General features: G+C 37.8%; 108 protein-coding genes, 1 other RNA gene and 3 other annotated features (2 of these 112 only partly in view). Of the genes, 96 read left to right on the top strand and 13 right to left on the bottom strand.

The features are described 5' to 3' along the window. The 8 genes from leuC to yihA all read left to right on the top strand — a co-directional run. Positions 1-183, top strand: partial view of a 3-isopropylmalate dehydratase large subunit gene (gene leuC, locus DIS06_RS01785; protein WP_110111527.1) — the end only. It extends 1,233 nt beyond the left edge of the window; 183 of the gene's 1,416 nt are visible here — the last part of the coding sequence; its start codon lies beyond the left edge, outside the window; the stop codon is at positions 181-183. 12 nt (positions 184-195) lie between these two features. Then, positions 196-789, top strand: a complete 594-nt coding sequence (leuD, locus tag DIS06_RS01780; protein WP_110111526.1) for a 3-isopropylmalate dehydratase small subunit — start codon at positions 196-198, stop codon at positions 787-789. Between the two features lie 162 nt (positions 790-951). Next, positions 952-1,953: a tetratricopeptide repeat protein gene (locus DIS06_RS01775; RefSeq protein ID WP_110111525.1), complete on the top strand. Its 1,002-nt coding sequence runs from the start codon at positions 952-954 to the stop codon at positions 1,951-1,953. Positions 1,954-2,199: 246 nt separating this feature from the next. Then, a complete protein-coding gene (gene tig / locus DIS06_RS01770) occupies positions 2,200-3,486 on the top strand; it encodes a trigger factor (protein WP_110111524.1) in 1,287 nt (428 codons plus the stop codon). 396 nt (positions 3,487-3,882) lie between these two features. Further along, a complete protein-coding gene (gene clpX / locus DIS06_RS01765; RefSeq protein WP_110111523.1) occupies positions 3,883-5,148 on the top strand; it encodes an ATP-dependent protease ATP-binding subunit ClpX in 1,266 nt (421 codons plus the stop codon). A gap of 203 nt (positions 5,149-5,351) precedes the next feature. Further along, positions 5,352-7,019 (top strand): ATP-dependent protease LonB, encoded by a 1,668-nt coding sequence (gene lonB / locus DIS06_RS01760; RefSeq protein ID WP_110111522.1) that lies wholly within the window; start codon positions 5,352-5,354, stop codon positions 7,017-7,019. A gap of 187 nt (positions 7,020-7,206) precedes the next feature. Beyond that, positions 7,207-9,528, top strand: a complete 2,322-nt coding sequence (gene lon, locus DIS06_RS01755) for an endopeptidase La (protein WP_110111521.1) — start codon at positions 7,207-7,209, stop codon at positions 9,526-9,528. Beyond that, positions 9,525-10,106, top strand: coding sequence for a ribosome biogenesis GTP-binding protein YihA/YsxC (yihA, locus tag DIS06_RS01750; protein WP_110111520.1), 582 nt, complete (start codon positions 9,525-9,527; stop codon positions 10,104-10,106). The genes lon and yihA overlap by 4 nt, the downstream gene beginning before the upstream one ends. Positions 10,107-10,211: 105 nt before the next feature. Here yihA and DIS06_RS01745 read toward each other — a convergent pair whose 3' ends face one another. Next, the gene (locus DIS06_RS01745; protein WP_110111519.1) at positions 10,212-10,697 is read right to left on the bottom strand and encodes a LiaF transmembrane domain-containing protein; all 486 of its coding nucleotides are present in this window, start codon (positions 10,695-10,697) and stop codon (positions 10,212-10,214) included. A 244-nt stretch (positions 10,698-10,941) separates the two neighbouring features. On the opposite strand from DIS06_RS01745, the gene hemA reads away from it, so the two are divergent. The 8 genes from hemA (at position 10,942) to ysxE (ending at position 19,794) form a co-directional block, all read left to right on the top strand. Continuing rightward, complete coding sequence (gene hemA, locus DIS06_RS01740) at positions 10,942-12,282, top strand: glutamyl-tRNA reductase (protein WP_110111518.1); 1,341 nt, start codon at positions 10,942-10,944, stop codon at positions 12,280-12,282. 14 nt (positions 12,283-12,296) lie between these two features. Next, entirely contained in the window at positions 12,297-13,130 is an 834-nt protein-coding gene (locus DIS06_RS01735) for a cytochrome C assembly family protein (protein ID WP_110111517.1), read from the top strand. Positions 13,131-13,144: 14 nt separating this feature from the next. Further along, entirely contained in the window at positions 13,145-14,077 is a 933-nt protein-coding gene (gene hemC, locus DIS06_RS01730; RefSeq protein WP_110111516.1) for a hydroxymethylbilane synthase, read from the top strand. After that, on the top strand, positions 14,077-14,874 hold the full coding sequence (locus tag DIS06_RS01725; protein ID WP_110111515.1) for a uroporphyrinogen-III synthase: 798 nt from the start codon (positions 14,077-14,079) through the stop codon (positions 14,872-14,874). The genes hemC and DIS06_RS01725 overlap by 1 nt, the downstream gene beginning before the upstream one ends. Positions 14,875-14,889: 15 nt before the next feature. Beyond that, positions 14,890-15,870 (top strand): porphobilinogen synthase, encoded by a 981-nt coding sequence (gene hemB, locus DIS06_RS01720; protein ID WP_110111514.1) that lies wholly within the window; start codon positions 14,890-14,892, stop codon positions 15,868-15,870. Positions 15,871-15,890: 20 nt separating this feature from the next. After that, a complete protein-coding gene (hemL, locus tag DIS06_RS01715) occupies positions 15,891-17,180 on the top strand; it encodes a glutamate-1-semialdehyde 2,1-aminomutase (protein WP_110111513.1) in 1,290 nt (429 codons plus the stop codon). 207 nt (positions 17,181-17,387) lie between these two features. Then, a complete protein-coding gene (spoVID, locus tag DIS06_RS01710; RefSeq protein WP_110111512.1) occupies positions 17,388-18,548 on the top strand; it encodes a stage VI sporulation protein D in 1,161 nt (386 codons plus the stop codon). Positions 18,549-18,747: 199 nt separating this feature from the next. Further along, on the top strand, positions 18,748-19,794 hold the full coding sequence (gene ysxE / locus DIS06_RS01705) for a spore coat protein YsxE (RefSeq protein WP_110111511.1): 1,047 nt from the start codon (positions 18,748-18,750) through the stop codon (positions 19,792-19,794). 149 nt (positions 19,795-19,943) lie between these two features. On the opposite strand, the gene DIS06_RS01700 is transcribed toward ysxE, so the two are convergent. Continuing rightward, positions 19,944-20,141 carry a hypothetical protein gene (locus DIS06_RS01700; protein ID WP_110111510.1) on the bottom strand — a complete coding sequence of 66 codons (198 nt, stop codon included), beginning with the start codon at positions 20,139-20,141 and terminating at the stop codon, positions 19,944-19,946. A gap of 185 nt (positions 20,142-20,326) precedes the next feature. Beyond that, positions 20,327-20,576: a binding site (T-box leader), on the top strand. Positions 20,577-20,626: 50 nt separating this feature from the next. Between DIS06_RS01700 and DIS06_RS01695 the strand changes: the two genes are divergently transcribed. From DIS06_RS01695 to DIS06_RS01685, 3 genes are all read left to right on the top strand, one after another. Next, a complete protein-coding gene (locus DIS06_RS01695; protein ID WP_110111509.1) occupies positions 20,627-23,269 on the top strand; it encodes a valine--tRNA ligase in 2,643 nt (880 codons plus the stop codon). Positions 23,270-23,372: 103 nt separating this feature from the next. Further along, positions 23,373-24,665 (top strand): bifunctional folylpolyglutamate synthase/dihydrofolate synthase, encoded by a 1,293-nt coding sequence (locus DIS06_RS01690; protein ID WP_110111508.1) that lies wholly within the window; start codon positions 23,373-23,375, stop codon positions 24,663-24,665. 165 nt (positions 24,666-24,830) lie between these two features. After that, on the top strand, positions 24,831-27,638 hold the full coding sequence (locus tag DIS06_RS01685) for a VWA domain-containing protein (protein ID WP_110111507.1): 2,808 nt from the start codon (positions 24,831-24,833) through the stop codon (positions 27,636-27,638). Between the two features lie 44 nt (positions 27,639-27,682). Here the strand turns inward: DIS06_RS01685 and DIS06_RS01680 are convergent, their stop codons facing one another. The 3 genes from DIS06_RS01680 to DIS06_RS01670 are packed head-to-tail and all read right to left on the bottom strand — an operon-like array spanning position 27,683 to position 30,811. Then, positions 27,683-29,728, bottom strand: a complete 2,046-nt coding sequence (locus tag DIS06_RS01680) for a hypothetical protein (RefSeq protein WP_110111506.1) — start codon at positions 29,726-29,728, stop codon at positions 27,683-27,685. Between the two features lie 11 nt (positions 29,729-29,739). After that, positions 29,740-30,336 (bottom strand): PilW family protein, encoded by a 597-nt coding sequence (locus DIS06_RS01675; protein ID WP_110111505.1) that lies wholly within the window; start codon positions 30,334-30,336, stop codon positions 29,740-29,742. After that, positions 30,311-30,811, bottom strand: coding sequence for a type IV pilus modification PilV family protein (locus DIS06_RS01670; RefSeq protein WP_110111504.1), 501 nt, complete (start codon positions 30,809-30,811; stop codon positions 30,311-30,313). The genes DIS06_RS01675 and DIS06_RS01670 overlap by 26 nt, the downstream gene beginning before the upstream one ends. A gap of 117 nt (positions 30,812-30,928) precedes the next feature. On the opposite strand from DIS06_RS01670, the gene DIS06_RS01665 reads away from it, so the two are divergent. The 30 genes from DIS06_RS01665 (at position 30,929) to pheA (ending at position 57,830) form a co-directional block, all read left to right on the top strand. Continuing rightward, on the top strand, positions 30,929-32,422 hold the full coding sequence (locus DIS06_RS01665; protein WP_110111503.1) for a hypothetical protein: 1,494 nt from the start codon (positions 30,929-30,931) through the stop codon (positions 32,420-32,422). 18 nt (positions 32,423-32,440) lie between these two features. Beyond that, entirely contained in the window at positions 32,441-33,232 is a 792-nt protein-coding gene (locus DIS06_RS01660) for a PRC-barrel domain-containing protein (RefSeq protein WP_110111502.1), read from the top strand. A 16-nt stretch (positions 33,233-33,248) separates the two neighbouring features. Beyond that, entirely contained in the window at positions 33,249-34,652 is a 1,404-nt protein-coding gene (locus DIS06_RS01655; RefSeq protein WP_110111501.1) for a VanW family protein, read from the top strand. Positions 34,653-34,675: 23 nt separating this feature from the next. Beyond that, positions 34,676-36,334 carry a GspE/PulE family protein gene (locus tag DIS06_RS01650; RefSeq protein WP_110111500.1) on the top strand — a complete coding sequence of 553 codons (1,659 nt, stop codon included), beginning with the start codon at positions 34,676-34,678 and terminating at the stop codon, positions 36,332-36,334. Between the two features lie 14 nt (positions 36,335-36,348). Then, positions 36,349-37,389 carry a type IV pilus twitching motility protein PilT gene (locus tag DIS06_RS01645; protein WP_110111499.1) on the top strand — a complete coding sequence of 347 codons (1,041 nt, stop codon included), beginning with the start codon at positions 36,349-36,351 and terminating at the stop codon, positions 37,387-37,389. Further along, a complete protein-coding gene (locus DIS06_RS01640; RefSeq protein ID WP_110111498.1) occupies positions 37,389-38,603 on the top strand; it encodes a type II secretion system F family protein in 1,215 nt (404 codons plus the stop codon). Before DIS06_RS01645 ends, DIS06_RS01640 begins: the two co-directional genes overlap by 1 nt. 191 nt (positions 38,604-38,794) lie before the next feature. Beyond that, positions 38,795-39,259: a prepilin-type N-terminal cleavage/methylation domain-containing protein gene (locus DIS06_RS01635; RefSeq protein WP_239421757.1), complete on the top strand. Its 465-nt coding sequence runs from the start codon at positions 38,795-38,797 to the stop codon at positions 39,257-39,259. A 1-nt stretch (position 39,260) separates the two neighbouring features. After that, positions 39,261-40,019 (top strand): prepilin peptidase, encoded by a 759-nt coding sequence (locus DIS06_RS01630; RefSeq protein ID WP_110111497.1) that lies wholly within the window; start codon positions 39,261-39,263, stop codon positions 40,017-40,019. A 13-nt stretch (positions 40,020-40,032) separates the two neighbouring features. Beyond that, positions 40,033-41,031 (top strand): type IV pilus biogenesis protein PilM, encoded by a 999-nt coding sequence (gene pilM / locus DIS06_RS01625; protein ID WP_110111496.1) that lies wholly within the window; start codon positions 40,033-40,035, stop codon positions 41,029-41,031. After that, a complete protein-coding gene (locus DIS06_RS01620) occupies positions 41,031-41,645 on the top strand; it encodes a hypothetical protein (RefSeq protein WP_110111495.1) in 615 nt (204 codons plus the stop codon). Before pilM ends, DIS06_RS01620 begins: the two co-directional genes overlap by 1 nt. Further along, positions 41,646-42,386, top strand: a complete 741-nt coding sequence (locus DIS06_RS01615; protein ID WP_110111494.1) for a hypothetical protein — start codon at positions 41,646-41,648, stop codon at positions 42,384-42,386. It begins immediately after the preceding gene. After that, the gene (locus DIS06_RS01610; protein ID WP_110111493.1) at positions 42,386-42,865 is read left to right on the top strand and encodes a type II secretion system protein; all 480 of its coding nucleotides are present in this window, start codon (positions 42,386-42,388) and stop codon (positions 42,863-42,865) included. Before DIS06_RS01615 ends, DIS06_RS01610 begins: the two co-directional genes overlap by 1 nt. A 110-nt stretch (positions 42,866-42,975) precedes the next feature. Further along, positions 42,976-43,956, top strand: coding sequence for an SPOR domain-containing protein (locus DIS06_RS01605; protein ID WP_110111492.1), 981 nt, complete (start codon positions 42,976-42,978; stop codon positions 43,954-43,956). 191 nt (positions 43,957-44,147) lie between these two features. Beyond that, positions 44,148-44,723: a Maf family protein gene (locus tag DIS06_RS01600; RefSeq protein ID WP_110111491.1), complete on the top strand. Its 576-nt coding sequence runs from the start codon at positions 44,148-44,150 to the stop codon at positions 44,721-44,723. 17 nt (positions 44,724-44,740) lie between these two features. Continuing rightward, positions 44,741-45,427, top strand: coding sequence for a RadC family protein (gene radC / locus DIS06_RS01595; RefSeq protein ID WP_110111490.1), 687 nt, complete (start codon positions 44,741-44,743; stop codon positions 45,425-45,427). Positions 45,428-45,660: 233 nt separating this feature from the next. After that, a complete protein-coding gene (locus tag DIS06_RS01590) occupies positions 45,661-46,686 on the top strand; it encodes a rod shape-determining protein (RefSeq protein ID WP_110111489.1) in 1,026 nt (341 codons plus the stop codon). A 19-nt stretch (positions 46,687-46,705) separates the two neighbouring features. Further along, the gene (mreC, locus tag DIS06_RS01585; protein ID WP_110111488.1) at positions 46,706-47,575 is read left to right on the top strand and encodes a rod shape-determining protein MreC; all 870 of its coding nucleotides are present in this window, start codon (positions 46,706-46,708) and stop codon (positions 47,573-47,575) included. Then, on the top strand, positions 47,572-48,102 hold the full coding sequence (gene mreD / locus DIS06_RS01580; RefSeq protein ID WP_110111487.1) for a rod shape-determining protein MreD: 531 nt from the start codon (positions 47,572-47,574) through the stop codon (positions 48,100-48,102). The genes mreC and mreD overlap by 4 nt, the downstream gene beginning before the upstream one ends. A gap of 103 nt (positions 48,103-48,205) precedes the next feature. Next, positions 48,206-48,889: a septum site-determining protein MinC gene (gene minC / locus DIS06_RS01575; protein ID WP_110111486.1), complete on the top strand. Its 684-nt coding sequence runs from the start codon at positions 48,206-48,208 to the stop codon at positions 48,887-48,889. Positions 48,890-48,891: 2 nt separating this feature from the next. Beyond that, positions 48,892-49,689 (top strand): septum site-determining protein MinD, encoded by a 798-nt coding sequence (gene minD, locus DIS06_RS01570; protein ID WP_110111485.1) that lies wholly within the window; start codon positions 48,892-48,894, stop codon positions 49,687-49,689. A 117-nt stretch (positions 49,690-49,806) separates the two neighbouring features. Continuing rightward, positions 49,807-50,589: a M23 family metallopeptidase gene (locus tag DIS06_RS01565; RefSeq protein ID WP_110111484.1), complete on the top strand. Its 783-nt coding sequence runs from the start codon at positions 49,807-49,809 to the stop codon at positions 50,587-50,589. Continuing rightward, positions 50,582-51,448 (top strand): M50 family metallopeptidase, encoded by an 867-nt coding sequence (locus tag DIS06_RS01560; RefSeq protein ID WP_110111483.1) that lies wholly within the window; start codon positions 50,582-50,584, stop codon positions 51,446-51,448. The genes DIS06_RS01565 and DIS06_RS01560 overlap by 8 nt, the downstream gene beginning before the upstream one ends. Positions 51,449-51,574: 126 nt before the next feature. After that, a complete protein-coding gene (locus tag DIS06_RS01555; RefSeq protein ID WP_162595827.1) occupies positions 51,575-53,041 on the top strand; it encodes an Rne/Rng family ribonuclease in 1,467 nt (488 codons plus the stop codon). Positions 53,042-53,120: 79 nt separating this feature from the next. Next, positions 53,121-53,190, top strand: a sequence feature (ribosomal protein L21 leader region). A gap of 14 nt (positions 53,191-53,204) precedes the next feature. Then, positions 53,205-53,513 (top strand): 50S ribosomal protein L21, encoded by a 309-nt coding sequence (gene rplU, locus DIS06_RS01550; RefSeq protein ID WP_110111481.1) that lies wholly within the window; start codon positions 53,205-53,207, stop codon positions 53,511-53,513. A gap of 11 nt (positions 53,514-53,524) precedes the next feature. Next, complete coding sequence (locus tag DIS06_RS01545; RefSeq protein ID WP_110111480.1) at positions 53,525-53,860, top strand: ribosomal-processing cysteine protease Prp; 336 nt, start codon at positions 53,525-53,527, stop codon at positions 53,858-53,860. Positions 53,861-53,875: 15 nt separating this feature from the next. Beyond that, positions 53,876-54,169 carry a 50S ribosomal protein L27 gene (rpmA, locus tag DIS06_RS01540; protein WP_110111479.1) on the top strand — a complete coding sequence of 98 codons (294 nt, stop codon included), beginning with the start codon at positions 53,876-53,878 and terminating at the stop codon, positions 54,167-54,169. 249 nt (positions 54,170-54,418) lie between these two features. Beyond that, on the top strand, positions 54,419-54,961 hold the full coding sequence (locus DIS06_RS01535) for a Spo0B C-terminal domain-containing protein (protein ID WP_110111478.1): 543 nt from the start codon (positions 54,419-54,421) through the stop codon (positions 54,959-54,961). A 51-nt stretch (positions 54,962-55,012) separates the two neighbouring features. Further along, entirely contained in the window at positions 55,013-56,299 is a 1,287-nt protein-coding gene (gene obgE, locus DIS06_RS01530; RefSeq protein WP_110111477.1) for a GTPase ObgE, read from the top strand. A gap of 118 nt (positions 56,300-56,417) precedes the next feature. Beyond that, positions 56,418-56,867 (top strand): ACT domain-containing protein, encoded by a 450-nt coding sequence (locus DIS06_RS01525; protein ID WP_110111476.1) that lies wholly within the window; start codon positions 56,418-56,420, stop codon positions 56,865-56,867. A gap of 111 nt (positions 56,868-56,978) precedes the next feature. Next, positions 56,979-57,830 (top strand): prephenate dehydratase, encoded by an 852-nt coding sequence (gene pheA / locus DIS06_RS01520; protein WP_110111475.1) that lies wholly within the window; start codon positions 56,979-56,981, stop codon positions 57,828-57,830. 37 nt (positions 57,831-57,867) lie between these two features. Here pheA and DIS06_RS01515 read toward each other — a convergent pair whose 3' ends face one another. After that, positions 57,868-58,410 (bottom strand): transcription repressor NadR, encoded by a 543-nt coding sequence (locus DIS06_RS01515; RefSeq protein ID WP_110111474.1) that lies wholly within the window; start codon positions 58,408-58,410, stop codon positions 57,868-57,870. Between the two features lie 12 nt (positions 58,411-58,422). After that, a complete protein-coding gene (locus DIS06_RS01510) occupies positions 58,423-59,562 on the bottom strand; it encodes an IscS subfamily cysteine desulfurase (RefSeq protein WP_110111473.1) in 1,140 nt (379 codons plus the stop codon). 101 nt (positions 59,563-59,663) lie between these two features. Here DIS06_RS01510 and nadB point away from each other — a divergent pair, with 101 nt between their 5' ends. The 13 genes from nadB to yajC all read left to right on the top strand — a co-directional run bounded on the left by nadB (position 59,664) and on the right by yajC (position 71,879). Further along, complete coding sequence (nadB, locus tag DIS06_RS01505; RefSeq protein WP_110111472.1) at positions 59,664-61,229, top strand: L-aspartate oxidase; 1,566 nt, start codon at positions 59,664-59,666, stop codon at positions 61,227-61,229. Positions 61,230-61,231: 2 nt separating this feature from the next. Beyond that, complete coding sequence (nadC, locus tag DIS06_RS01500; RefSeq protein ID WP_110111471.1) at positions 61,232-62,086, top strand: carboxylating nicotinate-nucleotide diphosphorylase; 855 nt, start codon at positions 61,232-61,234, stop codon at positions 62,084-62,086. Then, on the top strand, positions 62,083-63,183 hold the full coding sequence (gene nadA / locus DIS06_RS01495) for a quinolinate synthase NadA (protein ID WP_110111470.1): 1,101 nt from the start codon (positions 62,083-62,085) through the stop codon (positions 63,181-63,183). The genes nadC and nadA overlap by 4 nt, the downstream gene beginning before the upstream one ends. A 257-nt stretch (positions 63,184-63,440) precedes the next feature. Continuing rightward, complete coding sequence (safA, locus tag DIS06_RS01490; RefSeq protein ID WP_110111469.1) at positions 63,441-64,685, top strand: SafA/ExsA family spore coat assembly protein; 1,245 nt, start codon at positions 63,441-63,443, stop codon at positions 64,683-64,685. Further along, positions 64,675-65,643 (top strand): phosphotransferase, encoded by a 969-nt coding sequence (locus tag DIS06_RS01485; protein WP_162595825.1) that lies wholly within the window; start codon positions 64,675-64,677, stop codon positions 65,641-65,643. The genes safA and DIS06_RS01485 overlap by 11 nt, the downstream gene beginning before the upstream one ends. A gap of 129 nt (positions 65,644-65,772) precedes the next feature. Continuing rightward, complete coding sequence (locus DIS06_RS01480) at positions 65,773-66,537, top strand: YhcN/YlaJ family sporulation lipoprotein (protein ID WP_110111467.1); 765 nt, start codon at positions 65,773-65,775, stop codon at positions 66,535-66,537. A gap of 312 nt (positions 66,538-66,849) precedes the next feature. Continuing rightward, positions 66,850-67,365, top strand: coding sequence for a BofC C-terminal domain-containing protein (locus DIS06_RS01475; RefSeq protein ID WP_110111466.1), 516 nt, complete (start codon positions 66,850-66,852; stop codon positions 67,363-67,365). Between the two features lie 76 nt (positions 67,366-67,441). Next, entirely contained in the window at positions 67,442-68,050 is a 609-nt protein-coding gene (gene ruvA / locus DIS06_RS01470) for a Holliday junction branch migration protein RuvA (protein ID WP_110111465.1), read from the top strand. An 18-nt stretch (positions 68,051-68,068) separates the two neighbouring features. Then, positions 68,069-69,070 carry a Holliday junction branch migration DNA helicase RuvB gene (gene ruvB / locus DIS06_RS01465; protein WP_110111464.1) on the top strand — a complete coding sequence of 334 codons (1,002 nt, stop codon included), beginning with the start codon at positions 68,069-68,071 and terminating at the stop codon, positions 69,068-69,070. After that, entirely contained in the window at positions 69,067-69,267 is a 201-nt protein-coding gene (locus DIS06_RS01460; RefSeq protein ID WP_204166733.1) for a DUF2905 domain-containing protein, read from the top strand. Before ruvB ends, DIS06_RS01460 begins: the two co-directional genes overlap by 4 nt. An 81-nt stretch (positions 69,268-69,348) precedes the next feature. Then, the gene (gene queA, locus DIS06_RS01455; protein ID WP_110111463.1) at positions 69,349-70,377 is read left to right on the top strand and encodes a tRNA preQ1(34) S-adenosylmethionine ribosyltransferase-isomerase QueA; all 1,029 of its coding nucleotides are present in this window, start codon (positions 69,349-69,351) and stop codon (positions 70,375-70,377) included. 23 nt (positions 70,378-70,400) lie between these two features. Beyond that, positions 70,401-71,540: a tRNA guanosine(34) transglycosylase Tgt gene (gene tgt, locus DIS06_RS01450; RefSeq protein WP_110111462.1), complete on the top strand. Its 1,140-nt coding sequence runs from the start codon at positions 70,401-70,403 to the stop codon at positions 71,538-71,540. 75 nt (positions 71,541-71,615) lie between these two features. Then, entirely contained in the window at positions 71,616-71,879 is a 264-nt protein-coding gene (gene yajC, locus DIS06_RS01445; RefSeq protein ID WP_110111461.1) for a preprotein translocase subunit YajC, read from the top strand. 152 nt (positions 71,880-72,031) lie between these two features. On the opposite strand, the gene DIS06_RS01440 is transcribed toward yajC, so the two are convergent. Continuing rightward, on the bottom strand, positions 72,032-72,415 hold the full coding sequence (locus DIS06_RS01440) for a TIGR04086 family membrane protein (RefSeq protein ID WP_110111460.1): 384 nt from the start codon (positions 72,413-72,415) through the stop codon (positions 72,032-72,034). Between the two features lie 144 nt (positions 72,416-72,559). Between DIS06_RS01440 and DIS06_RS01435 the strand changes: the two genes are divergently transcribed. After that, entirely contained in the window at positions 72,560-73,213 is a 654-nt protein-coding gene (locus DIS06_RS01435) for a DUF421 domain-containing protein (protein ID WP_110111459.1), read from the top strand. An 88-nt stretch (positions 73,214-73,301) separates the two neighbouring features. Here DIS06_RS01435 and spoVB read toward each other — a convergent pair whose 3' ends face one another. Beyond that, entirely contained in the window at positions 73,302-74,849 is a 1,548-nt protein-coding gene (spoVB, locus tag DIS06_RS01430; protein WP_110111458.1) for a stage V sporulation protein B, read from the bottom strand. A gap of 137 nt (positions 74,850-74,986) precedes the next feature. Here spoVB and DIS06_RS01425 point away from each other — a divergent pair, with 137 nt between their 5' ends. The 7 genes from DIS06_RS01425 to dtd all read left to right on the top strand — a co-directional run bounded on the left by DIS06_RS01425 (position 74,987) and on the right by dtd (position 84,928). Beyond that, a complete protein-coding gene (locus DIS06_RS01425; RefSeq protein WP_110111457.1) occupies positions 74,987-75,283 on the top strand; it encodes a post-transcriptional regulator in 297 nt (98 codons plus the stop codon). A 137-nt stretch (positions 75,284-75,420) separates the two neighbouring features. Further along, a complete protein-coding gene (secDF, locus tag DIS06_RS01420) occupies positions 75,421-77,667 on the top strand; it encodes a protein translocase subunit SecDF (protein WP_110111456.1) in 2,247 nt (748 codons plus the stop codon). 297 nt (positions 77,668-77,964) lie between these two features. Then, the gene (locus DIS06_RS01415) at positions 77,965-78,846 is read left to right on the top strand and encodes a cation diffusion facilitator family transporter (protein ID WP_110111570.1); all 882 of its coding nucleotides are present in this window, start codon (positions 77,965-77,967) and stop codon (positions 78,844-78,846) included. 289 nt (positions 78,847-79,135) lie between these two features. Continuing rightward, the gene (gene recJ / locus DIS06_RS01410) at positions 79,136-81,496 is read left to right on the top strand and encodes a single-stranded-DNA-specific exonuclease RecJ (protein WP_110111455.1); all 2,361 of its coding nucleotides are present in this window, start codon (positions 79,136-79,138) and stop codon (positions 81,494-81,496) included. Continuing rightward, the gene (locus DIS06_RS01405) at positions 81,496-82,008 is read left to right on the top strand and encodes an adenine phosphoribosyltransferase (protein ID WP_110111454.1); all 513 of its coding nucleotides are present in this window, start codon (positions 81,496-81,498) and stop codon (positions 82,006-82,008) included. Before recJ ends, DIS06_RS01405 begins: the two co-directional genes overlap by 1 nt. Positions 82,009-82,269: 261 nt before the next feature. After that, the gene (locus DIS06_RS01400; RefSeq protein ID WP_110111453.1) at positions 82,270-84,468 is read left to right on the top strand and encodes a RelA/SpoT family protein; all 2,199 of its coding nucleotides are present in this window, start codon (positions 82,270-82,272) and stop codon (positions 84,466-84,468) included. A gap of 13 nt (positions 84,469-84,481) precedes the next feature. Next, positions 84,482-84,928 carry a D-aminoacyl-tRNA deacylase gene (gene dtd, locus DIS06_RS01395; protein WP_110111452.1) on the top strand — a complete coding sequence of 149 codons (447 nt, stop codon included), beginning with the start codon at positions 84,482-84,484 and terminating at the stop codon, positions 84,926-84,928. A 128-nt stretch (positions 84,929-85,056) separates the two neighbouring features. Here the strand turns inward: dtd and DIS06_RS01390 are convergent, their stop codons facing one another. Then, positions 85,057-85,965 carry an N-acetylmuramoyl-L-alanine amidase family protein gene (locus DIS06_RS01390; protein ID WP_110111451.1) on the bottom strand — a complete coding sequence of 303 codons (909 nt, stop codon included), beginning with the start codon at positions 85,963-85,965 and terminating at the stop codon, positions 85,057-85,059. Between the two features lie 163 nt (positions 85,966-86,128). Here DIS06_RS01390 and DIS06_RS01385 point away from each other — a divergent pair, with 163 nt between their 5' ends. The 5 genes from DIS06_RS01385 to DIS06_RS01365 all read left to right on the top strand — a co-directional run bounded on the left by DIS06_RS01385 (position 86,129) and on the right by DIS06_RS01365 (position 91,089). Further along, complete coding sequence (locus DIS06_RS01385) at positions 86,129-86,305, top strand: RNA polymerase subunit sigma-70 (RefSeq protein ID WP_110111450.1); 177 nt, start codon at positions 86,129-86,131, stop codon at positions 86,303-86,305. Positions 86,306-86,424: 119 nt separating this feature from the next. Beyond that, positions 86,425-86,659, top strand: a binding site (T-box leader). 99 nt (positions 86,660-86,758) lie between these two features. After that, positions 86,759-88,030 (top strand): histidine--tRNA ligase, encoded by a 1,272-nt coding sequence (gene hisS / locus DIS06_RS01380; protein ID WP_110111449.1) that lies wholly within the window; start codon positions 86,759-86,761, stop codon positions 88,028-88,030. 12 nt (positions 88,031-88,042) lie between these two features. After that, positions 88,043-89,818, top strand: coding sequence for an aspartate--tRNA ligase (gene aspS, locus DIS06_RS01375; RefSeq protein ID WP_110111448.1), 1,776 nt, complete (start codon positions 88,043-88,045; stop codon positions 89,816-89,818). A gap of 97 nt (positions 89,819-89,915) precedes the next feature. Then, positions 89,916-90,100: non-coding RNA, 6S RNA (ssrS, locus tag DIS06_RS01370), on the top strand. 224 nt (positions 90,101-90,324) lie between these two features. Continuing rightward, on the top strand, positions 90,325-91,089 hold the full coding sequence (locus DIS06_RS01365; protein WP_110111569.1) for a tRNA threonylcarbamoyladenosine dehydratase: 765 nt from the start codon (positions 90,325-90,327) through the stop codon (positions 91,087-91,089). A 141-nt stretch (positions 91,090-91,230) separates the two neighbouring features. Here the strand turns inward: DIS06_RS01365 and DIS06_RS01360 are convergent, their stop codons facing one another. Next, on the bottom strand, positions 91,231-91,809 hold the full coding sequence (locus DIS06_RS01360; RefSeq protein ID WP_110111447.1) for an RsfA family transcriptional regulator: 579 nt from the start codon (positions 91,807-91,809) through the stop codon (positions 91,231-91,233). 153 nt (positions 91,810-91,962) lie between these two features. Continuing rightward, a complete protein-coding gene (locus tag DIS06_RS01355) occupies positions 91,963-93,228 on the bottom strand; it encodes a replication-associated recombination protein A (RefSeq protein WP_110111446.1) in 1,266 nt (421 codons plus the stop codon). A 214-nt stretch (positions 93,229-93,442) separates the two neighbouring features. On the opposite strand from DIS06_RS01355, the gene cymR reads away from it, so the two are divergent. The 20 genes from cymR (at position 93,443) to DIS06_RS01255 (ending at position 114,619) form a co-directional block, all read left to right on the top strand. Next, the gene (cymR, locus tag DIS06_RS01350) at positions 93,443-93,859 is read left to right on the top strand and encodes a cysteine metabolism transcriptional regulator CymR (RefSeq protein WP_110111445.1); all 417 of its coding nucleotides are present in this window, start codon (positions 93,443-93,445) and stop codon (positions 93,857-93,859) included. A gap of 126 nt (positions 93,860-93,985) precedes the next feature. Continuing rightward, entirely contained in the window at positions 93,986-95,134 is a 1,149-nt protein-coding gene (locus DIS06_RS01345; RefSeq protein WP_110111444.1) for a cysteine desulfurase family protein, read from the top strand. Positions 95,135-95,391: 257 nt separating this feature from the next. Further along, a complete protein-coding gene (mnmA, locus tag DIS06_RS01340) occupies positions 95,392-96,504 on the top strand; it encodes a tRNA 2-thiouridine(34) synthase MnmA (RefSeq protein ID WP_110111443.1) in 1,113 nt (370 codons plus the stop codon). Positions 96,505-97,010: 506 nt separating this feature from the next. Continuing rightward, positions 97,011-97,670: a tetratricopeptide repeat protein gene (locus tag DIS06_RS01335; RefSeq protein ID WP_110111442.1), complete on the top strand. Its 660-nt coding sequence runs from the start codon at positions 97,011-97,013 to the stop codon at positions 97,668-97,670. A 31-nt stretch (positions 97,671-97,701) separates the two neighbouring features. Further along, positions 97,702-100,059, top strand: coding sequence for an SF1B family DNA helicase RecD2 (gene recD2 / locus DIS06_RS01330; protein WP_110111441.1), 2,358 nt, complete (start codon positions 97,702-97,704; stop codon positions 100,057-100,059). 153 nt (positions 100,060-100,212) lie between these two features. Continuing rightward, the gene (locus DIS06_RS01325; protein ID WP_110111440.1) at positions 100,213-100,404 is read left to right on the top strand and encodes a hypothetical protein; all 192 of its coding nucleotides are present in this window, start codon (positions 100,213-100,215) and stop codon (positions 100,402-100,404) included. 23 nt (positions 100,405-100,427) lie between these two features. Next, positions 100,428-100,562 (top strand): YrzQ family protein, encoded by a 135-nt coding sequence (locus DIS06_RS01320; protein WP_110111439.1) that lies wholly within the window; start codon positions 100,428-100,430, stop codon positions 100,560-100,562. A gap of 98 nt (positions 100,563-100,660) precedes the next feature. Beyond that, positions 100,661-101,722, top strand: coding sequence for an AI-2E family transporter (locus DIS06_RS01315; RefSeq protein WP_110111438.1), 1,062 nt, complete (start codon positions 100,661-100,663; stop codon positions 101,720-101,722). Between the two features lie 329 nt (positions 101,723-102,051). Further along, positions 102,052-104,685 carry an alanine--tRNA ligase gene (gene alaS / locus DIS06_RS01310; protein WP_110111437.1) on the top strand — a complete coding sequence of 878 codons (2,634 nt, stop codon included), beginning with the start codon at positions 102,052-102,054 and terminating at the stop codon, positions 104,683-104,685. 85 nt (positions 104,686-104,770) lie between these two features. Beyond that, complete coding sequence (locus DIS06_RS01305) at positions 104,771-105,040, top strand: IreB family regulatory phosphoprotein (RefSeq protein WP_110111436.1); 270 nt, start codon at positions 104,771-104,773, stop codon at positions 105,038-105,040. Beyond that, a complete protein-coding gene (gene ruvX / locus DIS06_RS01300; protein WP_110111435.1) occupies positions 105,041-105,457 on the top strand; it encodes a Holliday junction resolvase RuvX in 417 nt (138 codons plus the stop codon). It abuts the gene before it with no gap. A gap of 263 nt (positions 105,458-105,720) precedes the next feature. Next, a complete protein-coding gene (locus DIS06_RS01295) occupies positions 105,721-106,008 on the top strand; it encodes a DUF1292 domain-containing protein (RefSeq protein WP_110111434.1) in 288 nt (95 codons plus the stop codon). 153 nt (positions 106,009-106,161) lie between these two features. Then, entirely contained in the window at positions 106,162-107,256 is a 1,095-nt protein-coding gene (mltG, locus tag DIS06_RS01290; protein ID WP_110111433.1) for an endolytic transglycosylase MltG, read from the top strand. Positions 107,257-107,466: 210 nt separating this feature from the next. Beyond that, a complete protein-coding gene (locus tag DIS06_RS01285) occupies positions 107,467-108,120 on the top strand; it encodes an O-methyltransferase (RefSeq protein WP_110111432.1) in 654 nt (217 codons plus the stop codon). Then, entirely contained in the window at positions 108,120-109,049 is a 930-nt protein-coding gene (locus tag DIS06_RS01280; protein ID WP_110111568.1) for a peptidase U32 family protein, read from the top strand. The genes DIS06_RS01285 and DIS06_RS01280 overlap by 1 nt, the downstream gene beginning before the upstream one ends. Positions 109,050-109,363: 314 nt before the next feature. Next, positions 109,364-110,623, top strand: coding sequence for a peptidase U32 family protein (locus DIS06_RS01275; protein ID WP_110111431.1), 1,260 nt, complete (start codon positions 109,364-109,366; stop codon positions 110,621-110,623). Between the two features lie 7 nt (positions 110,624-110,630). Next, the gene (udk, locus tag DIS06_RS01270; RefSeq protein ID WP_110111430.1) at positions 110,631-111,266 is read left to right on the top strand and encodes a uridine kinase; all 636 of its coding nucleotides are present in this window, start codon (positions 110,631-110,633) and stop codon (positions 111,264-111,266) included. A 215-nt stretch (positions 111,267-111,481) separates the two neighbouring features. Then, complete coding sequence (gene greA, locus DIS06_RS01265) at positions 111,482-111,958, top strand: transcription elongation factor GreA (RefSeq protein ID WP_110111429.1); 477 nt, start codon at positions 111,482-111,484, stop codon at positions 111,956-111,958. Between the two features lie 131 nt (positions 111,959-112,089). Further along, entirely contained in the window at positions 112,090-113,862 is a 1,773-nt protein-coding gene (locus DIS06_RS01260; RefSeq protein ID WP_110111428.1) for a peptidoglycan D,D-transpeptidase FtsI family protein, read from the top strand. Between the two features lie 112 nt (positions 113,863-113,974). After that, complete coding sequence (locus tag DIS06_RS01255; RefSeq protein ID WP_110111427.1) at positions 113,975-114,619, top strand: YrrS family protein; 645 nt, start codon at positions 113,975-113,977, stop codon at positions 114,617-114,619. A 26-nt stretch (positions 114,620-114,645) separates the two neighbouring features. On the opposite strand, the gene DIS06_RS01250 is transcribed toward DIS06_RS01255, so the two are convergent. Next, a complete protein-coding gene (locus DIS06_RS01250) occupies positions 114,646-114,855 on the bottom strand; it encodes a YrzA family protein (RefSeq protein ID WP_110111426.1) in 210 nt (69 codons plus the stop codon). Between the two features lie 302 nt (positions 114,856-115,157). Here DIS06_RS01250 and DIS06_RS01245 point away from each other — a divergent pair, with 302 nt between their 5' ends. Next, a protein-coding gene (locus tag DIS06_RS01245) for a class I SAM-dependent methyltransferase (RefSeq protein WP_110111425.1) crosses the window boundary here: on the top strand, positions 115,158-115,343 show its 5' portion. The gene runs 456 nt beyond the window's last position; the window shows 186 of its 642 coding nt (coding positions 1-186); its start codon is at positions 115,158-115,160; its stop codon lies beyond the right edge, outside the window.

Below are 115,343 nucleotides of genomic sequence, written 5' to 3'. Positions count from 1 at the left end.
GGAATGAACTCTGACTTAGTACCTGAAGGAGAGCATTGTGCGTCTACATCTAATCGTAACTTTGAAGGAAGACAAGGAAAAGGGGCAAGAACACATTTAGTTAGTCCAGTGATGGCTGCTGCTGCCGCTGTTTATGGTCATTTTGTGGACGTTCGAACAATACAAGAGGAAGTTGTCGTATAAGGAGGTTTTATCATGAATGCATTTACGATTCATAAAGGAAAAGTAGCGGGATTAGATCGTGCCAACGTGGATACAGATCAAATCATTCCGAAGCAGTTTTTAAAACGCATCGAGCGAACAGGGTTTGGACAGTTTTTATTTTATGACTGGCGTTATCATGCAGACGGTTCATTAAATGAATCATTTGAGCTTAATGCGCCTGAAAATCAAGGAACGACGATTTTAGTAGCGAATGAAAACTTCGGCTGTGGATCTTCAAGGGAACATGCGCCGTGGTCGTTACTTGACTATGGATTTCAAGTCGTCATTGCGCCATCCTTTGCAGATATATTTAAACAAAACTGCTTAAAAAATGGGATGCTTCCTATCGTACTGCCACTTGAAGATATCGAATACCTTTTGGAAGAATCGAAGAAAGCAGACTACGAATGTACGATTAATTTATATGAACAAACGCTTCAAGATGAAAAGGGCTTTAAGCGTACATTTGATATTCATGGTCATTTTAAAAACATGCTGTTAAACGGATGGGATGAAATTGGCTATACGTTGTCATTTGTGAATGAAATTGATGAGTATGAGAAAAGAGTAACGCAGTATGTTTAACCATATGTGAGTGAATGGGTATGGATAAAAGTGTTGAAGGCTGACTCAGATAGGTGCTTACAAACCTTTTAGAGTCAGCCTTCTTCTTTGTGTGATTTCTTGTGTTTCAGAAAACAACTTGCTAAACTGTAAAGCAAATGCATGGTGAAGCGGGGAAACATGATGAACAAAAAACATTCAAAGAAAGTTGTAGCGTTTCCGAATTTAGAAAGTCGACTGATTGAAAAAGCTACTGAACACATGCAGCAGAAACAGTTTCATGAGGCATTACCTTTATTTTTACAAGCATATGAACTAGATGAATTAAATGCAGAAGCACTGTTAGGATTAGTCATCTCCTACTTTGAGTTAAACGAATTAGAAGAAGCGAAGCAATATAGTAAAAAGATGCTGCAAGAAGACGTAGGAGACTATTATCATAATTTGCAGGTGCATTTAATGATTTTAATTCAACTAGGTGAATATGAAGAAGGATATGACATGCTCGAAGCTGTAATTCAAGAAGGACAATTACCAGTTGAACATGCTGAGCAATTTTACCGATTGCTACAATTTTGTAAAACGCGCATCCATGAAGAAGTTCCTATTTATCAAGACGAAGAGGAACAACTTGAACAATTAGAAGCGCTATTAGCAGAAGATGATCTTCATAAGCAGATTGAAACGGTACAGTCACTGAAGCATGTTCGAATTGAAAAACATCTATTGTTTCTAAAAGAATTATTAGCGCATCAGCATATTCATCCAGTGGTTAAAACGTTGGCTGTCAAAATATTAATGGAAGAAAAAGTGGATATTGACTTTCAGGTAACGAAGTTTGATAGGAAGATGACGGTTAATCCTCTTCATTTAAATGAACTTATGCCTTATCCACTCTCAATCCGAGTTGAAATGCAATTAAAAGAAAAACTCGAACAAGATAATCCGATGTTACTAGAAATAGCGGTTGAATTATGGCACCGTCATCTCTTTATTTTGTTTCCGTTTCTACCTATTCAACAAGAGGAACAGCTACTAACAGCAAGTATCGACTATTTATCGCGTCAGTTACAAGGTGAAGAGATTGATATAGAAGAAATAGGCGAGCGATACGGTGTAAGTGCTTCAATTTTGAAGCAAGTGGTAGTGGACATTCAAGAACTTGAAGAAATTTCTTTTTTGTAAAATGGCTTGTTTAGTTGAAACGTTAGTATTGTATGGTATAATATAGTGGTTGTAAAATGCACATTACCTACTAAGGTAAGTCATTCAATTTATATTCTATTCCTACATATTTTTAAAAGTAGGAAATTAGATAGAGAATGGTTTGTTCGAAACGGACAAGCATTTTCAGTATCTGTTTACACTACTGGCCCTACTACTATATTTAGTAGAGGTGACTATTTAAATTGATTTTGGAGGGAAACATACATGTCTGCTAAGTGGGAAAAACAAGAAGGCAATCAAGGCGTTTTAACAGTTGAGGTTGAAGCGGCTCAATTTGATGAAGCTTTAGATAAAGCATTTAAAAAAGTTGTAACAAAGGTAAACGTACCTGGATTCCGTAAAGGTAAAATGCCTCGTGCAATGTTTGAAAAGCGTTTCGGTGTTGAATCTTTATACCAAGATGCATTAGACATCTTATTACCAGAAGCGTATAGCCAAGCGGTTGAAGAAGCTGGTATTCAACCAGTTGATCGTCCGGAAATTGATATTGAAACAATCGAAAAAGGTCAAACACTTGTATTCACTGCAAAAGTAACAGTAAAGCCTGAAGTGAAATTAGGCGAATACAAAAACCTAGAAGTTGAGAAAATTGATGCAACTGTAACAGATGAAGATGTAGAAGCAGAATTAAAGAAGCTTCAAGAGCGTCATGCTGAGCTAGTTGTAAAAGAAGAAGGTAACATCGAGAACGGTGATACAGCTGTAATCGACTTCGAAGGATTCGTTGATGGCGAAGCATTCGAAGGTGGAAAAGGCGAAAACTACTCATTAGAAATCGGTTCTGGCACATTCATTCCAGGGTTTGAAGAGCAATTAGTAGGTGAAGCTGTTGGTACGGAGAAAGAAGTAGAAGTAACATTCCCTGAAGAGTACCATGCAGAAAACCTAGCTGGTAAAGCTGCTACATTCAAAGTGAAAGTTCATGAAGTAAAAACAAAAGAACTTCCTACTTTAGATGATGAGTTTGCAAAAGACGTAGATGAAGAAGTAGAAACTCTTGATGCATTAAAAGCAAAAACTAAAGAAACACTACAAAGTGAAAAGACACGTGAAGCTGACTCAGCTCTTCGTGATTCATTAGTAGACAAAGCAACTGAAAACGCAGAAGTAGAAATTCCTGCAGCAATGTACGATACAGAAATGGATCGCATGATGCAAGAATTCGAACAACGTTTACAAATGCAAGGTCTAAACCTTGAGTTATACTTCCAATTCTCAGGTCAAGATGAAAAAGCTCTTCGCGATCAAATGCGTCCAGATGCTGAAAAGCGTGTGAAAATGAACTTAACATTAGAAGCAATCGCAAAAGCTGAAAATCTTGAAGTAACAGATGAAGAAGTAGAAAAAGAATTAGAAAACATGGCAGGAATGTACAATACACCTGTCGAAAACTTAAAGCAAATGCTTGGTAGCCTAGAAGGCATCAAAGAAGATATGAAAGTTCGTAAAGCAGTTGAATTTCTTGTAGAGAATAGCAAAACTGTTGCATAATAATTAATAAGGAACAAGGCGCGAATTGATCGTGCCTTGTTTTATACAATTAAGAACATTCATAGCATCGTAACTACATAATGAAGGCTACCTTTTGGAAACTGTTGTTTACCATCCGTTGTTATGAAGAAAGCCAATAAGGATAACACTACATAATATCAGCATCGCCATCACCCTTTAAAGGTGATGATTTATACATAAGCGTTTTTAGTATCTATTCTCTACGATGTATGGTAAAATGCAATACAAATATTTTCATCTACACGGAAATATAAACAAATATGAAAATATAAGCCACTTTTTACCTGCAGATAAATAAGCCGTTATTTTATTGGCCTTTACACTGGATGGGACTTTAGTTTAAGCATTTTAGTAAATACTACAAGGGGTGAAAGTATGTTTAAATTTAACGATGAAAAAGGGCAACTTAAATGTTCGTTTTGCGGTAAGACACAAGATCAAGTCCGCAAGTTAGTAGCAGGCCCAGGCGTCTATATTTGTGACGAGTGTATCGAACTTTGTACGGAAATCGTTGAAGAAGAACTAGGTACAGAAGAAGAAGTTGAATTCAAAGATGTACCAAAGCCACAAGAAATTCGCGAAATTCTAAATGAATATGTGATTGGTCAAGACGCTGCGAAAAAAGCATTGTCTGTTGCTGTATATAATCATTACAAACGCATCAATTCGAATAGTAAAATTGATGATGTTGAGCTATCTAAAAGTAACATTGCAATGATTGGGCCAACAGGTAGTGGTAAAACATTACTAGCACAAACATTAGCGCGTATTTTAAATGTACCTTTTGCTATTGCAGATGCAACATCATTAACGGAAGCAGGATATGTAGGGGAAGATGTTGAGAATATCTTACTTAAACTAATCCAAGCTGCAGATTATGATGTGGAGAAAGCAGAAAAAGGAATCATTTACATCGATGAAATTGATAAAGTAGCACGTAAATCTGAAAATCCTTCTATTACTCGCGATGTATCAGGTGAGGGTGTTCAACAAGCATTATTAAAAATTCTTGAAGGAACAGTTGCAAGTGTTCCCCCACAAGGTGGAAGAAAGCATCCGCATCAAGAGTTTATTCAAATTGACACCACAAATATTTTATTTATTTGTGGTGGGGCATTTGATGGAATCGAGCCAATTATTAAGCGTCGCTTAGGTAAAAAGGTTATCGGATTTGGTTCAGATGTGAAAAAAGAAGATATTAACGATAAAGAGCTTTTATCAAAAGTGTTGCCTGAAGATTTACTTAAATTTGGTTTAATCCCTGAGTTTATCGGGCGTTTACCAGTGATTGCAAATCTTGAGCAATTAGATGAAGATGCGTTAATTGAAATCTTAACAAAACCGAAAAATGCATTAGTGAAGCAATATCAAAAAATGCTTGAACTTGATAATGTGGAACTTGAGTTTGAACAAGGTGCATTAGCTGAGATTTCGAAGAAAGCAATTGAGCGTAAAACGGGAGCACGTGGTTTGCGTTCCATTATTGAAGGCATTATGCTTGATGTAATGTTTGATCTTCCTTCTCGTGATGATATTGTAAAATGTATCATTACAGCTGAAACGGTTCGTGACCAAGCAGCACCAAAACTTGTTTTACAAGACGGTTCAACAGTTGAAGAAGGCAGTAAAACATCTGCATAATTAAAACAACCCTTCCTTTGAAGGGTTGTTTTTTGCTCTTTTTTTAGAAGTGACAATCAAAATAACAGACATATGCCGTATCATACTTGCCATTTTTTACATGGCTTGTAAAAGAGAAATCATGACGACAGATGTTTATTCCTAGTCCTGCAGGGAGATAATAACAAATAATTATCTCACAAAAAGAGTGCAGGAGGTTCTTTATGAATTGGATGAATATCGCTTTAATTATACAGCTGTTTTTCGGGATTATCATTGGGTTGTACTTTTGGAATTTACTTCGTAATCAGCGCACCCAAAAGGTATCCATTGATCGAGAATCAAAGAAAGAAATGGAACAACTTCGTAAATTACGGTCCATTTCATTAACAGAGCCACTAGCCGAGAAAGTACGCCCAATCAGTTTCAAAGACATTGTTGGTCAAGAGGATGGCATTCGTTCATTAAAAGCTGCGTTATGCGGGCCTAACCCTCAGCATGTGATTATCTACGGACCACCTGGAGTAGGAAAAACAGCAGCAGCTCGTTTAGTGTTAGAGGAAGCGAAAAGAAATCAAAAGTCTCCGTTCAAGCCTGGAGCGGTGTTTGTTGAGTTAGATGCAACAACAGCACGATTTGATGAAAGAGGAATTGCTGATCCACTCATTGGTTCTGTTCATGATCCTATTTATCAAGGGGCGGGGGCAATGGGACAAGCAGGTATCCCTCAACCAAAGCAGGGAGCGGTTACTCATGCTCACGGTGGGATTTTATTTATTGATGAAATTGGAGAATTACATCCAATTCAAATGAATAAGCTATTAAAGGTGTTAGAAGATCGCAAAGTCTTTATGGAGAGTGCGTATTATAGTGAAGAGAATACACAAATTCCTACACACATTCATGATATGTTTCAAAACGGACTTCCAGCAGATTTTCGCTTAATTGGCGCTACAACAAGAACGCCAAATGAAATTCCACCTGCAATTCGTTCGCGCTGTTTAGAAGTCTTTTTTAGAGAGTTAGATAAAGATGAAATTACTATTATTGCTAAAAAAGCGGCTAACAAAATCAATATGGATGTGCCAGATAAGGGAGTGGACGTTTTATCTACATATGCGCGTAATGGTCGTGAAGCTGTAAACATGATGCAAATTGCTGCGGGATTAGCTATTTCAGAAGATCGAACGCACATAAAAAACGAAGATATTGAATGGGTCATTCATTCTAGTCAGCTTACACCACGAAATGAGCCGAAAATCCCTGAGCAAGAAGGCGTTGGAGTGGTCAATGGTTTAGCAGTATATGGACCAAATTCTGGAGCATTACTTGAGATTGAAGTAACAGCGATTAAAGCAAAAGAAAAAGGTAGCATTACGATAACAGGTATTGTGGAAGAAGAAAGCATTGGAGATCGAGGGAAATCTGTTCGACGAAAAAGTATGGCACGAAGCTCGGTTGAAAATGTTATCACAGTATTACGTTCAATGGGAGTACCAGCTGACGAATTCGACATTCATGTGAATTTTCCAGGTGGTGTACCAATCGATGGACCATCGGCAGGTATTACAATGGCAACGGGGATTTACTCTGCTATTTATGAAATACCTGTTAAGCATACGATTGCGATGACTGGTGAAATTGGACTTCACGGAAATGTAAAGCCAATTGGTGGTGTGGTTCCTAAGATTAAAGCAGCTAAGCAAGCAGGTGTGAAAACAGTCATTATTCCTCATGAAAATCTTAGTTCAGTTGTGAATGAGATAAAAGGAATCAACGTTGTAGCAGTGACAAAATTAAATGAAGTGTTTGATACCGCATTCTTAGCACTTGAAGAACATCTAATAAATGTAACAGCGAAAAAGGCATTGCCTAAAACAGAATCACTGTAATGAAGTCGTCCTTTTCCACAACCAAATCATTTTCGGAAAAGGGCGATTTTCCATGCAATGTTTCAAGTTGTCTATGCTATAATAAATAATTACTATCATTAGACATGTACTTACAAATAAGATAGAATTGTAAAAAGACTTAACACTGTACATATTTTACAAGATGAACATTGGAGGTGTTCGTTAGATGACGAATAAAGAAAAAATGATCGTTCCCCTCCTCCCGCTGCGTGGTTTACTCGTTTATCCAACGATGGTATTGCACTTAGATGTTGGACGCGATAAATCGATACAAGCTTTAGAGAAAGCGATGGTAGAGGACCATCTTATTTGCCTTGTAACTCAAAAAGATATGTCAATTGATGAGCCAACAGAGCAAGATTTATATAGCGTTGGAACACTGGCAAAAATTAAGCAAATGCTGAAGCTGCCAAATGGCACAAGTCGTGTGCTTGTTGAAGGCTTAAAGCGTGCTAGCGTAAAACGATTTGAGGAAGAGGAATTTTTTACGGTAGAAATTGAAACTTATGAGACAGAAGAAGAAGCGGATCTTGAAGACAAGGCGCTAATGAGAACGCTTCTAGATTATTTTGAGCAATACATAAAGTTATCAAAGAAAATTTCAGTAGAGACGTTCTCAACTGTTACTGATATTGAAGAACCAGGTCGTTTGGCTGATATTGTTTCTTCGCATCTACCCATTAAAGTAAATCAAAAGCAAGAGGTTCTTGAAATCAACGATGTTAAAGAACGTCTGAACAAAGTCATTGGATATATTCACAATGAAAAAGAAGTGATGCAATTAGAAAAGAAAATTGGTCAGCGCGTGAAGAAATCAATGGAACGCACGCAAAAAGAGTACTATTTACGCGAACAAATGAAAGCCATTCAAAAAGAACTAGGCGATAAGGAAGGAAAAACGGGTGAAGTGGCGACGCTTCGTGAAAAAATCGAAGCTGTTGGTATGCCCGAAAACGTAGAAGCAGCTGCGCTAAAAGAGCTTGAACGATATGAAAAAGTACCAGCAAGTTCAGCTGAAAGTTCCGTGATCCGTAACTACATTGAATGGTTAATCTCTGTTCCTTGGACGAAAGAAACAGAAGATATGTTAGATGTGAATCGCGCTGAGAAAATTTTAGATGATGAACATTACGGATTAGAAAAAGTAAAAGAACGTGTATTGGAGTATTTAGCTGTTCAACAGTTAACGAAGTCCTTAAAAGGTCCTATTCTTTGCTTAGCTGGTCCTCCGGGTGTAGGTAAAACGTCTTTAGCTAAATCAATTGCCACATCATTAAATCGTCATTTCGTGCGTGTCTCATTAGGTGGCGTGCGTGATGAGTCTGAAATTAGAGGACACCGACGAACGTACGTAGGAGCAATGCCAGGGCGTATTATTCAAGGGATGAAAAAAGCAGGAACGATTAACCCTGTCTTTTTACTAGATGAGATTGACAAAATGTCAAACGACTTCCGTGGCGATCCTTCAGCAGCACTATTAGAGGTATTAGATCCAGAGCAAAACCATACATTTAGCGATCATTATATTGAAGAGTCCTACGATTTATCAAAAGTCATGTTTGTTGCAACAGCAAACAATTTAGCGACGATACCAGGTCCGTTACGCGATCGTATGGAAATTATCAATATTGCAGGTTACACAGAAGTAGAGAAGTTAGAAATTGCAAAAAGGCATTTGGCTCCAAAACAGTTAGAAAATCACGGACTCCAAAAGTCGCATCTTCAAATTCGTGACGATGCGATGATGGCGTTGATTCGTCTTTATACAAGAGAAGCTGGTGTTCGTAATTTGGAGCGTGAAATTGCATCCGTTTGCCGCAAAGCCGCTCGTATGGTTGTATCAGGTCAAAAGAAACGAGTTGTTGTAACAGAAAAAAATCTTGAAGAATTTTTAGGAAAACCAAGATATCGTTACGGACAAGCGGAATCAGAAGACCAAGTTGGTGTGGCAACAGGGCTTGCTTATACTGCAGTCGGTGGAGATACACTGGCGATTGAAGTGAGTCTATCACCAGGAAAAGGAAAGTTAGTGTTAACAGGAAAGCTTGGAGATGTGATGAAAGAGTCGGCGCAAGCTGCATTTAGTTACATCCGATCTAATGCCCAACAGTTAGGCGTTGATGGAAATTTCCATGAAAAAAATGATATTCATATTCATGTTCCAGAAGGTGCTGTTCCGAAAGACGGACCATCAGCTGGAATCACAATGGCAACAGCGCTTATTTCTGCATTAACAAACCGCCCAATTCGAAAAGAAGTGGGGATGACAGGCGAAATTACATTAAGAGGTCGCGTGTTACCAATTGGTGGTTTGAAAGAGAAGTCATTGAGTGCTCATCGTGCCGGATTAACGAAAATCATTATCCCAAGTGAAAATGAAAAAGATATTGAAGATATACCAGAAAGTATTCAACATGAACTTGACATCGTGTTAGTATCTCATATAGATGAAGTACTGAAACATGCATTAGTAGGAGAGAAAAAATGAAAGTAACTCAAGCAGACATTGTTATTAGTGCGGTAAAGCCAGAGCAATATCCAGCGGAAAACTTCCCGGAATTTGCGCTTGCAGGACGCTCAAACGTTGGGAAATCGTCATTTATTAATAAAATGATTAATCGTAAAAGCTTAGCTCGAACGTCTTCTAAGCCAGGTAAAACCCAAACGTTAAATTTTTATATTATTAATGAATCGGTTCACTTTGTTGATGTTCCTGGATACGGATTTGCAAAAGTATCTAAAAAGGAGCGTGAAGCGTGGGGGAAGATGATTGAAACGTATTTAACGCAACGTGAACAGTTAAGAGCTGTTTTGCTTATCGTTGATTTACGTCACCCACCAACGAATGATGATGTAATGATGTATGACTTTTTAAAGCATTACAACATTCCAGTCATTGTCGTTGCAACAAAAGCAGATAAAATCCCAAAAGGAAAATGGGAAAAGCACGTAAAGGTAACAAAAGAAACATTACAACTTCAGCCAGAAGATCAAATTATTACGTTTTCTTCTGAAACAGGGCAAGGAAAAGAGAAGGCGTGGGGAGCTTTACAGCGATTCATGTAAGAAAAAAGCATTGAGGCGATTGCCTCAATGCTTTTTTGAATATGTACTGAAGGTAAACCTACATTTAAATCGTATGTACAACTTTCGATCAGTTTTTTACATAGTTTACTTTTTTTTGAAAAATAATAAGTATAAGCCAATAAGTAGCAATGAAACAGGCCAAAAATTTAGTAAATAAGCAGCATTATCTTCTACCATGCTTGTCCATTGCTTAATTCGTTCTGAAAACATCATTGTAAAAGCAGCAAGTAATAATACAGTCCCTTGTAGCAATCCAGATTTTAACTGTCGGGAGCTAAGTAAAAAACTGATTGAAATCATAAACGGGATCATACCGGTATGAGCAGGCCAAAATGATAGGACGTTAACAGCTATAAAGTGGATACCTAGTGTCAAAAGGATATAACCTGCTAATAATCCTGAATGATCTTGAGATGCACGAGCTTGAGCAAGCAAGGCTAAGCCAATCAAAAGCATAACAGTGGGCCATGTATGCAATTTTGATGCAATCTCGACATTTAATTCAGCTAAAAGAAAAAAGAGTCCAAATCCTACTAATAATACACCAAAAAACATTGCTTGTTTCTTCATCGTAACCTCCTGGTAGACAAAAACAGGAAACTTGCTGTGTAACTGCTTTTTTGATAACTTACTTTATGAATGATAATGACTATTTTGCCTTTTAGCAAGTCATGTGTTGTTGCTTATTTTACAAAATCAATCTTAACACAGGATGTCAAATACTGTTCAAACTTTTTTTTAGTCCTACGAAAGAAACATGTTATAATAGATAAAGGGATTTGAGTAAATTTTGATTGTAGGGGGTATGTAACAAGTGCATATTATAGCAGTCGGCTTAAATTATCGAACAGCCCCTGTTGAAATAAGAGAAAAGCTTAGCTTTAATGAACATGAGTTACCATCTGCTATGAAAGCTTTAAGTCATCAAAAAAGCATTCTAGAAAATGTCATTGTTTCAACGTGCAACCGTACGGAAATTTATGCCGTTGTTGATCAATTACACACAGGTCGTTACTACATTAAAGCCTTTTTAGCAGAGTGGTTTCAATTAGATAAAAATGATTTCTCGCCTTTTTTAAATATCTATGAAGATGACGGTGCGATGGAACATTTGTACCGTGTTTCTTGCGGGTTAGACTCAATGGTATTGGGAGAAACACAAATCTTAGGACAAGTGCGTTCTAGCTTTTTGCTTGCTCAAGAACAAGGGGCGGTAGGAACCGTATTTAATCAATTATTTAAACAAGCTGTGACCCTAGCAAAACGAGCACATCATGAAACAGAAATTGGTGCAAATGCTGTATCGGTGAGTTATGCAGCGGTTGAATTAGCCAAAAAGATTTTTGGGGATTTAACATCTAAAAACATCTTAATTCTCGGTGCAGGTAAGATGGGTGAGCTAGCGGCGAAGAATTTATATGGCAGCGGTGCGAAAAAGGTAACCGTTATCAATCGTACATTTGAAAAGGCTCAGCAGCTCGCAAGTCGATTTTCAGGTGAAGCCAAGCAATTAGCAGAACTTCAATGTGCATTAATTGAAGCCGATATTTTAATTAGTTCAACAGGTGCAAAAGACTTTGTGGTAACAAAGGATATGATGGTACATGTAGAGCGTATGCGAAAAGGGCGTCCTCTTTTTATGGTAGACATTGCTGTACCTCGTGACCTTGATCCAGCGTTAGCACAGTTAGATAGCGTGTTTTTATATGATATAGATGATCTAGAAGGGATTGTCGAAGCAAACCTTCAAGAACGTAAAAGAGCAGCGGAACAAATTGAGATAATGGTTGAAGCAGAAGTGGTTGACTTTAAACGATGGATTAATACATTAGGTGTTGTTCCTGTTATTTCGGCTCTTCGTGAAAAAGCACTTGCGATTCAAGCAGATACGATGAAAAGCATTGAACGTAAGCTTCCAAGTTTATCAGAACGTGAAAGAAAAGTTCTTAATAAGCATACAAAAAGCATTATTAACCAGTTGTTGCGTGACCCGATTTTACATGCGAAAGAATTAGCAGGAGAGCCTAATGCTCAGGAATCTCTTGACCTATTTATGAGAATCTTTGATATTGAAGAAGCTGTTAAAGCAGATCAACATAGACATCACAATCAAGAACAACCAGAATCAGCTTACAAAATAGCTTATGAATCATAAGTGGGGATTGATATATGGTTGATATTCAGTTGACCAGGATTTATGAACTTATCGTTATTTTATACGCGGCTAGCGTGTTATTATATTTTATTGATTTTGTCCAACATAACCGGAAGGCGAACAAAATAGCCTTCTGGTTACTTTCTATTGTGTGGACGCTACAAACGATCTTTTTAATTTCGCGAATGTTTACAACAGGAAGGTTTCCAATTTTAACAATCTTTGAGGGTCTTTATTTTTATGCGTGGGTATTGATTACGCTCTCTCTTGTAATTAATCGACTCTTGCGTGTAGACTTTATCGTTTTTTTCACAAACGTACTTGGATTTTTAATTATGGCGATTCATACGTTTGCGCCGATGCAATATCCAACGTCGGTAGAAGCTGAACAAGTGGTATCTGAGTTGTTAATCATTCACATTACGATGGCAATTTTATCGTATGGAGCTTTTTCGATATCGTTCGCGTTTTCAGCACTATACTTAGTTCAATATCATTTATTAAAAAAGAAAAAATGGGGAAAGCACCTATTACGAATCGAGGACTTAACAAAGCTTGATTATATGGCTTACGTTCTCATTGTGATGGGAATTCCTCTTTTATTATTATCGCTTATTTTAGGATTGATTTGGGCTTATATTAAAGTTGTGAATTTTCATTGGTATGATACAAAAGTATTGGGGTCTTTTTTTGTTTTGATTGCGTATAGCGCCTATCTTTATGTACGCTTACGAAAAGGGATACAAGGCAAAGCCATTGCAACTTGGAATATTGGCTTATTTTTAATAGTACTGATTAACTTTTTCTTATTTGGAAGTTTATCAAACTTTCACTTTTGGGATTCGTAGTAGGAGGATACATCATGCGAAAAATCATTGTCGGCTCTCGTCGAAGTAAATTAGCTTTAACGCAAACAAACTGGGTAATTGATCAATTAAAGAAGCAAGGCCTTCCTTATGAGTTTGAAGTGAGGGAAATCGTGACAAAAGGTGATCAAATTTTAGATGTGACCCTATCAAAAGTTGGTGGAAAAGGGTTATTTGTCAAAGAGATTGAACAAGCGATGTTAAACAAAGAGATTGATATGGCTGTTCATAGTATGAAAGACATGCCGGCTGTTCTTCCTGACGGTTTAACAATCGGTTGTATTCCGGATCGAGAAGATCACCGAGATGTGTTAATTTCAAAAACGGGGAAAACGTTTGAAGAGCTGCCAAGCGGTTCAGTCATTGGAACGAGTAGTTTGCGAAGAAGTGCACAACTTTTAGCAAAACGTTCTGATATTGAAATTAAATGGATTCGTGGAAACATTGATACTCGTTTAGAAAAGTTGAAAAATGAAGAATACGATGCCATTATTCTAGCAGCAGCAGGATTATCTCGTATGGGATGGTCAAAAGATACAGTGACACAATACTTAGATGCAGAATTAAGTGTGCCAGCAGTTGGTCAAGGAGCATTAGCGATTGAGTGCCGTGAAGATGATAAGGATTTATTAAGCTTGCTTCAAGGGTTCAATCATCCGAACACAAATGCGGTTGTGACGGCTGAACGTGCATTCCTTCATAAAATGGAAGGTGGCTGTCAAGTGCCGATTGCCGGGTATGGGCGCTTTGTAAACGATGAAGAAATTGAGTTAACAGCTCTTGTTGCTTCTCCAGATGGACAAACTGTGTATAAAGAAAAGCTCACAGGTAAAAATCCAATTGAACTTGGATATGAAGCTGCGAAACAATTAACAGAACAAGGTGGAAAACAACTAATTGATCGTGTGAAAGAGGAGCTTGACAAGTGATGAGTCATCGTGCTCCTCTTTTTTTGAAAAACATTTTAGTGACACGGTCATCTCGTCAAGCTCATTCCTTTTCAACCAAACTTGAAGAGCTTGGGGGGATACCCATTCATATTCCCTTGTTAACATTTAAGCGTGCAGAAGGGAACCGACTTCACATTGGAGAAGCAATTAAACATTTACATACGTATCAATGGATTGTGTTTACGAGTCAAAACGGCATTTCTTTTTTCATGAAGTGGTTAGATGACTATCAGATAAAACATGACGAATTGAACAAACTAAACATAGCAGTTGTAGGTGAAAAAACAGCAAACGAATTAAAAAAGTATGGTGTGAAGGCAACACTAATGCCAAAAGAATTTGTAGCTGAGTCATTATTAGACTCGTTACTTGAGAATGTACATAAAAATGAAAAGGTTTTACTTATCAGAGGTAATCTAGCTCGTCCTGTTATCCGAGAAGGATTGCAAAAGAAAGGGTACCATGTAACAGATGTGATTGTGTATGAGACGGTGCGGAACGAAAGTAAACAACAAGAGCTTATTCAGTTGTTGATCGAACGGAAAATTGATGCGGTGACGTTTACAAGTTCGTCGACTGTGGACTCATTCGTTGAAGCAATGAGAAACGTACCTAATTGGCTAGAGCTAGTAAATGAGTGTCTGATCGTTTGTATCGGTCCCATTACGTCAAAAACAGCCTTGGAATATGGCATCAAGCATGAAGTTCCTACTGCATACACAGTAGATGGTATGATAGAGATGTTAGTATCAATCTTTAATCGTTCGGAGAATTAAAGGAGGCAAATAAACATGAAACATTTAGAGTTTGCGCGTCATCGTCGTTTACGTCATTCAGAAAATATGCGCGCGTTAGTGAGAGAAACACATTTACATGCGGATGACTTTATTTATCCGATATTTGTTGTAGAAGGAGAGAATAAATGCAATGCTGTGCAGTCTATGCCAGGTGTGTATCAGTTGTCTCTCGATTTACTGAATGATGATATCCAAGAAGCGGTTGATTTAGGAATTAAGTCCGTTATTGTGTTTGGTGTACCGGCTGAAAAAGATGAAGTTGGTTCTCAAGCTTATCACGATCATGGTATTGTTCAAAAAGCCATTCGTCAATTACGTGAAGCATTCCCAGAACTTGTACTAATCGCAGATACATGTTTATGTCAGTACACAGATCATGGCCACTGCGGCATTATTGAAGAAGGTAAAATTCTAAACGATCCTACGCTTGATTTACTAGCGCGTACAGCGGTTAGTCAGGCAAAAGCTGGAGCGGACATTATTGCTCCTTCTAACATGATGGATGGATTTGTTGCAGCTATTCGTGAGGGATTAGATGAAGCAGGATTTGAACATATTCCAATTATGTCATATGCCGTGAAATATTCTTCTGCGTTTTATGGTCCTTTCCGTGACGCAGCACATTCTTCACCAAAATTTGGGGATCGCAAAACATATCAAATGGACCCAGCTAATCGCCTAGAAGCGTTACGCGAAGCAGAATCAGATGTGGCAGAAGGAGCAGATTTTCTCATTGTAAAGCCAGCTCTTTCTTACTTAGATATTATTCGCGATGTGAAAAACAACTTTAATCTACCAATTGTTGCTTACAACGTCAGTGGTGAGTATTCAATGATTAAAGCAGCAGCACAAAACGGTTGGATCAATGAGAAAGAAATTGTACTTGAAAAATTAACAAGCATGAAACGTGCAGGTGTTGATTTGATTATTACGTATCATGCAAAAGATGCAGCACGCTGGTTAACAGACAAGTAATAAAGGAGTGTTCTTACGTTATGCGAAGCTATGAAAAGTCAAAAGCAGCATTTTTAGAAGCGAAACAACTAATGCCAGGGGGCGTGAATAGTCCTGTTCGTGCCTTCAAATCAGTTAACATGGATCCTATTTTCATGTCGCACGGAAAAGGTGCAAAGATTTATGACATTGACGGTAATGAATACATTGATTATGTTCTCTCATGGGGTCCGCTCATTCATGGACATTCAAATGATCGCGTTGTTGAAGCCGTTAAAAAAGTAACGGAATCTGGTACAAGTTTTGGCGCACCAACGTTAATTGAAAACGAGTTAGCAAAGCTTGTCATTGAACGAGTACCTTCAATTGAAGTCGTTCGTATGGTGAGTTCAGGTACAGAAGCAACGATGAGTGCACTACGATTAGCTCGTGGATATACTGGACGAAATAAGATCTTGAAGTTTGAAGGGTGCTATCACGGACATGGTGATTCGCTACTAATTAAAGCGGGATCTGGTGTGGCGACATTAGGTTTACCTGATAGTCCAGGTGTTCCAGAAGGAATCGCTAAAAATACAATTACGGTACCTTATAACGACCTCGAGAGTATTCGGTATGCATTTGAACAGTTCGGTGAAGACATTGCAGGCGTAATTGTAGAACCAGTAGCAGGAAATATGGGGGTTGTTCCTCCACTGCCAGGTTTCTTAGAAGGTCTTCGTGAGATTACAAACCAATACGGTTCACTTCTTATTTTTGATGAAGTTATGACAGGATTCCGTGTTGATTATAACTGTGCACAAGGCTATTTTAATGTAACACCAGACTTAACTTGTCTTGGAAAAGTAATTGGTGGTGGATTACCGGTTGGTGCATATGGTGGTAAAGCTGAAATCATGGAACAGATTGCACCGAGTGGACCGATTTATCAAGCAGGTACATTGTCAGGAAATCCACTTGCGATGACAGCTGGGTACGAAACATTATCACAGTTAACACCACAGTCATATGAAGAGTTTGCTCGTAAAGCGGATCGTTTACAAGAAGGTTTACATGAAGCAGCTGAAAAGTATGATATTCCACATACCATCAATCGTGCTGGTTCAATGATTGGATTCTTCTTCACAAACGAACAAGTCGTTAACTATGAAAAGGCAAAAACATCGAACCTAGACTATTTCTCAGCATTTTATCGTGAAATGGCCAATCAAGGGGTGTTCTTACCGCCGTCTCAATTCGAAGGTTTATTCTTATCAACTGCTCATACGGATCAAGATATTGAACAGACGATTGAAGCAGCTGAAAAAGCATTTGCTTCATTACGTAAATAAGGAAAAAGCTCGTACTTCAATGGTACGGGCTTTTTTTATGAGTTTAAAATGAGTGGAATAGGATGTGACTTGCATACATATACATCTACAGATACGTCAACATTTTAACGTGAGCTCTTAAGTGAAAGTCATATTCTTAGAATTTGATTCATACATCTTTAATGACATCTGTCATATTGGTAAGCGTTTTGAAAGGGGGAGAATATTTTGTCGCAGGATAATTTATCGTGTCTGCGTTTTTCCGTAGAAGAATCAGTATGGTTTCAAAAAGGACAGGAAGTTTCACAGCTTTTGTCTATCTCCTTAGAACCTGCAGTTTCAATTGAAGAATACGAGCAATACGTTTCCATCCGTGGAGCGTTAACATTAACAGGTGAATATGAGCTAGCTGAAAATGGTGACGAAGACCAATCGTTGCGCGAATATATAAGTGGAAAGCAAGTGCAGTACGTGCAGGAGAGAGAAAATGGAGTAGCTGAAATGTCTCATCAATTTCCGGTAGACATTACGATTCCAAAGAATCGTATTGAAAGCATTGAACATGTATTTGTTTCGATTGAGTCATTTGACTATGAAACACCTTCATCGAATTGTTTACAGCTGATGGCCGACTTATCAATTACAGGTTTGTACGGAGAACAACAAAGTACAGTAAGAGAAGATGAAGAAGAGGTTATTGAAGAACCTATGTATGAAGAATTAGACGTTGAATATATGGGAGAAACAGAAGAAGAAGAGGAAGAGTTTGAGGAAGTCCAAGACGAAGAAGTATACGAACTCGAGCCGTTGTATCGTAATTCACCTGTTTTAGAAGAAGTGGAAGAAGAAGAAGCACAGGAAGAAAAACAAGAGCAGTATTTTTCTGCCTTTTTCGGAAATCAGTCTCGCAAAGAACCTTCGATTCAAAAGGAAGAAGATTTGTACGAACCGTTTGAGGTGGAAGTGAAAAAAGAAAAGAAAGCAGAAGATTTGATTGACAATGTAGTTGCATTCGAAGCGAGAAATCAAGTATCTGCACCAGCCGCTTGGTCAGAAGAAGATCAAGAAGTGGAGTATGTAAGAGAAGAAGAGTATATCGAAGAGCCAGTTTCTAAGGAAAACGAAATGGTCATTGAAATTCGTAAAGATGCAACAGAATCACAAAGTGGACGTAGCGAAAATGCGCTCTATTTAACGAAGTTATTTTCAAAGCAAGAGGAAGAGTTTACAAGATGGAAAATTTGTATTGTGCAAGCTGGGGATTCAATTGATGAAATTGCTAATCGTTATGCTATTAGTGCACAATCCATCCTTCGAGTCAATCAGTTAGAAAGTGAACAAGATATACAAGAAGGCCAAATCTTAAATATTCCCGTAAGTTCCAAATAAGAAAGCAACCAATGATGCCACTCCTAATCGTCACATAGAACACTGAAAACAGTTTGAGAACCTCTTGCTTCTCAACTGTTTTCTTTATTTATGATGTATTACGTGAAGAACACAGAAGCTAATTGGAATGAGAGGTGCGATGTTTTTGAGTATCCTCTCGTAAAATGAGTTCATGACAAAAAAGAAAGTGGGGCCCCTCATGAATAATGATCAATTAACGTATGGGCCGCTGTTGGAACAATACCGCTTGCAAGTCGACTTTATTGAGGATTATGGGAAAGTAAAAAAAGTGTATACAAATCAAGGTGTCTTTGCATTAAAACGTGTCGATGATCGAAGTTTAAGTCATAATCATTTTATTCAAAAAGTACAGCACCTTCATCAAAAAGGATTTATGAAGTTTGTGCCCATTTATCAAACAACAGAAGGTGCATACACGGTTCCATACCGAAATGCTTATTACTATTTGATGCCTTGGCTACCTGATAATCCAACAGAAGAGCGCGATATTCGATATCATAAACTTTTTCAAGAGTTAGCGCAGCTGCATGCGTTATCTGCTCATGAAGTTGATGTCGTAGGAGAAGACATTGAAGCTCATTATGAAGCATTAAAGAAAACATGGGAAGACCGACAAGCGGAGTTGGAACAATACGTGGTTGAAAGTGAGAAAAAGGTGTATATGTCTCCATTTGAATTATATTTTTGTACATTTTACTACGAGACAACGAGAGCACTGGAGTACGCTCAAGAAAAGTTGAAGCAGTGGTATGAGTATACGAAAGAAAAAGAGAAAATTCGTGTGACGACGGTACATGGAAAGCTTTCAGCTAAACATTTTGTTTACGATGAACGAGGGAACGGTTACTTTATTAATTTTGAACAGGCAAGAGAGGCATCACCTATTTATGATTTAGTGTCATTTTACTATCGAACGCTAAAAACATATCCAATGACAACGATGGATAGTTATGAATGGTACAGCACATACGAGCAACACTTTCCTTTAAGAGAGGAAGAGAGATTGCTCTTGCATATGTATCTTGCATTTCCAGAGCCTATTTATCAAGCAGTTGTTCAATATCGACAGAACTACCGATCAAAGCGCGAATTAGATCATACAAAGTCCTTACTATCTGCTTTTTGGTTAACAAAGAATCTTGAACAATTAAATTTAAAAATTGATGCGGTTGATCAGCAACGCAAACAAGCTGCAGAAGCGGCAGCACAACAATCTCAAACATGATTATTGATCATGTTTTTCTTTTTTTTACGGATTAAAAAAGAGGGGTGTACGAAAAAGGTAAACCATTCGGTAAAAACTCTTTACAGTTACGTGTTTCTTTCATCATTGCCAATAAAAAACGATGAAGAAGATCTCCATCGATGAGGTCGTTAAATCCATTCCATGTAAATTGCCACTGCACATAATGCAAAGATAGCAAGTAAAAACACATCAAATGTTGTAGGGAAAAATAGCGTTCGAATACCTTGGAAAATAGTAAGTGGAATAATAAATTGAGCACAAATGGCTCCAGCATTTTTAAACCAACGTTGTATTTGATACGAATTCACGCTAAACCTTCTCCTCATGTTCGCGCCCCTTCCTACGTTCTTCGTTCTAAATGTTTTTCTTTTATATGTTATCCTATGACTCCATTAGGCGAATCGTTCACTTTTGACGTGTTTTTTTACGAGATTTGAATAGATACATAAAAAAATGGATAAGATTATTGACGATTCGATTATTTTTTATATACTATAATGAGTACATAGTGATAAATACGTAGATTGGGAAGAGTACAGGTTTTCTACGCCTTTCAGAGAGAGAAATCAGTAGCTGGGAGATTTCTTAGGAATGTAGACTTGGAATGTCGCCCATGAGTAGCTTTTTTGAACGTGTGTGTAACATAAGTAGAAAAAGCCGGCATGAAAGCCGTTATGAAACTGAGAGCATCGTTTATTTGATATGCAAAAAAAACGATGAAAAAAGGTGGTACCGCGAAATTCACTCCTTTCGTCCTTTTGATGAGAGGAGTTTTTTGTGTTCAATTATTTACAATATTTGGAGGTACGTTATGAGTGAAAAAGAACTATCGCTATCAACGAAATATGATCCACAAGCAGTTGAAGCGAACCGTTATCAGTATTGGTTAGATGGTAAGTTTTTCGAAGCAACAGGAGATCCAGAAAAAGAACCTTACACGATTGTGATCCCGCCCCCGAACGTAACAGGGAAACTGCATCTAGGTCATGCATGGGATACAACTCTTCAAGATATCTTAACACGTATGAAGCGTATGCAAGGTTACGATGTATTATGGCTTCCTGGTATGGACCACGCAGGTATTGCAACGCAGGCGAAGGTGGAAGAGAAGCTTCGTAATGAAGGGAAAAGTCGTTACGATTTAGGTCGTGAAAAGTTTGTAGAAGAAACGTGGAAATGGAAAGAAGAATATGCAAGCTTCATTCGCGAGCAATGGTCAAAGCTTGGTCTTGGTTTAGATTATTCACGTGAGCGTTTCACACTAGACGAAGGGTTATCAAAAGCAGTTCGTGAAGTATTTGTGACGTTATATAAAAAAGGTCTTATTTATCGTGGTGAATACATTATTAACTGGGATCCCGCGACAAAAACGGCACTTTCTGATATTGAAGTTATTTACAAAGACGTTCAAGGTGCATTTTACCACATGCGTTATCCATTAGCAGATGGTTCAGGTCATATTGAGGTTGCAACAACTCGTCCTGAGACAATGCTTGGAGATACAGCAGTTGCGGTTCACCCAGAAGATGAGCGTTATAAGCATTTAATCGGTAAAACGGTTGTTCTGCCAATCGTTGGTCGTGAAATTCCGATTGTTGGTGATGATTATGTAGACATGGAATTCGGTTCAGGTGCAGTGAAAATTACACCAGCTCATGACCCGAATGACTTTGAAATTGGGAATCGTCATGATTTAGAGCGTATCTTAGTTATGAATCCAGACGGAACGATGAATGAAAAAGCAGCGCAGTACGAAGGTATGGATCGTTTCGAATGTCGTAAGCAAATTGTGAAAGACCTTCAAGCTCAAGACGTACTGTTCAAAATTGAAGAGCATATGCACTCTGTTGGTCATAGTGAGCGTAGCGGTGCTGTGGTTGAACCTTATCTTTCAACACAGTGGTTTGTTAAAATGCAGCCACTTGCAGATAAAGCAGTAGAGCTACAACAAAAAGAAGAAAAAGTAAATTTCGTTCCAGACCGTTTCGAAAAAACATATTTACACTGGATGGAAAACATCCGCGACTGGTGTATTTCTCGTCAGTTATGGTGGGGTCATCGTATTCCGGCTTGGTATCATAAAGAAACAGGTGAAGTTTACGTAGACCATGAGCCACCAGCTGATAGTGAAAACTGGGAGCAAGACACAGACGTATTAGATACGTGGTTCAGTTCAGCTCTATGGCCGTTTTCAACAATGGGTTGGCCTGATGTAGAATCTGCAGACTTTAAGCGTTACTACCCAACAGACGTACTTGTAACGGGTTACGATATTATCTTCTTCTGGGTATCACGCATGATTTTCCAAGGACTAGAGTTTACTGGTAAGCGCCCATTTGATGATGTATTAATTCACGGTCTTGTACGTGATGAACAAGGTCGTAAAATGAGTAAGTCACTTGGTAATGGTGTTGATCCAATGGAAGTAATTGAGAAGTACGGTGCGGATTCACTTCGTTACTTCTTATCAACAGGCTCTTCTCCAGGTCAAGATTTACGTTTTAGCTTTGAAAAAGTAGAAGCAACATGGAACTTTGCCAATAAGATTTGGAATGCATCTCGTTTTGCGTTAATGAATATGAATGGCATTACGTTTGAAGAGCTTGATTTATCAGGTGAAAAGTCAGTTGCAGATAAGTGGATTTTAACTCGTTTAAATGAAACGATTGACAATGTAACAAAACTTGCTGATAAATATGAGTTTGGTGAAGTAGGTCGTGTTCTTTATAACTTCATCTGGGATGATTTCTGTGATTGGTATATTGAGATGGCAAAAATTCCTCTTTACGGTGAAGATGAAGCCGCGAAGAAAACAACTCGTTCTATTTTAGCGTATGTATTAGACAACACAATGCGACTTTTACATCCGTTTATGCCGTTTATTACCGAGGAAATTTGGCAGAACTTGCCGCATGAAGGAGAATCCATTACAGTAGCGAAGTGGCCAGAAGTACGCGAAGACCTTTCTGATAAGGAAGCAGCGAACGAAATGCGCCTATTAGTAGACATTATTCGCGCTGTTCGTAACATTCGTGCGGAAGTAAATACACCAATGAGCAAGCAAATTAAGCTTCAAATTAAAGCAAAAGATGAAAACATCAAAGTTCAACTTGAAAAGAACCGTGCATATCTTGAGCGTTTCTGTAACCCAAGTGAGCTCGTTGTTGGAACAGAAATCGCAGTAGATGATAAAGCGATGACAGCTGTTGTAACAGGCGCAGAGCTAATTTTACCTCTTGAAGGCTTAATTAATATTGACGAGGAAATTGCTCGTCTTGAAAAAGAATTTGATAAACTTAATAAAGAAGTAGATCGTGTTCAAAAGAAATTAAGCAACCAAGGATTCATTGCAAAAGCACCAGAGAAAGTAATTGAAGAAGAACGTGCAAAAGAAGCAGATTACGTTGAAAAACGTGAAGCAGTTAAAGCACGTATCACAGAGCTACGCGGATAATGCAAACAAGAAACGAGTATTGCCCAATGGGTGATGCTCGTTTTTTTGTTTTTCGCTATAATAAAGAAAAAGATAGAGATGAAAAGAAGGGTGAAGGGAAATCATGATGACAACATATGAAGAAGCACTAACGTGGATTCATTCTCGATTTAAGTTCGGAATGAAACTAGGACTTGAACGGATGGAATGGATGTTAAAGCAATTAGGAAATCCTCATCATACGATTCGTGCTGTTCATGTAGCGGGAACAAACGGAAAGGGTTCAACCGTGTCTTATTTACGAAATATCCTACAACAGGCTAATTATGAAGTCGGAACGTTCACGTCACCGTACATTGAAACGTTTAATGAACGCATTAGTGTAAATGGTGTGCCCATTTCAAACGATGAGATGGTTGCATTAGTGAATGACATTTTACCAGTTGTCAACGCAGTGGAGGAAACTGAATACGGTGCACCAACAGAGTTTGAAGTCATTACATTAATGTCGTTTCTATATTTTGGTCAAAAGAAACAATTGGATTATGTCATATATGAAGTGGGTTTAGGAGGGCGTTTTGACTCGACGAATGTCATTCAACCTATTCTTACAGTGATTACAAATATTGGATTTGATCATATGAACATTTTAGGTGACACCGTTGAACAAATCGCGAGTGAAAAAGCAGGAATCGTAAAAGAAGAGATTCCACTTATTACCGCGGTTGAGCAAGACGGAGCGAAAGCGGTTATTGAACAAATTGCATTAGAGCACCAAGCACCTTTGTACCGATTAGGTGAAGAGTTACACATTGATGCATACGAAACATTAGTAGACGGAGAACAGTTTACATTGCAAACACCGTTTCAAGATGCACCGAAATTAGAGCTATCCATGCTTGGCTATCATCAAGTGAAAAATGCTTCACTTGCCACCACCGCTGCTCTTTATTTAAGAAAGCAAGGAGCTCAAATTGAGGATGAGCATATCTATCGTGGATTACGTCAAACAAAATGGCAAGGTCGCTTTGAACAAGTTCGTACAGATCCGTTAACGATCATTGATGGTGCTCATAACCCAGAAGGTGTGGAAAGCTTGCTGTCAACACTGCGCCTACATTATGAAGACCGAAACATCCACTTTATTTTTAGTTGTTTAAAAGACAAAGAAAGTAAGGAAATGATTGCGTCTCTTGAATCAATGGCAACTTCTATTACTTTTACATCATTTGACTTTGAACGAGCAGCAACAGGAAAAGCGCTTTATGATGTAAGTAACCATGAGAAAAAAGCCTATATCGAGGATTGGGCAAAAGCGATTGGCACTGTGACTGACGGGTTGAACGATGAAAAGGATATGTTGGTGATTACGGGATCGTTGTATTTCATATCGCAAATACGAAGCGCGTTTATTTAGCTAGTTAAAAAAGCAGTGAGGATGTCCTTACTGCTTTTTTGTTTTAGGTAAAAAAGAACTAGTAAACTAAAATAAAAAAGATTAAATAAGAATGAAAAACTGTCAATGTAGGAACATTTTCATTATAATAATGGTAAAGAATGCTAAGAAGAGGAAGGCGAGTGTATGAGGAAAAAGATTCGTAGTCTAATTGTCCTTTTTTCACTGTTTTTATTATGGTGTTCGGTTATACCTGTAAATACTCAAGCCACAACAGTTAGCGGTCCGTCACTTAATGTAAATGTTGTTCCGTCAAAAACAGAATTTTTAAAGCCGCTTGGCAGTAATGCTGAAGGGTCCTTGAATATCACATTAAATCCACAAGGCTCGTTAGATGACATTGCTAATCAATTACGAAAGCCAATTGATGTTGTATTTGTTATTGATAAATCTGGCTCAATGGGTCCACAATATGGAAATAAAATGGAAGATGCCAAGAAAGCAATGGATGAAGCAGTGAAAGTGTTTAGTGTGAATAAATTACCAAGTGATCGTTTTGGTTTGGTGACGTTTGATTCAGAGGTTAGAGATGAAATGGCGCTAACTACAGACTTGACAGCTGTACAGAACAAAGTTAATCAGTTAAAAGCTGATGGAGGAACGAATTATGTCCAGTCTTTTCAAAGTGCTTCTAAGCTCCTTGCAAGTTCTAATAATGATAAATATATCGTCTTCTTAACAGATGGGGAGCCAACTGAGGCAAGTGAAACAAAACCAGTAAAAGGTAACTATATGTATTGTAAGAGAATGCTTTTATGGTGGTGTATAGAAGAAATAACGGAATATATTGAAGCTCAAAAGGTTATTACCTATAATGCGAATAATAAAAATAATCAAGTTGCTTCCTTTATACATGGTAACTATCGCATTACTTATATGGAAGGTAATGGTGTCAAAAGTCGCATTTTAGAGCTTGGGCTAAGTCAAGCAGAAATACTTGCTAATCAAAAAGTAAAACTCTATTCAATTGGCTTTGGGAATAACGCTGAACTTGACATGAACTACTTGAAACAACTATCAGATAAAACTGCTTCCCCTTCTTTTCAAGCTAATGCGTCAAATTTAAGTGATATTTTCAGAAGTATTATGACAGAAATTGGGCAATTAGGAATGAAGGATGTACAGTTGAAAGTGAAAATTAAAGGAAACGGTACAAACTTTCCAGGGAACGTTCAACTAGCACAAAATGCAGATGCCTTTATGGAAGGAGATTATGCTGTTTTAAACTTAAAAGATGTTCCGTACGTATTAGGGCAAACCGCTCCGTCATCTTCTTATTCACTACCGTTAACATTTAGTCAAACAGGTACGTACACGTTTAGCGATATTCAACTTGTTTATAAAGATTTGCAAGGAAAGCCAGTGCAAAAAAAGCATAATTCAGTTTCTGTTACAGTAAACGACAAAGTAGCACCAACGTTCAGAAGCAATATCTTCTATACCGATCCTGAGAAAGTAAAGAGCTTGGTGAAAAAAGGCGATCAAAACGGTGCGTCTAATCAGTTTGAAGTGAATTATAAGCTGACACCAGAAGCAGTACTTGATGCAAAAGATCAAGGAACGTTAAAAACTATTAAATTAACCCAACCTTTACCACCAGGTGTGACCGTTATTAATCCACCAGCGGGTGTGAGCGTAAAAGGGAATCAGTTAGAAATAACGTTTAATGATATAACGTATGGAAGTACAAAGTTCTCTCCAGCTTCTTTAGAAGTGAAGTTGAAGATGCAAGCAAACTACGCGATGAATCAGAAGCTACAGAATCCTCTATTAACTTATAAAGATAGTAATAAAGGTGATAGAAACCAAGTGTTACAAGCACCTTCTGAATTCATTATCGCAAAAGTGGTGTTAGAAGATAACGATGTAAATTACGAAGGTGATTTGTTCGGAAACATCAGTAAAGTAACAAAGTCCAATAATACATTAATAGAGACGGTTAAGTTAAAGGCTGGAAATGTGGATTTAACACAGCCAATTCAAAGCATGAAGTTTAAGGAAAGTAGTGACAACAGAACGATTACAGTGATCTATAGTAATGGTCAAACACAAGATATTTTTCTGGCACCAGCATTTGAAATGTTTTCTTCTATAAGTGGGTTAATTGTTCCCAATCGCGGTAGTTCAGAAGAAAAAGTGAAGTTTCGACTTACACAGAAAATAACTGGAAAAGATGCCAAGTATGAATATCGTATTGATAATGGTTCGTGGCAATCTTTTGATCCTGAAGATGAGGTATTTATTGATAAAACCGGTACGTTCACTATCTCTGTTCGAGCAACAGGTGGGTTCTCTAAGAAAGATGTAGTGATTTCACAAACAGTCACGGTTGAGAAGCTAATTGAATCGATTACAGTAATACCAGCTCAAGTGACCATGTTCATTGGAGAGAGAGAAACGTTAAAGGCAACGATTAGTCCAAACGATGCTACAAATAAACAATTAACATGGTCAATCGAGGATAGTTCAATTGTAAAAAATATTGGAAATAATAAAAATGAAGAGTTTACGATTGAAGGAAACTCATTAGGAGATACTAATGTTATTGTTCAGTCAGCAGATGGAAAAGTAAGTCAGACAATCAAAGTGACCATTCTAAGTGACTTCCGATTTAAATATCCATCCATCACAATGAAACCGGGAGAAGAGCGAGAGGTTTTAAGTTTATTAGAGTATAAAAAGAAAGGCATCATTGGTGGTGGAATCTTAAATCCAAACATTTTAGATGGTGTCAACACAAGTAGAAATACAGATGTTATTGAGATTGAACGTAGACAAGGAAAGTGGTACATTGTTGCGAAGAACGTAGGATATGAAACCATTGTAGCAACAGGATTAAATAGTAAGAAGAATGGCACAAAACCAACCGCAAGTATGGTGATTATTGTAAAGCAGGATTCATCGTCTAACAATAATTCAGGTGCAAAATGGTAAACAATAGGAAAAGAGGAGTCAACATCAACGTTGACTCCTCTTTTTTATGGCTGTATCGTTGGCTCTGGAATAACTTGTAGTGTATTTACAATAGGTAAAGAATCTAATTTACTTAATAACACATTTTTATTATAAAGAATATTAAAGCGAGAATATTTACCATGTTGATTCATAACCGATACGCTACGGGACAGTTGATCTAAGTCATTTTCATTCTCTACATCTCCACGGATGGCGTTAATGGTTAATGGACCTTTTGAGAAAATCCCTCCATCAATGGCAAATAGTGAACCTACCCCGTATAAAGTAGCATTTCCTTCTGTATAAAAGAATCCAGTAAGAGGAGAGAAGGTATCAATATTTCGTAAGTCAACTTGATCACTTATTTGGCTAAGCGTACGGAACTCATTAATTCGATTTAAGTTAACATCACCTTTTGCTAGCAAAATTAACATTCCATCCGTTTTTCCTTTCTCAACACCTTCGACGTTTACATTTGTAATCGTTACTTTCCCTAATGCGTAAACAATTGAATCAAAGACAGCTCTGTCATTTTCTCTTCCATTTGCATCGTTTCTTCCTTCAATAACAAAATCATTTTTCACAACAATATTCTTCGTTAGTGTTAATGTACTGTTAATAGGTTTAAGAATTAAATCTTCTCCAGCCACAATTGCGTGATCGATATTTAAACTTTTTGATGTTTCAATGAGAATATCTTTGCCAGCGATGATAGGATTCATTAAATTGAGTTCGGCACTCTCAGGATTAATAATGGTAATTGTACCTGTAGCGACGATTTTTGAAAGGTTGAGCTTAGAACCTGCAAAGTTTGTAATCGATATATCTCCATCTACAAATAATCCTTTTTGGATAGTTAAGTCGCTAATATTATCTAAAACTAAATCTCCTTTTACCGTGATGCTCTCAAGAGTAGATGCTGTAATGTTAGAAATATGAACTGCATTAGCAGTTGTGCCTACTGTATCAAATACTAAATTTGTTCCTTCGGTTAATAAAGCAGTGAGAGAAGGGATTGATAGATAATTAGATGAACTTAATGGAGTTCTTACTAAATTTCCAATTAAATCCCCAATGTTAAGGATATCAAATATTCCCTTTAAAATGGTCTCGGTAATCTTTGTACCCGTTGAAGCTACGCTCTGAATAGTTTGATTTAGAAATTGATTGAGTGTTTGCTCTGTAGAAGTTCCGCCGCTAGCTTCTTTTAAGATGACCTGTTCCTCTTGGTTCATCGCTTGTTCAAAGTCAAAATCAATAAAGTCACTGTCGTTCTTTAACGTTGGAACGTCTTGATTATAAAACATCGTCTTAGGGTCACCATTAAACTTCAGTGGATTATTATTTAAACTTTTAAACAAATTAACAGTTGGAGAATACAAGTCTCCTGTAATTCTAGGAAGTGGTGTTTTAATTTGTTGTTCGCCTATGCTTGTTGTTGGTGTATAGTTGGCGTCAGGATCAATTTTTAAGTCTTTTGTAAATACATCACCGTAAATAGTAGGTGATCCATTTAAAATCAATTGACTAGCAGAGCCTAATGCGTACTGCAAAAAGCTTGGTGTTGGTGATAAAATGACGCGTTTTTTATAGGTTCTTTCTATTTTAGGCACGTTTTTATTTTCAGGTGGTTTTGTTACGAGTGAAATTTCATAAATACGTGTGAAATGTCGATCTAACGTAGAAATCGGTAGAAACTCAGTTGTTACATTTGCTACGGAGACATCTTCTAAAAAAGGTTTTGTATTATATGAATTCACAATGGTTTGGTTAATCACATTTTCTAGTATTCCATTAAATGAGGAAGAAATTTTCCCGTCTTCTCCCTTTAGAAGTGACAACATGTAAGTGGAATTGGGACTTTGTAAATTAAATTTTAAATCGGCAATCATTTCTTCCATTGCTGTTTTTGCTTGAGTAGATACATTAATGTCTACTTCTCTAATGGTTGTACGCTTGGTTCCTTGAATGGTCGCTGCCACAATGGTTAATCCAACAACAGTTAAAACTGTGACAACAAGTAATGTTAAAATAAGGCCGTAACCTTTTTCATTGTTTAATTTTTTCATCATCATCACCGTTAAAATCCGAAGATACTTTCTAATTGTAATGGCTTTGCGAGATTGACGTCTGCAATATGTAAAGTCAGTTCTAAGATACCGGATGTGCATGTTTTAGCTGTTGTATCAGAAGATGTACAGCTTAGTTTGATTTTCGAGTCGGCATAATTTCCTTCACTGTTGATACGTTGATTATTAATAAAAAAATGATGCTGTTTTGTTGCGGTTTCTTTTAGTTGTAGTTTAATAGATACTTGTTCCAGTTCAGGCCTTTCTGTCGATTCAACATCATAAAAGACGGAGGAACCTCCATATTCTTTGTAGGAAGCACCTTTTGAATCCACAATTTCTATACAGGTGTCAGGCTCTGTAGGTTCACTACAGTCTTTGACAAGATCGAAACCTGATGAACTTAGTTCGTTCATCATCGTAGTGACTACATAATCTGCTTCATCACGCAGCATTTCTTCTGTGCCTATCTTCTTTGAAACGCTAATCCCATTTGCAAGCACGTTGTACATCACTCCCATCACGATTGTCATGACGACAATGGTAGCTAGTAACTCCATTAAAGTGAGACCTTTGTTATTCTTAATATGTTTCACGAATGTCTTCACTAACAACGGCTCCTCTCATTTCAGTCGACAGCACTTGATTATTCCGTTTCCATTCGACGATTACTTCAATTGGAATCATATAGCGATCCTTAAAATTATTTGACTGTGAATGTGATAGTTGAACAGTAAAAGGAACATTATTCACAGAAATGTCTTCACATCCTAATGGGGGAGTAGGTGTTTCTACATAGGTATATTCTTTTTCAGCGTTTGCTCCACTTGTACAGATATATAGATACAATGTCTTATCATTTGTGACAAACGTTTCATGCATTTCAATAAAACTTTGTTTTTCCATAAAAGTAAGGGCATTGCGAGCAACATTAATGCCTGCTGTTTTATTTTGACTGCTTTTTGTATATGAGTAGGCATTTGAAAAAAACTGCATAAGACCTGTGAATATAATCATTAATATGACTAATGATACTAATACTTCGATGAGAGTTAGGCCTTGGTTATCAAAAAACTTCTTCATGCTGCTTCTCCCTTCTTTTAAATTTGACAAGATTATTATACAATAAGCTAGAAAAGATAATGGGTATTTTGTCTAAATTTTGCTGTTTTCTATTTATTTAGTAGGAAGTGATGTTAGTTGACGACGTTTATTTTTATTAGTGTTAGTTCCATAGTTCTGTTCGTTACGTTATATTTCCTCCCTTTACCTTATGACAAAAATGGGAAAATAGTAATCTTTGGTTCGGCTGTTTTATTAGCAGTTATGGGGTTACTCGCTAATGCTGTGTTACCACTACATACGATGCTGCTTATTGTGTTCTTATTGATAATATGTTGTTCGTATTTGTTAAGTAAGCGTTTATCGTTAGTCGGTGTGAAAGAAGAACAGATACAAGCATATCAAAGTTTTGACGATACGTTTGAAGAAAGCATAACGGTAGAAGAAGCGGCCATTGTGAGTCCTTCAACCGGAACGCTGACATTAGAAAAGCAGCTAATGAACAATGAAAGTGAACAGGTAGATGATGAACACATTGTACAGGTGATGACAAAAGAAGAAGTTGAAGAGCTATTTGATCATCGCCCTTTAGAAACAGGAGCGAATCAACAAGACGAGCAATCTTCTAATTACGAATATGAGATTCCTATGTTAATAGAAGAGGAGCAAGGATTGGGTGTTTCTTCTGATGACAAGAAAAGTGTGTTGAACCTTGATGAGGTGATTGAGAAAGAAGAAGTACACTCGATTGATTCATCTCTCTTGATGGATATCATTGTCGAAGATGTTCATGAAGATCATCAAGAAAATATCCTACAGACTAACATGATTGACTCATCTGAGTATCTAGAAGATGTCCAGGTTTCCATGATAGAAGAAGAGCTTATCGAGAACGAAGAAGAAATCATGTTGCACGTTCATGAATTAGAAGCAATAGAAGTCAGTGAAAATGAAGTGACGTTGAATGAACGAAAAGTCGAAGAATTTATAAGTAGTGACCAAGAGTCATCGATTTTACAAGTAGATGACCTAACAATAGAAGCAGTTTCTCAACAAATAGACCATAAAGATGTAGAAGAAATGAGTATAGAAACGAGCGATGCATTTCTAGTAAACGCTTTAAATCGAAATGAAAATGAGTTCGAAGAAGCGGAAGATGTTCTTCAAGAAGATTTACCAGAGATTTCAATGTCTAATGGAGAAGAACTTCTAGAACAACTTGAAAATGATAGATATAATGGAAAAAGTGAACAAGAATTGATTCGCTTGGAAGAAGCATTGGTAGAAGATGAAGTTACTGAGCAAGCGGAGAATGTACGTGACAGTGAAGCGACAGCTGAAACGCCTGTCATGAATCCAGCTGTTTGGCAAACCATTATTGAGCAAGTTAATGTGTATAAGCAGTTATCATCTACTCATGAGTATGAAAGCTTATTAAACGACTATTTGTTAGCTCCTTTACCATGTGAAGAATATTACGTATTAGCGAGTATGCTTGTTCAACATTACATGGATACAAATCAACGAGATGAAGCACTGAACAAAATTCAAGAATTACAAGGCAAGTATTCGGATTATCCAGTGCTTATAGCAGAATTACAATACTTACAAGAAGTAGCGAATAATAATTAGAAATGGGTGTCTGAAAGCATGAAAAAGAGTACTGAAATTATTAATTTGCCAATCATCAGCATTACTGAAGGTGTTGAGATTGGTCAAGTGAAAAGCATCATTATTAATCCAGATAAATTCTCGGTCGACTTTTTAACGACGCAGCAAGAAGATTGGCAAATTGGTGTAAAAGCGATTCCATTTAAAAAAGTCATTGGTGTAGGGGAATATGCAGTAACAGTTGAAAATGACAGTGCCATTATGGATTTAAGTGAAATTCCAATTGCGAATGAATTATTTAATAAAAAGATTTCACTGATTGGATCACGTGTAATGACGAGAAAAGGTGAATTACTAGGTGAAATCTCTGAATACCATGTCAATGATGATAATGGAGATCTTGTTGGTTTGAGTTTAAAGGTAAAAGGGGAAGAAGTTATTTTACCAATTACAGAAGTTATTACATTAGGAAAACAAATGGTTATTGTGAGTGAGCATGCAAAAGATAGCTTTGTGATCGTAACAGACGATTTAGAAAGCATTCCAGTGAAAGAAGAAGCACCTTCTAAGTCTGTAGTGGAACCTGAGCCTGTAGTCGAGCAACCAATCATTTCACCAGCTGTAAAAGAAGAAGCCGAGCAAAAAGTAAATTATTTAAAAGATAAGCAAATCCAACTTTTAATTAATAAGAATGTCATGAAGGACATTTATAACCAACAAGGTGAGTTGTTAATTAAAAAAGGTACGATTTTAACAGAAAAAGACATCACAAGTGCCCAAGGTGCAGGTCCAACTGTTTTTGTTGAATTATCAATGAATGTATCTGAATAATTAGGGGGCTTGACGTGTGAGAAATGAACATTTTCTCCGCACCTTTTTACTATTAACAGCTTGTACAGGTTATTTATTAGCTTTTTCCTTTCTTGGGGTATATGCCTATGAAAAGGTAGTAGGAGGTCAAGATACATTCAAGCCAGGTACACAAATTGCCAGCTTGAATGTGTCGGACGTGCCTAAAGCATCTGTTAAAGAAAAGGTAGCTGAATCAATTGATCAATGGATGATGACAGAAGCAATTACCATTCGCTTTAAAGAAAAAAGTGAATCGTTACCGATGGAGATTTACTCATTTAGTGTAGAAGATACATCTTTACAAGTTGAGGAAGGTACAACGAATCCTGTAGCGGTAAGTGTAAATAAAAAATTGCTTTCTTCCTTTTTAGCTTCGTTTTTAGGTGGTACATACGTCAAAAAAATTGATCAAGCGAAACTACAGCAGGATTTACAGAACGTTGCTTCTTCATTAAAGTCTGGGCAAAAGGTCTATCAGTTAGAAGCATACATAGCCGATAATGAACTTGAAGTCAGTACCATTTTTGAATCGAGTGTTCCTGTAACCGATGATGATTTTACAGAAGTGAGACTATGGGTAGACGAAGTGAACGAAATCGAGGTTTCACCACAATCAAAAGTGTCACTCATTGAAGTGGCAGAACAAGTGAGTTTATCAAACTTGTCAAAAGAAAGTTTAAGTTTAATTGCTTCCTCCATCTATGAAACAATTGCTCATTCAAACTTTGATATTTTAGAAAGACATGTTGGAAATGTCATTCCAAAACAAGTGACACCTGGATTTGAAGCACGAGTGGAATACGATAAGTTAGATTTACTTTTCTTTAACCCCAATTACACAGCTTATACCATTACATTTGAAATGAACGAACGCCAATTGATCACACGTTTAGTTGGACAACCGTTCTTTTACGAATACGAAGCGGTGATAAAAGAACAACAAGAATATGAACCAAAAACAATTGTTCAATATACAGCAATGTTGCCTCCAAACGTGACAAATTTTGAGGAAATGGGCAAAAATGGATTATGGTTAAAAGTGTACCGTGATATTTCGAGTCAAGGCTCCGCTGTTAAATCTGTCTTATTATCAGAAGACTTTTATCCACCTATCCATCGAATTGAACAACGAGGACTGATTCTTGAAAAAGAAGAACCATCCACTTCTACCGATGATGAAGCAACAGTCGATGATGATGCAACTGATCAAGAAACAGACGAACAAATAGAGAATGATAATGAACAAAGTATTCCGAATGTTAGAAAAAATAAACCTGAAGAGAGTAACGAAAAAGATAGAGAAGACAAAAACGACAAACAAGATCAGTCTACAAAGCAACCAAGTGATAAACAAGAGCTTGAACCACCTAGTTCACTTGAAGAGCTAGTTAAACCATAATCTTAAAAAAGAGGTTAATACGTATGCAAGAGCGTAGGAGATTAGGAGATTTACTCATTGAAGCCAATTTGATTACAGATGAACAGTTGCAAGAAACATTACGAAACAAAAAAGAAGGACAAAAGTTAGGTGATGCCCTTCTCGAGCGAGGCTACATTACCGAGCAACAGCTCATTGAAGTGTTAGAGCTTCAGCTAGGCATTCCACATGTTAGCTTGTATCGTTATCCGTTTGATCAAACATTATTTACAGTTATCTCAAAGGAATTTGCCAAACGTAACGTGCTAATACCTTTAAAAAAAGAGGGAAATCGTCTGTTTGTGGCCATGGCTGATCCAATGGATTTCTTCGCAATTGATGACTTACGTCTTTCAACAGGTTTTCAGGTGGAAACGGCGATTGCGTCTCGTGATGACATTTTACGTACAATTTCAAAGTACTATGACTTAGACGACGATGTGGAGCAGTTTGCCTCATTTGAAAGTGGTTTAACAGAAGAAGAGGAGGAAACAATCGGTGAAGAAGATTCACCGGTTGTTCGCCTTGTAAATCAATTAATTTCAAGTGCAGTTCAACAAAAAGCAAGTGATATTCATATTGATCCACAAGAAACAAAAATTTCAATTCGTTATCGATTAGACGGCTTACTAAAAATGGAGCGTACATTGCCAAAGCATTTACAAAGCATGTTAACGGCTCGCTTGAAAATTATGGCTAATCTTGATATTACCGAGTACCGTGTTCCTCAAGACGGTCGAATTAAAATGAATATAGACTTCCATCCTGTCGATCTTCGTGTATCAACGTTACCGACGATTTACGGAGAGAAGATTGTCATGCGTGTGCTTGATTTAGGAAGTTCGTTAAATGATGTGAAAAAACTAGGATTTAATAACTTAAATTTACAACGATTTTTAAAATTAATTGAACAACCAAATGGCATTGTCCTTATTACAGGTCCGACAGGTTCAGGTAAATCATCGACGTTGTATGCAGCTCTTAACTATTTGAATGAAGAAGAAACAAATATTATTACGATTGAAGATCCAGTTGAGTATCAAATGGAAGGAATTAACCAAATTCAAGTCAATCCCAATGTAGGATTAACATTTGCTTCTGGGTTACGCTCTGTTTTGCGACAAGATCCAAACGTCATCATGGTAGGGGAAATTCGTGATAAAGAAACAGCTGATATTGCCATTCGTGCATCACTAACAGGTCACCTTGTATTAAGCACACTTCATACAAATGATGCCCTTAGCACCGTGACACGTTTAATTGATATGGGCGTTGAACCGTTTTTAGTGGCTACATCCTTAGCTGGTGTCGTGTCTCAGCGTCTCGTGCGCCGCATCTGCCGAGATTGTCAGGAAACACGAGTCGCTTCTAAAAGCGAGAAAGAAATTTTCGCGCGAAGAGGTATTCAAATCGATACGGTTATTCATGGAAAAGGGTGCGGAAATTGTAATATGACGGGGTACAAAGGGCGTATTGCGGTGCATGAATTAATGGTGATGACGGATGAAATGAAACAAGTGATTTTAAATCAACAGCCATTTAGTACACTACGTCAATTAGCAATTAAAAATAAAATGTTGTTTTTATTAGATGATGGGTTGATTAAAGTAAAGCAAGGATTAACGACAACTGAAGAAGTGTTACGTGTGTCTACGCTTGAGTAAGGCGGTTGAATGAAATGAATGAACGAATTGAACAATTAATGAAGCGCGCATTTGAAGTAAAAGCATCAGATTTACATTTAACCGTAGGTGTTCCGCCGATTATGCGGATTGATGGTAGTTTAAGACGGTATGGTGAAGATGTCCTAAAACCGAGTGATGTCGAGGGAATGACGAGACATCTAATGGATGATGCGCTTTGGAGCACCTTTAAAGAACGAGGGGAGCTTGACTTTTCATATGGTTTACATGGCGTGTCACGCTTTCGAGTCAATGCTTATCATCAGCGAGGAACGACTTCGCTCTCCATTCGAGTCGTGCCAACTCGTATTCCGTTGTTAGAGGAACTATCGTTACCAGCTGTGTTAAAGCAAGTCGCGGCTAAGCCTCAAGGACTTGTGCTTGTCACAGGACCAACAGGAAGTGGAAAGTCCACTACACTTGCATCCATGGTCGATTATATGAATCGGACGGTGAGTAAGCACATTATTACGTTAGAAGATCCCATTGAGTATCTACACAAACATGGACGTTGCATTATTAATCAGCGAGAAGTCGGACTCGATACGAAAAATTTTGCTAATGGATTACGTGCTTCTCTACGCCAAGATCCTGATGTGATTTTAGTAGGGGAAATGCGCGATTTAGAAACAATTCATACAGCCATTACGGCAGCGGAAACAGGGCATCTTGTGTTAGGAACACTTCATACATCGAGTGCGCCTTCAACGATTAATCGTATCATTGATGTGTTTCCACCTTCACAGCAAGACCAAATACGGATTCAACTCGCATCCGTACTTGTCAGTATTTTGTCACAGCGACTATTTCCTCGAAAAGATCAAGGAGGGCGAATTTGTGCAACTGAGTTACTGATGAATAATCCTGCCGTTGCAAACTTAATTCGCAACGAAAAGGTTCATCAAATTGAAAGTGTGATGCAAACGAGCAAAGCGGCTGGTATGCATACGTTAACACAATCCATGAACGAATTAATTGAAAAAGGGATCATTTCAAAAGCAGACGCACAACCGTATTTAAACGAGGCGGTGATGTAATGGCACAATTTCAATACGAAGGTAAAGACGTCTCCGGGCGTAAAAAACGAGGAAGAATCAAAAGTGCTTCAAAACGTGAAGCAGTTTTACAGTTAAAAGAAAAAGGCATTCGCGTTTCGGACCTACAAGAAATGAAAGAAACAATCTTAACTAAAGACATTACGATTGGAAACAGTGTGAAGCTGCATGATTTCGTTATTTATTTGCGTCAGTTTGCGACGCTTTTAAAAGCGGGTGTGACCGTTGTAGACTCGACGCGAATTTTAGCGAGTCAAACAGAAAGCAAAGCGTTAAAAAAAGCGTTATTTGATGTGGAAGATGATTTGCGAGGTGGAAACAGCTTATCCACCTCTTGTGCGAAGCATAAAAAAGTATTTCCACCCATGTTTGTGAATATGGTAAAAGCAGGAGAAGTATCAGGGAATTTAGACTCAACATTAGAGCGATTAGCCGATCACTTTGAAAAGCAACACCGAACGAGGCAAAAGGTCATTTCTGCACTTGCGTATCCGGCAGCAGTTGGGGTAGTAGCCATTGCGGTTGTCATTTTCTTACTTGTATCGGTTGTTCCTACGTTTGTCGATATGTTTGCCGACTTTGGTGCTGATTTACCCGCTATTACAAAGTTTGTATTAGCGTCTAGTGAATTTATGCAGCAGTTTTGGTGGCTCATTGTAGGGTTTATTTTTCTTGCTGTCGTGACCTTTTCTGTTTTATACAAACAAAAATCAACGAGGTATTACATCGACTATGCGCTGTTACGCGTACCTATTTTCGGAGGAATGCTCCAAAAAGCAGCCATTGCAAGAATGACAAGAACATTAAGTTCGTTGTTTTCAAGCTCCGTTCCGATTTTACAAGCGATTCAAATTGTAGAAGGTGTCGTTGATAACGAAGTGATTTCAAAAGTACTAGTGAAATCACGCGATTCATTAGAAAAAGGATCTTCTCTTACAACGCCGATGGAGCGACATTGGGTGTTTCCACCGCTTGTCACCCGAATGATTGCGATTGGGGAAGAAACAGGTTCATTAGATGTCATGCTTGGGAAAGTTGCTGACTTTTATGAAGCAGAAGTGGAAACAACAACAGACCGACTAAAGTCATTAATTGAGCCGTTAATGATTGTGATTTTAGCTGGATTAGTCGGGACTATTGTTACATCGATTCTCATTCCAATGTTCGATATATTTAATCACATACAATCGTACTAAAACTATTTTCATATTTTGATAGTTGGTGTAAAATGAATGGTAAGAGATACAAATTCGCTAAAAAATGGAATTTTATGAACGTGTCCATTGCATGACACATGCACATCAACCGAGGTAAATGCAACCGGTTTACCGATCATCAAAGCACTCATGCAGCTGACATTGATCGAGATACATAAAGGTGAGTTTGTATGGCAAATAACAGGTTCAAAGAAGGAGAGAAAAACATGTTCAAAAAAATGCTAAAAAATGAAAAAGGACTCACGCTAATCGAGCTACTAGCCGTTATCGTCATCCTAGGAATCATCGCAGCCATTGCGATTCCAAGTATTGGTGGGATTATTCAGAAGTCACGCGAGGATGCTGTGAAGGCGGATGCAGTGCAAGTTTTAAATGCGGCAAAAATTTATATGTCTTCGAATACAGTTGATGAGAGTAAGGTAGCTACAATTCAAGGCAGTGATTTGACAGAGTACGTAGATATTGAACCAGGGAAATTTACAATCACTAACGTAAAATATGATAAGGGTGTTTATACTTTAAATGGCTCAGGAAAGGCTGGAGCTGTCACAATAGAGTTTAAAGATGCAACTTTAGCAGGTATAAAAGAAAGTAAAGATAAACCTGTGAGTAATAAGATTACAATCGAGAAATAATATGATCCTAATCCTAATCCAAACCTACCTCTTCATCCTAGGCCTTACCCTCGGCTCTTTCTACAACGTAGTCGGCTTACGAGTGGCTGCTGGTGAGTCGATTGTCCGGCCGCGTTCGAGTTGTCCTGGGTGTGGCCATGTGTTGGGTGCACGTGAATTGATACCGGTTTTATCTTATATGATTCAAAAAGGGAAATGTCGTAGCTGTCAAGCTCGCATTTCCCCTCTTTATCCCATGATGGAACTTTTGACAGGTCTGCTTTTTGTCCTGTCATTTCATTTAATAGGGTTTCAACTTGAGTTGTTCGTTGCGCTTACACTTGTGTCATTATTGATCATCATTACGGTGTCTGACTTGCGCTACATGATTATTTCGGACAAGGTGTTGTTGTTTTTTTTACCGTTGTTTATCGTAGAACGTGTATTCATTCCTCTCACCCCTTGGTGGGACATGCTTATAGGGGCGGTAGTTGGATTTGGCTTACTACTTCTGATTGCTATCGTGAGTAAAGGTGGAATGGGCGGTGGTGACATTAAGTTGTATGGCGTCATTGGCCTTGTGCTTGGTTGGAAACTTGTGTTGGTTTCGTTCTTTTTAGCCACATTGCTTGGTGCTATTTTTGGCTTATTTGGTATGATGATAGGGAAAGTACAACGAGGGAAACCGATGCCATTTGGCCCGTTTATTGCGTTAGGTGTTTTGATTGCTTATTTTTACGGCACAGCGTTACTCAATTGGTACTTTACATTTTTAATCTAGCAGGTGAAAAATCATGGTCTTGCGACTACCTTCATTTAAAAATAAAGTAGGGAATTTAATTATAAAAGACCACGTCATTCGTTACGTTGAATTAAAGCAAACAGAGCCGCTTATGATAGGGAAAAGTCAAGAGCGCTACTTGCCGAGTGGGTTAATTGAAAATGGTCAAATCATCGACCGCCAAGGACTATTATTCATTTTAGAAGAGTGTGTAGAAGAATGGGGAATGAAGCGCTCGAAAGTGCGAATTGTTCTTCCAGATCATCACGTTATTCTTCGGCCGCAAACGTTACCTGAAAAGATAGCAGAAGATGAGATTCGTAGTTATTTATTTATGGAGATTGGTTCTAGTATTCATCTCCCTTTTGATGATGCCATCTTTGATTACGTCATTTCAAGCGAAGATGAAGATGAAGTGAACATTGTGTTATTTGCAGCACCGGAGAAGCTTGTATTAAGTTATGTCGAATTGCTGCAAGAAGCAACATTAACTGCTGTTGTAGCCGATTTGTCATCTCTTAGTACGTACCGTCTTTGTTTTTATCGAGACCTGGTGAGACCAAGTGATCATTATCTTCTTTTGCAAGTGGATTTACTCTCGGTGAATGTGAGCATCTTTACGAAGCATCAGCCTGTATTTATGCGTCATCTTTCCTGGCCTCATGCTCATGCAGATTGGGAGCTGAGTGCGCAAAAAGATGGAGAAATGGGTGTAAAGTTTAAAGGTGAAAAAGAAGAACTATTCACAGCAATCAGCGAGATTACAAATGAAGTAGAAAGAATCGTGAACTTTTATCAATATTCCATGAATCAAGGGAAAGAAAGTGTTACGAGGGTGTTAGTAACAGGAGACCATCCTTACCTTCATGACATGATGCAAAGTATGAATGACCGGCTCTCACTGCCGTTTGAGTTAATTGATGTGTCGTCAAGTCGCCAACATGAAGGATTGTTTGATTTGAGTACACGTTATCATGCAGCGGTCGGTCTTGCCTTGAAAGAGGTGACGTGATGTTAGCTGAAATTAACTTACTACCACGGAAAGAGCCGAAAAGTCCCGCTTTTCTCATTTTGATGATTGGTTTACTTCTTCTGTTTATTAGTATTAGCAGCTTTTTAGGTTGGAAGTATATGAGTTTACAAGAAGAAAAGCAAGTAACAGAAACGGCGATTAGCGATGTGAAAGTAGAACAAGCTACACTGCAAGCGAAAGTGGTTCAATCCACTGATACAGAAGCGGTTCAACAGCTACAAACAGCTATTGAATGGGTGAATCGATACCCTGTTAAGACCGTTCCAATTGTTGATACACTAACAAAATCGTTGCCCAAGCGAGGTTTCATTCGAGAGTTTGCGTATACAAGTGAGTTAGTCGTTCAAGTAGCGATTCAATTTGATGAAAGTCGGGAAGCAGCTTATTTCTTAAGTCGCTTAAAAGTGGAGACACCGATTGTGAAAGAAGCAAAGATTTTAAGTGTCGAGACATTTGAAGTGGATGAAGGGGATAAAGAGGAAGAAAGACAGCAATTCGAAGAAAAAGAACAAGTCATGCCTCGTTACGTAGCACTGTATCAAATTGAAATGAACCGCGATGAAATCGACAAACTTATGAAGGAGGAAGAATAGATGCCGATGTATATGAATAAAAAGCAGTGGCTCATTTTCTTTCTAACTTTGTTGCTTGTTGGAGGGGTGACAGCGGTCGTTTATTTACAATTGATGAGGCCAGTGCAGCAAGAAGTGAGTTTGATGAAAGACGAACTAACAACGGAGCAACAAATTGTAAAGGCATTAAAAGCAAAGGCACCGACTCAAAATGAACGACTGTTAAAGAGTAGCATTGAACTTCAAAAGCAATTGCCTGTAAAACCTTTTACTGAACAGTTTTTATTAGAACTTGAAAAGGCAGAAGTGGTGTCAGACAGTTTGATCTTAAGTGTGAATTTTGCCGATGATTCAGAGCTAGTTGTAAAAAGTGAAGAAGATGAAATTGAGGAATCTGTCTATGGTGACCGCGCAAATAAAGAAGACGAAGAAAAGAAAATAGAAGCAGAACCGATGCCAGTCGGTTTTCAAAAAATCACGGCTACCTTATCCGTTGAGTCTAAGCGCTATGATGATTTCTTGTTATTTTTAGAAACAATTGAGCGATCGCCTCGTATTTCTCAAATCGAAGGAATTTCATTTGACGGTCCCAAAGAGGCAACTCGTCTAGCAGATGTAGATGAGCCCACGCTTCAATATGAATTAGTTGTTTCGACATTTTACTACCCAACCTTAGACAAATTACAAGATCAAATTCCGACAATTGAAACGCCGAGTCCAGCTAAAAAAGAAGACCCTTTTCAAACGTTAGGGAATAACTGATGAGTAAATGTGTAACAGCGATTCGTCGTCTAGCAGTGAATAAGAAAGGGTTAACGTTAATCGAGTTACTAGCAGTCCTAGCAATCTTGGGAATTGTCGCAATGATTGCGGTGCTTGCGTTTTTACCAATCATTGAAAAGTCGAAAGATCAAGCGTTTGTTGCTAATGCAATTGCAATGAAAGAAGCGGCTACTTTTCATAAACGAACGAGTGAAGTGGCGTTAAACCCAACGATAAAAGCGAAGTTAACATACAAAGATTTGGTTGAAGATGGTTATCTTGATCATCTGCTTGATCCTCATACGAATGAAGAGTGGACCATTCAAAAAGATGGTCAACAATCATTCGTCGATATTAAATCTGTGAACGGTCACCTTTCTTATTACGTATGCTTAAAAGGAGCTAAAAAACAACTTTGTACTGAAGATGGCAAGGGCATCTTATCAACGGAACTTTCGACTGAATTTGTAAAAAAATAGCGAAAACCTTTTAGAACGAGACGACAAATGTCTTGTTCTTTTTTTTTAGGCATATGATAGGATGAGGACAAGTCTATGTCGGTGTTGCATGTAGTAAAGGTGGTGAATCAATGGATAAGCAATCAAACAAAATTTCCATTAAAATCAATGGAGAAGAAAAAACAATCTCTGAAGATCAGAACGTAAAGAAAGAACCTCTACCTCAAACGGAAAGTGACGAGTTCACATGGGTTTTACCAGAAAAACAAGACGAAAAGATTGTTTCTATTGAGGATTTACGTCACGTTAAACAGAGTAAAAAGCCGTTAAAAAAGAAAAGTTTTTCTCCTTCTCATACATCCATCATGAAAAAAATAGTACTCGTTGTTTCCTTAGCGGTTGTTGTTGGTGTAGGGCTAGGGATGTTTAGCTTAAAAGTCATGACAAACAATGAGGAAGTCGTATCAATTACAAACTCAGAAGAGCCTTCAGTTGAGACGGGAGGAAGCTTAAGTGAGTCACCAGCAAAAACCCCAACTAAGCAGGATGAGCCTGTAAAGACGGTGAAGGCACAATCCCTTTATGTGGTGCAAGCGGGTGTGTTTTCATCAAAAGAGTCGGGAGAAACTGCACAGAAAGAAATGAAAGAAAAAGGATACACGGCGACATCTGTAGCTAGTGGAGAAAATAGATTGCTGTTAGTGGGGATGGGGAGTGAAGCAGCGTTAACAAAGCAGCTTGGTGAATCCTACAAAGCAAAAGGTGAAGAAGTATATGTGAAGGAATATGGATTGCCAACATCAGGTTCACTTAGTCAAAAGGACGTCGATGTAATGGAGAAGATTCAACCGATTTTGGTTTCTTTATCGATGGAATCCAATCGCTCCATGTTAGGGCAGAAACTAGAAGCATTTAAAAGTGAAAAAGAATCGTTAACTGAACTAGAAAAAGCCACTAGCAATAAAGAAATTCAAGCACTTATTACTCATTTATTAAAAGCAAATGACGCACTTTTGAAGTATGAGAAGTCAACGAGTGAACAAGAAGCGAAAGTATCTCAGCAGCAACTACTAGACGGGCTGCAGCAATATGTGACGATTTTAACGAAATAAAAGTCTTCTGCATGAAGGTGGTAACAATCGCTTATGCTTTGTCTATTCACTTCTCTACTAGAAAGAGAGGAATAGACAAAGCATGTTTTTTGTCTGTTTAGATGACAAATTGTAAAATAAGGTAGAAATTGCTAAAATAGAGGTGTATCTTTCTTATTCTCAAACTTGAAATGTAAAGGTGATAAACAAACATGAATTCATCATTAATTTTAGCTTCTAGTTCACCCCGTCGAAAAGAATTACTAGAGCAAGCAAACGTATCATTTACCGTGCAGGTTAGCGCAGTGGAAGAAATCATTAACCCCGCTCATACGCCTTCAGAAGTAGTGATGTCACTTGCGTTACAAAAAGCACAAGATGTCGCTAAATCTCATCCGGATGCCATCATTTTAGGGGCAGACACGGTAGTGGTGCAAAATCATCAAATTTTAGGAAAGCCTGAAGACGAGCAACAAGCAAAAGAAATGTTACGGTTGCTTTCAGGTCAAGCGCACCAAGTGTTAACAGGAGTTGCACTTGTGAAGAACGAACAAGTAGTCACATTTTATGAGCAAACAGATGTTACGTTTTATCCGTTGAAAGAAGAAGAAATTGCTCGCTACGTACAGAGTGGAGAACCGATGGATAAAGCAGGCTCTTATGGCATTCAAGGACTTGGTGCCATCTTTGTGAAAGAAATTAAAGGAGACTACTTTTCAGTTGTTGGTTTACCTCTTTCTCGTACCGTTAGGGAGCTTGAGAAAATCGGGTTTCATTATACGATGTAAAGAAGGAGTGCGACTGAATGAATCAATCATTAATGATTAAAGACTTCCCGCAGGATGAGAGACCGCGTGAGCGCCTCATCCAAAAGGGATCAGGAAGTTTGTCCAATCATGAACTTGTTGCGATTTTACTGAGAACAGGAACAAAAGAAGAATCGGTGTTACAACTTTCGAATCGTATTTTAAATCACTTTGATGGGTTGAAGTTATTACCCGAAGCAACGGTTGATGAAATGACAAATATTAAAGGAGTGGGTTCAGCAAAAGCGGTTCAAATTATTGCTGCAATTGAGCTAGGTAAGCGAATTGCACAGCTTCGCTCAGAAAATCGATACACGATCCGTAGCCCTCAAGATGGTGCTGACTACATGATGGAAGAAATGAGAGTACTATCTCAAGAGCACTTTGTTTGCCTCTATTTAAACACCAAAAATCAAATTCTTCATAAACAAACTATTTTCATTGGAAGCTTAAATGCCTCGATTGTACATCCACGGGAAGTGTATAAAGAAGCATTCCGCCGCTCAGCCGCCTCTATTATTTGCCTTCATAACCATCCTTCCGGAGACCCAACACCAAGCAGGGAAGATATTGAAGTGACAAAACGCCTAAAAGAATGTGGAGATATCATTGGAATTGAATTACTTGATCACTTAATTATCGGAGATCGTAAGTACATTAGCTTAAAAGAAAAAGGGTACATGTAAATACTATGTTTTTTTTTTCGTGTGAGTTATAATAGAAGTCATGTTTTAGATGACAAGTTGTTTACAATTGTTATGAATGAATAGACAAGTGATAGAGGTTTATCATACAATATTTGGCGTTGACATCTGTCAAAGAAGTAGACAAAATAAAGACTGGTGGATTCAATAAGATACATGTTTATTTACTGAATGGAACATCTTAGCATTTCAGTTTGAGAAAGGGAGATATACACATGTTTGGAATCGGTACAAGAGACCTTGGAATAGATTTAGGTACTGCTAATACACTCGTATATGTAAAAGGAAAAGGAATTGTTGTTCGTGAGCCGTCAGTTGTGGCTTTACAAACAGACTCAAAACAAATTGTTGCGGTTGGTAACGACGCGAAAAATATGATTGGTCGTACACCTGGTAATGTCGTAGCACTTCGTCCAATGAAAGATGGCGTAATTGCAGATTATGAAACAACAGCGACGATGATGAAATATTACATTAAACAAGCTCAAAAATCAAAAAGCTTATTCGCAGGTAAACCGTATGTGATGGTTTGTGTGCCATCAGGAATTACGGCTGTAGAAAAGCGCGCAGTCATTGATGCAACTCGTCAAGCAGGTGCTCGTGATGCGTATACAATTGAAGAGCCATTTGCTGCAGCGATCGGTGCTAATTTACCAGTTTGGGAGCCAACAGGTAGTATGGTTGTTGACATCGGTGGAGGAACAACGGAAGTTGCCATTATCTCATTAGGTGGAATCGTTACATGTCAGTCAATTCGTATTGCCGGTGACGAAATGGATGAGGCAATTATTCAATATATCCGTAAAAACTATAACTTAATGATTGGTGAGCGTACATCTGAAGCGCTAAAAGTTGAAATCGGTTCAGCAAGCACACCAGAAGGAATCGAGAACATGGAAATCCGTGGTCGTGACTTATTAACGGGTCTTCCAAAAACAATTGAAATTTCTGCTGAAGAAATTGCAGATGCGTTAAAAGATACGGTTACGGCAATTGTCGATTCTGTTAAAAGTACATTAGAGCAAACGCCTCCAGAACTAGCGGCTGATATTATGGACCGCGGAATTGTCTTAACTGGTGGTGGAGCGTTATTGCGTAACTTAGACAAAGTAATTAGTGAAGAAACAAACATGCCGGTTGTTATTGCAGAAGATCCACTTGATTGTGTTGCAATTGGTACTGGTAAAGCATTAGATCATATTGATTTATTTAAAAACAGAGCTGGAGATTCTTACCGATAAAAAATAAGAGGTGTACATCATGCCACAGTTTTTCCTGAATAAACGTTTAATTATTTTACTAGTGAGTATTATCGTTTTAGTGGCATTGATCGGTTTTTCATTAAATGGTCGTAAATCTATTACATTACCTGAGCGATTCGTAAAGGATTCGGTAGGACTCGTTCAGGCAACGCTTCATCAACCCGCACAGTATGTGGCGGGTTTCTTTCAGAATGTAGGCGATTTGAAGCGTACATATGAAGAAAACGAGCTACTAAAGTCTCGATTAGATGAACATATGCAGTTACAAGCTAAAGCTAGACAATTAGAAGATGAAAACGAAAAGTTAAGAGAACAGCTAGATAAACAAGATAGCCTAAGACAGTATGATCCAATTGAAGCAAGTGTCATTGCGAGAAATCCTGATCGTTGGCATGAAGTAATTGCGCTAAACCGTGGTCGAGCACATGGTGTGAAAGAGAATATGGCCGTTATTACTCCTCAAGGATTAATTGGTAAAATCAAACATGTGTCAGACATGACGTCCACTGTACAACTCGTTAGTTCGTTAGATCGTACAAATCGAATTTCAGCCATTATTCAAGCTGAGAAGAAAGAATACGGTTTAATTGAAGGATACGACGAGAAGAAAAAAGCTCTTTTACTTCGCCGCATTCCAGCTGATGCGAAAATTAAAGAAAAGCAACTCGTGATTACATCAGGTTTAGGTGGAGTGTTTCCAGATGGTCTCCCAATTGGTGAAATTATTGAGATTGAGCCAGATGAACACGGATTAACTCAAAAAGCCTATGTAAAACCAGCTGCAGACTTGTATGACTTGGATCACGTTATTATTGCGACGCGTACAGAAACGGCAGATACCTTATTAACAGAGGAGGAAGAAGAATGACGGTAAATCGGTTCTTCTTACCTTTTCTTGTTTCAATTGCCTTTATCGGTGAAAGCATGGTTGTAAACTTTATAGCCGTTGAACCTTTCTTACGAGAATGGGTTCTTTCACCTCGTTTTGTCGTCATTATCCTTGTATTAATGGCGGTTTATTTTAGTTTAAAGCAAGCCATGATTTATGGACTCATCTTTGGTATGCTTTACGATGTCGCTTTTACGGATGTGTTAGGTGTTTACATGCTTGGAATTCCAGCTGTTTGCTATCTTATTTCAAAAATGATGAAAGTCCTTCAAAACAACCTCGTTGTGGTGTCAATTTTAGCTTTGTTCGCTGTGACAATTATTGAATTTTATATATATGGAATTAACGTTTTAATTCATGTAACCGATATGACCTTTGACCGATTTTTGCAACAACGATTTTACGCGACATTGATTTTAAATGCCGTCTTTTTCTTGTTCTTTTCCTATCCATTGAAAGTAAAGCTTCAAAAGTGGAAAGTGCAATTTTTAGATGAACGTTTATAACACGATCTAGTAAGATAGAAGTAATAAGTAGAAAACGACTTGATTGAAAAAGAGGAATTTAGTAGGTCTCTGTCGAAATTATACATTCGTTGAGGTGAGCTTCGTGAACAAACAAAAGCAACAATATATAACAATAAAAGGAACAAAGGATGGACTAACGTTGCATCTCGATGACACGTGTTCATTTCAAGAGCTACTAAAGGAATTAGATTCAAAGTTATCAACAAATCAACATGGGGACAATGACCAATTTGTAGCGGTTCATGTGAAAGTTGGAAATCGATATTTAACAACTGAACAAGAAGAAGAATTAAAGGTCATCATTCAAAAGAAAAGACACTTAGTAGTGGGAGAGATTGATTGTAACGTTATTTTGAAAGAAGATGCACTGCGATTAAAAGAAGAAAACGAAATTGTTTCTGTTGCAAAAGTCATACGTTCAGGACAAGTTCTTCATGTACCAGGTGATTTATTACTTGTTGGAGATGTGAACCCTGGAGGTAAGGTGATTGCAGGAGGAAATATTTTTATAATAGGTGCGTTAAAGGGGATTGCTCATGCTGGTTATAACGATAATAAGCAAGCGGTCATTGCTGCATCTGTCATGAAACCTTCACAGCTACGCATTAGTGATATCATTACTCGAGCAACCGATGAAAGTGATGAGAGCAGTAAAAGTGAAATGGAATGTGCATATCTAAATGAAGAGAATCAAATGGTGATAGAGCGAGTTCAGTTGCTGTCGCATCTAAGACCTCATTTGACAAGGTTAGAAAGGAGCAATTAACAGTGGGAGAGGCTATTGTTGTTACGTCTGGAAAAGGTGGCGTTGGGAAAACAACGACATCAGCCAACTTAGGTACAGCCCTAGCGTTAGCTGGGAAACGTGTATGTTTGATTGATACAGACATTGGATTACGTAACCTAGATGTTGTAATGGGGCTAGAAAATCGCATTATTTATGATCTTGTAGATGTAGTAGAAGGGCGTTGTAAACCACAAAAGGCCTTAATTAAAGATAAGCGTTTTGAATGTTTGTACTTACTGCCTGCTGCTCAAACAAGTGATAAAACAGCTGTTACTCCTGAACAAATGGAAGAATTAATTCTTGAGCTTAAGCAAGATTATGATTATATCATTATTGATTGTCCTGCTGGAATTGAGCAAGGTTACAAAAATGCAGTTGCTGGTGCGGATCAGGCTTTAGTTGTGACAACACCAGAAATATCGGCTGTTCGAGACGCAGATCGTATCATCGGACTATTAGAAAAAGAAGACATTCAGCCACCAAAGTTAATTATCAACCGTATTCGTAACCATATGGTTAAAACAGGTGATATGCTCGATGTTGATGAAATCGTTCAACTATTAGCGATTGATTTAATCGGTATTGTAGCAGATGACGATAATGTCATTAAAGCTTCTAACAGTGGTGAACCCATTGCACTAGACCCGTCAAGTAAAGCATCGATTGCTTATCGCAATATTGCGAGACGTATTTTAGGAGAAGCGGTTCCTCTTCAATCATTAGATGAAGATAGCAAAGGAATCTTTGCACGTATTAAACAATTTTTTGGTGTTCGTTAAAAAGCCTTCCGTTAAGGAGGCTTTTTTTATTTGACGATTTTTTCCTTCTGTCATAACCGTTCCGGACAAGTCATACATTAAAGTATACAAGCTTAATATCAAGGAGAATGATAGAAGATGAATCGACGTGCTGATGAAATTAGAAAGCGAATTGCAAATCGAAAAAAGAAAATGGGATCTGCACAGCCAAAAGACATTCAGCCGAAAATGCGTACCTTTCTTAGTGATGAAGAACGTTATGGCTCGACTGATTTTTCAATGTATGAATACACACCGAGTAACCAAGATCGACATCTGTTATTTAACAAAGAGTGGTTTATGTTTAAAGTGTTGATGTCCGCTTGTCTTGTTCTCATTGTTGCGATTTTGTTTAAAAATCCTTCTCCTACATTCGAGCAAGCTCGTCATGTTGTACAAACAAGTATGGAGAAAGAATTTCAGTTTGCTACTGTGTCAAATTGGTATGAAAAGACATTTGGTCAGCCGTTAGTACTGATCCCTAATGAGAGTAAAAAGCAAACAGAACAAAGTGTCAACAGTGGCTACGCTGTACCAGTAGCAGGAAGTAAAGTAGTCGAAACGTTTGAAAAAACCGGACAAGGAATAACGGTTGAAACTGATTCAAACTCTGTTGTAGAAGTCATGAATGAAGGGTTTGTTGAGTTTGTTGGAACAAAAGAAGGGCTAGGTAAAACAGTTGTTGTGCAACATGCAGATGGAACGGAAACGTGGTATGGACAATTAAAACAAATTAACGTAAACATTTATGATTTTGTCGATAAGGGAACAAACTTAGGGATTGTGGCATCGAGTGAAAGTGGAGAAAAAGGAGTATTCTACTTTGCCATTAAAAACGGCGAAGAATTTATTGATCCTAGTCAGGTGATTTCATTTGAATAAAATGCTTTCCTTACTTATGCGTATTCACATCCATCCGTTATTTTGGATTGTATTTGCGATAGGGATTGTAACAGCTAGTTTTAAACAATTGCTCATGCTCTTTGTAATCGTCCTTGTTCATGAGTTAGGTCACGCGATGGCAGCCCAGTTTTTTTCCTGGCGTATTCGTAAGATTTTATTGTTGCCATTTGGGGGCGTTGCTGAAGTAGATGAACATGGAAACCGTCCGTTTCATGAAGATTTTATTGTCATTGTGAGTGGTCCACTTCAACATATTTGGATGATGGGCCTTTCTTATGTTTTAATGATGACTTCCATCATTTCGCCAGCTACACACGAACTATTTATCTATCATAATTTACTTATATTAGGATTTAATTTACTTCCTATTTGGCCGCTAGATGGAGGGAAGTTGTTGTTTTTAGTGTTAAGTCAACGTATGGCATTTTTAGAAGCGTATAAAAAAGCATTGTTAATCTCTGCTTGTTTGCTAGCGGTAGTGAGCTTAATTGCCGCTACTTTCTATCTTCAACAATTGCATTTATGGATTATTATGTTGTTCTTACTGCATTCTCTCTATACAGATTGGAAGCATAGACAGTATGTCTATATGCGATTCTTGCTTGAACGATACAATGGAAAAGAAAGAGAGATTAAGAATCTAAAGCCATTAACAGTGACTCACGAGGAGAAAATTCACCACATTTTACAGCGATTTCAACGCGGATACAAACACGTCATTATTATTCAAAACGATCATCGTGAACAACAACAAGTAGATGAAAATGAAGTGTTGCATGCCTATTTTGCAGAAAAAAGAATGGATTCTCCTATTGATGAGCTTGTATCTTTTTATTAATGTTATGTAAGATAAGAATAGAATGACTTACATGGCTCGGCTTGTATAGCCGGCTTTTTTTATTAAGCTCTTTTTTACGTTAAACAACCAAAATAGATAAAAAGTAGTAAAAGTGAGGAAACAATTTTGAAGACGTGTGTAATGAATGTAGCGACGACTGCAAAGCGAATTGCTTTAATTGGGGAAAACGGATTAGAGCAACTTCATTTAGAACAACAAAATAAACAGCAGGTTGTAGGGAATATTTATATCGGACGAGTGACAAATGTCGTTCCAGGGATGCAAGCAGCGTTTGTCGATCTTGGTTTATCCAAAAATGGCTTTATTCATCGTGATGATTTAGCTTCGTATCAAGCAGCAAAGGGATCAGAATATGCAAACAAGAGCATTTCACACTTTGTTCGTGAAGGAGAAGCGGTTCTTGTACAGGTTGTAAAAGAAGGCATTGGAACAAAAGGACCTAAATTAACAGGGCTGATTGAACTTTCAACAGAAGCGTTGGTATATGTTCCTCATGGGAATTATATTGCGATTTCAAAGAAAATTGCAGATGAAAACGAACGTGAAAAGTGGCGTAGCTTCGGACAAGAGCATCGAAAAGACCAAGAAGGATTTTTATTCCGAACAGCTGTTGAACAACAATCAATAGAGGAACTGACTCATACAATCAATCAGGTAAGAAAAACGTATGAAGATCTTCGTCAAAAATCTGCTACCTTAAAAGTACCGGCCCTTGTTTATGATGCGTATGATTTTATTGAGACAACGATAAGTAGTATGTTAAAGAACACAGTAAACGAAATCGTTGTCGATGACTTTGACGTGTTTCAATTATTGAAGGAACAAAGACTAGATTCACAAGTGACCTTAACCTATTACAGAGAAAAAGAAGGCATCTTTACCTATTATCGTATTGAAGAGGAAATGGAGAAGCTGTTAAAACGAGTGGTATGGTTGAAAAGTGGCGCTTATTTAGTGATTGATGAAACAGAAGCGCTCACGGTCATTGATGTAAATACCGGAAACTTTACGGGGAAAACATCATTTAAAGAGACGGCTTTAAAGGTGAATACAGAAGCAGCGATTGAAGTAGCAAGGCAAATGAAGCTACGCAATATCGGAGGCATTGTCATTGTGGACTTCATCAATATGTCATCAGAGCGTGATCGTCAAGCGGTTATTCAAGAAATGAAAAAACAAGTGTCAAAAGATGAGGTTCGAACAACCGTTGTTGGATTTACAGAACTAGGGCTGTTACAAATTACGAGAAAAAAGACGAATGAAAGCCTTCATGCATCGGTAACAAAGCCATGTCCAGTGTGTCAGGGAAAAGGTCGTACATTAGACGATGAAACGGTGATATATGAGATTGAAAGACACCTTTTACAATATAAAAATACCGATTACGAAGCAATCTGGATTGAAACAAGAGCCTCTATCATCGAGCGCTTAAAAAAAGATGACATGTTACAAAAGGTAAGAAGTGCTATTTCAATGGAAATCTTCTTCACAAATTCCGCTCATGAAAGTGGTACTTATACGGTCCGGTATATCGGTTCTAAACAAGACGTACAAGGGCGAATGAAGAATTAATTGTTTTTGCAAGAAGTAGAAAATATAATTGACACACGCATTGTACGTATAGTATTATTTACTTTGTTAGTTTGTAGCACCTGTGCTACAACCGCGCAGATTAGGTTTTAAGTCAATTGACACCTATGATGGCGAGTCTTAGTTTATTGAGGAGGTGCAGAGAATGTACGCAATTATCGAAACTGGTGGTAAACAAATCAAAGTTCAAGAAGGTCAAGCGATCTACGTAGAGAAGCTTGCTGGTGAACAAGGTGAGACAGTTACTTTCGACAAAGTTTTATTTGTAGGTGGCGACAACGTTAAAGTTGGTGCTCCAACTGTTGAAGGTGCAACTGTAACTGCAAAAGTTGAAAAGCAAGGTCGTGCGAAGAAAATCATCGTTTTCAAATACAAAGCGAAGAAAAACTATCGCCGCAAACAAGGTCATCGTCAACCTTACACTAAAGTTGTTATTGAAAAAATCAACGCGTAAGGCGAGTTGAGATGATTAAAGTAACGATTTCCCGAAATGATAATAAAAAGATTGTTGCCTTTACGATGAATGGACATGCTCAGTTTGCTGAACATGGAAAGGACCTCGTATGTGCAGGCGCATCCGCTGTTTCATTCGGTACTATTAATGCCATCCATGCTTTATGTAGGGTTACACCACATATCGATCAAGCTGGAAAAGACGGTGGTTACCTCCGTTGTGAATTTCCAACTGATGTTGATTCGTCAACATTTGAGAAGATGCAAGTCTTGCTTGAGGGAATGGTTGTGTCATTACAAACAATCGAACTTGATTATGGAAATTATATAAAAATACAAACCAAATAACAGGAGGTGGATGTCATGTTATTAAGATTAGACCTTCAGTTCTTCGCTTCTAAAAAGGGAGTAGGTAGTACTAAAAACGGTCGTGATTCAATCTCGAAACGTCTAGGTGCTAAACGTGCTGATGGCCAATTCGTAAGCGGTGGTTCAATTTTATATCGTCAACGCGGTACTAAAATTTACCCAGGTGCTAACGTAGGTCGTGGTGGTGACGACACGCTATACGCGAAAGTTGACGGTATCGTTAAGTTCGAGCGTTTCGGTCGTGATCGCAAAAAAGTTTCTGTATACCCAGTTGCACAAGAAGCATAAGGGTTAAAAAGAGAACTCTAACCTATTTTGGTTAGAGTTCTCTTTTTTGCCTTTAAAATATCTGGGCGTTCGCAAGGATTATCTGTAGATAAATGTCCAATTCTAGAAGGGAATTTGCTATAATTTTAATATTGGGCTTTCAGGGAAGCTCACTATCTTAAAAAGTAAACAAAAGTAGTTGTTTAATAAAATCTATGATATTAACAACGATGATTATACTTGCTCGAATTGAAAGTTAGGAGTGCAAAGATGAAAAAGGAATGGAATGTCGTTGATATACTAAGATATGCTCGACATGATTGGTTGAATAAACTCCAGTTGATTAAAGGCAACATTGCATTAAATCGACTTGATCGAGCAAATGAAATTATTGAAGAGATTATAATTGAAGCAAAGCATGAATCGAGCTTAACGAACACAAAATTGAATTTATTTGCCGGATATATTATGACTTATCATTGGAATAGCCTTCCGCTTCGCTTAGAAGTAGAAGTGCTAGGGGAAGTAAAAGACCTTTCTCTTTACGATAAAGAACTATATGAGTGGTTTGTCCCATTTGTTCAAGTGTTAGAGGAACATAGCGATTATACCGAAGAGAATCATTTAAGCATCTCGTTACTTTTTGATTCATCATCTGTTCGTTTCTTTTTTGACTTTAGTGGAATACTAACAGGTAGTAATGATGTGAATGAGTGGTTAACACAATACGAATATAGTCCACATTTACACGTGGTAAGTCAAGAAGTAACAACAAATGAAGCAAGTGTTGTAATTGAGTTGAACGAAAAGTAGTGTGTTTGCTTACATAGATGAAGAAGCAACAATCAGAACGGAGTGAATGGAATGTTTGTAGATCAGGTCAAGGTGTATGTGAAAGGTGGAGACGGCGGAAACGGGATGGTAGCGTTTCGTCGAGAGAAGTATGTACCAAAAGGTGGTCCTGCTGGTGGAGATGGAGGAAAAGGTGCTGACGTTATCTTTGAAGTAGAAGAAGGATTACGTACGCTGATGGATTTCCGCTATCAACGTCATTTTAAAGCCAATCGTGGCGAACACGGAATGTCAAAAAGTCAGCACGGGAAAAATGCACAGCCAATGGTTGTAAAAGTACCACCAGGAACGGTTGTAAAAGACGATGCAACGCAAGAAATTATTGCAGATTTAACAGAACACGGACAACGTGCAATTATTGCAAAAGGTGGCCGTGGTGGACGCGGGAATACTCGTTTTGCTACACCAGCTAATCCTGCACCGGAGCTTTCTGAAAATGGAGAACCAGGTCAAGAGCGAGACGTTGTTTTAGAATTGAAGTTATTAGCTGATGTTGGGTTAGTTGGCTTCCCAAGTGTTGGGAAATCGACGTTATTATCGGTTGTATCAGCAGCAAGACCGAAAATTGCAGAGTATCATTTTACAACGCTTTCACCGAATTTAGGAATGGTGGAGACAGAAGACAACAGAAGTTTTGTTATGGCGGACTTACCAGGTTTAATTGAAGGCGCACATGAAGGGGTTGGACTTGGTCACCAATTTTTACGTCATATTGAACGTACACGTGTCATTGTGCATGTAGTAGATATGTCTGGTATGGAAGGAAGAGATCCATATGAAGATTACAAAACAATCAATGAAGAATTGCGTCAATATAACTTACGCTTAACAGAGCGTCCACAAGTAGTGGTTGCTAACAAAATGGACATGCCAGATGCAGAAGAAAACTTAAAAGCATTTAAAGAACAACTGCCGGAAGGTGTTCAAGTGTTCCCAATTTCAGCTGTTACGCGTCAAGGATTACGTGACTTACTATTTACAGTTGCAAATCTTGTAGATGCAACACCTGAATTCCCAATGCACGAAGAGGAAGATTTATCTACACACCGCGTTCTTTATAAACATGAAAAAGAAGTGGATGAGTTCCTTATTACACGTGAAAGCGATGGAGCATTTGTCGTTTCCGGTGAAAAAGTAGAGAAACTATTTAAGATGACAGACTTCTCACGCGATGAATCGGTTCGTCGTTTCTCAAGACAACTTCGTAACATGGGTATTGATGAGGCGTTACGTAAGCGTGGAGCCTCAGATGGAGACATTGTGAAGTTACTCGAATACGAATTTGAATTTATCGATTAATAAATAAATGAAACGGATGGCGCTTCTTTACAAGTAGTGCCATCCATTTGTATTATACTTTCAAAGAGATACAAATGGTTAGGGATTCAGAGAGATTAACACAGGGGAGGAGCTTTATTTGAACAAACTCGATAAACAGTTTTATTTAGTTCGAGAAGATGTATTGCCAGAAGCGATGAAAAAGACATTAGAAGCTAAGTTATTAATTGAACGAGGAAAAGCTGAATCTGTCGCGGATGCGGTACATACAGTAGATCTTAGTCGAAGTGCTTTTTATAAATATAGAGATACGGTTTTTCCATTTCAAACAGTTGTGAAACAGCGTATCATTTCGTTGTTTTTTCATCTAGAAGACCGATCAGGTACTCTTTCTCACTTATTAAGTGTGGTAGCATCGGGAGGCTGTAATGTATTAACCATTCACCAGACGATTCCGTTACAAGGTCGTGCCAATGTGACTTTATCTCTTGATACATCTAGTATGCAAATTGAAATTAATGAGCTGTTAACAAGGTTAAAAAATTTAGAGTTTGTTGATAAAGTAGAAGTGCTAGGCTCAGGAGCATAATGCACGGTGGCTGTACCAAAAGACATTATAGTGTCTTTTGGTACAGCTTATCTTTTAAAGGAATCTATTTGAATATTTACATAATAAACAGCTGAGATAGGAGAGAAGAAGTTGAGGAGAATAGGTTATTTAGGACCAAGAGCAACATTTACACATATTGCGGTTCAAACGATGTTTCAACAAGATGAACATATTCCTTATCGCACCATTCCTTCTTGTGTGGATGCCGTGGTAAACGGGGAAGTAGAGTATGGAATTGTGCCATTAGAAAATGCGCTTGAAGGGTCTGTAAACTTAACACTAGATTATTTAATTCATGAAAAACGATTGCCTATTGTAGGAGAAATTGTCTTGCCGATTCGCCAACATTTAATGGTACATGCAGCGCATATTGATGCGTGGGAACAAGTAACAACCGTTTATTCTCACTCACATGCGATTGCGCAATGTCATAAATTTTTACATACAAAGCTGTCGGACGTATTGCTTGAAACAACGACTTCTACAGCATCAGCAGCTCAATTTGTAAAGGAGCATCCTGAAGAAATCATTGGAGCGATTGCAAACGAACTGGCTGCAAAGGAATACGGCTTACATATCGCACAACCGAATATTCATGACTATAATCATAATACGACTCGCTTTGTTGTGTTACGACGTCATCCACAAGAGGAAGAGCCGTTTGAGCAACATGACGGGTACAAAACAACGTTAATGATTACATTGCCATCTGACCAAGCAGGAGCACTCCATCAAGTATTATCTGCCTTTGGGTGGAGAAAATTGAACTTATCTAAAATTGAATCTCGCCCGATGAAAACAGGGCTTGGACATTATTTTTTCATTGTAGACATTGAGCAGAAGATGGATGACATTTTAATCCCAGGAGCCATGGCTGAACTAGAGGCATTAGGGTGTACAGTGAATGTGTTAGGTAGCTATCCTTACTATCTTATAAAATAGAACAGAACATAAAAGAGCTGGCGTGCAACCAACTCTTTTATGTGTCAATTAAAAATCCTGCTTTTTTTAAAGCATCACATGCAGCATCAAGTTTGAATATAGAATCCGCTTCAATTGTATGAAGGTGTGTTCCGTCCGTTAATTGTGATAAATAGGTCGCATTTGTATGCTTCACATTGGCTAAAAAGAGTTCAACTTCTTTTCGTGTGCTGACCATAATAGATGCTGTAATCTCTCCATAAATTGGATGTTCAACTGTGACATCTTTTACACGCACTCCGTGGTCGACAAGTAACATGAGTTCAGACTCTGTCTCGTCAGGACCGTGCTGGCAGGCAATTATGCGTCGCTGTTGCTGCGTTTCTTGAGTGGACATGTAAAGGTATCCTTGACTCGTTGCGACAATGGGTTCGTTTCGGGCTTTTAAAAGAGAAATATCTTGTACAATGACTTGTCTACTGACATTTGTACGTTTTGATAATTCACTACCCGTTAAAGGTATCCCTTGTTCTTTTAACCACGATAGAATCAACAATCGCCGTTCTTCACCTAGCACTTTTTTTTGTTCTGCTTTCATCATTACCGCTCCCTATCATTTCACATACGAAAATTCGTGATAAAGTTTTTTCAATGTCATGACAAACTGATCAATATGATAATCAGTCGTTTCTTTTCCGAAAGAAATACGTACAAACCTCTTTGCTTCTTCTGTTGTCTTTCCGATTGAAAGAAGAGTAGAGGAAGGGGATTGTTGTCCAACTTGACAAGCGCTTCCCGTTGAAACGGCTAACCCGTAACGATTACATTGTAACATAACATATTGACCTTGCACGCTTGCAAATGTTAACCCTACAATGCTCGGCAAATGATGCGAATGGTACCCTTCAACATGAACAAAGTCCGTCAGTCCATGTAAACACTGATTTAGATAAGAAAATAGATGTTGATAACGTTCATGTTCTTCAGTCATTTTTTTCATTACTTGTTCAGTGGCTGTAACAAACGCAGCGATACCAGGCATATTTACCGTACCAGGACGCAATGATTGAGTAGTCGATTTCGAGTGATAAACGGATTTCCAATTTGTATATGGATTTAGATAAAGGACACCAACACCTTTTGGACCATACAGCTTATGACTCGAGATGGAAAGACTGCTAATATTTGCTGCTTTTACGTCAATTGGAAGTTTTCCAAATGATTGAACACAATCACAATGAAAGAGGACACCCTTCTCTTTTAGCAAGTGACCAATTGCTTTGATTGGTTGTATCGTTCCAATTTCATGATTCACGTGCTGAATCGCAACAAGGACAGTGTCTTGACGAATTGCGCGTTCTAATTCGTGGATTGACACAAGACCATATGAATCTGTAGGTAAATAAGTAATCGAATATCCTTCTTGCTCGAGATGAGTCCATAGATTAAGTAAAGAAGAATGTTCGAGCTTTGTTGTTACGATATGTTTCCCTTTATGTATACTTCCATGTAAAAGGGACTGCACAGCTACATAATTTGACTCCGTGCCACCACTTGTAAAATAAACACATTCAGTCTCTCCATTGAGCCAGCCGGCTACTTTTTCTTTACATAACTCTAGTAGTTGTGCTGCTTCCGTTCCATAATCATGAAGACTATTTGTATTGCCATAATAAAGCGTGGCTACTTTTTGATAAACATCAAGTGCTTCTTTACACATCGGTGTAGTAGCGGCGTAATCTAAATAAATCATTTTCATCACCATCCTTTAAAAATAAATAAAAACATCTTGTGTTTAATTAAATAATATGTAAATATAGGTGTCAAGACACATGTAAATTAAGAGGTGTATATATGCGCGAAGTAGATGTCATTATTGTTGGAAGTGGTCTATCCGCTCTCATTGCAGCGTATTCCCTTTGTAAACATAAAAAAGTCATGATTCTTACAAAAGGGGAAAAGAGTGATAGCAATTCGGTGCTTGCTCAAGGCGGCGTAGCTGTTGCGATGAGTGAAGATGATCATTGGCTTCATCATTTAAGAGATACAATCGAAGCTGGGAGTTCTCATTGTAATGAATTCATCGCTAAAAAACTTGTGCAACTTGGCCCTTTATTTATTAAACAGTTAATGGATAGAGGTATGTCATTTGATCGACACCAGTCGGGTGAATTAATGCTAGGGCAAGAAGGAGCACATCGGAAGCGCCGAATACTTCATGCAGGTGGCGATGCAACAGGAAGAGAGTTCATGCACTTTTTGCAACAGTTAATCGTACAAGACGTACATATTATTGAACATCAAACAGTCCAAGATTTAATCATTGATAACGGCTGCTGTATTGGAGTAGTAAGTAGAGACCAAAAAGGGCGTGTTCTGCCTTTTTACGCTCAACATGTCATTTTAGCTACAGGTGGATGCGGACATTTATATAGCTACACATCAAATAGTGCAGTTGCAACAGGGGATGGATTAGCGATGGCTTACAGGGCTGGTGCTGCATTAATAGATCTAGAATTTATTCAATTTCATCCAACGTTATTACACAGTCATCATCGATCAGGTGGTCTTGTGTCAGAAGCGGTCAGAGGCGAGGGTGCGATTCTTGTCAATGAAAGAAACGAAGCCATTATGGAAGGTGTGCACCCCCTAAAAGATTTAGCTCCGCGTGATGTTGTTGCTCGCTTTATATTCGAACGTATGCAACAAGGAGAGCAGATTTCTTTAGCAATTGATGATATTCAGCATTTTGAGAAGAGGTTTCCAACGATTACCTCACTTTGTGAAAAAGCTCACGTTGATTTAAAAACGAAGCGTATTCCAGTTGTACCAGGCGCTCACTTTTTGATGGGTGGCATAAAAGTGAATGAACATGGTGAAACAACAATTCCTCGGTTATATGCAGTGGGTGAAGTAGCGTGTTCAGGAGTGCACGGTGCGAATCGTCTTGCAAGTAACTCCTTGCTAGAATGCATTGTCTTCGGTCAATTAGTGGCAGAAACGATTTTAAATAAACAAGAACACGTTAAAATAAAGCCGATTCGATATCGAAGTGAACGTCATGCAACTGATTCGGTTTACTTACCGTCTAAATTTGCAGTTCGGCATCAGATGATGACCCATGCAGGAATCATTCGCACGGAAGATACGTTAAAGCAGCTCATCTATCAATTTGAAGAGTCATTAGCTCATGCATCAACCAGTCTATTGGGTTACACAAACGAGCAGCTCAACTTAATTAATATGTTAACAGTTGGAAAGTTAGTGGCACAATCAGCCCTCGAACGTAAAGAGAGCAGAGGTGCGCATTTTCGATCTGATTATCCATTTCAGCATAATGAGCAATGGGGACAAAAGCGAATAATGAAGCAACTACGAGAAAAAGAACAACACCAATTTAATTCAGTAATGGGGAGGTAAACATGAATCGTTTAAGAGTACGTCAACTGCTTCAGCAATTTTTAATTGAAGATATTGGGGAAAGAGATGTAACGAGCAATGCGCTATTCTCGAGTAAAGATGAAGGGGAAGTACGTGTAATTGCAAAAGAAAACGGCATCTTTGTAGGGGAAGATGTGATAAGAGAAGGTTTTACTCTTTTAGATGAACAGATACATGTCAATCTCTTAAAACAAGACGGTGAGGGCGTTCGAAAAGGCGAAGAAATTGCTATCATCGAAGGTTCGATCTCAGCTATTTTATCTTCAGAACGAGTTGTTCTTAATTTGATTCAACGCATGAGTGGGGTGGCAACTTTGACAAACCGTGCTGTTAAGGTGTTAGAAGGTAGTAGCTCCCGAGTTTGTGATACAAGAAAGACAACACCTGGATTAAGAATGTTTGAAAAGCACGCGGTTCAATGTGGAGGAGGTTTTAATCACCGTTATGGTCTGTATGATGGTGTCATGTTAAAAGATAACCATATTGCTTTTGCGGGGTCAGTAAGTGAAGCAGTTAAACAAGTACGAGAAAAAATTGGCCATATGGTGAAGATAGAAGTTGAAATTGAAACGAAAGAACAACTTATTGAAGCAGTTGAAGCTAATGTAGATGTCATTATGTTTGATAATTGTTCACCGGATATCATTAAAGAATGGTTATCGCTGGTTCCATCTCATATGACCACCGAGGCATCAGGGAATCTTACACTTGATAACTTACATTTATATAAAGAAACAGGTGTTCACTATTTATCATTAGGTGCGCTTACACATTCTGTTCAATCATTAGATATTAGCTTAGATGTTGTACAAACAAGAAAGGAGCAATTGATATGAGTTTACTAAGTGCATTAGAAGGTGCAACACTTCCGTCAGCGTACAAAGAAATGTCAATTGAAGAGATGGAACAACGTGTTCGAGGCATTAAAAATCAATTAGGTAAGCGTCTTTTTATCCTCGGCCACCATTATCAAAAAGACGAAGTGTATCAATTCGCCGATGCAGTTGGAGATTCTCTACAATTAGCACAAATTGCGTCAACAAACCGTGAAGCTGAGTTCATTGTATTTTGCGGAGTGCATTTTATGGCAGAAACAGCCAACATTTTAGCTTCACCTTCACAAACAGTCATTTTACCAGATATGAGAGCAGGTTGTTCAATGGCTGATATGGCAAACATTGAGCAAACAGAGAGAGCTTGGGACCATCTCACAGATTTATTTGGAGATACAATGATTCCGTTAACGTATGTAAACTCCACAGCGGCAATTAAAGCATTTGTTGGTGAGCATGGTGGAGCAACTGTTACATCATCTAATGCAGCTTCTATTGTAAAGTGGGCATTTACACAAAAAGAGCGAATCGTGTTTTTACCCGATCAACACTTAGGACGTAATACAGCATTTGATCTAGGCATACCATTAGAGCATATGGCAATCTGGGATCCTATTCAAAATGAACTGTTGTTTGATGGACAATTAGAAGATGTAAAGGTTATTTTATGGAAAGGTCATTGCTCAGTTCATGAGAATTTTACCGTGCATAATGTTCAGGAGATTAGAAAAACAGCGCCTGATATGAATATTATTGTGCATCCAGAGTGTACACGAGAAGTCGTAGCTTTATCTGACTATGCAGGTTCAACTAAATACATCATTGAAACAATTGCAAATGCTCCAGCAGGATCAAAGTGGGCGATTGGAACAGAAATGAATTTAGTGAAACGAATCATTAGTCAATATCCAAATAAAGAAATCGTGTCTTTAAATCCGTTTATGTGTCCATGTCTCACGATGAACCGAATCGATTTGCCGCATCTATTATGGGCATTAGATTCGATTGTAGAAGGAAATCCTATTAATACGATTCGAGTATCGCAAGACATAGCAATCGGTGCATTAAAGGCATTAAATAAGATGTTAGAAGTAAAATGAAGAGAGTGAGAACGTTAGCAAAGATAATCAAACCGTGTGACAAGCTGAGTTGAATGGGGATATTGATTCCTTTTACCTCAGCTTTTTTTCTTCCCAGTAGAGGCTTTAGGTAGGTACATAACAAGACATGAGGGGGAACTTGTCATTGATTTATGCATAAAAGATTTTTTCCAAGCATATGTTGTGATGAAGAAATAGAAGCGACTTTGTTCCTGCAATTATAAATAGTAAAGACTCTACTCGGGAGGGGAAAAGTTTTGAAAATCCATATCGTTCAAAAAGGGGATACCCTTTGGAAAATTGCCCAAAAATATGGGGTTAACTTTGAAGAACTTAAAAAAATGAATTCACAATTAAGCAATCCAGATATGATTATGCCTGGGATGAAAATTAAAGTGCCAACAAGTGGGGTAGCTGTTAAGAAAGAATCACCGGGGGTCATGGGTGTAAAAGAGATGCCAAAGGCAGATCACCCATATGGAAATCAATCAACAAAATCATATCCTGTCACTGAAATTGACAACCAAGTTGCGCCAGCAAAAGAGATGCCTAAAAAAGAAATGCCGGTAAAAGAACAGCCTAAAAAAGAAATGCCGGTAAAAGAACAGCCTAAAAAGGAAATGCCGGTAAAAGAACAACCGAAAAAAGAAATGCCTAAAAAAGAAGCGCCAATTGCGTTGCCAAAGTTACCAAAGTTACAACCAATGACACCAGAAGTGGACATTAACAATTACTATACACTTAATATGCAAATTCCACCGAAAAAAGAAAAGCCGAAAGAAAAGCCAAAAGAAGAGCCGAAGAAAGAAGAATCACCAGAGGTAGAGAGCATTGAAATGCCACCTCCTGTGATACCGCAACAACCTTGTTATCCAATGACACCTGTGACACCTGTGATGCCGGGCTGTGGTTATCATTTTATGCCATGTTACCCATGCCCACCAATGTGGCATCCACAGCAAGCGGTGATTCCACAAATGCAAGCACCAATGATGCAACCTCAATTCGAAGGAATGATGGAGTCTCCTGGAGAAATGGGTCAAGTGATGGGGATGCAAGAAGGTTATATGCCAATGATGCAACAACCGATGACCTTAGGATGGCCACCTGGTTGTGTCCCTTATGGACCAACGCAATGTTCGCCATGCCCACCACCATTTATGGGCTATCAGCCAGCGCCTATGTATATGCCACACATGCATCCTCAAGTTCAAGGAGCGATGATGAATGAGGAAAGTGATGAGTATATGCAAATGGGGCAACAACCAATGTTTAACCCTTATCAACCGATGCCGCAACAGCAAGGAGACTGTGGGTGTGGGGATTCAGGATATGGTAGTATGCCAGGCTATCAACAAATGTCGTACCGCTTTCCGGCTTACGGTGTCCCGGCTCATCCCGCCCCATATGGTGTAGTTCCACCATTTTCACCTTATGGAGTGCCTGCCAATAATGAACAAAATCTGTTTGGTATGCCGAACTACGAAGATGATGAAGATTAATCATAAAGGTGGAAAAGACGATTTCGTTGTAAATCGTCTTTTCTTATTCTGTCAAAAGAATGGGGTATATGTAAACGAAACGAACATGATTAAACATTCTGTTTATCTGCTAGATACGGATCGTGGATTGAAAATTTTGAAAGGCTATAAAAGACAAGAAAAGATACAAAGAATTTATGAATTTTTAAATCAGATGATGGATCATTCGGTTAATTATGTCGTCAATTATGAGTGGTTTCCCACGGGAGAGTTAGTTTGTGAAGATGAGCAAGTGTATTGGACCCTACAGCCTTACGTACAATGCGAGCGGAAATTCACATATAAAAAGAAGAAAGATCGAATGGATGCTATTGAGTTGTTACATGACTATCATGATGTATCAAAGAAAGTGAGTGAGGACAACCGTTTTTCTTTTGATACGTATTCATTGATTCAGCAATGGTCGCAACGTTTAAAAGTGTTTCAAACCAATTTTCCAATGTTGCAAATGTATATGAGTACATCACAAATCATGAGCATTATTAGCTGGAGTGAACAAGCTCTCAATTATTTGAAAAAGTATGAGAAAGAGGAAGACGAGTTAGGTCAAGCTGTTATACATGGAGATGTGGCTTCTCATAACTTTTTAAGAGTGAACGATCAACAAATCATGATGATTGATTTTGATTTAGCATCGTATGCGCCGGTGATATACGATTATATTCAGTTAGCACAACGTTATTTAGTTTATATCAATTGTTCGCTCAAGCGCTTATCATCTCATCCGTCTCTTTGTTATCTTTTTCAAAATCGCTTTTTTTTATCGGCCCTTCTTTTTCCGTCTCATGTTGTAAGAGAATGGAATCGATTACTAATAGATGGTGTGACGATGGAGAGGCTATACAGGTTACAAGCGTTTACAACAAAGGATTTATACGATCGAGAGCATTTAGCTAAGTCTATTTTGAATGAACTGTAAAACATATTGTAGCTGATTAATTTCCAATGTTCCCTCTAACTAACAGCATAATCTTGCCTCCTTTATAAGACTCTAAAAAAGAGCATTCGTGGTGAAGGATGCTTAAAAGGGATATTGGGGGGATTAGCGTTGAATAAGTATATCGTGTCATCTTTAACTTTTGCTTGTGTAATGGGACTAGCCGCATGTAACAATCAAACAGAAACAGGAATGGAAGAGCAACGTTACGACAATCGTACACAACCAATCGGGTATTATTCAACTGAGCGTGAAGAACAAGGAAATGCTCGTATGTTAGATAACGGTGAAGGTCCATTAACAGAGGTAATGGATGGAGACGATGATCGACATGGAACGACTCGTCGTATGCGTACAACAAACGTCAATGACGGTAGATACGATGGGCCGACTGGAACATATGGATATGGACAACCTTATAGTCAGCAAACAGAAGGCATCGATAAAAGCAATGCGAGACTTGGGGAGAATGATCGTAATTACCATGGTCATTTAAATTCAACACGTTCATTAGCGAAAACTTCATATTATGAAGGGTACCCTGGAGATTTAACTGAAAAAGTTGCAAGTCGTGTTGAAGGCATGGAAGGCGTCAAAAACTGCCGTACGGTTGTGGATGGAAATCGTATGTTAGTCGCGGTCAATCCGAGTAACACAGGCATGAGCGAGGAAGAATTAGAAAAAAGTGTAGCGCAACAAATTCAGCCATTAACAGATAAATACGATGTTCAAGTAGAAGTGGATAACGGCATGTATAATAGTGTACGTAATATCGATAATGATTTACGTCATGGTGGGGAAAAAGGGTTAATGCGTACAAACGTAAATAGCTTATTTGAATCCATCGATGAAAACGTAAATAGCAAAGATCGTTAAGATAAAGAAGAGAACGAGCTAAAAGGAGCAAAAAAGTTTTCGGTTTCAAATCAACGACAACACCCTTTGCCAACAAAATCCAAAATTGGCAAGGGGTTCTGCATGTAAACCTCCTTTACATATTTACAAGGGAATAGTTTTAAATTAGTTTCTTAAGTCACTGTGTAATAAAGTAGAAAGAACCACCTCTATCGATAGGAAGATCTCTTTAGAAGGAAGAGAAAGAGGATAAAACTTCTAAAAAAGGTGAAACTATGAATGACGGTACTTTTCTTAGATGTTTTTAATTCTTTATTTGTGAGGTGAAGGTGAATGAAACAGCTCATTCATCAAGTAGTACTACTAAGTATGATCGTAATGGGCAGTTCCCTAACTTCCGCTCAACTCGTACACGCCAATACTAGTCACCCAACGACACTTTATTTAGAGAGGGTTTATGTGGATGGTGTTGTCAGTCAAGAAATCATTGAAAATGTAACGATGACTCGGAGCGAGATTGATCAACATTACAGTGATTGGCGATTGCTGAAGGAAACTGAATCAGAGCTTGTGTTTCGAACCAGTGTTGATGACATTTCACCTCTTTTAAAAACAAACGGATATGTGGGCATCTCAGTAGACGGTATTTTATCCATTTATGAAGGTAAACCAAAACAACCGCCAAAAGTAATTCAATCTTTTTTTCAGCTTGATATAGACCGACTCGAAAGTTATCACCACCAGCAATTGAAGAGCGGGATAAAAGTACGATCAAAAGATGAATATGTATCATTAATTAATTTTTATAAAATGTTTGAGACAGGAAAACGGCCACTCTTTATAGAGTAGCCGTTTTATTTATGGATATGTTAAAATGATAGTCAGCGTTATGAATCGTAAGTTGTAAATAAAGGGAGCGAGCTAGTTGTTTGATTATATAAAAGGGTGTATTACGTACATCAATCCTGAATATGTAGTAGTTGAAAACCAAGAGATTGGGTATCAAATCTTCACACCTAATCCATACATATTTACAGTGAATCATGAAGTGAAGACCATTTACACGTATCAATATGTACGTGAAGATTTAATTGCTTTATATGGGTTCGCTTCAAGAGAGCAAAAAGAGTTATTTATGAAGCTCATTAGTGTCTCAGGAATAGGGCCTAAAGGTGCATTAGCCATATTAGCATCAGGAAACCCTTCACAAGTTGTGCAAGCCATTGAAGAAGAAGATGAAAAGTTCCTAGTGAAGTTTCCTGGTGTAGGGAAGAAAACCGCTCGTCAAATGATTCTTGACTTAAAAGGAAAGTTACATGATATTGTACCAGATGCGATACCATCTCTATTTGCAGATATGGATGAGCAAGAAGTAAAATCGCAAAGTTCAGCCTCGTTAGATGAAGCCATTGAAGCACTAAAAGTACTCGGTTATGCAGAGAGAGAAATTAATAAAGTTGTTCCAGCATTGATGAGTCAATCATTAACAACTGATCAGTATATTAAAGAAGCGTTGAAACGTTTATTAAAGTAATCGAAAGGGAGGGGTATGATGGACGATCGTATTGTAACGGGAGATGCTTTGCATGAGGAAGAGATGTTAGAACAAAGTCTACGTCCTCAGATGCTTAATCAGTACATTGGACAACATAAAGTAAAGTCTCATTTAGATATTTTCATAAAAGCGGCAAAGTTACGCAGCGAAACGTTAGATCATGTACTTCTCTACGGGCCACCGGGCTTAGGGAAAACAACGCTTGCTAGTATTATTGCCAATGAAATGGGTGTACAATTACGAACCACATCAGGACCTGCAATTGAACGTCCAGGCGATTTAGCAGCCATCTTAACGAGTTTAGAACCTGGAGATGTGTTATTCATTGATGAAATTCATCGTTTAAACCGTTCAGTTGAAGAAGTACTTTACCCCGCGATGGAAGATTTTTGCCTCGATATTGTGATTGGTAAAGGGCCGAGTGCAAGGTCGGTTCGACTAGATCTTCCGCCATTTACACTTGTTGGTGCCACCACACGTGCAGGCTTATTGTCGTCACCACTTCGTGACCGCTTTGGTGTGTTAAGTCGTTTAGAGTACTATGAAGAACAAGATTTAGCCTCGATTGTGGAGCGAACAGCTCATATTCTTGATGTAGAGATTGATAAAAAAGCAACATTTGAGCTTGCGAGAAGAGCAAGAGGAACGCCTCGTATTGCCAATCGCTTGCTTCGTCGTGTGCGCGATTTTGCCCAAGTAAAAGGGGATGGAAAGATTACAGAAGCACTAGCAAGTCAATCTCTTGAAATGTTACAAGTTGACCGTTTAGGCCTTGATCATATTGACCATAAATTATTAAGAGGGATTATTGAAAAGTTCAGGGGTGGACCAGTTGGGCTCGACACCATTGCTGCGACAATCGGTGAAGAATCACATACCATTGAAGATGTGTATGAACCCTATCTCCTGCAGATTGGCTTTTTACAACGAACACCAAGAGGTAGAATGGTAACCCATGCTGTTTACGAACATTTTCAAATGGAGGTGCCAAAACGGTGACAGATCTTCCTAAAATGATTATGATTATGGGAGCTCTTCTTTTGGTTGTCGGGTTCTTTTTACAATTCATTGGGAAGCTGCCAGGTGATATTCTATTTAAAAAAGGAAACACGACCGTTTATTTTCCGATTGTCACATCCATTGTGGTAAGTATTATTCTTTCTCTTATTTTCTTTGTCATTGGACGATTTAAATAGAAAGAGGCTGATTCGAAAGAGGCAAAAAACGACCCGTTTGATTCAGCTTGCAAAAACAGATTATAGAAACAGGTGAAACAGATGAAAGTAGATTTATTTGATTTTCATTTACCAGAAGAACTTATTGCTCAAACACCTCTTGAGCAACGAGATGCTTCTAGGTTAATGGTATTGAACAAGAAAACAGGTGACATCGAACATCGTTCATTTCACGATGTGCTTTCTTATTTAAAAGAAGGAGACTGCCTTGTATTAAACAATACAAGGGTATTGCCTGCTCGTTTATTTGGAACGAAAGAAGATACAGGAGCAAACATTGAAGTCCTTCTTTTAAAGCAAATGGAAGGTGATACGTGGGAGACGCTTATCAAACCAGCTAAACGTGTAAAAGAAGGAACTGTTATTTCGTTTGGAGACGGACGCTTAAAGGCAACGTGTGTGGAAACGAGTGATCAAGGTGGAAGATTGCTTGAATTCACATATGATGGTATCTTTTATGAGGTACTAGATTCATTGGGGGAAATGCCGTTACCTCCATACATTAAAGAACGTTTAGATGACCGTGAACGTTATCAAACTGTCTTTGCGCGCGAACAAGGTTCAGCGGCTGCGCCAACAGCAGGTTTACACTTTACAGAAGAAATTTTAGAAGAGTTAAAGAATAAAGGTGTTCATATTGCGTTTCTTACATTACACGTCGGATTAGGAACGTTCCGACCGGTAAGTGTGGATAATATTGATGAACATGATATGCATGCAGAATTTTATCAAGTTAGTGAAGGAACAGCGCAACTGTTAAATGAAGTTCGTGAAAACGGAGGACGTATCGTGTCAGTTGGAACGACATCTACGCGCACACTTGAAACGATTGCTTCGGAAAATGATGGGAAATTTGTTGCTGCTTCTGGATGGACTAGTATTTTTATTTTCCCAGGTTATGAGTTTAAAGCAATTGATGGAATGATTACAAATTTCCATTTGCCAAAATCTACACTGATTATGCTTGTTAGTGCGTTAGCAGGCAGAGAACATGTACTTCATGCGTATAACACAGCTGTTGAAGAAAGATATCGTTTCTTTAGCTTCGGTGACGCAATGTTAATTATTTAGGGTACGAGAAAGGAAAAGAGTGAATGACTGCAATTCGTTATGAATTAATTAAAACTTGTAAACAAACAGGAGCGCGTCTTGGGATTGTCCATACGCCTCATGGATCATTTGAAACGCCTATTTTTATGCCGGTTGGAACATTAGCAACGGTTAAAACGATGTCTCCAGAAGATTTAAAAGCAATGGGCGCCGGTATTATTTTGAGTAACACGTATCATTTATGGTTACGTCCAGGGCACGAAATTGTGCAAAAAGCAGGCGGCCTTCATAAATTCATGAATTGGGATCGTCCAATCTTAACAGATTCAGGTGGTTTCCAAGTATTTAGTCTGAGCGATTTCCGTCGCATTGAAGAAGAGGGTGTTCATTTTCGCAATCATTTAAATGGAGACAAGTTATTCTTATCTCCTGAAAAAGCGATGGACATTCAAAATGCATTAGGCTCTGATATTATGATGGCATTTGATGAGTGCCCACCATATCCAGCAGAGTACGATTATATGAAACGTTCAGTAGAACGAACAAGCCGTTGGGCAGAGCGATGCTTAAAAGCACATAACCGTCCAGAAGATCAAGGTTTATTTGGGATTGTACAAGGTGGAGAATATGAAGACTTACGTCGTCAAAGTGCTTCTGACTTGATTTCAATGGACTTCCCAGGCTATGCTGTAGGTGGTCTGTCAGTTGGAGAGCCAAAAGATGTGATGAATCGTGTGTTAGATTTCACAACACCATACTTACCAACAAATAAGCCTCGTTATTTAATGGGTGTGGGATCACCTGATTCATTAATTGATGGTGCGATCCGTGGAATTGATATGTTTGATTGCGTATTACCAACACGTATTGCTCGTAATGGAACATTGATGACAAGTGAAGGACGCTTAGTCGTTAAAAATGCAAAATACGCAGAAGACTTTGGTCCATTAGATCCGAATTGTGATTGTTATACGTGTCAAAATTATTCACGTGCATACATTCGTCATTTAATTCGTTGTAATGAAACATTCGGTCTTCGTTTAACTTCTTATCACAACCTTTATTTTCTGTTAAACTTAATGGAACAAGTGCGTGAGGCAATTCGTGAAGATCGTCTTGGTGATTTCCGCGACGAATTCTTTGAAAAATACGGATTTAATCAAGAAAACGCGAAAAACTTCTAGGTCAATACAGGATTTTTTCAATAAAGAGATGAAATAAGTACCTGTTGAGATAAATAAAAATGAGGAGGATACATTGTGGAAATTTTAAATGCTATATGGCCATTACTTTTAATGTTCGCCATCTTTTATTTCTTACTAATTCGTCCACAACAAAAACGTCAGAAAGCTGTACAACAAATGCAGTCTGATCTAAAAAAAGGGGATCGAGTAGTAACAATTGGTGGTATGCACGGAACAGTAGAAGCTTTAGATGAAAGCCAAGTGATCATTAAAAGTCCAGATGGTTCTAAATTAACATTTGATCGTGCAGCGATTCGTGAAGTAAAAGAATCCCTATAAGTGATAAGGTGAAGTTGTGTTAAAAAGAACACATAGGCAATAGGCTTGATTTGTCAGTGCTGATAAGCCAGCTTCATCATATAAAAACCCACTGTTCGCTATGATCCAGTAAAATGGATTGAGCAACAGTGGGTTTTATTTGTAAACAACGATTATGCTTCTTTATGTCCTGATAAATTAACCCCAATAATCCCGCCTAACATGGCGACAGCTAGGAACCCTAAATGAAACAAAAGTTGTGTTGATGAAAACATTTGGCTATATCCTAGAAATTGAAGTAAAAAAACAGTGAAGATGTAACACATTCCTGTTGCTCCTCCAACTAGCCATCCTTTTGAGCCGCCTTTTCCTCCTGACATAAATCCACCAATAAACAGAGCAATAAATGATAACAACATAATCATCCACTTTACAGAACTTTCTTGTAAGCCAGTGAATTTAAGAATAAGTGAGAAAATCAAACTAACGATAAACGCAATAACAAACACGGTAGCAACACCAAAAAAAATGGCACTACTTAGTCTTTTTGCTTCCATGTTGCTCTCCCCCTTTGCATAGATAGGTGCTTAGTACGAGCATATTCGGCTTGTATTAAAAATAGACATACAAAAATACGTCATGTTTTTCTAGCAATGGAGCAGACTAAACGTTGAGTATGTGGACGTGGAGGTTGTATGTAAATGGATCTTTTAATGATGGTTTTAAGGACGATTCTTTTATATATTATTATTGTGATTATTTTTAGAGTGATGGGCAAAAGAGAAATTGGTGAATTAAGTATTTTAGATTTAGTGGTATTTATCATGATTGCAGAGATGGCAGTTATGGCGATTGAAGATACGAATGATCCGTTTATGCATACAGTGGTGCCGATGGTTACCTTAACTGTCATTCAAATTGGTCTTGCTTTTTGGTCGTTAAAAAGTAATCGAATTCGTAATTTAATTGATGGTCAGCCTAGTGTTATTATTGAAAACGGTAAAATTAATGAAAAAGAGATGCGGAAACAACGTTACAATTTTAATGATTTGCTTGTACAGTTACGCGAAAAAGACGTGAAAAACATGGCTGACGTTGAGTTCGCCATCTTAGAATCATCAGGCAAACTCTCAGTGTTTCAAAAAAGTAATAATGATAGCGAAACACAGAAAGAAAGTTTAAATTTACCATTCATTATTGATGGAGTCATTCAAGAAGAACACCTTAAACAAGAAAATAGAACGAAAAGGTGGCTCAGTTCTGAATTAAGAAAGTTAGGGTATGATGACATTGGTCAAATTTCGTACTGTAGCTACAACAATGGTACGTTGTACGTTGATTTATATGATAAATAAATGAAAGTAACTTATGTCATACAAAACCCCCATGTGCCTTCTATCAGGTCAAAACGATAGAGAAAAGGCATGGGGGTTATTAGTGTCGTTATTTTTTAAAAAAACGAAAAATATTAACTCGTTGAAGCTCTTGTTTGGTTACGAGTTTAAATGCAAATAAAAACAATAGGTACGTAAGAGAAGTAACAACGATAGAAAGAATAGTTTTTATACCTAGGTCAAGAGAATGGAACAAGTACAAGTAAGCGTAATGTCCAACAACACCAGATAAAATCATGACGACAAAGCTTTTTACATAATCCATTACATGAATGGTATAAGAGATCTTTTTCATGACCGTTCCTAAATGCAACAGCGTCACAAGCATCATTCCAACAACGATAGCTAATGCGGCTCCCATAATACCAAAAGACGGCCGAGTCGCTAACAAGAAGATAAGCGTTGTTTTCACAACAGCTCCAACCAAGCTATTTGTCATGGCAGCTTTTGCTAAGTCAAGAGCTTGTAGCACCGCTTGTAATGGTCCTTGAAAATAGTAGAAGAGGAAGAATGGAGCCATCACTTTTACGAAAATTGCGGCATTACTTGTTCCGTACATTAATGCCATGACAGAATCAGCAAATACGTAAAGAATGACAACAGATAGTCCTCCTGTTACGAAAGAAAGTCGTAATGCTTGGTGGAGACGATATTCGATTTGGCGCATTTTATTTTGCGCCAACGCTTCACTAATGGCTGGAACTAACGAAGTAGAAAGAGACACTGTAATGAAGGATGGAAGCATTAAGAGGGGAAGGGCAAATCCTGCTAGTTCCCCGTATTGTTTGGTTGCTAATGTCGTCGCAACACCGGCAATTGCTAAACTTTGTGCAACAACAATTGGTTCTAAAAACCAAGAAACAGATCCAATCATTCGACTTCCTGTTGTTGGAATGGCGATCCTCATTAAGTCATGTAGCGTATCTTTCCCCGATTGAAGGGAAGTCCAAAACTTTTTCCGAATGGTGACTTTTTTCTTCGCTTTAAAAATCACTAACATGTAAATAAGAGAGGCAAGCTCTCCGAGTACAGCCGATAACATAGCACCTGCAGCTGCATATTCAATCCCATAAGGTAAGAACGCTTTTGTGCAAACGGCCACTAATGTAATACGAACGACTTGCTCAATCACTTGTGAATAAGCAGACGGCTTCATTTGCTGACGCCCATGGAAGTAACCACGAATGACAGAAGAAATGGCGATAATTGGTATGACAGGTGTAATGGCGATGAGCGGATAGTACGTGCGTTCATCTGTAAAAAGTGTTTGTGAAATTAATGGAGCTAGGGCAACTAAACTAATTGTAAAAATAACACTTAAAACGGAAGTAATGCTAAGTGAAACAACGAGGATTTTCTTGATTTTTCGTCTATCTCCAAGTGCTTCTGCTTCAGCTACAAGTTTTGAAATGGCAACTGGTAACCCAATTTGAGTCATTGTAATCACAAGGACAAGTGTAGGTACAGCCATCATATAAAGGCCGACTCCCTCATCTCCAATCAGTCTAGCGACAACAATACGATTGATAAAGCCGAGAACGCGGGTGATTAAACCTGCTAGAATTAAAATAAGTGTACCTTTTAGAAATTTAGACATTTGTCTTCACTGCCTTCTCAAACGAAATATAATTTTATACAATGAAATATATGCATGTGAGATGGTCAAGCATGACAAGTATTACATTTTATAGAAAGTTAGTTGACTGAATATTTTTGAAAAGGAAGGTGACAGAGATGAATGATACTATAATTAGTGAACGTAAAGAACAAGTAGAGCTCGTTGTTAAAAGTAAGATAGAGGAATTTCACTTACTTGGATATGGAGAAGTAAGAGAAGAAAACCTGTGGGATTACCTTCAAAAGAAGAAATGGAAAAAAGTAAAAGAAGAGTTACCTTTGCATCATATGGTAAATGACATTCTTACAGTGAAAGTAATGGACATCATGAACTATATTACCATTCAGTCTTACAAAGGTAGTAGGCTAGAAGAATTAAATAATCAAGAAGATTTTTCTGATTTATTCAAATAAGTTTACAAAAACGTTATTTGACAGCGGTTCTGTTATGAAAGATAATAGGAATGTTGCTGGAATTTTTACATTAATTACACATATTTTGGGTTATCAACACGTTGTTTTCTTACATACAGAAGGAGGAACTCTCACACATGGTTAAAAGAGGACGTATCGTTGCTTTTTTCCTCTTAGTACTACTTATCTTTAGTACAATCGGAACAACGATCACTGGTATTACAAAAGACATTAAATTAGGACTTGACCTTCAGGGTGGCTTTGAAGTTTTATATGAAGTCAAACCGAAAGATGGAAAAGTGAATGAAGCGATTTTAAAGAGTACAGTACGTGCTTTAGATCAGCGTGTTAACGTATTGGGCGTAAGTGAGCCTAATATTCAAATTGAAGGTAAAGATCGAATTCGTGTTCAGCTAGCTGGAGTAACAGATCAAAACAAAGCGCGCGAAATTTTATCGACAGAAGCCAATTTAACATTTCGAGATGTAAATGATAATGTATTAATGGATGGTTCTGACTTAGCTCAAAACGGTGCAAAGCAATCGTTTGATGAAAATAATCAACCGAGTGTAGCGTTAAAGCTAAAAAGTGCTGAAAAGTTCAAGCAAGTAACAGAAAAAGTGCTGAACATGGGACCAGGTCAGAACTTAATGGTCATCTGGCTTGATTTTGAAGAAGGGGTCGACTCTTATCAAAAAGAAGCTGGTAAAGAAAACCCTAAATACTTATCAGCAGCAACAGTTAATCAAGTATTTAACCAAACAGATGTATCAATTACAGGTGGTAACTTCACGGTTCAGAGTGCGACGCAATTAGCTGACCTATTAAATGCAGGGGCATTACCTGTTGAACTAGAAGAGAAATATTCGACTTCAGTAGGGGCTAAATTTGGTGAACAAGCGATGGATAAAACCGTATTTGCAGGTCTAGTTGGGGTAGCAGTTGTCTTTGCTTTTATGCTATTCTACTACCGCTTCTCAGGAATTATTGCGGTTATTACTCTGAGCTTTTATATTTATTTAATTTTAGTTGTGTTTAATTGGATGAATGCTGTCTTAACATTACCAGGTATTGCAGCGTTAATCCTTGGAGTCGGGATGGCAGTTGATGCAAACATTATTACATATGAGCGCATTAAAGATGAATTGAAAACTGGCCGCTCAGTGATTTCTGCGTTTAGAGCAGGTAATCGAAACTCACTTTCAACCATTTTAGACGCCAATATTACAACGATCTTAGCTGCAGGTGTGCTATTTGTATATGGGACAAGTTCTGTAAAAGGATTTGCAACCATGCTTATTATCAGTATCCTTGCAAGTTTTATTACAGCTGTATATGGTACAAGGTTATTGCTTGGATTATGGGTAAATAGCCGAATCTTTAATAAAAAACCTCACTTCTTTGGGGTTAAACCATCTGAAATTCAAGACTTAGGAAAAGATGATGGAAACGTCATATTACCGACAAGATGGGATAAAGTTGATTTTGTAAAGCATCGCAAAAAGTTCTTCATCTTCTCAGGTGCGATGACCGCTGTCGGAATTATTTTATTGCTCACTTTAAAGTTGAATTTAGGAATTGATTTTGCGAGTGGTACACGTGTTGAAATTTTAGCGGATCAGCCATTAACACAAGAGGAAGTAACAAAAGAGTTAGTGGCACTAGATTTAGAGCCTAAAGATGTCATTTTATCAGGTAACAACAATGAGATTGGTGTGGCTCGCTTTCTTGGGGTATTAACAAAAGAAGAAATTGCAACTGTAAAAAATCATTTCAATGAAAAATATGGTACAGAAGCGAATGTAAGTACGGTATCTCCAACTGTAGGGAAAGAGCTTGCGCAAAATGCGTTAATTGCGGTGTTAATTTCCTCAATTGGTATTATTATTTACGTAACAATCCGATTTGAATTTTATATGGCATTAGCAGCTGTCATTGCGCTATTGCATGATGCATTCTTTATCGTCGCATTCTTTAGTCTGACACGACTAGAGGTGGATTTAACGTTTATTGCTGCAGTTCTAACCATTGTCGGGTACTCTATCAATGACACCATTGTGACATTTGACCGGATTCGTGAAAATATGCAGAAGTTTAAAGCGAAAACGTTTGATGATTTAGTGTTTGTTGTGAACCGAAGCTTACGTGAAACATTTACACGTTCATTAAACACAATTATAACGGTTGTAATTACAGTCGTAGCACTACTCATTTTTGGTAGTGAGTCAATTACTAACTTCTCTGTTGCGCTATTAATTGGATTAATTGCCGGAACATACTCGTCATTATTCATTGCGTCACAACTATGGCTTGGTTGGAAAAACAAGCAATTAACACGCAAACGATTAAAGCCTGCTGAAGTAGAAGAAGACTTAGAGCCGTAAGCAAGAACATATTAAAAATGAGTCGTAACTAATCATCGTTACTTTTCTCATTTTCGAAATAACTCTAGTAAAATGGAACGTCCGATAAATTCATTCATAGTATGAATTTATGTGGACGTTCTTTTTTTTGTTTACGTTGATTCAACCATCTTGTTGTAATCGTTGTTGAATCCTTTTCATGACATGAAGAAAAGTCGGGTATTCTATATATTGTCAAAGGTAATTCGTTGAAAAGGGTGTGAGGTATTGGAAGTTTTAGGTAAAGAAGAACGCTTTAAAAAAGCGAAGTTTGCCGCAATGATAGGAATTGTCGGAAATATCATTTTAGCTATAATCAAATATGTGATAGGTGTACAAGCAAATAGTAAAGCTCTCATTGCAGATGCTGTTCATTCTGCTTCAGACGTAGCTGGCTCAATTGCTGTTTATGTAGGGGTGAAAGTGGCAAAGCAGCCACCCGATGAAGACCATCCTTATGGACATGGAAAAGCAGAATCAGTTGCTGCAATTATTATTGCTGTTTTATTATTTATCGTAGGTGTTGAAATTTTTACTTCTTCAGTCAAATCTTTTTTTGAACCGATTGAATCGCCTAAGATGATTGCCATTTATGCTACCCTTTTTTCAATCATTGTAAAAGAGTGGATGTTTCGTTATAAATATAAGCTCGGAAAAGAAATTAAGAGTGACGCAGTCATTATCAATGCCTACGAGCATCGATCTGATGTTTTCTCGTCAATTGCAGCCTTAATTGGGATTGGCGCTTCTATTTTAGGAGGGTATATTGGAGTCGATTGGCTTGTTTATGCAGACCCTGTTGCAGGGGTATTTGTTGCTTTTCTTGTCTTAAAGATGGCTTGGCAATTAGGAGCAGAATCTATTCACAATACGTTAGATCATGTGTTACATGACGAAGATACCGATCATTTAAGAGAACTTGTTGTGTCGGTTGATGGCGTGAAGAAGTTAGATTCTCTACACGCACGAGAGCATGGACCTTACGTAATTATTGATTTGAAAATTTCCGTTGATCCTATGATTACGGTAGAAGAAGGTCATGCCATTGGAAAAGAAGTAAAGAAGCTTTTAATGGGAGAACCAAATATTCAAGATGTGTTAATTCACATTAATCCTTATTCAGAAGATAGTAGTTCTACTAAGGGAATGAGTGGAAAATAGCCAATAAGTGAAATAATAAAGCCTTTCTTTTCTAAATCCAGTATGAAACAGTGGATGGATGAGAGAGGTTTTCTAAATTAAAGATAGATGAGAAATGCCTTATGTTCAAGGTGATAAACATATGTAAGTGGAGAGAGTTCTCCAAAAGCGAATTGACATGAATGTGTAGTGTTGGTTTTATCGTTTAAATGGAACATAATCTCTTAACTTCAAACCGAATCGTTAGCGTGTAAAGCTAGATTCTTCACAATCACTCTAGTATAATTAGTTGAGTTAAGGGGTGAGAAGAATGTTACAATCGAAAAAACGTTGGAGGGTTCAACAAACAAATTTTGAACGAGTAAATGAATTTGTAGAAGAACTTGAAATTACACCTCTAATTGCTTCGTTATTACTAAATAGAGGAATTGAAACTGTTGAGTCAGCGAAACAGTTTTTATATGTAGAACAGCAAACTTTTCACGATCCGTTTTTGTTAGGTGATATGGATAAAGCCGTACAGCGTATTCATGAAGCAATTAACAATGGTGAAAAGATTATGATATATGGCGATTACGATGCGGACGGAGTAAGTAGTACGTCTGTTATGCTTTCTGCGTTAAGGTCTGTAGGAGCACAAGTAGATTTTTATATTCCAAATCGTTTTACAGAAGGATATGGCCCGAATGAAGATGCATTTCGCTTTATTAGCGACGAAGGATATACATTAGTCATCACTGTAGATACAGGGATTTCAGCTGTTCATGAAGCCGAATTAGCTCAGTCGTTAGGGTTTGATCTTATTATTACCGACCACCACGAACCAGGTCCAGTTTTACCACCAGCATATGCAATTATCCATCCGAAAAAGCCAGGTAGTACATACCCATTTCAAGAATTAGCAGGAGTAGGGGTAGCGTTTAAGTTAGCTCATGCTTTATTAGGAGAGGTACCTGAGAATTTACTTGAATTCGCGGTGATTGGGACAATTGCAGATTTGGTTCCTCTTGTAGGAGAAAATCGCTTAATTGCTAGTAAGGGATTAACGTATTTAAAACGTTCAAATCGTCCAGGGATTAAGGCGCTTTTAAAAGTGTGTAGCGTAAAACCAGAAGATATAAATGAAGACACAATTGGCTTTGCGATTGGTCCACGAATTAATGCGGTAGGACGCTTACAAGATGCAGATCCAGCTGTGGATTTACTCATGACTATGAATGAAGAAGAAGCAAACATGCTGGCGAGGGAAATTGATAGCTTAAATAAAGAGCGTCAACAACTAGTAAATGAGATGACAGAAGAAGCGATTAAAGTCGTTGAAGAACAATATCCACCTGAGAAAAACGCTGTGTTAGTCATTACAGGTGAAGAGTGGAATGCAGGTGTGGTTGGAATTGTTGCTTCGCGTTTAGTCGATCGTTTTTATCGCCCAACCATTGTGTTAAGTATTGATCGTGAAAAAGGGACGGCAAAAGGGTCGGCTCGAAGTATTGAAGGCTTTGATTTATTTGCGAATTTATCACACTGTCGCGACATCTTACCGCATTTTGGAGGACATCCAATGGCCGCAGGGATGACGCTTTGTATTGAAGATGTTGAAGACTTACGAGAGCGCTTAAATAAACAAGCAAGTGAAGTACTGACAGACGAAGATTTTATCCCAATCACTTCAATTGATACCGTATGTGACATTAAAGATATTACCATTGATAACATTAAACAACTGTATACTCTTGCACCTTTTGGAATGAGTAATCCAAAGCCAAAAGTGTTAGTGGAGAATGTTCATTTATCATCGATTCGTAAAATTGGAGCCGATCAAAATCATTTGAAAGTTGTATTTGAAGACAAGGGATTATCGGTTGATGCAGTAGGTTTTGGTTGGGGCCACGTATACGAGAAAATATCTCCTGTTTCAAAAGTATCGTTTGTTGGAGAACTAACGATTAATGAATGGAATAATATGCGTAAACCTCAGCTCATGATTGAAGACGTTGCTGTTCGAGAATGGCAATTATTTGATTATCGTAGCATGAGAGATGTAAAAAAGTTTTTTACTCAACCTGAGACAAATGAAATGAAGGTTGTCGTGTTTAATGCAATGACACTTGATGCTTATCAAGACATATTAATCGATAAACAAACTATCTTGATTGAAAACGATGAACAAGCGGCTACGTTTGAAGGGAAAGGCGAAAGTGTTGTGTTTTTAGACATTCCTCCATCATTTTCTATCATTGAGAACTTGTTTAAGCAAGGAATGCCCAACCGTGTTTATGCGTTATTCCTCACAATGGAGAACCATTATTTTGATACCATTCCAACACGAGATCATTTTAAATGGTATTACGCATTCTTGACTAAAAAGAGCCCGTTTGACTTAAGTCGTTATAGAGAAGAGTTAGCCATTCATCGTGGCTGGTCAAAAGATACAATAGATTTCATGTCACAGGTGTTTTTTGAATTAGAATTTGTTACAATAGAAAATGGTCTGATTTCGCTAGTGAAAAATAGTGAAAAACGTGATTTAATAGAATCTGCGACTTATCGCAAAAAACAAGAGCAAATTGAAATAGAGAAGAAATTTATTTATACTTCATATGCGCAGCTTAAAGAACAATTTAATATGATGCAAGACTGTGCTTTATCGAATGAGGAGGCAACAAACTAATGGATTTTAAGCAATATATAACAATTGTACCTGATTGGCCAAAACCAGGAATTAAGTTTAAAGACATCACAACGTTAATGGACAATGGTGATGCATACAAAGCAGCAACAGACGAAATTGTAAAATATGCACAAGAAAAGCAAATTGATGTTGTTGTTGGTCCAGAGGCGCGTGGATTTATCGTAGGATGCCCAGTAGCTTATTCACTAGGAATTGGCTTTGCACCTGTACGTAAAGAAGGTAAATTACCTCGTGAAGTGATTAAAGTTGATTATGGTTTAGAGTACGGAAAAGACGTATTAACCATTCATAAAGATGCAATCAAGCCTGGACAACGTGTTCTAATTACAGATGACCTTTTAGCGACAGGTGGTACAATTGAAGCGACAATTAAGCTGGTTGAACAACTTGGTGGTATTGTAGTAGGAACTGCTTTCTTAATTGAGTTAACATACTTAGACGGTCGCGATAAGTTAGATGGTTACGATGTATTTACATTAATGAAATATTAAAAACGTTTGATTCTCGAGTGTTTTGATAAAGAGTACCTAGAAGAAGGTACTCTTTTATTATAGGCTCATTTCGAGGAGATGATTTTGGTTAGGTCTGTTTTTGGAGAAATCGCTTCTTAAGGGTCATTGGAGTAGAAGGTGCGAGTAGTTATAAAAGAATGATTGGGAATTTTCTGTTGAAATACTTTACATCCTTGAAGATTTTCACGATAATGGTTACAATATGGATTTATAAAATGCTAGTTAATAAAAGGTGATTTCATGGCAAATGAGCAAGTGTTAACAGCGGAACAAGTCGTTGATAATGCAAGAAGATATTTGGTAGGAGAAGATATTGAATTCATCCAACGTGCGTATGATTTTGCAAAAGAAGCACATAGTGAACAATATCGTAAGTCAGGTGAACCGTATATTATTCATCCGATTCAAGTAGCTGGAATTCTAGTTGATTTAGATATGGATCCAGAAACAATTGCTGCTGGCTTTTTACATGATGTTGTAGAAGATACAGATGTCTCACTTGAAGATATAAAAGCAGCATTTAATGATGAAGTCGCCATGTTAGTAGACGGTGTAACAAAGTTAGGAAAGATTAAGTATAAATCAAAAGAAGAACAGCAAGCTGAGAATCATCGAAAAATGTTTGTTGCAATGGCACAAGACATGCGTGTTATTTTAATTAAACTTGCTGATCGTCTTCATAATATGAGAACGCTCAAGCATTTACCGCAAGAAAAACAGCGTCGTATTTCAAATGAAACATTGGAAATTTTTGCGCCTTTAGCTCATCGCTTAGGGATTTCAAAAATAAAATGGGAGCTTGAAGATACATCGTTACGTTATTTGAATCCACAACAATACTATCGCATTGTTAACTTGATGAAAAAGAAAAGAGCGGAACGCGAGCAGTATTTAGATGGAGTCATTAACGAAGTTCGAGATAAAGTGAACGAGGTATCGATAAAAGCAGAAATTTCGGGTCGTCCGAAACATATCTATTCTATTTATCGAAAAATGGCCTTGCAAAACAAACAATTTAATGAAATTTATGATTTGTTAGCTGTTCGTATTATCGTGAGTAGTATTAAGGATTGCTATGCAGTTCTAGGGATTATTCACACATGTTGGAAGCCGATGCCTGGGCGATTTAAAGATTATATTGCCATGCCTAAACCAAACATGTATCAATCTCTTCATACGACTGTCATAGGACCTAAAGGTGATCCGTTAGAAGTACAAATTCGTACAGTGGAGATGCATCAAATTGCGGAGTATGGGATTGCGGCACACTGGGCTTATAAAGAAGGAAAAGTAGCAAATGAACAAGCTTCATTTGAAGAAAAATTAACATGGTTTAGGGAGATTTTAGAGTTTCAAAATGAATCAACAAATGCAGAAGAATTCATGGAATCTCTTAAATTTGATTTGTTTTCTGACATGGTATATATTTTCACACCAAAAGGTGATGTGATTGAACTGCCTGCCGGTTCAGTTCCGATTGACTTCTCGTACCGTATCCATTCAGAGATTGGCAATAAAACCATTGGGGCGAAAGTGAATGGGAAGATGGTAACACTCGATTATCGGTTAAAAACAGGTGATATCATCGAGATTTTAACATCTAAGCATTCGTACGGTCCGAGTCAAGATTGGTTAAAGCTTGCTCAAACCTCACAAGCTCGAAATAAAATTCGTCAATTTTTCAAAAAGCAACGACGTGAAGAAAACATTGAAAAAGGGCGAGAGCTTGTTGAAAAAGAAATTCGTAATATGGAATTTGATTTAAAAGAAGTATTAGTGGCTGACAATATTAAACGTGTAGCCGAGAAATTTAATTTCTCACATGAAGATGATATGTATGCAGCAGTTGGGTATAACGGAATTACAGCGGCACAAGTAGCAAATCGATTGACAGAAAAATGGCGCAAAAAGCGCGATCAAGAGCAACAAGAAGTGACGCTTCAAGAGATTACACGTGAACCAAAGCGTATGGCACCGAGTAAGCGTCGTGATTCTGGTGTAGTTGTTCAAGGTGTAGATAACATGCTCATTCGTCTATCAAAGTGTTGTAATCCTGTACCTGGTGATGAAATTGTTGGTTTTATCACAAAAGGCCGAGGTGTGTCTGTTCACCGTGCAGATTGTACAAATGTACACACAGATGAAGCTGAAAGTCGCTTAATAACAGTTGAATGGGAAACCGATATTAATTCTGGAAAAGAATTTAATGTTGAAATTGAAATTTCAGGGTTTGATCGTCGAGGACTACTAAACGAAGTATTACAAGCTGTGAATGAAACGAAAACAAATATTTCAGCTGTTTCAGGACGTTCAGATCGTAATAAGATGGCAACGATTCATATGTCTATTTCCATTCATAATATTAACCACCTTCATAAAGTAGTTGAACGTATTAAACAAATACGAGATATCTATTCTGTTCGAAGAATTATGCAATAGAAAGGGTTTTATCATGCGAGTAGTTGTGCAACGAGCGAAAGACGCCAAAGTAACAGTTGAAGAGAAAACAGTAGGTGAAATTAAAAAGGGTGTCATGCTTCTTGTTGGTGTGACACATAGCGATACAAAAGAAGATGCTGCATATGTCGCTGATAAAATTGCTAATTTGCGTATCTTTGAAGATGAGTCCCAAAAGATGAATTTATCTTTACTCGATATTGAGGGAGAAGTGTTGTCAGTTTCGCAGTTTACATTGTATGGAGACTGCCGAAAAGGAAGAAGACCAAATTTTATGGGTGCGGCTAAGCCCGACTATGCAAATGGCATCTATGATTATTTTAATGAAGAACTATCGCGAAAAGGATTAAAAGTAGAAACGGGCTCTTTTGGCGCAATGATGGATGTTTCATTTACAAATGATGGCCCAGTTACATTGATTGTTGAAAGTAAAGAGAAATAAGCGTAGTGAAGAGGGACAAGTAGCACCCAATTCAACTCACACATAAACACCCCTTGCCTGTCTATCTGTTGCACTAACAGATAGACAGGCAAGGGTTTTAGGTTTATATAGCAGTACTGATGTACACGTTAATTTGATGGTTCAGAGCGTTCGGTAAAGTAGTAAATTAGACCCTCTATAATCGATGTTGTAATGGTACGTTGATAAGCTAAGGAGTTAATATAGGTTTCTTCGTTTCTGTTGCTTAAAAATCCTAATTCAATTAAAGCACTAGGCTTGTTATTTTCTCTTAATACATAATAGTCACCAAACCGAACTTTTTTGTCAGAGAGAAAAGTAGAAGAGATAAGTTGTTCTTGAATATGAGAAGCAAGTAAGTAATCACGCTTTTCTTTGTAATAATAAGTCATGATTCCTTCCGTTTTAGCGTTTTCAATGCTATTGTAATGAATACTTAAAAAAGCATCAGCGTTAGACGTACGTGATTGTAACACGCGATTGGAAAGAGCGTACGCTGAATCGTCTTGCCGAGTTAACAAAACGGTGGCCCCTGCCTCCTTTAATCTCTTTTCAAGCATCAGCACTGTGCGCAGGGTTAAATCCTTTTCGTACGTACCTTGAATACCAATGGCTCCTTTATCGTTCCCACCGTGACCAGCATCTAACACAATCGTCTTACTTTGTAGAATGTCTGATTCATAGGTAGGTTTCACAACTGCACGAGCTTCTTGCTGATGAGGAGATAGAGTAGATGCACTCGTTTTTACGACGTGCCGACTTGAAATCCATCCTGTGCGCTTTTCTAATTCAATGGCATACCATTCTCCTTGTGTGTCTAATACTGAAAAGGTTGTGTTTGTCTTGACTTGATCGGTGATTGGAAAAGAAATACCTGGTCCTTTGCGTACATTCAATAAGTCTGCTGTGACCACTACGTGAAAAACAGTAGAAGGTTCTTTTTTATTATAAGATGATAAAAAACAGGAGAGGGCGCCTAAAATGAAACAAATCGTTAACTTCACCAAACGTTTTTTCACAATTATGAAATCTCCTTGTTTGAAAAAAATAAACTACTTTCTACTATTCGCTGTTACATAAAAAATTCCTTTTAAGGTGAAAGAATGAATAAAAGTTGGACATGCTATGTAGTATATGTGCCAATGGTTTAGTCATCTTATCATAAGAAAGAAGGAATTTTTAATGAAGTTTAGTGAAAAAGGTGAGTATTCGTATCAACAAGGAAACCAATTATTTGGTGTGAACTTTCATGATTTTGTTGAAAAAGAAACAGAAGCCTCGTCAATCGAATTAGCATCAGAATTTGGTCTTTCACTGCGAGATGTACAAAAATTGCGAAAGCATTTAAATCGTTCATAATAGCGAAAGGTGCTTGACAATGCCTCATTTCATTCGTAATATAGTAGACAATTGATTTATGCAATTTTCCTGATGAAGACCTGTTAAGAGGTCGAGTTCATATATACATATTCATATCAATAGAGCCTTTGAAGGAGAAAAGTAAGTAAGAGTACACATGCAAAGAGAAGAAATGCCCTAGGCTGAAAGCATTTCTACATGATGACTTACTGAATGAACACTCTGGAGGTTTCACTCTGAAACGATTTTTTCTTAGTAGGAGATGAACGTTTTCGTACGTTAACGAATTGAGTGGAAGTACGTATTTTTGTGCTTCAATTAGGGTGGTACCACGAGAAAACTCTCGTCCCTACGTTTCGTAGGGGTGGGAGTTTTTTTGTTTGCTCAAAAATCGTGAACTCATTTGCTTATTTATAAAATATAAACTCGTTACATTGGAGGAATAGAAGAATTATGTCAGTTCAAATACCAAGAGGAACACAAGATATCTTACCGGGAACGGTTGAGTATTGGCAGTTTGTGGAACAAAAAGCACGTGAAATCTGTCGTGCATTTAACTATCAAGAAATTCGTACACCAATCTTTGAACACACTGAGTTATTTCAACGAGGTGTTGGTGAAACGACTGATGTTGTTCAAAAAGAAATGTACACATTTGAAGATCGAGGAGGACGTAGCTTAACCCTTCGTCCTGAAGGAACAGCAGCGGTGACTCGTTCTTATGTGACACATAAAATGCACGGAGAAGCAAATCAACCGACGAAATTATTTTACATCGGACCAATGTTCCGTTATGAGCGTCCGCAAGCAGGTCGGTTTCGTCAATTCGTTCAATTTGGAGTTGAGGCTCTAGGAAGCAACGATCCGGCCATTGATGCAGAAGTTCTTGCTTTATTAATGCAGTATTATCAATCGCTTGGGCTGAAAAAGTTAAAGCTTGTAGTGAATAGCTTAGGTGATACAGAAAGTCGTCAAGCCCACCGTCAAGCGTTAATTAATCATTTCTCTCCACGTATTGATGAATTTTGCTCAGATTGTCAAAGTCGTCTTGAGAAAAACCCGCTTCGCATTTTAGATTGTAAAAAAGATCGTGATCACGAGCTAATGACAACAGCTCCATCCATTCTTGATTACTTAAATGATTATTCAAGAGAGTATTTCGAAAAAGTACAACAATATTTAACAGACTTAAATATCAAATTTGTCGTAGATCCTAACTTGGTTCGTGGTCTAGATTATTACAACCATACTGCTTTTGAATTAATGAGTGAAGCAGAAGGATTCGGTGCCATTACAACACTTTGTGGTGGAGGTCGTTATAACGGTCTTGTACAAAGCATCGGAGGACCTGAAACACCGGGGATTGGTTTTGCATTAAGTATTGAGCGCTTATTATCAGCTCTAGCAGCAGAGGGAGTTGAGCTTCCGATTTCAAAAGGTGTAGATTGCTACGTGGTGACACTAGGAGATGCAGCAAAAGATAAATCTGTTTCGATTGTGAATACATTACGTGCAGCTGGTTATGTTGCCGAAAAGGATTACCAAGATAAAAAAGTAAAAGCACAGTTTAAAGCAGCTGATCGTCATGAAGCAAAATATGTGATTGTACTAGGTGACGATGAACTTCAAAAGAACGTCGTGAACGTGAAGGATATGCAATCAGGTGAACAAGTTGAAGTGTCAATTGATTCATTAGTACAACATTTAGAAGCATTACAACGCTAAGGAGGAGCAACCATGTTAGAAAGATCATACTTTTGTGGAGAAGTAACAGAAAAAGCGATTGGGGAAAGCATTAAGCTAAAAGGATGGGTTCAAAAGCGCCGTGATTTAGGCGGACTTATCTTTATCGATTTACGTGACCGAACAGGTATTGTGCAAGTGGTGTTTAACCCTGAAACATCAGGAGATGCATTAAAAATGGCGGAAGATGTTCGCAATGAATATGTTCTACATATTGAAGGAACAGTTGTGGCAAGAGAAGCAACTACGATTAATGACAACTTGAAAACAGGAAAGATTGAAGTGCATGCAGAGCAAATTAACGTGTTAAACAAAGCGAAAACACCGCCGTTTGCAATCGCTGATAACACGGATGTATCTGAAGATGTACGTTTGAAATATCGCTATTTAGACCTTCGTCGTCCAGAAATGTTTAATACGTTTAAAATGCGTCATGACGTTACAAAAACAATTCGTAACTTTTTAGATGACAATGGCTTCTTAGATGTAGAGACACCAATCTTAACAAAAAGCACGCCAGAAGGAGCTCGTGACTATTTAGTGCCAAGTCGTGTGCATGAAGGCGAGTTTTATGCATTGCCACAGTCACCGCAAATTTTTAAACAACTTTTAATGGTAAGTGGCTTTGAGCGTTATTATCAAGTCGCACGTTGCTTCCGTGATGAAGATTTACGTGCAGACCGTCAGCCAGAATTCACGCAAATTGACATTGAAACATCATTCTTAACACAAGAAGAAATCATGACATTAACAGAGCAAATGATGGAAAAAGTGATGAAAGACGCAAAAGGTGTGGAAGTGACAACACCATTCCCTCGTATGTCTTATGATGAAGCAATGAGCCGTTATGGTTCAGATAAGCCTGATACACGTTTTGAAATGGAATTAGTTGATTTATCAGAGCTTGTTCAAAATTGTGGATTTAAAGTGTTCAGCGGTGCGGTTCAAAACGGTGGTCAAGTAAAAGCAATCAATGTAAAAGGTGCTGCTGCAAACTACTCACGTAAAGACATTGATGCGCTAACAGAATTTGTAGCTGTTTATGGTGCGAAAGGGTTAGCGTGGTTAAAAGTAGAAGAAGACGGATTAAAAGGTCCGATTGCAAAGTTTTTTAATGAAGAAGAACAAAAGCAATTTATGGACACGTTACAAGCTTCAGCTGGTGACTTATTATTATTTGTTGCAGATAAAACGTCTATTGTTGCGGATGCATTAGGAGCACTTCGTTTAAAATTAGGAAAAGAATTAGGCTTAATCGATGAGTCGAAATTTAATTTCTTATGGGTAACGGACTGGCCGTTACTTGAGCATGATGAAGAAGAAGGCCGTTATTACGCAGCTCACCATCCATTTACAATGCCTGTTCGTGAAGACTTACCTTATTTAGATAGCGAGCCAGGTAAAGTACGTGCGCAAGCATATGATTTAGTGTTAAATGGATATGAACTTGGTGGTGGCTCGTTGCGTATTTATGAGCGTGATATTCAAGAGAAAATGTTCAAAACATTAGGGTTTACAACAGAAGAAGCATATGAGCAATTTGAATTCTTACTTGAAGCATTTGAGTATGGAACTCCTCCTCATGGTGGAATTGCCTTAGGTCTTGATCGTCTTGTGATGCTATTAGCAGGTCGCACAAACTTACGTGATACAATTGCGTTCCCTAAAACTGCAAGTGCAAGTTGTTTATTAACAGATGCACCAGGTGAAGTAAGTGAGGCACAATTACAAGAATTAAACCTTGCGATTACGAAGAAAAAAGGCGAATAACCATTGTTCAAAAAGTGTAAACAGCTGTTTTGAAAATGAGACAATCGATCTGATTGCAAAGTGAAATTTTCTATGATAAGATACATTCAAGAATCAAATAGTCCTGATGTGTTCGTCATCATTCCTTTTATTTTGACCTAACATTTTTTGATTGGGAGCTCGGAGTTTTTAATTAGCGTACATGCCTTTATCTAAAGGACTTACAATGGTTGAAGCAGAGCACCCACCTGCCGAGAGCGGGTTCAAAACACTGGTATGTAGGACGGCACGATTGGGACTATACATATGGATGAATGATCTACCCTATGCATGTACGATGCATAGGGTTTTGTTTTTGATGTTTTCATAAGAAAACCTAGAGAATTACTTGCTTTTCATGAAAAATGTGATATATTCTAATTCGTGTATAAATGACTAGGTTTAATTGTTTGCTGATCATAGAAAAGGGAAAGCTATCATCATATGACAGTGGATCAATATAGATGAAAGGCGGAGTGTTACACGACATGTTACATCAATTTTCGCGTAATGAGTTAGCTATCGGTAAAGAAGGCTTAGATATATTAAAAGGAAGTACAGTAGCGATTTTAGGTATTGGGGGCGTAGGTTCTTTTTCCGCAGAAGCACTGGCACGTTCTGGTGTGGGTCGCCTCATTTTGGTGGATAAAGATGATGTAGACATTACAAATGTGAATCGTCAAATTCATGCGTTATTATCGACGGTTGGAAAGCCAAAAGCAGACTTAATGAAGGACCGTATTGCGGATATTAATCCAGAGTGTGAAGTCATTTCATTAAAAATGTTTTATACAGAAGAAACATACGAAGAATTTTTCAGCTATAAGCCAGACTTTGTAGTCGATGCGTCTGATACGATTTCATATAAAATTCATTTAATGAAAGAGTGTTTGAAGCGAGATATTCCCGTGATTTCGAGTATGGGTGCTGCGAACAAAATGGACCCAACGCGTTTCCGTATTGCTGACATCTCTAAAACCCATACAGACCCAATTGCAAAAGTGGTTCGTACACGTTTACGTAAAGAGGGAATCCGCAAAGGAATCAACGTTGTCTTTTCTGATGAGCGTCCGATTGTTATTCGTGAAGACATTCGTAAAGAAGTTGGTAACGATCAAGCTCAAATTCGTAAAGCAAAAATGCCACCTTCATCCAATGCATTTGTTCCGTCGGTTGCTGGCTTAATTATGGCTGGTCATGTTATTAATGAATTATTATCAAGCATTGCAGTTCGCCGTGTAGGTGATGAATAAAAAGAATAAGTTGAATCAAATGAGGTAGAGAGTGTTCTGTTTGATTCAAGTTAAAGCATCCCTTGTCACCAACATCTAGTCAAAACGGATAAAAGGACAAGGGATGTGTTGTATCACTATTCTCTTTTGCGTTTGATTGACTTATCTCTCAAATTCTTGTTTGGGTGAAGGTTCTTTCTCATCGAATAGTACAGCTTTTCGAGCGTGCTCCATAATTTTTAGTAATGCTGCATACTCTTCGTGGATGGTCGTTTGTTGTTGAGATAAGTGAGTCGCTTTCTCTACTAACTGTTTGTTTCTTTTTTGTAAGTCCATTTGTTCTTCTTTTAGTCGCTTATTTTCGAGTTGCGCTTGTTGCAGAGTTTCTGTGTCATTTTGAATTGTCGTTAAATAGTGAATAATATCTTGAAAAGAATAGGCTGAAGGGTGACTCTCTTTTGCAAAATGAGAGACGGTTTGTTTTTGTTTTACTGAACTTGAGCTGGCGATTATCCTTTTTCGCTCTTTTCGTTGTTTTTTTGCTAAAGCAATGGCTTTATGATAGTTTTGACGAACTTCCGCGTTCCACCTAAATCCACAGGCTGCAGATGTTCGGTTTAATTGATCACTAACTTCATCAAATGCTGCTAACTGTGTGCCGCCATCTCGTATATAGCGTAATACGGTTTCAGCTAGGAGCACATCATCTTCGTGAGTCCAAGCATCTTGCCTCACTTTCATTCTATCAACTCCTATTTTTAAAAGTCTCGTCGTTTTAAATAACCTTTTCTATGCTTACCAATTGTGTAATTGTCTATACATCTAGTAAATAAGGTAGGGCGCTGAATAAACAAAATACACATGGCAATGATTTCACCATGTGTACATGCGTTGTTATTGGTTTAATTTGTTATAAATTTGTGCTAGAGCTTGTTCGAACTTTCCAGTCTGCTTCGGAGCATAGTATTTTTTATTCTTGATTGAAGTAGGCAAATATTGTTGTTTGACCCACCCTGATTCATAATCATGAGGATATAAATAGTCAAGGCCACGACCTAACTGATTTGCCCCTTTATAATGAGCATCTTTTAAGTGAGCAGGTATCTCACCTGCTCGTCCTTTTTTGATATCTGAAATGGCTTCATCCAGTGCTTTATAAGCAGAATTCGACTTCGGTGACAAACATAACTCAATGACTGCATTAGCAAGTGGAATTCGTGCTTCAGGAAATCCAAGTCGTTCAGCCGCTTCAATGGCAGAGAGTGTACGAGGTCCTGCTTGTGGGTTTGCAAGTCCAATGTCTTCGTAAGCAATAACAAGTAATCGTCTATTAATGCTCGTTAAGTCACCAGCCTCAATTAAACGTCCTAAGTAATGGAGAGCAGCATTCACATCACTGCCTCGGATCGACTTTTGAAATGCAGATAACACGTCATAATGAGCATCTCCGCCTTTATCATGGCTAAAATACTTCTTCTGCAAGCACTCTTCAGCGATTGTAAGTGAAATCACGACTTCACCATCTTTGTTTGGTTCTGTAGATAAAATGGCTAATTCGAGCGCGCCTAAAGCAGCTCGCACATCTCCATTACATCCTGTTGCAAAGTGATTCATCGCATCGTTTTCCATACGCACATGATGACTTCCATATCCTTGTGTAGAATCTTCGACTGCCCGATTTAAAGCGATTTTTATATCTTCTGGTTCAAGTGGTTTTAACTCGAAAATTTGACAGCGACTTCGAATAGCCGGATTAATTGCGTGATAAGGGTTACTTGTAGTAGCGCCAATTAAAATAATCATGCCGTTTTCAAGGTAAGGTAGCAAAAAGTCTTGTTTTGCTTTATCTAGACGATGAACTTCATCAAGAAGCAAAATGACTTTACCGGACATTTTTGCTTCTTCCGCTACAATCTCCATATCTTTCTTATTATTAACCACAGCATTTAATTGTCGGAAAGCTGTGTTTGTAGTTTTAGCAATGGAGGTCGCAATCGTTGTTTTCCCCGTTCCTGGTGGCCCATATAAAATCATTGACGTTAAATGGTTTGCTTTAACCATGCGATGAATAATTTTACCTTCACCTACTAAATGTTGTTGGCCAATTACGTCCTCTAATTGAGTAGGGCGCATTCGAAAGGCAAGTGGCTTTTTTGTCATCTTTAATCTCTCCTAGCGTTTTATCCATACTTTCTATTATAGTAGAAGTAAAAGCTAAAATGCATCCGATAGGAATAGTGTGTTATAATGTCAACATCCATATCTCTTTTTTTAGAGGTAATTAATTGAGGCGTGTCGTTTCTATGAAAGTCATCATGTTATAAATGTTCAGTAATAAAATAGATTCTTTGAGACATAGAAGGGGTGTACAAGCATGAAAATATCGACAAAAGGTCGTTACGGTTTAACAATCATGATTGAATTAGCTAAACGCTTTGGAGAAGGTCCTATCTCACTAAAAACAATTGCACAAACCCACGATTTATCCGAACATTACTTAGAGCAGCTTATTTCACCGCTGCGTAATGCTGGTTTAGTTAAAAGCGTACGAGGTGCTTATGGTGGATATATTCTAGCAAATGAACCTGCGAGCATTACGGCTGGAGACATCATTTCAGTTCTAGAGGGTCCAATCAGTCCAGTAGAAGGTTTAGAAGACGAAGAACCAGCGAAAAGAGAGCTTTGGATTCGCATTCGCGATGCCGTAAAAGAAGTATTAAACAGTACAACACTTGAAGATTTAGCTAACTATTCAGATGGTGAACAAGAATCTTACATGTTTTATATTTAAAGCACGTCAAATTATAACTCAACCTTCAGAAAAAAAGAGGGTTGAGTTATTGTAGGTTTATCGTGAAAAATAGATTGGTTTTATAAAGAAACGGTCAGGATAAAAGTAAAAAAAGGAGTGATTACAGTGAACCGTATTTATGTGGATCATGCAGCAACGTCTCCGATGCATCCAGCCGTCATTGATAAAATGACAACGTTTATGCATGAGCAGTTTGGAAATCCATCGAGTATTCACCACTTTGGGCGTGAAAGCAGACGTTTTTTAGATGAAGCACGTCACACAATGGCATTAAGTATCGGAGCACATGCAAATGAGATTATCTTTACAAGTGGCGGGACAGAAGCTGATAATATGGCGTTAACAGGTGTGGCGTTAGCAAATCGCCATAAAGGAAGTCATATTATTACTACTGAAGTTGAACACCATGCTATACTACACACGTGTCAATATTTAGAGCAACAAGGGTTTCACGTTACCTATTTGCCAGTGAATGATAAGGGTGAAGTATCAGTTGAGGATGTAAAACAAGCTTTAACTGATCAAACAATTCTTGTCTCTATTATGTATGGAAACAATGAAGTAGGTACTATTCAGCCAATTAAAGAAATTGGAGATATTTTGAAAAAACACCAAGCTTATTTTCATACAGACGCAGTGCAAGCTTATGGATTAATTCCGTTAAATGTGCAACAATTAGATGTTGATCTTCTGTCTGTTTCTTCTCATAAAATAAACGGACCAAAGGGGATCGGCTTTTTATATGCATCGCCTTCTGTGACACTGTCACCACTACTTTTCGGTGGAGAACAAGAGCGTAAGAGACGAGCTGGTACAGAAAATGTCGCAAACATTGTAGGATTTGAAGAAGCTGTTAAACTCTCTCAACATACTCTGCAAAAACGAGCAGATGAATATAAAGCATACAAACAAATTATGATCAATGTGTTTGAAGAAGAAGACATTTCGTTTTCAATTAATGGACACGTGGATCAAGCATTACCGCACGTACTAAATGTTTCATTTCCGGGTACAAATGTGGAATCAATGCTAGTAAACCTTGATTTAGCTGGTATTGCTGCTTCAAGTGGTTCAGCATGTACAGCAGGGTCTATTGATCCGTCACATGTCTTAGTGGCGATGTTTGGAAAAGGATCTGATCGCCTAGCATCATCTATCCGTTTTAGCTTTGGTTTAGGTAACACACGCGAACAAATCGAACAAGCAGCACGCCAAACAACCAAAATCGTCAAACGGTTAACAAGAAAAGTGTAGCAAGCTCGTTCAGCTTCATAGGGCATTGGAGCTCCTGATAAGAAGTCGCTTTTTGACTTCGCAGGAAGGAGTGAAATGACCGTAGAAGCTAGCTTGCGAAACTAGACAGAAAGAAAAGTGTAGCAAGCTCGTTCATGTCCATAGGATGTTGGAGGTCCTGAGAAGAAGGTGCTTTTTGACTTCGCAGGAAGCCTTCTTCAATTAGGATTGAACAGCTGCGAAATAAGTTGAAAAATAAACAAATGGAGGTGGAGAAGTTGACAAAAGCACCTAAAGATACGCGTGTTGTTGTTGGAATGAGTGGAGGAGTTGATTCTTCAGTTGCTGCTCTTCTATTAAAACAACAAGGCTATGACGTAATCGGAATTTTTATGAAAAACTGGGATGACACAGATGAAAACGGTGTGTGCACCGCGACGGAAGATTACAACGACGTTATTCGTGTATGTAACCAAATTGGCATCCCATATTATGCAGTCAACTTTGAAAAACAATATTGGGATAAAGTGTTCACATACTTCTTAGATGAATACAAAGCAGGAAGAACACCGAATCCAGATGTAATGTGTAACAAAGAAATTAAGTTTAAGGCCTTTTTAGATCATGCAATGACACTAGGAGCAGACTATTTAGCGACAGGTCACTACGCGCGTGTTGCCTATCGTGATGGCGAATATAAAATGCTGCGTGGTGTTGATGAAAATAAAGACCAAACGTATTTCTTAAATCAATTAACGCAAGAACAGCTATCAAAAGTGATGTTCCCAATTGGTGAAATTGATAAATCGAAAGTACGTGAAATTGCAAAAGAGGCAGGATTGGCCACAGCAACGAAAAAAGATAGTACAGGTATTTGTTTTATCGGAGAGCGTAACTTCAAAGAGTTCTTAAGTCAATATTTACCTGCTCAGCCAGGCATGATGCAAACGCTTGATGGTGAAGTAAAGGGTAAACATGATGGCTTAATGTATTATACAATTGGTCAACGTCATGGCTTAGGAATTGGTGGAAGTGGTGAGCCATGGTTTGTGGTTGGAAAAGATTTAGATAAGAACATTCTTTATGTGGATCAAGGATTCCATAATGAGTTGCTTTATTCTGAATTCATTACTGCTACAAATATCAGTTGGGTTAATCAACAAGACTTAACCGAACCACTTACATGCACAGCGAAATTCCGTTATCGTCAAGCAGACAATAAAGTAACGGTTGAGAAAATTGACGACAACCAAGTGAAAGTAATATTCCATGAACCAATTCGTGCTATCACACCTGGCCAAGCCGTTGTATTTTACAACGAAGACGAATGCCTAGGCGGAGGCACAATCGACAAAGTCTTCAAAAACAATGAACAAATTTGGTATGTATAGAAAAGCGGAGGGGACTGTTTAGGCTTGAGAGGCGTTGGAGCTTCTGGTAGGGAAACTGCTTTTTAGTTTCAGTAGCAGAAGTGAACCGACCGAAAGCCTAGGAGCCGCAGCTAGACAAAAAGAAAAGTGTAGCAAGCTCGTTCAGCTTCATAGGGCATTGGAGCTCCTGAGAAGAAGGTGCTTTTTGACTTCGCAGGAAGGAGTGAAATGACCGTAGAAGCTAGCTTGTGGAACTAGACAAAAAGAAAAGTGTAGCAAGCTTGTTCAGCTTCATAGGGCATTGGAGTTCCTGAGAAGAAGGTGCTTTAATAAATCGCTGAATCATCACTACGGTTAAATCCATCCTTTTTAGGGATTTAACCGTAGTGATTTTTATTTTATTTCCTTATAGCGGGGCTATTTTGTAGCTATTAAGAAACCCTACCCTTTATGTTATAATCGTAATGGGTAAAACTAGACATACGTCTATGTTTGTACATAATAAGAAAGTATAACGGAGTGATTAGATGACGGATAAAAACCAATTAGGGATTGAATATATGCGTGAAGGAAAGTTTGAAGAAGCAGCAAAGGTGTTTTCGCAGGCGATTGAGGAAAATCCGAAAGACCCTATTGTTTATGTAAACTTTGGTAACTTATTGGCAGCTGTAGATGAAATGGACCGAGCGTTAAAATTTTATGAACGTGCAATTGAAATTGATGATACGGTAGCCACTGCCTATTATGGAGCAGGAAACATATATTTTAACTTAAATCAGTTAGAACAAGCGAAGCATTACTTTGAGTTAGCCATGAAAAAGGGGTTAGATTCTTCTGATGTTTATTTTATGCTTGGGTTAACATTGTTCCATAATGAACAGTTGCGTTTTGCTTTGCCGTATCTCCAGCGAGCAGTGGAACTAAACGAACATGATGTTGAAGCTCGTTTTCAATACGGATTATGCTTAGCACAATTAGAAATGGTGGAAGAGGCAATCGAACAACTAAACGTTGTAGTCGAACAAGATCCTGAACATGCTGATGCTTATTACAATTTAGGTGTGGCATATGCTATGAAAGATGAGAAAGAGAAAGCAATTGAAATGTTTGATCGCGCACTAGATGTACAACCAGATCATATGCTTGCTGGTAACGGTAAACACGTTTTAACGACGTTAGAACATTAAGGACATGTAATAGAGGAAAGGGGTGAGTTACATGGATGAACGTACAATGAACCCTTTACAAGATGACCGCAATTACATAAAAGGAACCGCAATTGTCACTGTCTTTCATAACGAAGAAAATCTGTATAATGTCACGCGCATTCGTGTAAAAGAAACCAACATCGCTCTTGATGAAAAAGAGGCAGTAGTCACCGGTTACTTTCCTCGTTTGCATGAAGATGAGTTGTATACCTTTTATGGATATCTCAAAGATCATCCGAAGTTTGGGCTGCAATTTCAAGTCGAGCAATTCAAAAAAGAGATCCCTCAATCCAAGCAAGGTGTTATTCAATATTTATCAAGTGATCTGTTTGAAGGGATTGGTAAAAAGACTGCTGAAAACATTGTGGACGCGCTAGGTGAAAATGCGATTTTAAAAATCATGCAAGATCCTTCTTCACTAAAAAAAGTCAAGCGTTTATCCGAAGATAAAGCGAATTCTTTAGTGAGTCAACTTCGAGAGCATCAAGGCTTAGAAGAAATTATGGTGAAGCTGACGGATTATGGATTTGGTCCCCAATTATCGATGAAAATTTTCCAAGCATACAAACAAGATGCGTTAGAGGTTGTACAAAATCAGCCGTATCAACTTGTTGAAGATATTCAAGGAATAGGCTTTACACGTGCCGATGAGCTCGGTAGAAAACTTGGAATGGCAAATAACCATCCAGATCGTCTGCGTGCAGGAGCTTTATATGTAATTGAACAAGAATGCAATCAAATGGGACATGTATATATAACGATGGAACAGCTGTTTGCTCGTACGAAAGAGCTTCTTCAACACAATCGAACCGACCACATTGACGAACTAGATTTAACTCGTGAAATAGAAGGATTGAAAGCTGATAAAAAAATTATTGTTGACGAAGAGCGCGTTTATTTCCCGCCTTTGTTTTACTCTGAAAAAGGGTTAGTAAAATCCATTCAACAAATTCTTTCACAAACTCAGTATGAGAATCAGTTTCCAGAATCTGAATTTTTACTTGCTTTAGGAGATTTAGAAGAGCGCTTGGACGTACAGTATGCACCTTCCCAAAAAGAAGCGATTCAAACGGCTTTACAATCCCCAATGTTATTGTTAACCGGGGGGCCAGGAACAGGGAAAACAACGGTTATAAAAGGGATCGTCGAATTGTATGCAGAACTTCACGGTTGTTCTTTAAATCCAAAAGATTATAAAAAAGATCAGGTATTTCCTGTATTACTTGTGGCACCAACCGGAAGAGCAGCAAAGAGAATGAGTGAGGCGACAGGATTACCAGCTGTGACCATCCATCGCTTGTTAAAGTGGAATGGTCAAGAAGGCTTTGACCATAATGAAGATAACCCAATTGAAGGCAAGCTGTTAATTGTCGATGAAGTGTCAATGGTCGATCTATGGTTAGCTCATCAGCTGTTTAAATCGTTGCCAATGGACGTACAAGTCATTTTAGTGGGAGATGAAGATCAGTTACCTTCTGTTGGTCCTGGACAAGTGTTGAAAGATTTATTGCAATCAAACGCAATTCCAACTGTGCGACTTGTAGATGTATATCGACAAGCAGAAGGTTCATCAATTATTGATCTTGCTCATGATATAAAAAAAGGAGTTGTGCCAAAAGATTTGGCTATGCCTCAGCGAGATCGGTCTTTTATTAAATGCCATTCATCACAAATTGCTGATGTTGTAAAAAAAGTTTGTGCAAACGCTGTTAAAAAAGGATATTCACCAAAGGATATCCAAGTACTTGCGCCTATGTATAGAGGTCCAGCAGGCATTGATCGTTTAAATGTGGAATTACAAGAATTATTTAATCCAAAACAGGAAAAGCGGCGTGAGATTAAGCATGGAGATGTGATTTACCGTCCTGGTGATAAAGTACTTCAGCTTGTTAATCAGCCAGAGAGCAATGTGTTTAATGGAGATATGGGTGAGGTTGTATCTGTTTTTTACGCAAAGGAAAATACGGAAAAGCAAGATATGCTTATTATTTCATTTGATGGAAATGAAGTGACCTATACAAAACAAGACTTTAACCAAATTACTCATGCTTATTGTTGTTCCATTCATAAATCGCAAGGTAGTGAGTTCCCTATTGTTGTTCTACCGATTGTGAAAAGTTATTACCGCATGTTGCGAAGAAACTTAATTTATACCGCTGTAACGAGAAGTAAGCAATTTTTAATTCTGTGTGGAGAAGAAGAAGCGTTTCAATTAAGTGTAAAGCGTAATGATGATGGAATTAGACAAACAAACTTATTGAAATTGTTGGGAGAACAAATCAATAATGACATTGAAGACGATGAAGTTCCGTTTATGAAAGATGCAAATATTGGCATGGAAAACGTTACGCCGTATGATTTCATGTAACTATCCATACGATAAGGTTAGTTAAATGATTGTACAATTATTTAACGCCCATTCTGATTTCTTCAACAACAATTCGGTACAAACTTTCGTATAAAAATGGTGAAAGTGGACATAATGCGTTACTAATAGATAACGGAAAAAGAGGTGTCCATTTTGTTTAAGTGTCCGAATTGTAAAAGTATTGATGTGGGAAAAATTGGGGTCAATCAATATTACTGTTGGAACTGCTTTATTGAAATGACCATTTCAAAAGGACAAGTAAATACCCATCAAGTTGAAGAGGATGGAACATTGAGTTCATTAGATGACTTATTTTCAGAAGATGAACGTTCAGTTAACTTTTAATCCTTTATAGGGGAGGAAGTACAATGAATCGAATTATTCCATCAATGGTTGCCTTTGGAATTGGAGCTTATGCATATAAAGTTGCAGAGGATCGTGACTTACTCACGAAGCGAAATGTAAAAAAAATGCGTAAGCGTATGATGAAAACATTTCGTTAAGCTAAGTGTAGAGAAAAGCTAGGTAGGGATCGTCTTACCTAGCTTTTTTATGTATAATCCCTTCTTTTTGCACACACTATTTTGGAGGAGGGATTTTGTTGCGAGAAGTATCTTTTAGGTGGTTTTATCGATTAGGTGTGTTATTGCTCGTTCTTCTTTGTATTTTTGTTTTCTTTAAAATACAGTTTCTATGGATGCCGTTTGTTAGCATGTTTTTAAAAGCGATTTCTCCTTTCTTTATTGCAGCCTTTATTACATATTTACTTCATCCTATCATTGAAAAAATACACGAAAACGGTTTACCTAGACCTTTAGCGATTCTTATTATTTATTTGTTTTTCTTTGGAGGAATTGGTTATGGTGTTTACAAGGGATTTCCGCTTTTTCTCATGCAGCTAAAAGATTTAAATGAGCAATTACCTCAATTAACAAGCTTATATAAAGAGTGGATGACAGAGATACATGAACGAACGTCAACGCTGCCAAATGGAGTTCATGAGCGAATTGAACAAGGAATTGATGATCTTGAACGAGCAGTTGAAGCGTTGTTGGTTCGTATTATGGAGGGAGTTAAATCTCTTCTTAACGCGTTTATTATTATTGTCATCATTCCGTTTATCGTGTTTTATATGTTAAAAGACGTGACACTCATCAAAAAGTCTGCAGCATTTTTAACTCCGCCAAAATGGCATGAATCAGGAAAACAGTTCTTACATGATGTAAATGAATCGTTAGGAAACTACATCCGAGGACAGTTTTTTGTTTGTTTAATTATTGGTGGAGTGGCAACACTAGCACTATGGCTTTTTCATGTTCCATATGCTCTTTTACTAGGGACAATCATTGGAATTACAAACATTATTCCTTATTTTGGGCCTATCATTGGCGCGATTCCAGCAGCGATTATTGCGGCTACGGTCTCGACAAAACTTGTTATTGTTGTATTATGTATTGTATTTTCTCTTCAATTTTTAGAAGGAAATGTTCTCTCACCTTTAATTGTCGGAAAAAGCTTACATATTCATCCGCTTTTTATCATGTTTGCCCTTTTGTTAGGAGGAGAGCTAGGAGGGGTCATAGGACTTATTTTAGCTGTACCGATTTTATCTGTATTAAAAGTGTCTATTTTACATTTGCGTACACATGTCTTCAAACATTGACAAAGCATGTGGAATTTGTCATAATATCGCCATAAGAAACCGTTACATAATTATAAATCGATGAAGGATCGAGTACGTTACAGCCCATCTTTTGCAGAGAGGAATTCCCATGGCTGAGAGGAGTTCTAGGTGAAGAGTAACAGAACGCTAATCTGGAGTGCAGATAAACTCTGCCGTGCTAGCTACGTTAACGCTATTGAGGTGATGAATCATTTGTTGAAGATGGTTCATAATCAGGGTGGTACCGCGAGCAAAACTCTCGTCCCTGTTTTGGGATGAGGGTTTTTTTGTATGCAAAAAAGTCATTTTATTATCAGGAGGCTATATCAATGAAACAATTGACATCCGCTCAAGTTCGTCAAATGTATTTAGATTTCTTTCAAGAAAAAGGGCATGACGTAGAACCAAGTGCTTCACTCGTTCCGCATGAAGATCCGTCACTTTTATGGATTAATAGTGGGGTTGCAACACTTAAAAAGTACTTTGATGGTCGCGTGGTTCCAGAAAACCCACGTATTTGCAATGCGCAAAAATCGATTCGTACAAACGATATTGAAAACGTAGGAAAAACAGCTCGACACCACACATTTTTTGAAATGTTAGGGAACTTTTCAATTGGCGATTATTTTAAAAAAGAAGCCATTGAGTGGGCTTGGGAGTTCTTAACGAGTGATAAGTGGATTGGCTTTGACTCAGAAAAATTATCGGTTACTATCCATCCAGAAGATGAAGAAGCATTTCAAATTTGGAATGAAAAAATGGGTGTTCCAAAAGAACGTATTATTCGTTTAGAAGGAAACTTCTGGGACATTGGTGAAGGTCCCAGTGGTCCAAATACGGAAATTTTTTACGATCGTGGTGAATCATATGGAAATGACCTAAATGATCCAGAACTTTACCCTGGTGGAGAAAATGAGCGTTATTTAGAAATTTGGAACTTAGTGTTCTCACAATTTAATCATAACCCTGATCACACATACACCCCACTTCCAAAGAAAAACATTGATACAGGGATGGGATTAGAGCGTATGGTATCCGTTATTCAAGACGTGCCAACGAATTTTGATACAGACCTATTCATGCCAATTATTGAAGCAACGGAAAGCATCTCAGGTGAAAAGTATCGCACTGATGTTGAGAAAGATGTCGCATTTAAAGTGATTGCTGACCATGTTCGTACCGTTACATTTGCTGTAGGAGACGGTGCTCTTCCATCAAATGAAGGTCGTGGGTATGTATTACGCCGCTTACTACGCCGCGCAGTTCGATATGCAAAGAAATTAAACATCAACCGTCCATTCATGTATGAATTAGTTCCTGTGGTTGCTGAGATTATGGTTGACTTCTATCCAGAAGTGAAAGAGAAAACAGAGTTTATTCAACGTGTCATGAAAAATGAAGAAGAACGTTTCCATGAAACATTAAATGAAGGGCTAGCAATTTTAGCGACAGTTATTAAGAAAGAAAAAGATAAAGGTAGCGATACAATTGAAGGAGCAGATGTGTTCCGCTTGTATGATACGTATGGCTTCCCGGTTGAATTAACAGAAGAGTATGCAGAAGACGAGAGTATGAAAGTAGATCATGAAGGTTTTGAGCGTGAAATGGAAGCTCAACGTGAGCGTGCTCGTGCAGCTCGTCAAGATTCTAGCTCTATGCAAGTTCAAGGTGGAATGCTAGGTGACTTAAAAGTAGAAAGTACATTCGTAGGCTATGACAAGCACACTGTTGAGACATTCGTTGAGGCAATTGTTGTAGGTGGCGACTTAGTGGAAGAAGCTCATGCTGGTCAAGAAGTACAAGTCATCTTAAAAGAAACGCCTTTCTATGCAGAAAGTGGAGGGCAAACAGCTGACCGAGGTACCATTCAAAATGGCACAACAAAAACAACAGTAAAAGACGTTCAAAAAGCGCCAAATGGTCAGCATTTACACACAGTTGAGATTGTAGAAGGAACACTTTCAAAAGGTGAGACATACACGGCTCAAATTCACCAAGAAAAGCGTAGCCACATTGTTAAAAATCATACTGCAACACACTTATTGCACCAAGCGTTAAAAGATGTATTAGGTACACACGTAAACCAAGCAGGTTCATTAGTAACAGCAGATCGTTTGCGCTTCGATTTCTCTCACTTTGGACAAGTAACACCAGAAGAGATCGAGAAAATTGAAACAATTGTTAATGAGCAAATTTGGAACAGCATCGATGTTGAAATTTCAAATAAGTCACTAGATGAAGCAAAAGCAATGGGAGCAATGGCTCTATTTGGTGAGAAGTACGGAGACGTTGTGCGGGTTGTTGAAGTCGGCGAATATAGCTTAGAGCTATGTGGTGGTTGTCACGTACCGAATACATCTGTTATTGGCTTATTTAAAATTGTATCTGAATCAGGAATCGGAGCAGGAACTCGTCGTATTGAAGCGGTAACGGGTGAAGCAGCTTACAAACAAATGAATGATCAAGTTCTATTGTTAAAAGAAGTAGCTGCAAAAATTAAAGCAAACCCTCGCGATATTATGACACGTGTAGAAGGACTGCTTGATGAAATCCGTCAATTGCAACGTGAAAATGAATCACTATCAACAAAATTAAGCAACATTGAAGCAGGAAGTATTGTTGATCAAGTAAAAGAAATTGATGGTGTAAACGTACTTGCTGCGAAAGTCAATGGCACAGATATGAATAACCTTCGTGCAATGATGGATGACTTAAAACAAAAGTTAGGTTCGGCAGTGATTGTTTTAGCAACAGCACAAGACGGGAAAGTCAATATTATTGCGGGTGTGACAAAAGATTTAATGAATAAAGGCTATCATGCTGGTAAGCTTGTGAAGGAAGTCGCTTCAATTTGTGGCGGTGGCGGTGGTGGCCGTCCAGATATGGCACAAGCAGGTGGTAAAGACCCTAGTCAAATCGATAACGCACTAGCATTTGTAGAAGAATGGGTGAAATCCGTTTAATTCTCGCTTTTCTTGGTGTACAATAATAAATAAGAGTTAACAGAATTAGAGTGCGTCGATTAAAAAGAGAGTGAGGTGGAAAAAGATGAGTTCATTTGATCAAACAATGAAATTCAATTTTCCTGAGGATTCAGCCGACACTAGCGTACATGAGGTGTTATTTACTGTCTATGACGCTCTTCAAGAGAAAGGATATAACCCGATCAACCAAATTGTAGGTTACCTACTATCTGGAGATCCAGCTTATATTCCTCGTCATCAAGATGCACGTAACATCATCCGTAAATTAGAACGTGATGAGTTAATTGAAGAACTAGTTAAATCATATTTAAAACACCATCGAGAGGATTCATAAATGCGCGTACTTGGTTTAGATGTTGGCACCAAAACAATTGGTGTAGCTGTTAGTGATGAAATGGGCTGGACAGCACAAGGAATTGAAACAATTAAAATGGCAGAAAATCAAATGAAGCAATCGCTTCCTAGATTGAAGGAATTAATTGAACAATATTCGGTTGAAAAGATTGTTGTTGGATTGCCAAAAAACATGAATGGAACAGTGGGTCCACGTGGAGAAGCATGCTTACAATTTGCAGAACTTCTCAAAAAAGGTTTTAATATAGAGACCATTATGTGGGACGAGCGTCTTTCGACAATGGCAGCAGAGCGAGTATTACTATCTGCTGATGTTAGTCGAAAAAAACGCAAAAAAGTAATCGACAAAATGGCTGCTGTCATGATCTTACAAGGCTACCTAGACAGTAAGCAGTAAGAAAAGCGAAGGCGACTGTTTAGGCTTGAGAGGCGTTGGAGCTTCTGAGAAGGAAACTGTTCTTTAGTTTCAATATCAGAAGTGAAACGACCGAAAGCCTAGTAGCCGTAGCTAGACAGTAAGAAAAGCGAAGGCGACTGTTTACCTTGTGCAGCTAGCAACTAGAAAGCTAGCGTAACAAGATAAAAGAAGACCAAACAAACGTTAAATAAGTTATCTTTCTTAACAACGATAACTTTACTACAAAGAAGAGGTGCAATGAAATGTCAACACATGGCGAAAAACAAATTACAGTTGTAGATGAAAGCGGAAATGAACAATTATGTGAAGTTCTTTTCACATTCCAATCAGAAGAATTCGGTAAATCGTATGTTCTTTACTATCCAATGAGCAGTGAACAAGATGACGATGATGAAATCGAAATTCACGCTTCAGCTTTCGTTGAAAGTGACAATGGCGAAGATGGAGAGCTTCAACCAATTGAAACAGAAGAAGAGTGGGATATGATTGAGGAAATGTTAAACACATTCCTTGATGAAGAAGAAGCGTAAGAGGTGTAAAAATACCCTGCTAGTTTAGGACTAGCAGGGTATTTTTATGCTTGGAAAAAGTTTATTATAGCAAAACATATTTATCTTGTATCAATATGACGAAATATAAGATAATTTGTAGTATAATAATGCGCATGAGAGGAGGTTGTTTACTTGTCTCAACAAAACTTTAATGAACGACCTAAACGAAAACGAATGAAATGGATAATAGGATTAATCTTTGCTATTGTAATCTTTGGTGGTGGAGGGGCTTTATATGTTCAGTCTGCACTGAAACCAGTAGAGAAAAAAAGCGGCGAAGAGATAGAAGTCGTCATTCCAAAAGGCTCTTCAGCTGCGTCAATTGGACAAATACTTGAGGAAGAAAAGTTAATTAAAAATAAAGATGTATTTCGGTTATATGTAAGGATAAAGAATATCTCAGGATTTCAAGCGGGAACATACGTATTTTCGCCTTCTATGAACGTGAACGAAATGATTGGTATGATTAAATCAGGAGATGTGACTCGTACACCTCATGTTCAGTTAGTTGTACCCGAAGGTAGACAACTAAGTGAAATTGCAGCCATTTTTGAACAAAACACCACCTATAAAAAAGAAGATGTGTTAAATAAACTACAATCAGAAGCGTTTATTAACAAGATGAAAGAAAAATATCCTAAAACGGTCACAGACGAGGTTAACAAAGAAGAAATTAAATATGCGTTAGAAGGATACCTCTATCCTGCTACTTATGCCTTTTACAATAAAGATGTTTCGTTAGAAGAAATGTTGGACACAATGATTGGAAAGACAGATGAAGTCATTCAAAAATATGAAGCAGATATGAAAGAAAAGGATTATACTGCTCATCAGCTTCTAACAATGGCTTCTCTTATTGAAGAAGAAGCGACACAAAAGGTTGATCGCGAAAAGATTGCAAGTGTATTTTATAATCGAATTGATGAAGGAATGCCTTTGCAGACAGATCCAACCGTGCTGTATGCATTAGGGAAGCATAAAGAGCGTGTATTATACGGAGACTTGAAAGTGGATTCTCCATATAACACGTACAAAGTTAAGGGTATCACTCCTGGACCAATTTCGAATGCAGGTGAAATGTCAATTAAAGCAACGTTAGAGCCAGCAAAAACGGATTATCTGTACTTTTTAGCAACGCCAGAAGGTGAAGTGATCTTTACTCGTACGTTTAAAGAGCATGTTAAACAAAAAGAAATTCATATTACTAGCAAAAGAAATGAAGGCTAGAAATGCAAAGATGGTAATTGATGGGGAAGGATGTCGATTTTTCGCATTCCTTCTTTTTTTATGTTAAAATATATCGGGTTTACGTTAAAACGAAAAACTTATATAATGTAAAAGTTGTTTAACGGTAAGTACTATCTTTAACTAAATAGACAAATAAAGAAGACAATACTCTTTATTTATATATTGTTGAATTGATCGGAGGAAGCATTGTTGCTTTTACAAAATGTTGAGCATTATGTCGAACAGCTTATTCCAAACCGAAATGAGCTTATCGAAGAAATGGAGCACTATGCTCGTGAGCAAGGTGTGCCAATTATGGAGTTAATAGGAATTGAGACGCTTTTACAACTTCTTCGACTGCACAAACCAGAACGTATATTAGAAATTGGAACAGCTATCGGGTATTCCTCGATTCGTATGGTAACAGCTTTACCACATACAAAAGTCGTAACGGTTGAAAGAGATGAAGAGCGTTATGAAAAAGCTCTTCATTTTATTGAGCGGGCGAATAAAGGAAGTCAAATTGAGACATTATTTGGCGATGCTTTTGATTTGCATGAAGACATTGTTGAAAAAGGTCCTTACGATACCGTATTTATTGATGCGGCAAAAGGACAATATCAGCGTTTCTTTGAGTTGTATGCGCCGTTAGTAAATGAAGGTGGCGTTATCATTTCAGATAACGTATTGTTTAAAGGTTACGTAGCTCAAGATGTGGAAGACATTAAAACACGAGGAGCACGTAGTTTAACGCGTAAATTACAAGCTTATAATGAATGGTTAATGAATCATCCAGATTTTCAGACAACCATTTTACCTATTGGGGACGGAATTGCTATTAGTATTAAAAGAGGTGACAAATGATGAAAAAACCAGAATTATTAGTAACTCCTACATCTGTAGGAGATATAGAACCATTAATCGAGGCTGGAGCGACAGCACTTATGATTGGGGAGCAACGATACGGATTACGTTTAGCAGGAGAATTTAAACGAGAAGACATCGTTGAAGCTGTAAATATCGCACATCCAAAGGGTGCGAAAGTATATGTAGCAATGAATGCTTTATTTCATAATGATAAAATTGCGGAGTTAAATGAGTATATCTTATTCTTAAAAGGAGCAGGAGTAGATGCAATTGTATTTGGAGATCCTGCCGTTTTAATGGCTGTACGTGAAGCAGCTCCAGAGATGAAATTGCACTGGAATACAGAAACAACAGCAACAAACTGGTATACGTGTAACTACTGGGGACGTAAAGGATCAAAACGTGCTGTATTAGCTCGTGAGTTAAGCATGGATGCGATTGTGGACATCAAAGAAAACGCAGAAGTGGAAGTTGAAGTGCAAGTGCACGGCATGACATGTATGTTCCAATCAAAACGTTCTTTATTAGGCAACTACTTCGAATATCAAGGGAAAGTAATGGAAATCGAAAATCGAAAGCTTAAAAAAGATATGTTCTTACTAGATAAAGAGCGCAACAATAAATACCCAATTTATGAAGATGAGAATGGTACACATATTATGAGTCCAAACGACATGTGTATCATTGATGAGTTATCGGACATGATTGACGCTGGTGTAGATTCATTTAAAATTGACGGTGTGTTAAAATCATCTGAATATATGATTGAAGTAACAAAAAAATACCGTAAAGCAATTGATCTTTGTGTTGAAAACCGTGAAGAGTACGAAGACATTAAAGATGACTTACTAGCTGAAATAGAAGACATCCAACCAATGAACCGCCCATTAGACACAGGATTCTTCTTCAAAGAAACGGTTTATTAAGTAAAAGTGTAGTGAGCTTGTTCATGTCCATAGGATATTGGAGGCCCTGAGAAGAAGGTGCTTTTTACCTTCGTAGGAAGGATTGAAATAGCCGTAGGACATAGCTCACGGAACTGGATAGAAACAAAAGTGTAGTGAGCTTGTTCATGTCCATAGGATATTGGAGACCGTGAGAAGAAGGTGCTTTTTACCTTCGTAGGAAGGGTTGAAATAGCCGTAGGACATAGCTCACGGAACTGGATAGAAACAAAAGTGAAGACGACTGTTCATAGTGTTGGATAGGACAATCGTACAATTTTAGAGGAGGTAAAACGATGGCTGTTAAGATTGATACAGTAGTTGACGGTAAACGCGTCATTACAAAAAAGCCTGAGCTATTAGCTCCAGCGGGTAACTTAGAAAAGTTAAAAGTTGCTGTTCGTTACGGAGCAGATGCCGTTTTTATCGGAGGGAAAGAGTTCGGCTTACGTTCGAATGCTGATAACTTCTCATTAGAAGAGATGGCAGAAGGTGTAGAGTTCGCAAAACAATACAATGCAAGAATCTATGTAACAACAAATATTTTCGCACATAATGAAAACATGGACGGGCTAGAAGACTATTTAAAAGGATTGCAAGATGCTGGGATTTGGGGAATTATCGTAGCAGATCCTCTTATTATTGAAACATGTCGTCGTGTCGCGCCTAAATTGGAAGTACATTTAAGTACACAACAATCTTTATCAAATTGGAAAGCTGTTCAGTTCTGGAAAGAAGAAGGATTAGAACGTGTTGTGTTGGCTCGTGAAACAAGTGCAGAGGAAATTCGTGAAATGAAAGAGAAAGTAGACATTGAAATTGAGACGTTTATTCACGGTGCAATGTGTATTGCTTACTCTGGTCGATGCGTGTTAAGTAACCATATGACAGCCCGTGATTCAAACCGCGGTGGCTGTTGCCAATCATGTCGTTGGGACTATGATTTATTTAAAGTAGAGGGTCAAGACGAAGTGGCATTATTTGATCAAGAGGATAATGCATTTGCAATGAGTCCTAAAGACTTGAACTTAATTCAATCGATTCCACAAATGATTGAATTAGGCATTGATAGTTTGAAAATTGAAGGTCGTATGAAGTCAATTCATTACGTTGCAACAGTTGTTAGTGTTTATCGCAAAGTGATTGATGCATACTGTTCTGATCCAGATAACTTTGTCATCCAAAAAGAATGGTTGGATGAGCTTGATAAATGTGCTAACCGTGATACAGCTCCTGCATTCTTTGAGGGTGTACCTGGTTTTGAAGAGCAAATGTTTGGCGTTCACGGGAAAAAGACAACCTATGATTTTGCTGGTTTAGTGTTAAACTACGATGAAGAAACAAGCGTAGTTACTTTGCAACAGCGTAATCACTTTAAGCCGGGAGATGAAGTAGAGTTCTTTGGGCCTGAAATTAAAAACTTTACGCAAATTATCGACAAAGTTTGGGATGAAGATGGTAATGAGTTAGACGCTGCACGTCATCCATTACAAATTGTGAAATTTAAAGTGGACAAACCTCTATTCCCATACAACATGATGAGAAAGGGGATTTAAACACATTATGGTGAAAAAACCGGTTGTCATAGGAATTGCTGGGGGCTCAGGGTCTGGTAAAACAACTGTCACAAAGGCCATTTACGAGTATTTCCAAGGACACTCTATTATGTTAATTGAACAAGATTATTATTATAAAGATCAAAGTACAGTTCCATTTGAACAGCGCTTACAAACAAACTATGATCATCCGCTAGCGTTCGACAATGACTTGTTAATTGAACACTTGCAAATGTTATTAAATTATGAGAGCATTGAAAAACCGGTATATGACTATACAATTCACACTCGTTCAGAAGAAGTAATTGTAGAAGAGCCGAAAGATGTTATTATCGTTGAAGGTATTCTAGTATTAGAAGACGAGCGTTTACGTGATTTAATGGATATTAAGCTATATGTAGACACAGATGCTGATATCCGCATTATTCGTCGCATGCTTCGCGATATAAAAGAGAGAGGACGTACGTTAGAATCTGTTGTCGATCAATACGTTTCAGTTGTTCGTCCAATGCATAATCAGTTTATTGAGCCAACAAAACGTTACGCAGACATTATTATTCCTGAAGGTGGCCAAAACCACGTTGCAGTTGATTTAATGGTTACTAAAATTCAAACAATTCTTGAACAAAAAGCCATTTTGTAATAACATAGCAGAGATAAAGGAATTTTTATGTAATTGAAATAACGTTATATTTCCATGAATAATAACACAAATTATAAAGAATAGAGAATGAACAGCTTCAATTGAAGCTGTCATTTCTCTATCATTATATATTTTCCACTCCGTGGAAAATTTTTCTATACATAAAAGGTCTCTTTTTATGAGACATTTCTTAGCTAAAAAGGAGTGAAGGGTTTATGGCACAAGAAAAAGTATTCCCAATGACAGAAGAAGGAAAACTAAAGTTAGAACAAGAGTTAGAATATTTAAAAGCAGTTAAGCGTAAAGAAGTAGTAGAACGTATCAAGATTGCACGTAGTTTTGGCGATTTATCTGAGAACTCAGAGTATGATTCAGCAAAAGAAGAGCAAGCGTTTGTAGAAGGTCGCATCACTACACTAGAAAATATGATTCGTAACGCAAAAATCATTGAAGAAGATTCTAGTGACTCATCAGTTGTTTCATTAGGTAAATCAGTGACTTTTGTCGAGATGCCGGATGGAGAAGAAGAAACATATACAATTGTTGGTAGTGCAGAAGCTGACCCATTCGAAGGAAAAATCTCAAATGATTCTCCAATTGCGAAAAGTTTAATAGGTAAACAAATTGGAGATGAAGTATCTGTACAAACACCTGGTGGCGAAATGCAAGTGAAAATCGTTTCTGTAAAATAAGAGATGTGATGAGAGGCTAAATTAAAAGACGGATTATAATCTTTTTTTGACTTAGTCTTCTTTTTAATTTTATGTATATTGTGTGTTTCAAATGAAAACACCTCGTCGAAACTAAAGATGAGGTGTTTTTTATGAAAAAAATTCATAATCGCTTATATATCGTGTTAACTTTTATTATGGTAGGCATGCTTCTGTTGAGTGTTCGTTTAATGCATATCCAATTAATTAGTACAGAGTCGTTTTCCGATAAACAAATCAATTTAATTGAAGCAAGTGTGAGGCAGCGAACGCAAGAGATGGTGATTGATGACGGAAGAGGGAAACTAATTGACCGAAATGGAAAATCATTACTTTACACAAAAAGTAATCGACTTGTTTTATTTCCATTTTTAAAAGAAATGGATTGGCCTGTTGAAAAAGTTGCTCGTGTCACGGGAGTATCGACGATGACGTTAATAAGCAAAGTTGAACAGATGACGAAGCCAATGATGGTTGGTGAAGAATTGTCAGCTATGCAAATGGAACAAATAAATGCTTTTAAAATACCTGGTGTTTTTGCCGTTCCTATTCAAAAGCAAAAACAAAGTACACTAGCCGATCACATTGTAGGAATCACTGCTCAAAGTAAGACAACGATTGAAGATAAGTATAAAGATAAGCTGAAAAAAGGAGAAATTACAATTACAACACCAGTAGGTATCTCGGGCTTACAGCGTTCATTTGATGAGTTTCTTTTACCAGAACAGGAATCCAAACTATTGTATCACGTAGATCGTCGAGGAGGTCCACTATTTGGAATTGATGTGAAATATACAGGAGCAGCCAATCCATTCTATCCTGTTAATGTTCATACAACCATTGACTTATCTGTTCAAGAAACGCTTGAAAGTATTGTAGATCGAAATGGACTCAAAGAGGGAGGGTTTGTGCTGCTTGATGTCGAAACAAATGAAGTAGTAGCGATGACAAGTAGGCCAAGCGTCAATAAAAAAAATCCATATAATCAAGAAAAAAGCATTGTCAATCGCATGCTCATCCCTCAAATGCCTGGTTCAATTTTTAAAACCGTTGTTGCAGCAGCTGCTATTGAAAAAAACATGGATCAAGCAAATCAGTTGTATAACTGTGACTATAGCATTCACGACAAACTATTACCTGAGAAGAAGAGGCAAGGTAAGTTAAACTTTACTGATAGTTTTGCCGAAAGTTGTAATCGAACGTTTTCTGATCTTGCTAAAAAAATGAGCTCCACCAACCCTACTATTCTTGATGAATATGCACATAGGTTAGGTTTAACAGATCAAGTAGGTTGGAGTGGCGATGTGTTTCATTTTGAAGAGTTCAGGCAATTTGATACCGAAGGGACAAATACAATTTGGCATCCAGAAGATGACAAGAATGATTTAAATCTTGTTAAATTAGCAGCGATTGGACAACGAAATGTAAAGTTAACACCTTTATCTGTTGCTAATATGATGGCAACAATTGCAAGAGGTGGAAAAAAACAAAGTGTCAAAATTGTAGATGAAATTCAATATAAAAATGGGGGTTCGCTTTATACTTTTGATGATCAAAAGATGGTAGGGGAGAAAATTAGTCCTTATACGGCTCTTCAACTGCAGAGACTTTTAAGAGAAGTAGTCACACAAGAAAAAGGAACGGGAAGAAGATTTCAATCGTTGCCTTACACGGTAGCAGGGAAATCAGGGACAGCCGACATTCGGATGAATGCAGCTAATAAAGAGATTGTAAATAAATGGTTTGCTGGTTATTTTCCAGCTGAAAAGCCTAAATATGCTCTTGTAGTGGTTGACCTCAATACATTTAGTGATGTATCGCCAACCAATCAAATTTTTTATGAGACTGTTCAAGCTCTTTACACAATCGATCAGCGCTCATCGTAAGTAAAATTTGTCTTTAATATTACAAATTTGCATCAAAAGAGACATTTGTCTTCATGTATGGTAGGCTAAATGATAGAATAAAGCATTATAATAGTTGGAGGAAGTTGTAGCAATGGACAACAACAAACGTTTTTCACAACGAAACAAAGAAAGAAAAATGAATCGTGTATACAACGTACTCATTGTCGTTGTAGCAGTGCTAATTGTCTTTGTTGGTGGTCAAATGATGTTTGGAAAATCTGATGGAGCGAAAGAACAAGCAACAAAAGAGCCTACATCAGAAGAAAAGAAACAAGCAGCCAACGATGAACCAGCAGAAAACAATGAAAATAAAAATGATGACCAAGATAAAAATGACGAACAACAAGAAAAAAGTACTGAAGAAGAGTTAGAAGAAGAAAGTGAAGAGACTGAAGAAAATAGTGAAGCAGAAGTACAAGAGAATCCTGAAGCTGGTGTAAACCGTCGTGTTGTAGACCCTTCATGGGAACCGGTTGGTACTCAACAATCTGAACCTCATGTAGCCACATATGACAAAGGTTCTGTGGATTGGAATGAGATGCTACAAGCCGTCAGCTATGGTTCGGGTGTACCTGTAGAAGATATGACAGTTTGGCGCCTTGGTAACAATGGAAGTCCACAAAAAGCAGTGGCGACGATTAGTTCAAAATCAGAAAACAAAAAATATCGTGTGCAAATTGATTGGGTTGAAAACGAAGGTTGGAAACCAGTTGTTGTAGACGAATTAGCACAGTAAAAACAGCGCAAAGATGCGCTGTTTTTTTATTTAGCTGATTTAAAGTGTACAACAGCTGAATAATAACGCTTTCCATGATTGTAATCCACTGACATTTGATGGGACACGCTTTCTACCTCTAAGAGAATGGCTTTGTTTTGTTCAATTTTCTCTGTAATCTGTTTTTCGAGATCTCGTAAATCTGTGGATTCAAAAAATTCGACTTTGTCTTTAATAAAATCAATTTGGAAATTCATTTCTTAGTCCTCCAGTTGGAATTAAAAAGGGAATATTTTATTCATATTATACTATATTAACATTGGGTATTTCATGGAAAAATCAATTTAAATAAGATTGCATCATATAAAGATAAAATTCTTTTGTATCAAAGGAATTCAGCTGTATAAATAAAATGTAAGCGCATAAAAAAATAAGACGATTTATTATACTCACTTAAATATTTTTCTTGCCCAAATTCTTTTTTTATGATAATTTTGAAGCAATTAAAGTTCAAAATCATAGTATATCTATAGGAATTATATATATAGGGGGAAGTTATATGGGCCGCGAGTTTCTAAACATCTTTGAAGATTGGGCAAGTGAGTATGATGCATCTGTTCATGGACATGATGAGGAATATAAAGAGGTATTTAACCATTATGACGATATTTTACAAACCGTCGCTAACCTAGCCAAAGGAAATGTATTAGAATTTGGTGTAGGTACAGGAAATCTAACCACCAAA

The sequence above is a fragment of the Bacillus sp. CGMCC 1.16541 genome (assembly GCF_003184905.1).
Classification (GTDB): Bacteria; Bacillota; Bacilli; order Bacillales; family Bacillaceae_H; genus Priestia.
The sequence above is the reverse complement of the archived record's forward strand: the minus strand, read 5'-3'. Positions and strand labels throughout refer to the sequence as shown.

Excerpts from the sequence above, each read along its gene's own strand:
- udk (WP_110111430.1), top strand. The coding sequence starts at position 110,631 with ATGGTGAAAAAACCGGTTGTCATAGGAATTGCTGGGGGCTCAGGGTCT.
- DIS06_RS01545 (WP_110111480.1), top strand. The coding sequence starts at position 53,525 with ATGATTAAAGTAACGATTTCCCGAAATGATAATAAAAAGATTGTTGCC.
- tig (WP_110111524.1), top strand. The coding sequence starts at position 2,200 with ATGTCTGCTAAGTGGGAAAAACAAGAAGGCAATCAAGGCGTTTTAACA.
- DIS06_RS01635 (WP_239421757.1), top strand. The coding sequence starts at position 38,795 with ATGGCAAATAACAGGTTCAAAGAAGGAGAGAAAAACATGTTCAAAAAA.
- DIS06_RS01305 (WP_110111436.1), top strand. The coding sequence starts at position 104,771 with ATGAGTTCATTTGATCAAACAATGAAATTCAATTTTCCTGAGGATTCA.
- DIS06_RS01610 (WP_110111493.1), top strand. The coding sequence starts at position 42,386 with ATGAGTAAATGTGTAACAGCGATTCGTCGTCTAGCAGTGAATAAGAAA.
- DIS06_RS01260 (WP_110111428.1), top strand. The coding sequence starts at position 112,090 with ATGAAAAAAATTCATAATCGCTTATATATCGTGTTAACTTTTATTATG.
- DIS06_RS01640 (WP_110111498.1), top strand. The coding sequence starts at position 37,389 with ATGGCACAATTTCAATACGAAGGTAAAGACGTCTCCGGGCGTAAAAAA.
- DIS06_RS01565 (WP_110111484.1), top strand. The coding sequence starts at position 49,807 with ATGAATCGACGTGCTGATGAAATTAGAAAGCGAATTGCAAATCGAAAA.
- recJ (WP_110111455.1), top strand. The coding sequence starts at position 79,136 with ATGTTACAATCGAAAAAACGTTGGAGGGTTCAACAAACAAATTTTGAA.
- DIS06_RS01475 (WP_110111466.1), top strand. The coding sequence starts at position 66,850 with ATGAAACAGCTCATTCATCAAGTAGTACTACTAAGTATGATCGTAATG.
- DIS06_RS01255 (WP_110111427.1), top strand. The coding sequence starts at position 113,975 with ATGGACAACAACAAACGTTTTTCACAACGAAACAAAGAAAGAAAAATG.
- obgE (WP_110111477.1), top strand. The coding sequence starts at position 55,013 with ATGTTTGTAGATCAGGTCAAGGTGTATGTGAAAGGTGGAGACGGCGGA.
- greA (WP_110111429.1), top strand. The coding sequence starts at position 111,482 with ATGGCACAAGAAAAAGTATTCCCAATGACAGAAGAAGGAAAACTAAAG.
- DIS06_RS01745 (WP_110111519.1), bottom strand. The coding sequence starts at position 10,697 with ATGAAGAAACAAGCAATGTTTTTTGGTGTATTATTAGTAGGATTTGGA.
- mreC (WP_110111488.1), top strand. The coding sequence starts at position 46,706 with ATGCCACAGTTTTTCCTGAATAAACGTTTAATTATTTTACTAGTGAGT.
- ysxE (WP_110111511.1), top strand. The coding sequence starts at position 18,748 with ATGAATAATGATCAATTAACGTATGGGCCGCTGTTGGAACAATACCGC.
- tgt (WP_110111462.1), top strand. The coding sequence starts at position 70,401 with ATGACTGCAATTCGTTATGAATTAATTAAAACTTGTAAACAAACAGGA.
- DIS06_RS01405 (WP_110111454.1), top strand. The coding sequence starts at position 81,496 with ATGGATTTTAAGCAATATATAACAATTGTACCTGATTGGCCAAAACCA.
- DIS06_RS01535 (WP_110111478.1), top strand. The coding sequence starts at position 54,419 with ATGAAAAAGGAATGGAATGTCGTTGATATACTAAGATATGCTCGACAT.
- DIS06_RS01645 (WP_110111499.1), top strand. The coding sequence starts at position 36,349 with ATGAATGAACGAATTGAACAATTAATGAAGCGCGCATTTGAAGTAAAA.
- DIS06_RS01630 (WP_110111497.1), top strand. The coding sequence starts at position 39,261 with ATGATCCTAATCCTAATCCAAACCTACCTCTTCATCCTAGGCCTTACC.
- radC (WP_110111490.1), top strand. The coding sequence starts at position 44,741 with ATGAATCAATCATTAATGATTAAAGACTTCCCGCAGGATGAGAGACCG.
- DIS06_RS01590 (WP_110111489.1), top strand. The coding sequence starts at position 45,661 with ATGTTTGGAATCGGTACAAGAGACCTTGGAATAGATTTAGGTACTGCT.
- DIS06_RS01385 (WP_110111450.1), top strand. The coding sequence starts at position 86,129 with ATGAAGTTTAGTGAAAAAGGTGAGTATTCGTATCAACAAGGAAACCAA.
- hemB (WP_110111514.1), top strand. The coding sequence starts at position 14,890 with ATGAAACATTTAGAGTTTGCGCGTCATCGTCGTTTACGTCATTCAGAA.
- DIS06_RS01660 (WP_110111502.1), top strand. The coding sequence starts at position 32,441 with ATGAAAAAGAGTACTGAAATTATTAATTTGCCAATCATCAGCATTACT.
- DIS06_RS01735 (WP_110111517.1), top strand. The coding sequence starts at position 12,297 with ATGGTTGATATTCAGTTGACCAGGATTTATGAACTTATCGTTATTTTA.
- DIS06_RS01515 (WP_110111474.1), bottom strand. The coding sequence starts at position 58,410 with ATGATGAAAGCAGAACAAAAAAAAGTGCTAGGTGAAGAACGGCGATTG.
- queA (WP_110111463.1), top strand. The coding sequence starts at position 69,349 with ATGAAAGTAGATTTATTTGATTTTCATTTACCAGAAGAACTTATTGCT.
- nadB (WP_110111472.1), top strand. The coding sequence starts at position 59,664 with ATGCGCGAAGTAGATGTCATTATTGTTGGAAGTGGTCTATCCGCTCTC.
- DIS06_RS01250 (WP_110111426.1), bottom strand. The coding sequence starts at position 114,855 with ATGAATTTCCAAATTGATTTTATTAAAGACAAAGTCGAATTTTTTGAA.
- DIS06_RS01440 (WP_110111460.1), bottom strand. The coding sequence starts at position 72,415 with ATGGAAGCAAAAAGACTAAGTAGTGCCATTTTTTTTGGTGTTGCTACC.
- DIS06_RS01510 (WP_110111473.1), bottom strand. The coding sequence starts at position 59,562 with ATGATTTATTTAGATTACGCCGCTACTACACCGATGTGTAAAGAAGCA.
- rplU (WP_110111481.1), top strand. The coding sequence starts at position 53,205 with ATGTACGCAATTATCGAAACTGGTGGTAAACAAATCAAAGTTCAAGAA.
- DIS06_RS01360 (WP_110111447.1), bottom strand. The coding sequence starts at position 91,809 with ATGAAAGTGAGGCAAGATGCTTGGACTCACGAAGATGATGTGCTCCTA.
- clpX (WP_110111523.1), top strand. The coding sequence starts at position 3,883 with ATGTTTAAATTTAACGATGAAAAAGGGCAACTTAAATGTTCGTTTTGC.
- DIS06_RS01680 (WP_110111506.1), bottom strand. The coding sequence starts at position 29,728 with ATGAAAAAATTAAACAATGAAAAAGGTTACGGCCTTATTTTAACATTA.
- DIS06_RS01725 (WP_110111515.1), top strand. The coding sequence starts at position 14,077 with ATGAGTCATCGTGCTCCTCTTTTTTTGAAAAACATTTTAGTGACACGG.
- yihA (WP_110111520.1), top strand. The coding sequence starts at position 9,525 with ATGAAAGTAACTCAAGCAGACATTGTTATTAGTGCGGTAAAGCCAGAG.
- DIS06_RS01275 (WP_110111431.1), top strand. The coding sequence starts at position 109,364 with ATGGCTGTTAAGATTGATACAGTAGTTGACGGTAAACGCGTCATTACA.
- hisS (WP_110111449.1), top strand. The coding sequence starts at position 86,759 with ATGTCAGTTCAAATACCAAGAGGAACACAAGATATCTTACCGGGAACG.
- alaS (WP_110111437.1), top strand. The coding sequence starts at position 102,052 with ATGAAACAATTGACATCCGCTCAAGTTCGTCAAATGTATTTAGATTTC.
- dtd (WP_110111452.1), top strand. The coding sequence starts at position 84,482 with ATGCGAGTAGTTGTGCAACGAGCGAAAGACGCCAAAGTAACAGTTGAA.
- DIS06_RS01435 (WP_110111459.1), top strand. The coding sequence starts at position 72,560 with ATGGATCTTTTAATGATGGTTTTAAGGACGATTCTTTTATATATTATT.
- leuD (WP_110111526.1), top strand. The coding sequence starts at position 196 with ATGAATGCATTTACGATTCATAAAGGAAAAGTAGCGGGATTAGATCGT.
- DIS06_RS01320 (WP_110111439.1), top strand. The coding sequence starts at position 100,428 with ATGAATCGAATTATTCCATCAATGGTTGCCTTTGGAATTGGAGCTTAT.
- rpmA (WP_110111479.1), top strand. The coding sequence starts at position 53,876 with ATGTTATTAAGATTAGACCTTCAGTTCTTCGCTTCTAAAAAGGGAGTA.
- DIS06_RS01685 (WP_110111507.1), top strand. The coding sequence starts at position 24,831 with ATGAGGAAAAAGATTCGTAGTCTAATTGTCCTTTTTTCACTGTTTTTA.
- DIS06_RS01355 (WP_110111446.1), bottom strand. The coding sequence starts at position 93,228 with ATGACAAAAAAGCCACTTGCCTTTCGAATGCGCCCTACTCAATTAGAG.
- DIS06_RS01690 (WP_110111508.1), top strand. The coding sequence starts at position 23,373 with ATGATGACAACATATGAAGAAGCACTAACGTGGATTCATTCTCGATTT.
- lonB (WP_110111522.1), top strand. The coding sequence starts at position 5,352 with ATGAATTGGATGAATATCGCTTTAATTATACAGCTGTTTTTCGGGATT.
- DIS06_RS01400 (WP_110111453.1), top strand. The coding sequence starts at position 82,270 with ATGGCAAATGAGCAAGTGTTAACAGCGGAACAAGTCGTTGATAATGCA.
- mreD (WP_110111487.1), top strand. The coding sequence starts at position 47,572 with ATGACGGTAAATCGGTTCTTCTTACCTTTTCTTGTTTCAATTGCCTTT.
- spoVB (WP_110111458.1), bottom strand. The coding sequence starts at position 74,849 with ATGTCTAAATTTCTAAAAGGTACACTTATTTTAATTCTAGCAGGTTTA.
- DIS06_RS01620 (WP_110111495.1), top strand. The coding sequence starts at position 41,031 with ATGTTAGCTGAAATTAACTTACTACCACGGAAAGAGCCGAAAAGTCCC.
- DIS06_RS01335 (WP_110111442.1), top strand. The coding sequence starts at position 97,011 with ATGACGGATAAAAACCAATTAGGGATTGAATATATGCGTGAAGGAAAG.
- ruvB (WP_110111464.1), top strand. The coding sequence starts at position 68,069 with ATGGACGATCGTATTGTAACGGGAGATGCTTTGCATGAGGAAGAGATG.
- hemL (WP_110111513.1), top strand. The coding sequence starts at position 15,891 with ATGCGAAGCTATGAAAAGTCAAAAGCAGCATTTTTAGAAGCGAAACAA.
- DIS06_RS01365 (WP_110111569.1), top strand. The coding sequence starts at position 90,325 with ATGTTACATCAATTTTCGCGTAATGAGTTAGCTATCGGTAAAGAAGGC.
- ruvX (WP_110111435.1), top strand. The coding sequence starts at position 105,041 with ATGCGCGTACTTGGTTTAGATGTTGGCACCAAAACAATTGGTGTAGCT.
- DIS06_RS01600 (WP_110111491.1), top strand. The coding sequence starts at position 44,148 with ATGAATTCATCATTAATTTTAGCTTCTAGTTCACCCCGTCGAAAAGAA.
- nadA (WP_110111470.1), top strand. The coding sequence starts at position 62,083 with ATGAGTTTACTAAGTGCATTAGAAGGTGCAACACTTCCGTCAGCGTAC.
- cymR (WP_110111445.1), top strand. The coding sequence starts at position 93,443 with ATGAAAATATCGACAAAAGGTCGTTACGGTTTAACAATCATGATTGAA.
- aspS (WP_110111448.1), top strand. The coding sequence starts at position 88,043 with ATGTTAGAAAGATCATACTTTTGTGGAGAAGTAACAGAAAAAGCGATT.
- lon (WP_110111521.1), top strand. The coding sequence starts at position 7,207 with ATGACGAATAAAGAAAAAATGATCGTTCCCCTCCTCCCGCTGCGTGGT.
- nadC (WP_110111471.1), top strand. The coding sequence starts at position 61,232 with ATGAATCGTTTAAGAGTACGTCAACTGCTTCAGCAATTTTTAATTGAA.
- DIS06_RS01415 (WP_110111570.1), top strand. The coding sequence starts at position 77,965 with ATGATAGGAATTGTCGGAAATATCATTTTAGCTATAATCAAATATGTG.
- DIS06_RS01670 (WP_110111504.1), bottom strand. The coding sequence starts at position 30,811 with ATGAAGAAGTTTTTTGATAACCAAGGCCTAACTCTCATCGAAGTATTA.
- DIS06_RS01605 (WP_110111492.1), top strand. The coding sequence starts at position 42,976 with ATGGATAAGCAATCAAACAAAATTTCCATTAAAATCAATGGAGAAGAA.
- DIS06_RS01650 (WP_110111500.1), top strand. The coding sequence starts at position 34,676 with ATGCAAGAGCGTAGGAGATTAGGAGATTTACTCATTGAAGCCAATTTG.
- DIS06_RS01700 (WP_110111510.1), bottom strand. The coding sequence starts at position 20,141 with ATGAGGAGAAGGTTTAGCGTGAATTCGTATCAAATACAACGTTGGTTT.
- DIS06_RS01695 (WP_110111509.1), top strand. The coding sequence starts at position 20,627 with ATGAGTGAAAAAGAACTATCGCTATCAACGAAATATGATCCACAAGCA.
- recD2 (WP_110111441.1), top strand. The coding sequence starts at position 97,702 with ATGGATGAACGTACAATGAACCCTTTACAAGATGACCGCAATTACATA.
- pilM (WP_110111496.1), top strand. The coding sequence starts at position 40,033 with ATGGTCTTGCGACTACCTTCATTTAAAAATAAAGTAGGGAATTTAATT.
- hemC (WP_110111516.1), top strand. The coding sequence starts at position 13,145 with ATGCGAAAAATCATTGTCGGCTCTCGTCGAAGTAAATTAGCTTTAACG.
- DIS06_RS01295 (WP_110111434.1), top strand. The coding sequence starts at position 105,721 with ATGTCAACACATGGCGAAAAACAAATTACAGTTGTAGATGAAAGCGGA.
- DIS06_RS01280 (WP_110111568.1), top strand. The coding sequence starts at position 108,120 with ATGAAAAAACCAGAATTATTAGTAACTCCTACATCTGTAGGAGATATA.
- DIS06_RS01615 (WP_110111494.1), top strand. The coding sequence starts at position 41,646 with ATGCCGATGTATATGAATAAAAAGCAGTGGCTCATTTTCTTTCTAACT.
- DIS06_RS01485 (WP_162595825.1), top strand. The coding sequence starts at position 64,675 with ATGAAGATTAATCATAAAGGTGGAAAAGACGATTTCGTTGTAAATCGT.
- secDF (WP_110111456.1), top strand. The coding sequence starts at position 75,421 with ATGGTTAAAAGAGGACGTATCGTTGCTTTTTTCCTCTTAGTACTACTT.
- DIS06_RS01425 (WP_110111457.1), top strand. The coding sequence starts at position 74,987 with ATGAATGATACTATAATTAGTGAACGTAAAGAACAAGTAGAGCTCGTT.
- DIS06_RS01775 (WP_110111525.1), top strand. The coding sequence starts at position 952 with ATGAACAAAAAACATTCAAAGAAAGTTGTAGCGTTTCCGAATTTAGAA.